We start from the raw sequence: 115,343 nt of genomic DNA, 5'->3' as shown, positions 1-115,343 counted from the left end.
CGACTTCTTTGTTGACTTCAACTTTGACTAATACGCCACGCCTTTCGGAAATTTCTTTAAATAAAAGGTGAAGCTCCTCGATCATCTCCGCTCTTTTTTTATAGTCAACATGTCTCATATCAACTGAAAATTCGGCTCTCCCTGGAATAATATTGACCCCACCTGGCTCAATATGAAGCTTCCCAACCGTACCGACCCCATCATACTTTATCGCCATTTGTTCAACAGCTAACATCATTTCCGCCATCGCAAGGGAAGCGTCTTTTCTCATATGCATCGGTGTTGCTCCAGCATGATCGGTGCTACCAACAAGCTCAACCTGTAACCAAACAGGGCCTTGAATATGGGTCACGACACCGACCGCTAAATGATTTTCCTCAAGTACTTTCCCTTGTTCAATATGCATTTCAATAAAGGCCTTAAGTTCTTTTTTTTCTCTTATACATTCTTTAAATTTTTCTGGCTCTAAACCAGCCGTTTTTAATGCTTCAAATAAAGTTATTCCACTATCATCTTTTAACTCTAAGGTTGGTAACTTCAATTCCCCGGCCATTGCTCGACTGCCAATATACCCTGTCCCAAATCTAGTCCCTTCTTCATCTGTAAAAGAAACGACTTCAATTGGATGCTCTAATTGTATCTCCAATTCCTTTAATCTTCTGACAGCTTCAATCGCACCTAATACACCTAGTGTGCCATCAAATTTTCCACCTTGATAAACGGTATCAATATGGGAGCCTGTCATGACAACAGGAGCTTTCGGATTCGCCCCTTCCAGTCGACCAATAATATTTCCGACTGCGTCTACCTTTACACTTAAACCAACTTCTTTCATCAGCTTAATCAAAAGCTCTCTTGCTAATAAATCTTCTTTTGATAAGGATAAACGTGTATTCCCTTTATCAGGGTACAGCGGATCTTTTCCGATTTGATTCAATCTTTCAATGGTCTCCCATAATCTCTTTTTATTAATTTGCATAGAAGCTATCATTCTAGTCCCCCTCCTTAAGAATACACCATATCTCGTATCGTCCATTCTAGTTCGTTTCTAAACGAGCGTCATTATGCATGTTAACTAAAAAGACTTATACCCTTTAGTTATTTTAACTAATGAGATAAACACCCTACATTAATATATGAATCTATCACCTTCTCTTTATTTCCTTATTGGTAGGAGAATCCCCTCCTCCTTCACATCATTTTACATATCGAAAGCTCGGCAATTGCCCGTGACATAATCTGTCTTTTTACACCGAACTAGCAGAGGCTCAGCTTTTTTTCCACAAAAAAAGAAAGTCATCCGGATGGAAAACTCTCTTCTTAATAATGACTTAAGGTAAAAAGCTCGGCGTGAATACTTGTGAAGCATTGACTTTTTCTTTTAATAATTCAAGTTCATATAATTGCTCAATCAACAACGCCCAGCGTTCTTCTGACATATAACCAACCCCATTTTCCGTCGCATCATGACCAAAAATAAAGTCTATTTGTTTGTCCGCTTCATCTGCTAATTCATCTAAAGCAATTTCAGGGTTATCTTCATGAATGATTTCATTAATCTCATCCGAATGATCTTTGTAATACTCCCAACCTTTTAAGAAAGCCGCAACAAAATCTTTCGTTAATTCCTCATTCTCCTCTAAATAAGATTCCGTCGAAAAAAGGACGACCTGATAAGGATCATAACCAGATTCAGAGATTAATAATGTCTCTGTTGGCACTCCTTCCTTTTCAAGCATATAAGGCTCTGAAGTCACAAAGCTTTGGGTAACAGATTCTAAGTCTCCTAAAAAGTTGACATGCTGACCCGTATAAGCTAACTCTTCCACTCCTGATAAATCGTAAGCCCCTTTGAGAAATTCCCAATAAGCAACACCTGGTTGAACATAGGTCGCCCGTCCATTTAAATCTTCAAAACCTGTGATTTCAGCCCCTTCATGAAACATAAACGCTTGTGGACTAGATTGCATAACCGCAGCAATTGACTTCACTTCTACCCCTTCATTTCGAGCAAGTAAAATTTGGTCGGCATGCGCTAGACCAAATTCTGCACTTCCAGAAGCGACAATTTGTACACCTGAAACTTGTGGCCCCCCCGGCTCTACTGTTACATCCAAACCTAGCTCTTCAAAGTACCCTTGCTCAACAGCCGCATAAGCACCACCATGCTGACTTTTTGGAAACCAGTTTAAGACGAGTTTCACTTCTTTTAAAGCATCTGAAGAATCCGAACCTCCACCTGTACTTGCTTCATCATTTGAAAAGCCACCACAAGCAGCCAATAAACCACTAAAAACCATTAGTACTACAACGATTAACCATTTTCTGATATTAGGTCTTTTTATCATTAAGTCATTCCCCCTCTAATTTGAGCATCCTTTTGACATATTGTCCTGTTAAACAAAATTATATGAAGATCAAAGGAATGATTCATTGTATAAAATGACTAAATTGAAGATAACCCTATAGTTATTTTAAACAATTCAACCAATTATACTGCCTCACCTATTCTTGCTATAAAAGCTAGAAACAGGCATTCACCTAGTAAATAGTCAAACAGATTGATCGGGATGAACAGTAAGGTTAACTAACATACTTTCGAATTCTTTCGTGTCATATTAGTGCTTTTTGTTTAACTCCCACGATATGTACTATAACCACCTGGTGCAATTAATAGCGGAATATGATAATGCTCCTTTTGATCAATGACATGAAATTGAATCGGCACTTTATCTAAAAAAGCGACTTCACCAAAGTACATCCCCACATAAAAGACTAATTCATAAACCCCTTCAGTAAAATCTTTCCCCTCAAGTAAGGGGTGATCAATACGGCCATTTTGATTCGTTTCAAATGACCCTAATAGACATCTTCTCCCTGAATCAATCTTCCATAAATCGATTTTAACTTGTGCTGCTGGTTTTCCTATACTCGTATCTAACACATGAGTCGTTAATGCTCCTGCCATTGGACTTCCTCCTTTTTACTCTTTTAACATTTGATCTAATCGGTATCCAGCAATCTTACATACTTCTTTTAAGGCTTTCTCTTTTTCCTTATCATAGGAGTGCTCGACCCTTTTTAGCATCTGCTCTTTAATGCTTTCCTTTGTGTGCTCCTTTACTGCTATGATAAATGGAAAACCAAACCTCTTCATATATCGCTGATTTAAAGAGAAAAAGAACTCATACTCTTCCTTAGATAGTACATTTAAACCAACTGATTGTTGCTCCTTCACGGAATGATCGGTCATTTCTAATTTCGCCCCTAAATCCGGATGGGCTCTTAATAAAAATAGTTGCTCCTGTTCCGAAGCTTGAAAGACCGTGCTCGTAAAAAGTTCTTTTAATTGGTCTACACCATTCAGTTCTGCAAATCCATACGTTTTTTCAGCTACCCATGGTGAATCTTCAAATACATGACCGATCTTTTGGATAAAGTCTTCATTTGACATTTGATTAACTTCTTCTAAAGAATATTTGTGCATTTACATCCCTCCACATGTCAGTAGTGATTTTTCTAGACTTTTATGTTATACACCACCCAAACTCAACCTAATAGTAGACAAAGTATCTAAAGGTGGAAAAGAACTAGTTATTATAACTAAAGAAGCTCAAACTTTTTGACCTATTTGATTGAATTTTTTAATATACACTCTTTATTTTGGACGTTTTAAACAATGATTGGATCTTTTTTGTAAGATTATATCTCAAAAAAGTATATGTTAAGCTCTACTTTCTGTACATTATAATAAAAGGGATGCCATACGGGGTGAGAATAAAATGAAGCTAAAGAAAATATTAGAGCTTTCAACATTTAAACAATCAAAAGTTGTCGCTGGGGGAGATGGTCTAAAACGTCATGTTCAGTCTGTTAACTTAATGGATGCACCAGATATTATTCATTACTTAAATAAAGATCAGCTTCTCCTCACGACAGCTTATTCTCTACAAAACGAAGAGGAGCTTTACAAGTTAGTCAAACAAATGGCCGAAAAAGGATGTGCAGGCTTAGGTCTAAAAACAAAACGATATATTGAAAAAATCCCCGACAAGATTCTAGAACTAGCCAATGATTTCGATTTTCCAATCATTGAACTTTCACTTGATTACTCATTAGGTGAAATGTTAAATGAAGCATTAGGTTACATTTTGAAAGAACAAACATCTGATCTTCACTATGCTTTAACAATCCACCGAGAATTTACGGACATTATTTTATCAGGTGGAGGTTTTAACGCTATTGTTGAACGGCTTTCTCAGTTGTTAGAGGTACCCGTCGTCTTACTTAATGATCGCCTTGATATTATGACCGCCTCCACAACAGCTGATAAAGAGTCATTTTTTGACGTCTATTGGTATGTTCATGAGCTCATCCATGACAAGGAGTATTTAAACTATCAACAATTAACCTTACCGCATGATAAAGAAGAACATGTATATGAAAACTTTATTCTTTATCCCATTATCGCTTCGAGTCAGCAAAAAGGTTATTTAATTATTTTGGGAGGGTCTCCCAGCCAATCTTCTCCTTTTATATTAGCTGTTGAACAATCTGCAAATGTAATCTCATTTGAATTTATGAAGCTATATGCCATTGAGCAACAGGAAAGACGAATAAAACATGAGTTTTTTACTGATTTAGTTGATGGAGCGATCACCACAAAAGAAGAGTTATTAAATCGTGGTAAAGCCTTTGGTCTAGAGCGTTTTCATCAATATGTTTGTATCACATGTAAAATGGATTCAGATTCAACTATGCAAACAACAGCCTTTCCTTTAAAAGAAGAGAAAAAACTAAGATTAAAACGAGAGCGTACATATGAGCTACTCGAAACATTACTCCTCAATCACTATTCGGAATGTGTGCTATTTACAAAAGGAGATCTGTTTACATTTATTGTTGGCTTTGATTTTTATAGTGAAACGATTGAAGCACAGTTAATCGATACTTTAAATAACATCCAATCAGACTTACAGCAGATGCTTGATATTACACTCTCATTTGGGATAAGTAATAATAATGAAAACTTACTAGAAATTCCAGGAACCTTTCAAGAAGCTGTCGAAGCCTTACGTTCTGGCTTTCGAGAGAATCAACAATCCTTTATTAAAATGTATCGTACGAAAGAATTAACTGAGATATTGAAAACGATCCCAATTCAAAAGCTTAAAGATTACTATTTAACATCATTAAAAGAATTAGCCGACCCAGATGATAAAGAAAAGGAAGATTTAGTTTTAACATTAATGACTTTCCTTAGTAACCACTGCCAAATATCTGACACAGCGAAAAGTATGTTTGTCCATCGCAACACCGTCATATATCGAATCAAAAAATGTGAAGAAATTCTCGGTACCAATTTAAAAAACCCCGATGAAACACTGAAATTACGCCTTGCCTTATTTGTCAAACCTTTAATAGAACGTTATATTTAAGTCTGACAGATAATCAACAGATAAAATAGAAGCAGATGGAAAAGCTATGGCGGCTTTTTTTATCTGCTTTTTTATTGTTATTTTATTTGCACCGTCATTCCATCTGCTCTTTTTTCATTACCTATTTCCTTTTGTCCACTCCCGACATCCACGTTTCCATTCCTATTCTGTCAACTCGATATATCCGCTTCCCTAAAAATCTGATAAAATATATAAAATTAGTAATTGGCAATGTCTGCTTACATCTAATCTCTCAGCTAAACTACTATTAAATCAATTGAGGTGGATATAATGAGTCAACCGTTTCATTTTGTCGATGCGACCAGAGCTGATCTAGAAACAATTGTCGACATTTATAATTCAACAATTTCAAGTCGGATGGTCACAGCGGATTTAAATCCTGTATCAGTCGAAAGCAAAGTCGATTGGTTTGAGGAGCATAATCCCAAAACAAGACCGCTATGGGTTATCAAAGATAATGATAAAATTTGCGGGTGGGTTAGCTTTCAATCCTTTTACGGTCGCCCGGCCTATCAAAAAACCGCTGAAATTAGCATTTATTTAGATCCAGACTATCGCGGTCACGGATTAGGAAAACTAGCATTACAATACGCCATTGAAGCTGCACCCACACTTCAAATTCAAACGATTCTTGGTTTCATTTTCGGTCATAACGAACCAAGCCTAAACCTTTTTAAAAGATTTGGATTTGAACAATGGGCCGATTTGCCAAAAGTAGCTGAATTGGATGGAATTGAACGTGACTTGATTATCTTAGGGAAACGACTCCAAGCTTAAACGATATGACAAACAAATAAAAAAACTCCAACTACGTGTTAAACATAGTTAGAGTTTTTTTATTATCCTACTATAGAACGTTCAACGATTTCCACGATATCAAGTGTTTGCACATTTTCTTCTTCAACTGCTTTAACACCATCACTTAGCATCGTTAAACAATATGGACAGCCGCTGCTAATCACACTGGGGTTAACGGCTAATGCTTGCTCCGTCCGTTCGACATTTACACGTTTACCGACTGTCTCTTCCATCCACATTAAGCCCCCGCCTGCTCCACAGCACATTCCATTTTCACGATTACGTTTCATCTCAACTACTTTAACACCTGGAATCGCTTTTAAAATTTCCCTTGGTGGTTCATATACTTCATTATATCGACCGAGGTAACAGGAATCATGATACACGATCGTTTCATTGACTTCATGTTTCGGAACAATTTTTCCTTCTTTAATCAATTTATCAATAAGCTCCGTATGGTGGTACACCTCAACATCCTCTAAGCCAAAATCAGGATATTCATTTTTGAAAGTATTATAAGCATGAGGATCGATAGTCACAATCTTTTTAACCTCATTTTTTTGGAAGGTTTCAATATTAGCGACAGCCAACTCTTGATACAGAAATTCATTTCCGATACGTCTTGGTGTATCACCTGAATTTTTCTCCTTATTACCAAGAATCGCAAATTTCACTCCTGCTTCATTCATTACTTTTACAAAAGATTGAGCGATTTTCTTGCTACGATTATCATAGGATCCCATTGAACCAACAAAGAATAAATATTCAAATTCTTCATCTTTTTTCTTCAGTTGTTTCACTGTCGGGATATACAAATCATCTCGATCATCCACCCATTTTTCACGATCTTTACGGTTAATCCCCCATGGATTTCCTTGGCGTTCAATATTTGTCATCGCCCTTTGAGCATCTGGATCGACCTTTCCCTCTGTTAAAACAAGGTATCTTCTCATATCAATGATCTTATCAACATGCTCATTCATAACTGGACATTGATCTTCACAGTTACGACAGGTTGTACAGGCCCAAATTTCTTCTTCCGTAATAACATCTCCAATTAAATTAACGCCATAACTTGCGGCAACCTCATCCGCCCCTTCACCAGCCACTGCCAACTGATTTGCTTTTGAATTATTAAATAAATACGTTGGCATCCAAGGTGATTTACTCGTAATTGCGGCACCTTTTTCCGTTAAATGATCCCTCATGTGAGTAATCAAATGCATCGGCGAAAGAATTTTTCCGGTTCCTGAAGCTGGACAAACACTCGTACATCTTCCACATTCTACACAGGCGTACAAATCCAATAATTGTTTTTGGTTAAAATCTTCAATTTTATTTTTCCCAAAAATCTCTTGGTCCTCATCTTCAAAATTGATGGAGGCAAGTCGACCAACCTTATGAGTACGTCCGAGAAAAACATTGATCGGCCCAGCAATTAAATGGGCATGCTTGGATTGTGGCACATAAACTAAAAACGTTAATAAAAATAACAAATGAGCCCACCAAAACACGTAGAAAAAGACAACCACGACTCCTAGTGGGAGCCAACTAAATAAAACAGCAAGGCTTGAAGCAACAGGCTCAAAGCCAGTAAATGACTTTTCTAACCAGATCATTTCCATCCCTTTTCCGAGAAGCTTGGAAGTCATTAATCCACCAATAAATAGGAGAACGAGGCCAGCTTTCCATCCTCGTTTTAATCGCGGCAACTTTTCAACATATCGACGATAAAAAGCCCATATGACCGCAATTAAAATCATTACAACGACAAACTCTTGGAAAAGAGCAAAATAGGGATAAAGGGGTCCCAGAGGTAAATGTGCCCCTGGAACGAGCCCCTTATAAATAAAATCTATCGCTCCAATTTGGACGAATAAAAAACCGTAAAAGAGCATGGCGTGAATGATTCCACTCTTTTTATCCTTCATCACCTTTTTTTGACCAAATACATTCACCCAAACCTCATATAATCGTTCTTTCATTGAGTGGTCAAACTCTGCTTTTTTTCCTAGTTTGATAAAGTCATAGCGGGTTTTCACGAGTGAGCCAAACAAATAAAAGGCATATCCAGTTATGAGTAAAAAAGCAATGGTGTTGATGATTAAAAAAGTTGACATTCCTACCACTTCCTCTTGTATATAATCAGTTCATACCCTTTTTTATTAAATCGTTTCTGAGATTTTTAAAACTTTTTTCAGCTCTTCTGTTAGCAACGGAACGATTTCAAATAGGTCGCCAACAATCCCATAATCTGCTATATCAAAAATAGGAGCTTCTGGGTCTTTATTAATGGCAACAATCACTTTGGAATTGGACATCCCGGCTACATGTTGAATCGCTCCAGAAATTCCGCATGCGATATATAAATCAGGCGTCACTACTTTTCCTGTTTGCCCGATTTGTAAGGAATAATCGCAGTATTCCGCATCACACGCTCCACGTGACGCCCCAACTGCACCATTTAAAACATTTGCAAGTTCTTGCAATGGTTTAAATCCTTCCGTTCCTTTTACTCCACGTCCACCGGCAACGACAATTTTCGCTTCGGATAAATCAACACCCTCGCTCGTTTTACGGACGATGTCTTTAATAATCGTACGAATATCTTTAATGTCAACGGAAACTGGTGTGATGTCACCCGTTTTTGACTCATCTACTTCTAGAGGTGCAATATTATTTGGACGAATCGTCGCCATTACGATTCCTTCCTTAATTTTTTTCTTTTCAAATGCTTTTCCAGAATACAGCGGGCGGGTAAAAACGACTTGCCCTTCTTCACTTTCAATCGCAGTTACATCTGAAATGAGTCCTGCTTCTAACTTCATCGCAAGCCTTGGACTCACATCCTTACCGATCGATGTATGCCCTAAAATAATCCCTTCAGGACTCTCTTTATCTATCACTTGTAACAAGGCTTGTTGATAAGCATCTGTCGTATAGTCTTTTAATTTCTCATCATTTACAGTGACCACTCGATCAGCTCCATAATGGAAAAGCTGAGTAGTTAAATTGTCTACATTTTCTCCAAGTAATACGGCTACTACTTCTCCACCAGCGGATAATTCATGTCCAACCGCTAAAGCTTCGAATGAAACTTGACGTAACTCCTGATCCTTTATCTCCGCAACAACCAATACTTTTTTCACCAATGAAAACTCCTCCTTTGAATATAAAGCGAAGCCTGTTCGCTCAGAAGCGAGAAAAAATTAGGGGCGGCTTCTGAAGACGCTTTTTGTCTTCATAAGACGAACCGATTTTTCTCGAGCTTCTAACAGGCGTAGCTCGATTAAATAACTTTTGCCTCAGATGTTAATAGTGATACTAACTCTTTTACTTGTTCAGCCGGCTCACCTTCTAGACATTTTCCTGCCTGCTTTTCTGGTGGTAAGAAAATTTCAACCGTCTCCGTTTTAGCACGCGCATCATCTTCATCTAAATCAATATCATCTAAATCCAATACTTCAAGAGGCTTTTTCTTGGCTTTCATAATTCCTGGAAGAGATGGATATCTTGGCTCATTAAGCCCTTGTTGTGCCGTCACTAAAACAGGTAACGATACTTCTACAGTTTCCTTGTCTCCCTCAACATCGCGAACAATCGTAGCTATTCCATCTGAAATTGATAATTCTGTAATCGTTGTCACTTGTGGGATTTCTAAACTTTCTGCCACACGAGGTCCCACTTGACCAGAACCTCCATCAACCGCAACGTTACCACCAAGAATAATATCGTATTCTTGTTCTTTTAAATAGGTTGATAGAATTAAAGCAGTCGTAAACGGATCATATTCCTCCACCTCTTCACTATTTAAAAGAACAGCCTTATCGGCTCCCATGGCTAAAGCAGTACGAAGCTGCTTTTCCGACTCCTCTTCCCCTACCGTAACAACCGTCACCTCTCCACCATGCTCATCTCGAAGCACGATGGCTTCCTCAATTGCATATTCATCATATGGATTAATAATAAACTCCGCACTTTCCTCATCCACTTTCCCGTTTTGAATTACAATTTTTTCCTCTGTATCAAAGGTACGTTTCATAATTACAAATATATTCATCATTACCCTCCTCAATTATAAAGCGAAGTCCGTTTGCCTAAATGCGAGTAAATGATTTGCAACGCTAAATTTGCTCCTCTCTTTCTTAACGTCTTGTATCTATGGGCAAGACTAATTAAAGAAAGTGCTTTTTCTTAGGCTTCTAACGGGCTTAACTAAAATGAATAGTCTGTTAAATTTTTAAATCCCTCAATAAGAAAGCGTTTACTTTATTTCATATAATAAATAGATACTCTATGGTAAGATAGCATTATCTTATAATTTTACAAACATCCCTCCTATATTTGATTAAATTCGACAAATTCCCTTATTTTTCAACAGACCAGTCTGTCTAAGAAAGCCATAAAAAATTTCCTTAACAATTATGTCTTGGATTCCTTATTTTTATCATTAGTACTTTCTTTAATACTAATTTATCACTCTCCATTAGTCAATATTTTTTATAAGAATTATTAGAAAATTAAAGATAATTGGTTTAATCTTTCACCTTTACTTTTTTGGTAAATGTTTCAATAGGCACCTACGCATCTCCCCGCCTTTTCTTTATGGGAAGGAGGGAGAAACATAATGATTAACAACCCATTTTTAACTCAAATGTCGGCTTTATTTTTGTGGTGCTTGATTCTGTTCAAAATAAGTAGAAAACTGATACTTTTGCTTAGCCTCTTCTGTCAAAAGTGAGTTTAGCGTAAAATCAGCATAAATCACGACAATTTCTTCATTTGAAAAGGGGCCTTCTGGGTTGTACCATTTATACGTCCAGTTCACCATTCCAAAAATCGTCATTCCAATAATCGGTACCGGTAAATTTGGTAAAAACTCTCCTTTATCGACACCCTCTTGAATCACATTATTAATAAGGTCCCTTACTTTATCACGTTTTTTACTTATCGCTTCAAAATATTCTTCTGGCAAATACGTATGATCTTGATAAAAAACTGTTTGATGCGGCTTATACTTTGTAAAGTTTTCTGCTGATGATTTTAAAATTTGTGATAGTTGTTCTGTCGGTGTTTCATTTTTTTCGACCGCTTTTCCTACTTGGTTTAAGGCATAGGATATAAATGTGTCATGAATGATAAATAGCAATTCATCTTTAGATTTAAAGTTATGATAGAATCCACCTTTAGATGTTCCACTTTCTTCAATGATTTTATTTATTCCAACCCCATGATATCCATATTTTTCAAAAAGCTGTAGAGCAGTATCGATAATTCGGTCTCTTGCTGATTTTACTGTCATTTGTTTCCCTCCCATCTATTCCTTATTTTATATGAAATTTGTCTATTGATGCAATTATCAAATAAAAAGAATTATTCGCACGTTGCTAAATATAGCTATGACACTTTTAAGGTTAGCTACTCATAGGCACTTGATCGCTTTAAAATTTATCATACATTAAGAAGCCCTAAGAATCTATAAATTCTTAGGGCCTTTATATATATGTTATCGAATGGTTATGCTAGTTTTTTAGCCATTTTCCACTCTCTCTTCCAACTAAGCTGTGCCCATAAAAGCAAACCTAATGCCAAAAGGGCAACCGCCGATAAAATTAGAAATCCACTTGAATAGCTCCCGGTCCAATCTCTCATAATTCCTAAAAGATTAGGTAAAAAGAACCCGCCAATTCCACCAGCAGCCCCTACAATTCCGGTCACCATCCCAATCTCTTTTTCAAATCTTTGTGGGACAAGTTGAAAAACCGCTCCATTTCCCATTCCAAGAAAACCCATTCCTAAAAAAAGAGCAATTGTCACAAATAAAAGTGGTGGAAGTAAACTGACTGCAAACATACTAATAGCAACCCCAACAAATAACATGCGTAACAATGTCGCTCCCCCAATTTTATCGGCAATTAATCCCCCTACCGGTCGTAAGAAGCTCCCTGCCGCAACAACAATTGTGACAAATTCACCTGCCCGAACGCCAGAAAGAGAATATTGACTGACAAAGAAATAACTTAAAAAGCTGGATAGACCTACGAAACCACCAAAAGTCACACTATATAACAAACAGAAATACCAAGTATCTACTTCTTTAAAGACAAGGAAATAGTCTTTAAGTGGCTTTGGTTTTGGCTGATTAGGTGGTTCTTTTGCCATGAAAAAAAACGAAACCATAACAAGTAGTAACGGGATAAGAGCTAATCCCATCACCCCACTCCAACCGAACACTTCCGCTAACCGTGGTCCAAAAAGGGTTGCTAGCAACGTCCCGCTATTTCCTGCTCCTGCAATTCCCATTGCAATGCCTTGCATATGTGGTGGATACCAACGACTAGCCAGTGGTAAAGAAGCTGAAAAACTTGCTCCTGCCACACCAAGCAAAATCCCAATAGCCACTAATTCACTAATTGTGTTTCCGAATAACCACCCCCAGAAAAGTGGAACCATCGTGATGACCATACCACCTATTGCTGTTTTTTTCGCTCCAAATCGATCGGTCAGTATTCCAACAATAATACGAAAAACCGAACCAGCTAAAATCGGTATTGCGACAATTAATCCTAGTTGTGATGCAGATAAACCAAAATCTACCGTAATATACGCCCCTAAAGCACCAAGAAGTACCCATATCATAAAGCTAATATCAAAATATAAGAAAGCTGACAATAATGATGGCGCATGACCACTTTTTTTAAGGTCTGATAGTTTCACTTACCCCACTCCCTTTTTCTTTATACTAGTGTTAACTTAACAGCACTTACTTTAAAACTCGGCATACGACAAGTTGGATCAAGGTCATCAGCTACCAGTCGATTGACATTCTGCCCTTCGTCCCAATGAAAAGGAACAAATAAGGTATCTTTTCTAATTGTTTTTGTTATTTTACTCCGAACAATAATGGAACCTCGCCTTGATTCTATCTTGACAAGTTTTTGATCTTTTACGTTATATCGAATAGCCGTCTCAGGGTGTATTTCCATATAAGATTCAAAGTTTCTCGCTTCTAATGAAGAGCTTTTACGGGTCTGAACCCCTGTCAAATAATGAGACATTACCCTCCCTGTCGTTAAATAAAGAGGATATTTAGAACAAACGGATTCTTTTGCTACCTCAGGTTTATTAGGTACTACAACCATTTTTGCCCTTCGCTCATCATGAGCAAAACCTTCTTCAAATAAACGGCTCGTTCCTGGATGGTCTACACTTGGACAAGGCCAAAGAAGCCCTTCATTCTCTCGAAGCCTTGAATAACTCATACCATAATAGTCAGCCTTCCCTCCACGACTTGCCTTTCTTAATTCATTAAAGATCTCTTCTGCGTTATTAAATGGAAAGAAACGACCAGCCCCAAGTGTTTTGGCAATCAGACAAAGAATTTGCCAATCATGTTTGGCTTCGCCTATTGGTTTCATCGCTGCTTCTCGAACCGTTACTCTACCTTCAAAATTTGTCATCGTGCCCTCATCCTCCAAATAAGATGTAGAAGGCAAAATCAAATCGGCTAATTTGGCTGTCTCAGATATAAATAAATCAACCGCTACAAGGAAATTTAGTTTGGATAATGCTTGTTTTACAAAGTGAGCATTTGGGTTTGAAACAACTGGATTCGAACAAAGTAAAAACATTCCTTTAATTTCTTCAGTATTGATCTTCTCTATCATTTCAAAAGCAGAGACTCCTTTTCTCGGGAGCTCTTCTTCAGAAATGCCCCATACATTCGCTATAAATTTACGATCCTCCAGATTTTCAATAGATCGATAACCTGGAAGCTGGTCCGCTTTTTGACCGTGTTCTCTTGCCCCTTGACCATTACTCTGTCCAGTTATCGCCCCATATCCACATGCATGTTTTCCAACTTTACCTGTAGCGAGTAAAATATTTAATAAATTTCGAACAGATATGGAGCCATCCGTTTGTTGTTCAACACCTCTGGCACTAAAAATCATACCAGTCTTAGGTGTAGCAAACTCAATAGCTGCACGCCGAATGTCCCTCTCAGAAACCCCTGTAATATCAGATATTTCAGTTAATTCAAGAGAAAGAACCCACTTTTTCACTTCATCAAACCCTTTTGCCCGTTTAGCTAGAAACTCGGAATCAATTAAATCTTCCTGAAAAATAACATGTAAGATTCCATTGTAAAGAGCAGCATCAGTACCAGGCTTTAACTGCAAATGTAGATTAGCAAGCTTTGTTGTTGAGGTTTCCCTTGGGTCTATAGCTATGATAAAAGCTCCATTCTTCTTAGCTTGTTCAAAATAAGGCATCAATGTTGGCTGACATTCTCCGATATTCGTTCCCGCTAAAATTAAACATTCAGCTTCGGGGATTTCCTGTAATCCATTAGTCATTCCGCGATCCATCCCCAAAGTTAAGGTGGCTGCGGATGCTGCGGCAGACATACAAAGTCGTCCATTATAATCAATATATTTCGTTTTTAAGGCAACGCGTGCAAATTTCCCCATAAGATACGCCTCTTCATTTGTAATAGAAGCACTCCCATAGACAGACATTGCATCGTATCCGTATTTTTGCTGGATCTCGGTAATATTCTCTTTAATATAAGCAAGAGCCTCTGTCCAAGAAATCGGAACAAATTGTCCATTTGATTTAATCATGGGCTGGGTCAAACGTTCTTTATGTAGGGCATGTTGATGGGCATGCATCCCTTTTATACATAAACGCCCATGTGAAGTTGGATTCGACTTACCAATGGTTTTATAACGTTTACGATTTCCACTTCTAGATTCAATCAACTGCATTTTACATTGAACACTACAAAATGGGCATTGGCTATCATAGACATGCTCCGTTTCATTCCCCTGCTCTTTTTGACGAAAATAAGCTAACATTTTACCAGTCAAATACTTCCCTCCTCCCCTGCTGTTCAGTGCCTTTTCAAAGCGATGTTAAGAGTTCAGAACGATTTGTTTCATCAAATATGAACTCCCGAACAGAAATTATTCCCATCCGTTGAAACCAAGAGTATAGTGGTTCTAAATACTTGGCTGTCATTCTGTAATAATGAATCAAAGCTATGACCATCTCAAGGAGCATCTCTTCTTTGAGTGTTTTGTAAAACAATAGGTTTTCCTCTTCACCTTGTCCTATGACGGATAATTCTAATCCAAGAGGATAATAGTCAATTCGAAGATCACACTTTGTAACATTGACCCTTTCTCCTAAATAAAAAATTCCGATTTGCACAGTATGTGGAACGATAACCCCTAATAATTTTTTGTCCATTTCAGTAGCTAATTCCAACAATTGTTCTTTATTTTCTCGGAAATCGTTCATCATGAGGACCGGCTGAACTTGATAAAAGTTATTTTTCCTTAACGGTAAATCTAAATCCGTATAAAGGTTTTCCAATTGCTCTTTTTCAATGGAATTGAGTTCGATTCGTTGATCACTACGAACTCTTAAATACGGCACTCGATACCGTTTCATTATTTTAGCCACTCTACTAACCTGTTCAGCTGATATTACTCCCCCGTAGAATTCAGGAGTTAATGCAAACTTTCCGTTGTTTTGCTCAAACACATTTAATTCTTCGTTAGAATAATCAAGCAGTGAAGTGTGAATCATGGTCACATAGTAAGTAAGGACTTTCTGACAAACTTTACATCCTTTCGACTTCATCCAGCCAAGCGTTGAACGAACCTCTTCAACTGTCTCTAAATCTAATTTAATAATCCGTTCGACTACTTCATCTTCAGACAAATCGATACACGCACAGAGTGTCTCTTTTTCACTTTCTAAAGTGGTACTTCCCATTTCTATCGTCTGGAGCATCGCCTTTATTGTTGATGAGCACCCTCCACAAGAACTTGATGCTTTCGTCCTCACTTTAACTTCCTCTATCGTTTTTGCACCGTGTCTAGTAATTGCTTCTTGAATGATTCCTTTAGAAACAGCATTACATTGACAAACTAAATCGGTTTTTTTCAAGTTCTTAACGACATCTTCAACCGAATCTACCATCGTTAATAATTGTTGTTTTCGCTCGTCCGATAAAATTTGTTTATCCACTATATACTCCAAAAGCAATGGACTATTCTGAACTTCCCCGTATAAAATAACTCCTACTAATCGGTCATCTTCAAAAATGAACCGTTTATAGTTTTTTTTAATTTCATTAATGAGCGTTAAGGAATACATCGTTTCTTTTGGCTCGATTATCCCAGCAGAAAAAACATGGACTCCAGATATTTTGAGTTTCGAGGAGACCGTTGTCCCACGATAAACATGTCCTTGAACGCCGCAAAGAATCTGGGCCAATACATGTGCTTGTTCATTTAGTGGTTGGACCAGTCCATATACGATCCCTCGATGTTCAGCACATTCGCCAATTGCATAAACATTAGGGCTACTCGTTTGAAGGGAATCATTGACGACAATTGCTCGATTCGTTTTGATTCCATTAGCTTTAGCGAGTTCAATATTCGGACGAATACCCGCACACATGATCACAATATCTGCTTTGAGCATCGTCCCATCAGTAAAACGAACTCCTTCAACCGTACTTTCACCTACTATTTCTTTCGTTTCTTTTTGTAACCAAAATTGAATCCCTTGATTCTTTAATGTTTCCATAAGTAAATTCGATGCTGTCTCATCGAGCTGACGTTCCATAATACGCTCACCCAAATGCACAACATTTACCTCTAACCCAAGATGGATTAACCCTTTGGCTGCTTCTAACCCGAGAAGACCACCACCAATAACAATGGCTGTTTTTGCATGTTTAGCAAGGGCTGTAAGATGATCACAATCTTCCATCGTTCGAAATGTCCTAACATTTGAAAGTTGACTGCCTGGAATCGGAAGTTTAAGGGGGCTCGAACCAGTAGCAAATACCAAATGGTCATATTCCGTCCTATAGCCTTTGTCTGTTATCAATACATTCGAATCTGGATTAAAATGGACAACTGTTTCTCCCACTCGCAGATTAATATTATTTTTCTCATACCATTCATCTGCATGAATTTTAATATCCTTAAGCTCCTTTTCCCCTTGTAAAACAGAAGAAAGAAGTACTCGGTTATAACTAGAAACAGGTTCACTACCGATAACCGTCATTTCAAACTTATCAGGTGCTTTCCGAACAATTTCTGAAAGAATTCGCGAACCAGCCATTCCATTTCCAATGACAACTAGTTTCTCTTTTTGTCTATTCAAGCTACACCTCCGCCTATCAAAGGAACAAAGAGTTACTTTCATCATCTAACCAAACATATACATCATGACCACTTAATTCGACCTCAAACACTCTAACACATCCATTATCTCCGCCTTCAGCTTCACCTGTTTTTGTATTAATTTTCCAGTCATGAAGAGGGCAAAAAACATGTTGCCCACTGACAATCCCATCTGAGAGGGGACCTCCTTTATGTGGACACCTGTTTTCAATCGCATGAATCGAACCATCCTCTTGTAAAAAAAGGGCTAACTGAAGTCCTTCCAAAACGACATGCTTACCTAAACCTTGAGAAAGGTCCAACCTATTTGCCACCAGCACACGTCTTTTTTCTTCCAATTGTTTCATCCAAATACCCTCCTTAGCTGTTCACATCTACTAGATTTCTCTTGAATAACTTTTCTTTCTTTTCTTCACTGTTAATAATTTCTTCCCAAGGATCTTGATAAGTCGATAAAGCGATATCCATTCTTTCTATCAGTACCGCTCTTTCTTCTTTATCTTCCAAAACAACCTTTTTTATTGAATCTAATCCAAACCTTTCTACCCAATGAGATGTTCGTTCAAGATATTTTGCCTGTTCACGGTAATATTGTAAAAACGCACTGATCGTTTTTATAACTTCTTCAGACGTTTGTACTTTGCAAAGCAACTCTCCTTTTCGTAGATCTACCCCACCATTACCCGCAACATAAATCTCCCAAGCACCCTCTACTCCAACAATTCCTACGTCTTTTATCCCTGATTCCGCACAATTTCTCGGACAGGCTGATACCGCCATTTTCACTTTATGAGGCGTATTTAACCCTTCATATTTTTTCTCTATTAATATCCCTAGACCAATAGAGTCCTGTGTTCCAAATCGACAAAAATTTTCACCTACACATGTTTTTACGGTTCTTAATGTTTTTCCATACGCATAACCGGAGCGCATATCAAGCTCTTTCCAAACCTTTGGCAAATCTTCCTTATTAATTCCTAATAGATCAATTCGTTGGCCACCAGTTACTTTAAGAAGTGGAACATTATAGCGATCAGCAACATCAGCAATTTTGCGAAGTTGAGCTGAATCCGTCACCCCTCCATACATTCGCGGAACAACGGAAAACGTTCCATCATTTTGAATGTTTGCATGAAGTCGTTCGTTAACAAACCTAGAATGACTATCGTCTTCATAATTTAATGGCTCAATCAAACCAAGATAATAATTAAGGGCTGGACGACACTTAGAACAACCATCCTCACTTTTCCAATTTAGTACATTCATGACTTCGTGAATAAAGGTCAATCCAAGCTCACGAATGTTTGCGACTACTTCTTCATGAGAATAGTCTGTACATGTACACATTGGTTCTTTAGCCAGATTTGCTTCTTCACCTGTCGTTAACTCAATTAATTCCTGTACTTGCGGTTTACAGCCTCCACATGAGCGAGAAGCATTTGTACATTGTGTGACCTCACGTACCGTTTTTAAGCCCAATTCATTTATCGCTGAGACAATGTCACCTTTACTAACGCCATTACAACCACAAATAGTTTCTGAATCTAGCATACTAGCAACAGCTGATTCCTTTTGAGCACTCGTCTGCTCCGATGGTAAAATCGCCACTTTATTTAACTTAGAGATGTCTTCTTTCGAACGAAGCATAGATAAAATCCTTGGTGAATCGGAAGTATCACCAAACAGTACACAACCAAGTATACGATTGTCTTGAATGACCACCTTTTTATAGATCCGATCAAACTCATCATGAACTCGAATTGATTTTGTTTTATCTGTATCTATGAAATTACCTGCTGAGAAAACATCGACCCCTGCTACTTTCAGTTGTGTATAAATGACCGAACCTTCATACCCTGGCGTTTGTAGCGTTTGATTTTTTGATTGTTCGCATATATGTGCAGCTAGTACTTTTCCTTGCTCATATAATGGGGCAACAAGTCCATAAACAACCCCCCTATGCTCTGCACATTCACCAACCGCATACACATTAGGTTGACTCGTCTCCATCTTATCGTTAACTTGAATCGCACGACCTATCTCTAACCCCGTTTTTTGTGCTAGTTGAATGTTTGGTTTGATACCGACTGCCATCACAACAAGATCAGCCTCTAACTTTGTACCATCTTTAAACAACAAACCTTCAACCCTTTTCCCTCCTAATAACTTTTCTGTTTGTTTATTTAAATGAAATCTCATTCCTTGATTCTCTAACTCTTCTTGAAGCATTTTGGCTGCGGTTTGGTCAAGCTGACGTTCCATTAAAAAGTCATTAAGATGAACCACATCAACTTCCATCTCTAAATTTAATAAACCTCTCGCTGCCTCTAACCCGAGTAACCCTCCTCCTATGACCACTGCTCTCTTATACTTTTTAGCTGTTTCCATCATCGTTTCACAATCTTTAATGTTTCGAAAAGCAATGACTCCCTCTTTATCTGCACCAGGAAGAGGGAGCATAAAAGCATTAGAACCAGTCGCAAAAATGAGCCGATCAAAGGACTGATTAATTCCAGTTGCACTTTTAACGATTTGTTTTTTGGGATCAACGGATACGATAGGATCTCCCGTATATAACTGAATCTGGTTATCTTCATACCACTTATAATTATTTAGAACGATATCATTTACACCCGCATCTCCTTGTAAGACAGAGGATAAAAGGATGCGATTATAATTTGGTTGAGGTTCCTCTCCAAATACGGTAATTTCAAATCGATTAGGCTCTAACTTGATAATCTCTTCTATGGTTCGAATTCCGGCCATTCCATTTCCAATTAATACGAGTTTTTCCTTCAAATTCGATCCTCTCCTTTTGTTCTGAGTCTGTTAACTTCTATATTGAATGAAGAGTTAGTAAGTTCTCTTCCATGTTCAATAAATCGATTACTTCAACATTCCATTTTTCCGAGAAATGATTAACAGCATTTGTTTCTACATTATTTATTAATAGTTTAAGTGGGGCCGAAAAACCTTGGAATCTTATTTCTTGAAAACAATGTTCGAGTGCCCTTAGCTCCTCTTCACTCTCACACAAAAGTGCATTAACATGTCCTTCCTCTAAGAGTCGACTTATAGCCATCTTTGTAACGGGTGATAGTGGCTCTGTTGAAGAATCACAACCGATACGTATATGCATTAAATGCTTCTGTTCTTCTGCAAAATCAACTTGGAATCCATAACGATTAAACTCCTTTAAAACTTCTGTTGTTCCAGCTAATAAAGGGGCTTGCAATTCACGAATGTCGTATCCTAACTCTACTAGCTTTTGTATAAATGCTCTCACATGAATCGTTTCAGAAAATACGATCCCTTGTTGAGGAGAGGCTTTAAAAGCGGCATGAACGACATCCATTGTCACTTCTCCATTTTTTAAGATACTCAATGAATACCGATATAAATCTGCACCATTTTCTCGAAACGTAGTCATCAATGGAGTTTCTTCTTTTGTAAAGGTTAATATCCCCCATCCTGAGTAAGGCTTCTGGCTAAACCATGAGAATTTCTCCCTCATTGAAACGATGTCACCCACAACAATCATCGCTGGATTTTTAACCTTTGCACTTTTGACCTTCCTATGAATATTCGATAATGTGCCTTCTACTGTTTTTTGCCTGCTATATGTTCCCCATTGAATAACGAGAACTGGGGTTTGAGCTGATTTCCCTTTATCGATTAATTCTGTTGTGATCGTTTCAATTTCACTAATGCCCATATAAAAAAGAATCGTATCAACGGACTGTGCCAAAGCTTGCCAATTGACCTTAGGTTTCCCTAACTGATTATGACAATGACCCGTTACAACTGCAAAGGAAGTCGAGTAATCTCGATGTGTAACAGGTACTCCAGCATACATGGAGGCTGCAATTCCTGAGGTAACCCCTGGTACAATTTCATAAGCAACTCCATTCTTCTTTAAGAAAGCCGCTTCTTCTCCAACTCTTCCAAATACAGCTGGATCTCCTCCTTTTAAACGCACAACTTGTTTTCCCTTTTTTGCGTGGATAAGCATTTCTATTTGTATATCTTCTTGGCGTAGTGTATGTTTACACGGTTGCTTGCCACAATAAATAACTTTCGCCTGATTATTCGCTTCCATCAACAAATGAGGATTAACAAGTCGATCGATGATGATGACATCTGCTTGTTCTAATACGCGTTTTCCCTTTATCGTCAATAACTCGATATCCCCTGGACCTGCTCCTACCAGGAATACTTTTCCTTGTTTACTCATTTACTCTCCCCTTTCAAAGGATTGATAATGACTAAAGGTTAACAAAGAATTATTTGAAAAGTGGAAAAATTGTCATATTACTTCACAAAGAGATTTTATTGCGGTAATACGTTATATGACGAAATACCCAGTTTGTATATTATGCATTTTATACAACGTTAATTAGCCCCAAAGCAATGATTGCTTTGGGGCTTAAAACGATAGCTATACAAGAATTTCTAGTATCATACTTTAACTTTTCTTTAGATAATTTTTGATAAAAAGAGCTTTGTTCGTTCATGTTTTGGGTTATCAAAGAGTTCTGTTGGAGTACCTTGTTCAACAATCACTCCATCATCAAATAAAATAATTCGATCAGCTACCTCACGGGCAAATCCCATTTCATGAGTCACAACAAGCATCGTCATTCCCGTATTACAAAGCTCCTTCATAACATCTAATACTTCCTTAACCATTTCTGGATCAAGGGCTGATGTTGGTTCATCAAATAACATAATCTTAGGTTGCATAGCCAGTGCTCGAGCAATGGCTACTCGCTGCTGTTGACCACCGGAAAGCTGACCAGGATATTTATTCGCTTGCTCTGGAATCCCAACACGCTCTAGTAAACCTAAGGCGATTTCTTCCGCTTTCTTTTTTGGCCACTTCCGCACCCAAATTGGTGATAATGTAATATTTTTTAATATCGTTAAATGTGGAAAGAGATTAAATGATTGAAATACCATTCCTGTTTCCATTCGAATCGCATCACGTTTTGCAATATCATTGGTTAACGGAATCCCATCCACTTCAATTGTCCCTTCTTGAATTTCTTCTAGAGCATTAATCGTACGAATAAAGGTCGATTTTCCAGAACCTGATGGACCGAGAATACAAACGATTTCTCCTTGTTTAATCGAAACATCTACATCTTTTAATACGTGGTGATTATTGCTGTACCATTTATTAATTTTTTTACATACAATAATGTCTTCTCTTTCCTCTAACGGAATACTCGGATCAAAATCATCAACAGCAATTTTCATACATATATCCTCCTTATTTATAAAGCGTAGCCTGTTCGCTCAGAAGCGAGAAAAAATTAGGGGCGGCTGATGAAGACGCTTTTTGTCTTCATAAAGATGACCGATTTTTTTCGAGCTTCTAACGGACGTAGCTGGACTAGTTAATGAGTTACTTTTAAAGATTTTTCAATTCGTTTACTTACAAGCGACATGAAATAGCAGAATATCCAGAATATTAAGGCGACAAATATATAAATTTCTTTTTGAGTTCCTAAAAATGCTGGATTCGCCATAACCGCTCTCCCTATGCCTAATAAATCAACAACACTTACTAAAGCTACTAGCGTTGTATCCTTAAATATGGAAATCGATTGACCGACCATTGATGGCACGGTTATCCGTAATGCTTGTGGCAAAATAATAAAGGTTGTTCTTTTCCATGCATTTAACCCTAAAGCATCTGCTGCCTCATACTGACTTCTCGAAATCGATTGTAGACCACCACGCACATTTTCTGCAACATAAGCTGAATTAAAAATGGTCACGGCAATAATAATTCGAATTAAATTATCAACCTGAAAACCAGCTGGTAAAAATAATGGGAACATGAGCATTGCCATTGCTAATATAGCAACTAAAGGTACACCACGAATCGTTTCGATAAAAATAACACAGAACACTTTAATAACAGGTAATTTACTCCTTCTTCCTAATGCCAGTAAAACGCCGATCGGGAAGGAAACAACAATGGCTGTTCCTGCAATAATAATATTAAGTAATAGTCCCCCCCATGCATTTGTTCGGACAGTTGGTAATATCCCAAACCCATTCATTAGAAAAATAAACAATGGATATAAAAGGAGCCAACCTACGAGAGTAAATTTTTTAACCTTAGGAAATTTATGTCCGACAATCATTCCTAAAAAGGCAATTAAGATTCCGCCAACTAACCATGCTTTAGAGCTCCATGCCACAAATGGTAAAAATAAAACTAAAGTTAATAAAGCGTTAAAAAAGTAAAATACGATTCTTAAAATACCATTTCGATAAGCCCCATATGATAAACCAATTAAGAGCATTAATATTAATAAACTTAGCCAAGGTCTCCACATTTGAGCAAGTGGATATTGACCTACAAAAAAGAGCTTAAAGTTCTCAGCTATTACTGACCAATTGGCTTGAGTGAATACCCATGTAAAGACAGAATTTAATAATAAAACAATCACAGTGGCTGATACAATCGTTAGAATGGAGTTAAACCAACCGCTAAATAAATTAGCTTTAAACCAACCTGTCACACTTTGTTTTCCCTTCACCATTGGTCTTGAGTTTGTGGAAGTTTCTAAATTAGGATCCATATTCTCACCTCTCTACCAATCTGGTCATGTGATTGTAAATATTCATAATTAATGCTGTGAGCAAGCTGATTGATAAGTAAATAACCATCCAAATAATAACGATTTCCACCGCTTTACCGGTTTGATTAAAAATCGTTCCTCCAATCGCATACAACTCAAAATATCCAACAGCAACCGCCAAACTTGAGTTTTTTGTTAAACCTAAATATTGACTTGTAATTGGAGGAATAATCGTACGTATCGCCTGTGGAAATGTGACAAAGCGTAAAATTTTTCCACTGCTAAGCCCTAGTGCACTAGCTGCTTCAATTTGCCCTTTTGAAACAGATAAAATTCCTCCACGAACAATTTCAGCAATATAAGAAGCCGTATAAAAAACAAGTCCACATAAAATGGCGGCAAATTCTGGATTAATACGATTTCCTCCTGAAAAACCTAACCCTTCAATCGAAGGGATTGTAATCGACCAAGGTCCCATTCCTGTACTCAGTAATCCTATTATACAGAAAGCTAAAAAGACACCGATTCCAGTAACTAATGGATACTTTCTGTTCCCTGTTTCAATTTGCTTTTTCAATAATATCTTCCTCGTTATGTAGGCAATTGCTACACCGCCAATAAGCAAAACTAACCATAAAGTACTTCCATTCCATTCCAACCAAGGGAATGCAAATCCTCTATTCGAGAAGTAGAAAACATTAAAGATTGGTTCCGTTTCATTTAATCTAGGTAACGTTAAGAAAAAGGCAAAATACCAAAAGAAAATTTGCACTAAAACTGGGGTATTACGGAAAATTTCTACATAAGCACCTGATAATGTTTTAACTAACCAGTTGGATGACAAGCGACAAATCCCAATTATAACTCCTAAAATCGTCGTTAAAATAATTCCAACAAAAGCAACACGCAATGTATTTGCAACCCCTACTAATAGAGCTCTTCCATACGTATCGGCTGGCGTATAATCAATAATAATATCACCAATCGCAAAGTTTGCCGTTGAAGACAAAAAGGAGAAACCAAAACTTAAACCAGCACGGCTTAACCCATTGGCTGCATTGTTAATAAAATAAGCAGCGGTTAAAATCACAGCCACTAAAAATAATACTTGCCAAAAAATACGGATAACAATTCTATTTCTCCATAACGGAACACTAGGTTGCACTTTCACTTTAGCCACAAATTTACCTCCTTCGAGTAATTTCACCAATTTTTGATAAGAAAAGAGTCTGCCAACTTTATGTAGCAGACTCTATCCAATTCAAACCTATCTAAATGGAGGTGAATATAAAATTCCGCCATCAGTATAAAGTGCATTTAGTCCACGCTCTAAGTTGAAAGGACTTTCTGTTCCAATATTACGATCAAAGATTTCTCCATAGTTCCCAACTTGTTTGATGATTTGATAAGCAAAATCCTCTTCAAGTCCTAACTGTGCTCCATTTCCAGGTTCAACACCTAAGAAACGTTGAATATCTGGATCTTCACTATCCAAGAAGTCATCTACATTTTCAGAAGTCATTCCAAATTCTTCAGCTTGGATTGTTGCCATTACAGACCAATACATTACTTCAAAGAAACGAGTATCGCCGTCTAAAACAGCAGGTCCAAGTGGCTCTTTCGAAAGAACAACATCCATAATAACATGTCCATCTGGGTCAGCTAATACTTCATAAGAAGCAACTAGCCCCGACTGGTCTGTTGTCCATGCATCCACTGTACCAGATTCATAGGCCGCAATTAAACTATCACGGTCAGCAAATAATACAGGTTCAAAATCAACTCCACGCGCTCTCATTTGGTCGGTCAAGTTCAACTCAGTTGTTGTTCCTTGCTCAACCCCAATACGAGCACCTTGTAAATCTTCTAAAGTAGTAAATCCTGCATCAGCAGGTACCATCATTCCTTGACCATCATAGAAAGTCGTTGGTCCGAAAGCCAACCCTACTTCAACATCACGTGTTAAAGTCCACGTAGTGTTACGAATTAGTACATCTACTTCACCTGACTGTACTGCGGTAAATCGTTCTTGAGCAGATAAAGGTCGATATTCAATAGCATCCTTATCTCCAAAAATGGCCGCTGCCATTACTTGTCCAAATTCCACATCAAATCCTTCTTCTTCACCAGCAGAATTAAGATAACCGAATCCAGGTAACGTATTATTTGAACCAAGAACTAAATGTCCTCTGTCCATTACTTCTGCTAATTTACCACCACTTCCGGTTGTTGTTTCCGTTGTTTCTGTACCATCGTCATTAGCTGGATCATCTGTCGTTGCTTCTTCTCCCGAGCACCCTACGATAATCATTGATACTAATACGATCATTCCTAGCATAAGTAAAAAACGTTTTTTCACGCGATAAATCCCCCTTTTTCTCATTTGAGTTGACCTTACCTTACTAGTTATAACGAAAAATTCTGAATAATACACCGATATTGTCATATAATCTGACTCACTTTTCAGAATATATAATTTATTCTAATAGAAAACGCTTTCTTTTAGAAGCTTTTTTTTCTTTTTTTATTTAAACAATACAAAAAAAGGGAAATTATCTGACAGAAAGCTTAACTAATTATCAATCAAACCGTATGGCTTCAATCTTTTTTCACATTTCCATGCTAAAATAGGTTCATAATATGAAAGAGGACGTTTAGAATAAGGAGTTTTATTATGAGACGATGTTTGCTAAGTAATCTAACACTTTGTTTACTATTAATTACCCTGACGGCTTGTTCAAAAGAAACGTTCGAAAAGCCTGATACAAATAATCCATATTTAATTCTTTCTCATGTCAAAGATTCAAAGTTATCTTATATTGATCTCTTAACTGAACAAAAGATCATGACCATTAAAAATCCATATTTATTAACTCATTTTGAAAAAGTGAGTGCAAATCAATTTTTGGCGACAAGCCCTCAACATGATTCACTCCTCCTTTACAATTTTGAAGACGGTTCAATACAGAATTTTGTCACCCTCACTCAAGGATTAACAGATATTGCTTTTTCACATACAAATAATATCGTCTATCTTTCAGATGTGGAAAATAATTTGATCCATGTGGTCGATTATGAAACAGAAGAATGGGTCGATTCGATTCAAGTTGATGATTATCCTGCGGAAATGGTGCTCGATGAACAAAACAAACGACTCTATGTTTTACATTCTTCTAGCCATAATATTGTTACGATTGATTTAACGGAAAACAAAATTATTGAACGTTTTAATGTCATTGAAAGACCTTCTGGTATATATTTTGATGAGGAATTTATTTGGGTAGGTGGACATGGTGCCTTTGGTGAATTAAATCAAACCATTTATGGCTATTTACCGAATGGTGAATTGGTTCACAAAATCGATCTAGGACTGATGCCAATTGCTTTATATAGTGATGAGGACAATGCTCTTCTTTACGTACTTTGTCATGGTGATCACGCCCTTTATAAAGTAGATTTAGAAAGGCAAATCGTCATTGATTCAGTAGAAGTTGGACAAAACCCAAACTTTTTAACAAGCTATACTGATTCCATATATGTTTCGAATTTAGATGGACATACCATAACCATCGTGAACAAACAGACATTTCAAACAGAAACTTTACCTGTACACGAGGGACCGTACAGTATGATTGTGGAGGATCAATCATGAACAATCGCCAAAAAATATTATTAATTGATGATGAAATACAATTGCAAAATTTAATCGCGACTTACTTAAAAAAAGAAGGGTATGACGTCCATACTTCTTCAAACGCTGAGAATGGCCTTGATTTTTTTAAAAAGAACCAAACCTCGATCTCCTTAATTCTCCTCGATATTATGCTTGAGGATATGGATGGATTTACTGCATGCCAAAAAATTAGAGAGCTTTCACCTGTACCGATCATTATGCTGACAGCACGTGCTAGTGAAGACGACCGAATAAAAGGGCTAAAACTAGGAGCTGATGACTATGTTGTTAAACCTTTTAGTCCAAGGGAATTAATGGCTCGAATTGAAGCAACTTTGAGAAGATCTCAAAGTTTTTCAAACTGGAATAATCGAATCCAAATGGGAGATTTGGAAATTGATGAAGAAGGTAGACAGGTCTTTATCAACGCTCAGATGATTAATTTCACTCGCAAAGAATATGATCTTTTCCTCTTTTTATTAAAACATAGAGGACAAGTATTCTCGAGAGAACAGTTGCATGAACGATTATGGGGGTTTGACTCTGAGTTTGGCACCCTTCGTACAGTTGATACTCATATAAAAACGCTACGTCTCAAATTAAAAGATCATAATACACTCATTAAAACCGTTTGGGGTGTCGGCTATAAAATTGAGGGAATATAAATGAAAAATTGGTCGATTAAAAAGAAGCTTTGGTTGACAACAATTGTCATGATTTTGTTAATTGGAACAATGACGGTATGGCTAACTTACTTTTTGTATCAAAATTTATATGTCGAAAAACAAGTTGAAATGCTCCTACAGCAAGGGGAGCAAATGGAAAAGAGCTATTATGAGCACGGGGCCACTCCTGCTTTTTTTAATCAGCTTGAAACGATTAATTGGCTCAATGACCCGGCAGATATTCAAATGTTGTATACCGACGACCCAATGCTGTTAAGTAGTGGAACACCTTTTGAGCCGTTCTCAGCAGAGCAACTAATTACGTATGAAGAAAGACAACAAATGCTAGAAGGAAAAACAATTATTTTAATTCGTCCACATCCATTATTTCAACAAGATATACTAGGGATTGCCATCCCTTTATTAGAGAACGATTTACTTAATGGGGCCCTTTTTTTATCAATGCCACTTTCTCAAATGTATGAACCTTTCCAACAAATTCAAATCCTTTTATACTGTGTTGGAATCACTCTTTTATTACTTGTCATCTATATCGTGGCTCGCACGATCCGAAATATTTCGGATCCGCTTCATGAAATGAAACAATTAAGCAGCAAAATGGCGAGTGGCGATTTTAGTGAACGAATTAAGGAAGACCGAGGGGGAGAAGAATTAATTCAACTAGCCAAATCTTTCAATTCTCTTTCTTCATCGTTAAATGAAGTCGAAACAAACAGAAGAGAGTTTCTTGCCAATGTCTCACATGAATTACGAACACCACTAAGTTATATGAAAGGCTATGTAGAAGCTGTAGAAGAAGGGGTTATTGAAACTAAAAAAGGACTCACGATTATCCAAAAAGAATCCGAAAGATTAGAACGAATTGTCCACGACTTGCTTGATTTGGCTCAATTAGAAGGAGATTCTTATCCATTAAAAAAAGAACCGATTGCGTTAGCTCAACTGATACATGACGTTTGCACATCGTTTGAATACATCATTCATAAAACGAACGTCCAAATAGGCTTGCAATTGGATGAAGAGATTATCATATTCGCTGATTACGACCGTCTAGAGCAAGTCATTCGCAATTTATTAGATAACGCTCTACGCTTCACACCTGTTGGAAAAAAAATCACGATTCTTCTTCAAAGTCAGGGAGATGACGTCGAGTTAAGCATTCATGACCAAGGCAGTGGTATTCCAAAAGTCGATTTACCAGCGATTACAGAGCGTTTTTATCGGGTTGATAAAGGAAGGACACGAAAAGATGGTGGAACAGGACTAGGACTTGCGATCGTCTCTCAAATTATTAAACGTCATGGCGGCAAATTAACGATCGATTCGACAGAAGGTAGGGGAACAAACGTGAACATTTCTTTACCCGTAAACAACGTTGAAAACAATCATATCCATTGGGATAAGACGTAAAATAAAAAGAGAGAACCCTCTCTACAAAAGTGAACATTTTTTTAACAAGCCAATACTTCACGAGCATTTCACAATTCCTTGCTACATTAAAACAGGCGAAAAAAATGAAGGAGAGGACAAAATGAAAACTAAATTATCTTTAAGTATGTTTTTTATATTCGTTGTATTACTTATATTACCTAGTCATAGTATGGCACACACTCATTTAGAAACATCGATTCCTGAGGATGGAGAAACATTAGATACTCTTGTTGAGGAAATCATCTTAGAATTTGATGGTGGAATTGAACCGTTTGCCAACATCGAAGTCATAGGTGACACAGGTGAGGAAGTAGAACTAGCAGATATCCATGTTGAACAAACAAGAATTGTCATCGTACCATCATCACCACTTGCTTCAGGCATTTATTCAGTTGATTGGTCCATCATTAGTGAAGATACACATCAGATGGAGGGTACCTTTTCATTCACTGTAACCGCTGATGAGGTTGTGGAAGAAGAGATAACAGAAGTAGTAGAGGAAGTAAAAGAAGAAGGAGATACTCCTTCTGAAAACGAGACGGAAGAGTCTATTAATGAATCAAGCTCAGACTCGTCCGCTCCCTCGTTTCCATGGCCAGTCGTATTCATTATCGTCGCTGTCATCATTGGAATTTTTATCATTATCGTGATGATGAACAAGAAAAAATAATTGATGATCGAGTTAAGTAACTTTTTCACCTATTTAGTCATTGCTCTTGCGGTGGGGATCTTAATTACTACATTAAATCAGAAAAGACTTCCTAGCATACGATTCACTCGCGCGATTATGTATATAAGCATTATAAGTATTGTCCTATTAACTTTTGTACCGATTGTTCAGCTTGCTCAGATGTTGCACTCACAATTCTCCGTTCCAATAAAAGAAGCACTCGTCAATGTAATCACAACCTTTCAAGTTGGTCATACTTGGATAACCATCGTTGTGATTTCGAGTATTCTATTAATCATTCAATTCGTTCGAGAGAAAATACCTAATAAGCTTGCCGTTTGGGGGCAACTGACATTATGGCTATGTATAGTTTATTTTATAAGTCTCTCAAGTCATAGTAGTGCATCTGATGGTCTGATAGGAATCCTATCTCATTTAATTCATATCATTGCTTTTGCGATTTGGATTGGACCGTTACTCATTGTTTCTTGGTTAACAAAACCTCTCAATGATTTAAAAGCTTTTCATAGATGGTTCTCACCACTAGCTTTTATAGCGGTTTCCCTAATCATTTTATCAGGGCTTATTTTAATGAACACGTTAGTACCAAATTATATCGAAAGCTGGTCTGTCTCGTACGGACAATATTTACTCATTAAGCATCTTATGTTTATTCCGATTTTGCTGTTTGGTATCCGACATGTTTTTTTGTTAAAGTGGAATCCACTTCATTTAAACGAAAAACAAATGCAGCTTTCATTTAGGTGGGAATCGTTATTTGCCGTCATCATTTTTGCTATTTCTGCTTGGATGACAGAGCAACCCCCACCTCATGAAGTCGATGTAGGTACCGAACGCTCACCATTATTTCTACTATTCCATTCCTTTACAGGTAGTGAAAATAATGTGGTCATCAATTGGTCTTTAACCGGAAGCCCCTTATTAGCAATCGGATCACTCTTCATTATCTGGATAGGTTACCAATTGATTCAAAAGAAAAAGGTCATGATTCCTATTATTTTGATGCTTATCATACTAATCGTGATATATACAGGACTCATGCTGAGCGTAACGTTCATTTAGAAAAATCCTCTGCCAATTCAGAGGATTTTTTTGCTATATCTAAAGATTTAATTACTATCACGCCTTACACTTCTTTGTCTGATTTTTGGGCTAATTGGTCAATTAACTTCTCAGCTGTTCGTCTATATAAATTGCTCATATGAATACAAGATAAGATGAGCATACTTTGTTTTAACTGTTCTGCATTAAGATTGTCCACCTGCTCAAAAACCTTATCTACTTCTTTTTCTTTTTTATTTATTTCCGTAAAAAAGTCCTCTAGATTTTTTTCTTGTACCATTAAATAAGCTTGAAAACTTTCCTCTAGTTGTACAGATTCATCCCCTAGTTGTTGATTCCAAACTGCGAGAGTCATCTTAATATCCGTTAAAGAAAGGGCTCCTTTTAACTCATAAACAAAATTCATTAAAATAAGATGATTTTTAGAGTACTTTTTATTTTTAATCGGTGGTAACAGCTTACCCTTCGCATAATTATTTATCATCGTTTTAGTTAAGATTTTTTCGTCTTCATCTCGTTTCGACTGACGATACGTTTTTTCAAACAATTGAATCACTTGATCCATATATAAATCAAGGTCAGGAATATCTTCCAATTTTAATTGTTTATCTAAACCAAGATTCTGTAAAATCTCTTCCATGTTTTCCATTCTATTCACCTAACTTTTCTAATCATCCTTTTATTTATTTTACTTGAAAAAAATAAATAAGTAAACGTTGACTACATGACGATATACATATATCATTGTAAGTAGTTATTAAAACTACTTACAATGATATTAGGAGGTTTTTATTTTGTCTACATATATTCGCGAACCCATTAATGGCTTAACTCATCTTGTCGGAGCATTGTTATCCTTTGCTGCCTTACTAGCCATGGTTATTAAAGTTACCTTAACAGACCCGACTGTATTGAATATAAGTGCCATCATCATCTTTGGTATTAGCATGATTTTGCTTTATGCCTCCTCTGCTACTTACCATATGGTCATTGCCAAAGACCATGTCATTGCGTTTTTAAGAAGGCTTGATCACTCGATGATTTTTGTATTAATTGCTGGTTCTTATACTCCGTTTTGTTTGATTGCTTTGAATGGAGTAACAGGCTGGACGATTTTTGGGATTGTGACAACCCTTGCTGTATTAGGTGTTATTTTTAAAATGACTTGGTTTAATTGCCCTAGATGGCTTTCAACGGCTCTTTATATTGGAATGGGATGGATTATCATTTTTGCCTTTTCACCACTTGCGGACGTCTTAAGTACGATGGGGCTATTTTTACTTATTCTTGGTGGCGTATTTTATACAATTGGGGGCATCATTTATGCATTAAAACCAAAACAATTTGAATTTAAACACTTCGGCTTCCACGAAATATTCCATATCTTTATTATGCTGGGGACAACCGCTCACTTTCTTGCTGTATTCATTTATGTCATTTGATTGTTTCGAGATAGTTTATGGAGACCCCGCAGTTGAGCGAGGAGGCTCCCGGCTCATCCGCGGAACGCGTAGGGTATGGGGCTGGCGGAGTATAGCTAACTAATGTAACCCTATTTTAACAAACAAACCGTTTTTCTAGTGGCTTCAGGAGGGATAGGTGGAAATCCACCCACCTAGCCGGTTCCAATCCGACCTGTAAGTGAGTGCCCCTCATCTCAGAAGCTCTCACTTTTAAAATATTCAAAAAGGGGGCTGAACCCTCAAAGGTCACTTTCATGACTTTTGGGACAGCCCCTCTTCTTTACTTTTCTTTAAACTAGTTTTTTCGCCTTTATTAAGGCCGATTCTCCTTGAAAGGATTGAACTTTTTTCCCGTTTTCCAATGTCACGCGGAACTTCGCTTTTATTTTATCATCCGCCTGCAAAAAGGCATGAGTCAATTCCTCTTTTTCTTTTTCACCAACATCCATTAGCCTACACCAATTTTCAAAATCGAACACTTTTTCAAACAAGTGCATCTCTATCAATTCGAACCCTACTTTTTCATGCTCTTTTAACCACTCCGTTTTTTTATAAGCACGCTGGTGACTATAATCTCTAACCTTCTCAATGTAATTATAAAACTGATCACAATCTTTATTTTCTGGAGCCACATTATCGATTAAAATAAAGAGTCCATTGGGCTTTAAAACACGATAAACTTCCTTCAGAAAATCCTCAATATTAGGAAAATGGTGGGCAGCTATTCGACAAGTCACTCGGTCAAATTGATGATCAGCAAAAGGTAATGCATCTGCACTGGCCTCCACATAATCAACATTGCTGTTTCCATTCCCTTCAATAAACTTTTTGGCCACTTGTAAAATTTCTTTCGTGAGATCAAGAGCAACAACTTGTTTCACTAAGGGAGCAACTGCATTAGCGACATGTCCACCACCTGTTGCGATGTCAAGGAATTGTTCCTCACCTGAACAATCAAGCAATTCGACAAGCTTTTTTAAATCTTTGCCTTTTGAATGAATGTGACTCGTAACATAGTTTTGAGCATTTTTTCCAAACTGTGCTTGAACTTGTTGTTTTAACTCGTTTGAATCCATTCCCATTAAATCACCCCTTATCAAAATATTCTGTTTTCTCTATTATATCAGATGATAATTTAAAAAAAGCACTCCTGAATCAAACCGTTTCATATCGACTAACTTTAATTTTTTTATTTGATTTAATGAAGGAAAAAGTCGTTTTCCCTTTCCCAAAAGGATCGGGTATACATACAAATGAAATTCATCAACCAAATTTATATCCATAAATGTTTTGGCTAACCCTGCTCCACCTAATGAAAGATGTCCACCAGCACGACACTTTAATTCCTTAATTTCTTCCTCCAGCTCTTGCTTAACATATCTTGAATTCCAATTTAACTCTATCTCTTGTACACGCGAAAAGACAAGTTTCTCACATTCCAGCCAATTCCGTGCCCATCTTTTCTCCTCTTCACTGGCAATTGGACTATCTAAAATAAATGGCCAGTATGAAGCCATATTTTCATAAGTTCTTCTCCCATATAAATGAGTGTCAATCTGATGCTCTTGTTCAGAAATAAATGAAAGGAGCACTTCATCTGGTTTGCTCCACAAAATTCCCCCTTGCTCGTCTTCTATAAATCCATCCAAAGACACCATTTGTGAATAAATAACTTTACGCTCTTTCATCCTCAATCCCTCCTTAAATAAAAAGTGGAGCCTGTTTTCTCGAGCTTCTAACAGGCGCAGCTAGATTAATAATAAAAAACCAATAACAGTAGATCTCTCATCGCTGTCATTGGTTTCTGGTTGCTCATTTATTCAATTCTTGACATCTTCGCCAATAATTCGTACTTCTCGTTCCAGTTCAACCCCAAACTTATCTTTAACTGTTTGCTGCACATGGGCGATTAACTTCATATAGTCCGTCGCTGTTCCATTTCCAACATTTACGATAAAACCAGCGTGCTTTTTCGAAACTTCTGCTCCACCGATTCGTTTCCCTTGTAATTCACTGTCTTGAATCAACTTTCCAGCAAAATGCCCTGGTGGTCTTTTGAAAACACTGCCACATGATGGGTACTCTAATGGCTGTTTCGATTCCCTTAAAAAAGTAAGTTCATCCATTTTCGCTTTGATTTCGACCACGTCACCTTGCTTCAAACCAAAAGTTGCCTCTAACACTAGGTAACCGTTCGTTTCAATATTACTTGTACGATAGCCTAAGTCTAACTCTTCGGCTTGAACAGTTTTCAATTCCCCCTCTTTTGTTAAAACAAAGGCTTCTGTTAAAACATCTGAAACTTCTCCACCATAAGCACCGGCATTCATATACAAAGCTCCACCAATTGAGCCTGGAATGCCACAAGCAAATTCCAACCCTGTCAGTTCGTGTTTCAAAGCAAATCTCGACACTTCAATAATCGCCGCCCCACTTTGGGCAATAATCGAATCTCCTCTTAACTCAACTTTATCCATATCCGTTAAAATCATCACAACGCCACGAATTCCGCCATCTTTAATAATTAAGTTTGAGGCATTCCCTAAAATCGTAATCGGTATTTGATGCTCTAGTGTGTATCGATAAATCTTTTGGACTTCTTCATACGTCGTCGGAAAGACAATAATATCTGCTGGTCCTCCTGTTTTTGTATACGTGTAGTAACTTAACGGTTGATTAATTTTTATATGTTCTTCGGTTGAGCTCTTTTGCAATATTAATAATAAATCTTCATAAATCTTTTTATTCATAGTCGGTTCTCCTACATGTGAAATTCGTAATCTCCATTATATAGTATAGGCAATCAATGACCTATCGTTTCCACTATTTTTTATCTTTTTGAATATTATTCTATTTTCTTATCTTTGGGATCGTGCCACCCTCATCTATTATATGCTTTCTGACTAAAAGAGACCACCACCTTGAAATAAATCAATGTAATGGTCTTGCTAAGATTTTAAATCAAACTTAACTTACTTGTTCTTTTACGTCTGTTGATTCTTTATCTGGTTTTGTATATTTGATAAAAAAGGAAGAAACAAGAGCCAAAAGCGCCAAACCAGCCATAACGACAAAAGCCATATTTACTCCAAAAATATCAGAATGAGCTATATTTTCGTTATTTTGTGTTCCTGCTGCTACTGATGTCATAATCGTGACAAGTACAGCTGTTCCAACTGAAGCTGCCGTCATTCTCATCGTACTATCCATGGCCGCTCCATGTGGAATGAGACGTTTTGGCAACTGGTTCAGTGCGGCTGTTTGGACAGGCATCATCACCATCACTAAACCAACCATCCTAACCGCATACATAATCGTAATAAAAGCAAAAGTCGTTTCTATATCTAAAAAGATAAAAGGAATCGTTGCAGCTGATAAAATAATTAAACCAGGCGTAACAAGCCAGCGTGCCCCTACCTTATCAAAAATTCTTCCAATAATGGGAGCAAGAATACCGGTTATTAAAGCACCAGGCAACATCGCCATCCCCGCTTCAAAAGCAGTAAATTCCCGCATATTTTGCATATATAACGGTATAAGTGTTTCAATTCCAATCAATCCCATAAACGTAATGGAACCGATGATGACAGCAAACGGAAAAATAGAATACGTGAAGACACGAAATTCTAACATTGGATGTTTAAGTCGTAATTGTCTTAAGATAAAAAAGAGTAAAGAGAAGACTCCTACAGCTAATGTTATCAACGTAATCGGTTCTCCCCAACCGAAATTACCGGCATTTGTCACTCCAAAAAGTAAACCACCAAAACCGAACGAAGATAAAATAATCGACAGTACGTCTACTTTTGTCTTCTTCACCTCTGTTACATTCTTCAAAACAAAATAGGCGATAATAATATCAATAATCGCTATTGGTAAAATGATAAAAAATAACAATCTCCAAGAATAGTTACCCGTGACCCAACCAGAAAAAGCAGGCCCGATGGCAGGGGCAAACGAAATCACTAACCCAATTAACCCCATAACCGTTCCACGTTTATTTATCGGGAAGATGAGTAAAAACACGGTCGTCATTAATGGAAGCATAACACCTGCACCCATCGATTGGATCACTCGTCCTAGTAACAAAACTTCGAATGTAGGAGCAAGGCCGGCCACTAATGTTCCAGCTGCAAATACGCTCATCGCCGTTAAAAATAATTGCCTTGTTGTAAATCGTTCAATTAAAAAAGCACTAACTGGTATCATGATTCCATTCACTAACATAAAAACAGTCGTTAACCATTGAGCACTATTCGGGGTTACACCCATCTCCACAATAATAGGAGGAATCGCTGTAATCATTAACGTTTGATTTAAAATCGCAATAAAAGACCCAGCTAATAGGAGTGCTACAATGGTCGGTCTATGAATATTATTCATCGGTATTTCTCCTCCTATACACCATCATTTTTTTTACACTTTATCAGATTAAACGATATGAAGAAAAGAAGCTATCCTTTTGCTTCATTAAATATAAAAATTAATCTTATTTACTCAACTTTCGCAACGTATGATTGACCCTTAACCGTTGATAGAGATTAACTTTAAGGCGATACAAGACTCAAATGGACTTTACATGAACGGTTCAATCGTTGACAGTCTGAACACATCTCTTCGTAGGCTGTTGAAGGAAACTGTTCACTAAAATGAGGCCCTCCGGCGGTCGCTACCAAACAGACACTCCGCGTCCTGCAGGAACCTCATGAGCCTCCTCAGCACGCTTGCGGGGTCTCATTGGACGGTTTATTCCTGCGGGAGTCTCCGTGTCTGTTTGTCCGCTAGATCATGGAATCGAATCTAGGTTCGGTTTTCTCATTGAATAAAAAAATAGTCATTACTTCAACGTACATTAGCTTGAGAATGATTTTTCTCCTTCCATGACTCATTCCGTTACAGTTGTAAACAAATCAGTGTTGATGCTCTGTACGTTAGCTAGATGATCGAGCTTGTTTCGATTGGAATCATGTCTTTTCATGACGGCAGACTTAGGAAAAAAATAGGTCGCAACTACCTATTTAGTTCCATAACCAACAAAGGGAAGAAGAAGGTCCTTCTGCGTTAGAAATAGCTGATTTGGAAAGAGCCATATCATCAAGCATCTCCCCTACACTTAGCGGACAAAACCATACGGAGACTCCCGCAGGAATAAACCGTGGAGCGAGACCCCGCAAGGCTTGCCGAGGAGGCTCGCCAGGTTCCTGCAGGACGCGGAGTATGGTTTTGGGAGCGACAGCCGGAGAGCCTATTATTTTTTTACTGCACAGTTTATCCGTTTGGTGTGATAGTACGTTCTCGCTTTTCAAACGTGTCAAGGGCATTTGTTTAAGAGCTTCCCTTTCGCTCTGCCGACTAGTTGAACGGATTTTCTCGATGTGAAAGTTGAGTTCATTAATATAAAAATTAACCTTATTTACAATAGTCGACACCCTTTTTTCCTTTTCATGTTTATATAAACGTTAGACGCAAGAAAACTGCCCCCATTTTCAAGGGACAGCTTTAAAAATAAATGTTTCTTTATTTGACCATTTCAAAATTTAAAACTTCCTCATACGTTGGAATTCCTTCAATCGCTCCAATTTTAGTACAAACTAATGCACCCACTTTATTACTGAAAGTGATGATATCTTTTACTTTTTCAAAATTAGATATGATTTCTTTTGGCGTAACTTCTTTCGAAAATTGCAACAGAGTCGCCCCTACAAACGCATCGCCAGCTCCTGTGGAGTCAATTGATTGAATAAAGATACTCGGAATGATACTATGCTCGCTTCCATTCGATATATAAGTACCTTCTTTTCCAAGCGTAACAGCTATCAATTTAGCACCCATTTGATGAAGTTTCTCCACCCCTACTTTCATTTCCTTTTCCTCGGAAATAATTTGTAATTCCTCATCACTGACTTTGACAAAATCAGCTAATTTTATTCCTTCTTTTGCCCATTCAACAAATTCCCGTTCTCTTCCTCTCCACAAATCAATCCGGTAATTCGGATCAAAAGATATAAACTGACCATTTTGATACCCTCTATCGATGGCATTTAAATAAGTTGAGCGAAATGGTTCCTCTAATAACGCAGTCGCCGAACCAAAATGTAAGATTTTTGCTTGAGCCATTTCTTTTTCATCGATATCCTCGGATTTCATCCATCGATCAGCACCACGATTAAAAACAAAATCTCGTTCTCCATTTTCCATCAATGAAACAAAAGCTAATGTGGTCGGATTCAATGGGTCCAATTTCATCATTGAAGTATCGACTTTTATATCCTCTAATGTTCTCTTTAAAAAATGCCCAAAAGGATCGTTTCCAACCTTGCCACTAAAGCCGGCCTCTCCACCGAGCTTCACAATCGTTGCACAAACATTAGCTGGTGCACCACCCGCTTGCTTTTCAAAGCTTTTTCCTTGCTCCAAGCTCACGCCTATATCTTTACAAAAGAAATCAATTAACATTTCCCCAACACATATAACCATTGAATGATTATTCATTGCTTCACCTCATCTATTTTTTCATATTCATTTTACCAAATGGATTGTAAGGAATGAATCGTTAAAGTATGAATGAGAACTTCCTCACCCTCTAAAAAAAACTCCATATTTACACTATCTTCATTCGGAAAAATTAAATCCGTAATGACATATTGACCATCTTGAACAAATACTTCAACCGAAGATTGATCGACTAAAATCTGCAAAGTTAGTGTATCAGAATTTGAGAGTGCCACTTTATGCCTGCCATTAAAATAAGGACTAAAATAAATCTCATCTAACTGCCTACGCTCCACAAAAAGTTCATTCGTTTCACTTGAAAAACCAATCTGCGTTTCATCCTCTAAGTTCTCAGATTGTCTAATTTTAAAACCTACATCACTTACTAAATTTCGATCAATTTCAACAAAAAGCTCAAAAGCATCAGCCTTGATATTTGCTAACAAATCCTTAGCCGCTGACTGGTCAATCCTTTCATTTTCTAAATGAAATAGTTCTTCACCTCTTAAAGAGCTTAACTCTTGAATTGGTTTTTGAGCTACCTTAATCTCTCCCATTGAATCTGTGATCAGTTTCATCTCTCTTGGGAAAGACATCGCCCCACGCCAAACTTCTGTTGGGACTTGGTTGGCATATAACCAGTTATTCATCCATGCGATCATGACCCGTCTTTCATCCTCATCTGGGATATCAGAAAAGGATTGAGCCGCGTAAAAATCAGCTCCATAATCAAGCCAGTTGATCTGTTCGGGATCGTGTTCACTAACAAAAGTCGTCCCGTCAAATTCACCGATAAAATATTGAGCCCCTGACCCCCCAGCAATTGCTCCGTCACCAATATCTACTTGTAAAACCCACTTCGTATGATCGGAATCTCCATCTATTGCTAATTCAAATAAATCTGGACATTCCCATACACCACCTTGGGCACCCATTCCTTCACCAAATTCACTTAAAAAATCCCATTCTATTAAATTAGGAGAACCATAAAACAAGACCTTTTTTCCGGCCGTAATAGCCATAATCCATTTTTCTGTGTCATCATGCCAAAATACTTTCGGATCTCTAAAATCAGGTATCGCCGGGTCACTTGGGATAACAGGATTGCCTTCATACTTCTCCCATGTTCTTCCCTTATCTTTACTATAAGCAAGACTTTGAGATTGTCCATCACCCGCATGTGTAAAGATGGCTACTAACCCTTCACCCTTCTCATCAAAGAATCCAGTTGAATTATTCCAATCGACCACGGCACTTCCAGAAAAAATCGTTCCAATTTCGTCGGGCTCCAATGCGATTGGTCTATGTTCCCACTCGATCATATCTTGACTAATCGCATGGCCCCAATACATCGGACCCCACACATTGTCATGAGGATTATGTTGATAAAATAAGTGATACTCCCCTTCATAATAAACCATCCCATTCGGATCATTCATCCAGTTCTCTTCTGGACTAAAATGAAATTGTGGTCGGTATTGTTCCGTATAATCGGTACTTGATGCTAGATTACTTGACCAAAAAATCGCTATACTAATACCAATTACAATGACACTACTAACAAAATAAAATTGGCTTTTTTTCATTTCATTCCTCCTAGATTAACCGAATCTTTTACCATTGTCTAAAAAAAGAGCACATGGGATTTCTCCAATGTGCTAAGTTATTTTCATTTCAAACTTACTTAGGGATATTGATATAACTATCAAGAATATCGACTGTACCACTATGAGCAAATGGTGTTATTTGACTACATTTCTCCTTTGGAAACACGAGGCTCGTAATCGAATACTCTCCATCATTAATAAACAATTCAATTGATAATGCATCGACAATCACTCTAATCGTTAAGTCACTAACATCAGGCACTTCTACTTGCTGAATATCAGCAAATAACGCTGAAAAATCGATTTGGCCCGAGTGCTCACGTTCTAGAGACACCAATCTTTGTACTGAATCGATCGCAATATGTGCCGAGTGATCAAGTCCATAATCTAATTTTAAGCCAAATACTTTCGCATCCACATTTTTAAAGTGAACAAAAAGCTCTAAATACTCTTCTGACACCTCATAGCTACTTCCAACTTCAAGAGACTTTACACCTTCATGCAAATATGGCTGAAGTTCTTCTACAGGATGCTGAACAACTAACAGCTTCCCAGCAACATTTCGTAGTGATAGCTTACGTGGTAAAGTCATTTGACTTCTCCAGCCATCTGTTGGGACTTGATTAGCATAACGCCAATTGCTCATCCAACCGATATAAATTCTTCTGCCATCCTCAGCCGGGATATCTGAGAAGCTCACACCTGCATAATTATCTTTACCAAAATCTAACCAAAGCGTTTCTTTTTGCTCCGTTATAAAGGTGGTTCCATCAAAATCACCTACAAAATATTGCGTTTTAGAACCGAGTGAATATTGTGGGTTATCGCCAATACTTACGAGTAAAACCCACTTCGTCTCCTCACTATCGCCTACTTGCAATGGAAATAAGTCTGGGCATTCCCACACACCTAAATGAGAGCCGACTCCATTACCAAACTCACTTTCAAACTGCCAATCTTTTAAATTAAATGATGAGTAGAAAGAGATCGTTTGCCCTGTGGCAAGGGCCATCAGCCACTTATTCGTTTCTTTATGCCAAAAAACTTTTGGGTCACGGAAATCCACTTTTGATTCATGCTTTAAGACGGGATTGCCTTCATATTTAGTCCAAGTTCTACCACGATCATGGCTATAAGCAAGGCTCTGTGTTTGAACCGGTGCACGGCCATCATGCTTATCTAAATGATGAGTAAAAATCGAAACTAGCCCTGGCCCATCTGGAAAAAATCCAGTTGTATTTTCCCAATCTACCACTGCACTCCCTGAGAAAATCGTTCCGTTCTCATCGGGATAAAGGGCAATATCAAGCTCTTCCCATGTAATCATATCTTTACTAACAGCGTGGCCCCAATGCATCGGACCCCATACACTATCATCTGGATTATGTTGAAAGAATAAATGATACTCTCCTTCAAAATAAACCATTCCATTCGGGTCATTCATCCAATTTTTTGTTGGGGCAAAATGTAGTTTTGGTCGAAATTGATTTAAAGCATTGACTGTCAATTTAAAACCCTCCCATTTATTCTACAGAACGATCAAATCCTGCTTGTTTAATTTCCAACCATTCAGAATAACTTAAGCGCTCAAGTTCTTCTAAATAATCATCCCACTCTTCTTCAATTTTTCCATTCGTAATCCACTCTGCACGTTTACGATTAATGTACGGATAGAAGTCCGCCTCGATTTGTGAAAGCCTTCTTAATTCATCCAAATCAAAAAATACACGCGGATAAATATGGTCAGCTGACATATGTGGCACCATGACTTCTCTCATTAAATCAAGTCTCCATGCCGCATCATCAGGCATTGTTGTAACATCTCCATAATAGCTATCTAAGATCGCTAACGGCCCACCAATATTAGTACGTTCACGTAATTCTACTGGAGCTGTTCCTTCTAAATCTAAATGTTTAAGCATTTGAGCACTTTCGTCAAACTCAAAAATGTTTTGTTGTGTTTCATCACCATATGTTCCCCAGTTGTTTTGTACAGACTGATGTGGGTCATATAATTGGTCAATCCATCTCGCTGTTAATTCTAAATTTTGGTTAGCACTTGTAATGACCATACGAGAACGGTCAAAGCCCATACCATTATTTCTCGCTACATTTTTATGTCCATCTGGACCATATAATGGTGGCATTAAATCATACGTATCATTCATTCCAGAAATATTCGCTTTATCCCAAGTAAAATATAATCCGTAACGCCCTTCTTGCCCTTTGGCCACATATGTTGGCCAATCTTGTTCAAAACCTTCAATGTCTAAAAGACCTTCCTCATATAATTCATTCATAAAATTAATCGCTTCTTTATACCCTTCATCTGCGGCCGTTAATTTGACTTCACCGTCATTTGTCACAACCGTACGATCCCATGTATCACCTAAACCGAAAGAGCCAAAAAGAAAACCAAGGTCTTGCCCACCATCATTAATGATAAAGGACATTGGGATTGTTTGCCCATTACCAGCTGGGTCGTTCTCTTTAAAAGCAATTAACACCTCTTTTAATTCATCTGTTGTCGTTGGCATTTCTAAACCTAGTTCTTCCAACCATTCAACATTAATCCAAGGAAAATTATCAACTGAATGAATACTTTCTCTTCCCTCACCTAATTCTTCAATCCAAGGAAACGCGTAAATGTTTCCATCAGGTGCGGTCATCATCGAACGGTATTGAGGGGCATCCTCTAATACCTTTTGTAAATTAGGCATATAATTATCAATTAAATCATTCAGCGGAATAATCGCTTCATCTTCTGCTAAATTTAATAATTCATAATCACTATACTCCGAATTAATAATCGCATCTGGCATTTCCCCACTAGACATTGCAAGGTTACGACGTTCTCCAAATGCTTCACCTACAAAGTTTCTCCATTCAATGTGTACATTTGTTTTTTCTTCTAATCTTTCATAAATTAACTTTTCATTCGGATCGGCTGGTGCAAGCGGTGAACTTGAAGTTAAAAACTTCAGTGTCACTTGCTCCTCTAATGGAAATTCAATATCCGCCAAACCATAATCCTCTGACCAACTGTTTTCACTGTTGCCACAGCCAACCAATACAGCTGTACTTACGACCAATGCCGACATTGCTTTTACTATTTTTCTCAAAATGTCCCCTCACCCTTCTATTTTCTTATTTATTTTAATGAACCAACCATGACCCCTTTTTCAAAGTACTTTTGGAAAAATGGATACATAATTAGTAAAGGCAAACTAGAAATCACAATGGATGAGTATTTAATCATCTCAGCAATTCGTTGCATCTCCGCTCTAGCCAATTGATCGGCTATCATTCCTGGTTGCACTTCGTTTTGGATTAAGATTTCTCGTAAAACGAGTTGCAACGGATATAAAGAGCGGTCTTCCAAATAAATCATTGCTTGGAAATACGCATTCCACTGACCAATAAAGGCATAGAGAGCAAGCACAAAAATAATTGGTTTTGATAATGGCAAAATGATCTTCAAGAAGATCTTAAAATCTGAAGCCCCATCAATTCGTGCCGCTTCTTTCAGCTCATTTGGTAAACCTTTAAAGTACGTTCTAGCGAGGATAATATTCCATACTCCAATCGCACCAGGTAAAATAATCGCCCACGGTGTATTGATTAAGCCTAGTTCACGCACTAATAAATACGTCGGGATCATTCCACCATTAAAGAACATCGTAAAGAGAAAGAAAATCATAAAAAACTTTTTACCAACAAATCCATCAACAGATAAGGAGTAGCCAGCTAATATCGTCAAACCTACTGATACAACCGTAAATCCACCGGCATAAAGCATGGAATTGGCAAATCCTCGCATAATCGATCCGTCATTAAAAATCCGCCGATACCCGTCAAGCGTCCAATGCTCCGGATTAAACGAAAGCCCCCTCGTCGCTAAAACAGAAGGTTGTTGAAACGATCCTAGTAATACATAAAAGAGAGGAATCGTGACGATAAGTACGACGAGCAGTAAGATGAATTTATTGATAAATAGAATAAAGCGATCGGTCTTTGAATTATTAATTAATCTATTTTTTTGCAGTTCAGCAGCTTGTTTCCGTTTTTTTTGCTCTTTTTTAGATTCTTTTTGTTCCTTGTTCATTCAGAATTCCCCCTTTCTAATAAAGAGTTTCTCCGTTAAATTTCTTAACAACAAAGTTAACCGTAATCAGCAAACAGAGACTAATAATCGAGTTAAACAAGCCAACTGCAGCACCAAAGGACCAATCTCCTGCTTGTAAACCTCGCTTATATACATACGTATCAATAATTTCTGATGCTGGTAAGTTCATATCGGTTTGTAAAAGGTACGCTTTTTCAAACCCTACCCCCATAATGCCTCCAACAGCTAAAATAAAGAGAACAGCCATTGTTGGTTTTAATACTTGAATATCAATATTCCAAATTCTTTGTAGCAACGAAGCTCCGTCAATCGTTGCCGCATCATGTAACTGCGGATCCGTATTAGACAACGCCGCTACATAAATAATCGAAGCGAACCCTGCTCCTTGCCAAATACCTGATGCAATAAAAATCGTTCTGAAGTACTCAGGGTCTGACATGAATGAAATCGGTCGATCCGTAAAAATAGATAAAACCGCATTTAATGGGCCTGCCGGCGATAAAAAGATAAACAGCATCCCCGCAATAACAACAACGGAAATAAAATGAGGTGCATATACAATTAGTTGAATATTTTTCTTTATTCCTGCTCGACGCACTTGATTTAACATCAATGCCAAAATAATTGGGACTGGAAAGCCTATTAACAACTCAAAAGCACTAAGCTTGATCGTATTCATAAAAATTTGATGAAAATTAGGTGACTGTAAAAAGCTAACAAAATGTTCAAAGCCGACCCACGGACTTCCTGCAATCCCTCTTGTTGGACTAAAATCTTTAAAGGCAATGGTGACACCATACATCGGGATATAATTAAAAAGTAAAACTAATAGAACGGCTGGTGCTAAGAACACATACAGAATCCAATTTTTTCTTATATATTCAAAAGGATTTTGTTTCTTTTTATTAGGTTTCAATTGATTGGAAAGGTCTCTCGTCTGAGTCGCATGTGTTGAACTTTTCCCCATATTCATCCCCCCTTGGAACAGCTTTTGTTTGATAACTCCTTATGAAATCGTTATCTTTTGTTTCTAGTTTAAAGATACCAACAATTTGTCTGATAATATTTCAATATCTTCGGTAACGGCGTTCTAAAATCTTTGGCACTTTGAAATCGATTACAAAAATCTTTAACATAACAGACAAAGGGAAGTTCGCAAACTGCTGATATGGGAAAACTAAAAACGAAACCATTTTTAGTAATAGAAGTCATTTCGCGTAATGTGTGATGCTAGATGGCTTTTCGGACTCTTTTGTTTTAACTGTTCGGCTTGCTTCAGACTCCACGGCCTAATACATGAACCTACTAAAAAAGCATACAAAGAATTGAATTCTCCATATGCCTTTCATCACTATTCAGCTGTAACTAGCTCTTCTTTTGGTAATGAGATTAAAGTGACTCTCATTAAAACAAATGAAAATAAACTAATCCCGAAAATAATTATAAATACAGGGAACTTTAAATAGAAAAAAGAAATGGTGATTACCCCAACAACCATGATGATGGTTTGTAAAGGCTTAGCAATCATCATAATAAATGCGTATTTTGGATAGTGCCAAAAGCCCAATTTAAAGTGAACAAAAATCGGATAAATATATAAAGACATTAACAGAAATAAAAAACTTAATAGGACGGTTACACTAGCAAACACGGTCCGGAAAAAGCCTGGTTCAAACTGCTGTAAAGCTCTTAAATTCAACAATAATAGGAGAGCCCCTAATAGAATGAGGTATCCTAATAAATTCCCCTTCCAAAACTCCTGTTTATATTTTTGCCAAAACAACCTCGTAACGGAAACGTCTTCATCCTCTGTCATCATATGTCTTAAGACTGCAAACATCGCCGCGGTTGCTGGAAACAATCCAAATATAAATAAACCTAAAGCGGAAAAGACAAACCATAATATATTTAATAAAACTAAATTAAAAGCCCAATTCCCAAGTCGCATATACCAACGGGTCATTTCAAACATATTCAAATCCCCTTTGCTTTTTAAAGATGGTTTTGAGTTAAAAACGGCAGCAATGGAATGTTTGCTAACTCTATTTCACTTTATCAAAATAATATCGATTCGGAGTTAAATATATTTGGATCGCAACATTTAATATATTTGGATTCGCCTTTAACTAGTTCGGTTCAAGGGCTGCATCGATCGTTTCGACCGCCTTTTGAACCGACTTCTTTACATCTTTTCCACCTATTCCAATTTCTTCAAATAAAGTACGAATCTCCTCACTCACAACAGGATAAACAGGAGTAACCGGTCTACTTTTTGAATAATGATGGGCTTGTTCAACGAATATATTCATCGGATATTGATTCAATTCAGGAATATCTTCGGCCACCGAAATTCGAGCGGGAATGTCACCAGTTATCTCTACATATTTCTTCATTCCTGCATAACTTGATAAAAATTCAATAAATGCCCACGCTTCTTCAGAATGATTCGATTCACTTGACAGTGCTAGCGCCCAGCCACCATTAGGCACAGCCTGTATTTTAGCTTTTGGTAACGGAGCAACTCCGAAATCAACATCGAGTTCTAGCTCATAATGATTTTGAAAATCGGCAACTGCCCAAGAACCAAGAACCGTTAACCCTAATAGGTTCTTCTCAAATGATCCAGTTGTCATCTCTATCGAGGCCACCCCATCCTCGTGATATAAATTTTGATAAAATGTTAAGGCTTCAATTGCTTCAGCCGAATTTAAATATCCATTTGAAGTCGTTCCATCTGGACTGAGAATTTCCGCTCCAAATTGCCATAATATTGGCATTTTAAAATAGGCAGCGGCCTCTCCACTTGCAAAGCCTTGAGCTGGATCCAAACCATCCACCTCTTCTCCGATTCGAGAAATTTCAATGGCCATTTCTCGAACTTCTTCCCACGTTAATGGCTCATGAGGGTCTTTTTTCGGTAAAGATAAACCAGCCTCTTTAAATAAAGGAATGTTATAAAACAACGCTAGTCCTGATTCTGTGATCGGCATTAAGTATGGTTCATTTTCATACATTAATCCTTCTATCGTAGAATCAGGAAAATCGTTTAATGAAGACTCGTCGATAAAGGAAGTTAACGGGTTAAGCACCCCTGTTTTCGCATATAAAGCCAAATTAGGACTATCTATCATCAAAACATCTGGGGGGGTTCCTGCTGCAAACTCAGTTCGAATAAGAATTTCATAATCACTGTATGGGATAGAACGCATTTTCACTTTTATACCAGGATTTAATCGTTCAAAATGGTTGATGAGTTCCATAAAGGCTTGATTCTCTAAATCATTTCCGTAGTTTCTCCAAAAATGAATTTGAATGTCCTCCGCAACCTCATCCCGATCTCGTGAATGCTCTTTTTCTCCCTTAAAATAAAACATGACAGACAGCAGACCCATTATTATGATTAAAATAAAGACAAGAGTGAAAAAGCTCTTTTTCATAATACCCCTCCTTATCCCCGCTGTTCATTAGCTTGACGAAATTCAACAGGAGTTTGTTGAAAATACTTTTTAAAAACCGTGCTAAAGTATCCAGAATTAGAAAAGCCAACTAAGTTCGCCACATCAATAATTTTTAACTGTCTCTCTTTAAGAAAGGTTTGGGCTTTTTCCATCCTTACTTTTGTTAAATAATCACTAAAGTTTTCACCGACTTGATTTTTAAAAAGCTCTGATAAATAAGCACTATTTATATGAAACATTTCTGATAAACTGCTTAATGTAATTTCTGAACCATAATGCTCGTCCATATATTGTCTGACACTTTCGACAATGACTCTACCGTTGGAATACCTAGCCGAACGGATTTTATCGATAATTTCTTGGGCAAGCGTCATCAAATAATCCATTACCTTTTGTCTCGCATTCAACTCCCATATCCTTTGTTGGCAATTCCAAAGTAAGTTTTTTATTTCTTGAGATTCAATATCATATTTTTTCGCTATCGAGCCCAATAAAAATAAAGTACGATTGGCAATAAACGAAAAAGACCAAATCGAATGTTTTGACGACTTCGTAAAGAGATGGTCGAGGTTTTTTTGGAAAGCCTCAACATTCAATGCTTCAATTGAATTAATTAATTTTTTCTCAAAATCGGCTGATACATCAACAATTTCCTTCTCAATTTTAGTAGCATGAATGACCTGGGATGGGGCTTCAAATTGACTTTGACTCCAAGCAAGCACACTTGAAATATAACTTGATTTAAATTGTTCCAATCCTTCACCTCGGTGACCAATCCCCACTGCTGTTTCCAGCTTTAACAACTGATTAACCGATTTTTGGATTCGTTGAATGACTGACTCTAGATTTATGCTGTCTTGCTCATTCACTAGCACAAGAAAATGAACGATGTTCCGATAACTAGGGTTAATAAAAGAATAAACCCCGTTTACTTCATGGGCCAATTCTTTACAAACTAACTGAAAGGGGTACCAAAGTTCGTTCGCACGTTCTTCTCTGCCCCGGGCATCACGTAATTCAACCGTTAAAAACTGAAAAGAGGATGTCGTTATTTCTTCTAAATGCAAATGTCTCAATCGCTCTTTTATTAGATTGGTTTGTAACCATTCGTCTTTCACAAGGTACAGAAGGTATTGATCCTGTACTTCTTGTAAATGTGAATGAGCGAGACGATTGATACTTTCATATTGCTGTAGCTTCTCTTTTTCTTCTTTTATTTCCTTCGCGATCATCTGGAGCACTTCTACTAATTCATCTGGAGCAACAGGTTTTAACAAATAGTCACGTACCCCTGCCTTCATCGATGTCTTAACATATTCAAAATCAGAATAACCAGATAAGACAACTACTTTGATCTCCGGGTAGGTTTCGTGACAAATTCGAGCCAATTCTACCCCATCCATCATCGGCATTCTCATATCGGTAATAATTAAATCAATCTGAACACATTTGAGTTGTTCCAAAGCTTCTTTCCCATTAGAAGCTTCTGCAATAATTTCAAAGCCTTGTTTTCGCCAATCGACCTTCATTTTTAAGCCTTTTCTAATTTGAACCTCATCATCAACGAGTAAAACGTTCATCCCTATCCCCCCTTGTTAAAGTAATCTCCAAAGTAATTGTCGTACCATGCCCTTCTTCTGACACAATTTCATAAGCAAAGTGTTGACCGTAATATAATTTTAACCGTTCTAAAACATTCCTCAGCCCAATACTTTGGCCTTTTGTCTCCAGCACACTCACGGACTGATACCCGCTCTCAAGTTGAGTCATAGCTTCCACTAACTCTTGTTTCATTCCGATCCCTTTATCTTCAACGGTAATTAAGAGCTTATCATTAGAACGCTTTGTTTGAATAAAAATTTCTGCTTGATTCTTTTCAATAAAACTATATTTAACCGCATTTTCTACTAAAGGCTGGAGAATAAACCTCAGAATAGGAACCTCTTTTGTGTGAGGGTCCTCATCAATAGTAACCAACAATTGCTCCTCATATCGAAGCATTAAAATTTTTGTATAACTACGGATATAGTTCATTTCTTCCCCTAAAGTGACAACAATACTTTTTGTATCTAGTGAATACCTCATCATCTTCCCTAAATAGCTACTAACATTAATAACCTCTTCATTTTTTCCTTGAGCCGATAGACCACCGATAATCTCGAGTGTATTATTCATAAAATGAGGATTAATTTGTAACAAAAGAGCTTTATATTCCGCTCCTTTCCTACGAATATTTGCTTCATACTCTGTGTCAATTAATCGCTTCAATTCATTGACAGTATGATCAAAAACATCAATTAAATAAGCAACTTCATTGTTTTTAGTCTGAATCGTCGGCATATATTTTTGTGCCCCAATAAAATCTCCTTTTTCGATAAATTTCATCGCACCCGCTAGTTTCCCTAATGGACTAACAATCGTTGATGATAATAAATAGGAGGCAACAATCGTGACAATAAATAAAAGTCCGCTAACGATAAATAAGTTTCTTTGAAGTTGATTCACTTCTTTAAATAAATCCGTTTCTTTTACCTCACTTATGAGCACCCAATCTCCTACGGGTAGCTTTTTGAAAAATAAAAAGACTTCATCCCCTTCCCGTTCCACTTCCACTAGACCTTGACTTGAGTTCATTTGATTTAATTGGTTCATAATGTTCGGCGTCATATGTTTTGGAAGCTTTCTATCTATAGGAAGTAAGCTTTCACCCTTTGTATTAACTAAATAGGCCTGACCATTTTCACCGATCCTCACTTGCTGAATGGCGTCTTCTAATAAGCGAGTAGGAAAATTTACTTTGATAACACCACTTGTTATAAATGTATGAAGATCAAATAAAGGCAATATATAACTATTCACTGGTTCATCACGCATCTCTAGACCAGGTTGATCGACATCATAATGATAGCCAATAAACATATCTTTTCTAATTCCCTCTTGCAACCACTCAATCTCTTCTGATTCATGCTCAACCCATATTCCTTTTCCGTCCTCTAACACAACCGTTACTGACATTCCATGAGAATTATTAATAATAATCGAAGTTAAAAGGGCTCTAAGCTCGTTTCTTAATAATCGTGTATCTGAATCATCAGAGCCACTATCACGTTCAGCTCGTAACCAATCCTGTGTCGTTTGATTAATTAAAATTTGTTTCCCTAAATCCTCCGCTTGTGTCGTGACAGAATCTACATAGAGAGCATATTGTTCCAACATTTCAAACGTTAAATCCTCTGTTTGATTTTTAATCACTGTCATAAACCAAGATGGCACGACAATCGATAAAATAACAAAAGGCACCGTTAACAGTCCGGTAAAAATAAGAAATAATCGATTTCTTAATGAAAAAAACACCTGTTCCGCCTCCAAACATTCAAAAGAAAACCCTTTCATTAATGTACAGGAAAATATACAACAACAACAAGCTCTCTTTTGAAAAAGGTCAGAGAACCAATGATTAGTGAACCGCCCAAAATGATTGGGCGGAGCACCTTTTTATTTCTCGTTTTTTACTCAACCACTCGAATCGTCATTCGACTTTCCACCTGCTCCTTGGAATCAGTCACTCGAATGGAAGTTGAACCAACTGCTTTTGCTTTAAGCCATTTTTCCCCGTTTTCCGTTATCACTTCTAAAAGATCAGGATCTTCAACTATCCAATTTAATTCATCGGCTTCCATCTCTAACCAGTCAGGTTTAATTAAAGCATCTACAAATGCCGTTCCATTAAGTGCAATTTCCAAATGTTCATTGCTTAAAACAAGACGTTCCATTTCTCCATCATCTGGCCTCTCTCTCCAAACAGATTTCAGGTGATAGGAACTCCATTCACTCACATGAACTTCTCCTCCTTTTGTATACAATTCAATATTTTGATTGGTCGGAGTCGTATAAATTAAATTCGTAAATACCTGTTCACCATCATTGATAAAAATTTCTACGGATGATTCATCTACAAAACCATGAATTTTTATTTCGCCACGGCCAATATCGTAATCTTGTTCAAATCTTGCCCCAAACGAAAACAACTCGCCATTTCGATCCGTCAATTCACTTAACCCTGAATTCGTCCGATCGAGGAAGACTTTTTCATCCCTTAAATTTATTCCTATAACCGTTTCTTCATTATGCCCTTGTCTTAAACGAATTCCAAACTCATCTAAATCATCCCACTCCATGATCGTTTCAAATTCATAAGTAGTGCCTTGAAATTCAAGTAAATGTTCATCTAATATATCAAAAGGTTCTAATTGAAATTCAGAAGCTCTTAATGATTCTAATTCTTTAATTGGTTCTTGAACGAGTTGAATGAGTCCATTTTCCATTGTTTTTAAAGAAAGCTGACGTGGAATCGACATCGAGCCTATCCAAGGGTCGGTCGGTGATTGATAAGGATATCTCCAATTCGCCATCCACCCTAGCCAAATATGGCGACCATCTTTATCTGGAATACCTGAAAAGCTTTGGGCGGCATAAAAATCTTGTCCAAAGTCGGTAATAAGAACCGTTTCTGGATCTTGTTCATGAATAAATTGAGTACCATCAAATTCTCCAATAAAATATTGAGCCGTCGAACCATTCGTCTCCTCGTTATCACCTACACTAACATGGAGTACCCATTTTTGATTTTCTTCATCCCCATCAACAGGTAAACGAAATAAATCTGGGCATTCCCAAACCGCAACATGTGAACCATGACCTTCACCAAATTCGCTCTGATATTCCCAATCGATTAAATTATCTGAGTTATAAAACGTAACACTTTTATCTGTTGAGACGACCATAACCCACTTTGCTGATTCATCATGCCAAAATACTTTCGGATCGCGGAAATCCTTTATCCCAGGATTTTCAATAACCGGATTCCCTTCATAACGCTCCCACGTTCGCCCATTATCTTTGCTGTAAGCAATGCCTTGTGCCTCACCACCAGCTGTACTTGTGTATATCGCAACCATCCCAGCTTTTCCATCAAAAAAACCAGTCGTATCATTCCAATCAATGACAGCACTACCGGATAAGGCTTGACCTAAAATATCATGGTCTAAAGCAATATCCATGTGCTCCCAATGTACTAAATCTGGACTACTGGCATGTGCCCACATTCCATTTTTTTGGTGAAAAAGATGATATTCTCCCTCAAAAAAAATTAAGCCATTTGGATCCGCTAAATTACCTACTGGAGTTGAAAAATGAAATTGAGGACGATAAGTTTCTGTATAATAATCACTTTGTGCCTCATGTTCTATTTTCACATTTGCTGCACCTCCATTTAAAATTTGGTAACCAACTAAACTTAACAATAAAATAGCCAATCCAAACACTACTAACAGTCTTCGCTTAATCACAATAAAACAACCCCTTCCTGCTCTCCCATTTAATGCTGTTTCTCTTCTTCTCATAATCTACCTATTCTATTTTAGAGCTAGTTTATGTTAAACGGTTTCATATGTCAATCGAATGACATAAAAAGTCCTTTTCAAGCGCCCCATAAAATCTAATTTGAGGCGGAAATTACTTTAACTGTACTTAATCGCACTCTAATTTGGTCATTTCAATTTTTTCATTACCTATCTCCTCTGATTCGAACCGCAATTTACCACTCTCCCCATTTTCATGACTATTTCTACTAATCTTCTCATTTGATACATACTATACGACTATTCTTGCCAAACAAAAAAGCCAGCAACTTAGTTTAGTTACTGGCAAGTTAAAGGATACTGTCTTAAGTCGTTTCCCCCATTTTTATCGTAATTGGGAGCCTCGTCTCAGAGCTTAACTCACTTTGGTCCTTTTCCTCGATCATTTCTATTAATTTGAATATTGCCGTTTCAGCTATTTGTTCAATCGGCTGTTGCACGGTTGTTAATTGTGGTAAAAACGTTTGCAAAGCTTCTGTTCCATCGTAACCAACCACTTTTAACTCGTTTGGAATTTCAATATTTCGAAGACGGGCCTCACGTATAACAGATGCCGCTAACATATCATCACTTGCAAATACGCCATCTACATTTGGATATGTATTAAACAATTGCTCAATGACACGTTGTTGATTTTGTTTATTTAAAACCTCATTCACTTCTAATGTTTTTGGACTAATCCCATTTTTAAACATTACTTCCTCATACGCTTTTTTTCGTAAATTGGCAGGGGTATTTAACGAAGTCGGTCCATGTAGATGAATGATCTCCTTACAACCTTTTTCAAGTAACAAAGTTGTAGCTGCTTCACCTCCTGCATAATTATCTGAGCCGACAACCGGAATCTGTTCAGATAAATAATGGTCAATCGCCACAACTGGGTGACTTAATTTTCGTTCATTAAACACTCCGCGATTATAAGAAACAACAATCATTCCATCCACTTGGTTTCTCAATAACATGTCCCAATACTTCATTTCTTTATCTTCACGATTTGAACTATTACAGATCATCACTTTAAAACCTTTGGAATCACATATATTTTCCAAATGAAAAGCAAGCTCTCCAAAAAAGGGATTGCTCGTGGTTGGGACTATAAGACCAATCAAATTCGTGCGTTGATTATATAAAGAACGCGCTAAATCATTTGGAACATAATCTAGTTCCTCCATCGCACGGTGAACAAGCTTTTTTGTTTTTTCACTTAAATAGCCACGATTATTTAGTACTCTTGAAACAGTTGTAGGAGAAACTCCTGCAACTTTGGCAACATCACTTATTTTTGGTTTCAATATTCTTACTCCATTCTCTGAGGCAAGTTTTACAAAAAATAGTATCATGTTCTTAGGTTCCCGTCCATTTTTCAGTCACTCTACTTGTTCAAATATTTTTATATCTTCCCACCCATAGACGATTTCATCTAATTTTTTTCCCGCAATTTCGATTTGTACACAATCAATTTCTTCTGCTCCTAATTTTTTATAAAAATGTCGAGAATCGTTTTCAGCAAGGACAAGTGTAATCATGGAATACATTTCTTGCACCTTTAATGAATGGCACACATGACGTATTAATTCACGCCCTAGCCCGAATTTTTGAAACTCTTCTAACACGTACATAGAATAAAGTTCCCCCGTATATCCATGATACTTGCCACTTCTTTCCCTGCCACCATTTGCAAATCCAACAATGGTACCGACATTATTTTCTGCGACATAGACCATCTCACTAAGCATTATTTGTTCCCATCTTCTTTCACGCTGTTCATAGGAAAGTGTATCCAAAAAAACATCTGGAATAATTCCTGCATAAGTAGAACGCCAACTGTCAACATGGACTTTTGCAATTCCCTTTGCATCTTCTAAAACCGCTTGCCTTACGTGCAACGTGATCACTCCTTTATTTTTGATGTAAATAGGCTTTGTTCCTAAAATATAGTTCGATAAGGTGTTCCTAAAACCCTACTTACAATAATAAGAAAGAGATAGCCTCTATGGAATAAATTTCAACCAAAAAATATACACTACCCAATTTGAGTAGTGCATTTTTCCATTCATTTATACGGCTTTTTCAATAAGTTTTTCTGATTTTGGTTGCTTCGATTTATTTAAATAAAAGGCCAGACAAGCAGAGATTACGAGCAAACCTCCACTCACGATAAAAGCCGTCTGTACACTCGTCATTTGAATGAGCAGAGTTCCTAATGCAGGGGAAACAAACACGGTCATACTAAGCATGGATTGAAAGATCCCAGCAATTCGACTAACTTCCTTTTCATGAGGTTCTGTTTGAATCGTATAATTTGAAATAATCATCGAGATTCCTCCACCAACCCCTGCTACCAATCCCAACAAAACAGGGATAATAACTAAGGAATTATAAGGTAAGAAACCAAAACCGCCAAAAGCAATCCCGATAAGTAAAATCGATACACCAACCAAAATAATTTTTTCGTTAAAATGTTTAAATCGATTTAAAATGATCATCGTTACAATCGAGCCAAATCCAACACTTGCCAAATGTATCCGAAGATAATCATCACAGCAAGCATATCAAACCATTGACCTACAATCGAGATCCCGTAAGAGGCAAATAACCTGGAATAACCTGGAATATCCCACAACGTATCTAGACGGTTTGAATTTGATTGAATCATTTGTAACAGCCTATCTTCTTTTGCTTCTTTCCTTAACTCTTCGGCATGTAACTTAGCTAATTCAATTGATTGAATCCACATATTCATCCATCCTTTATAGAGTTAATTCACCAATATTATCAAGAATCTTATCATCACTTTCTTTTTGGGGTTCTCTTATCTCACCTTTAAATGTATTGATTTTCTTCTGTAAATGAGCTTTAAGCTTTGAGGTCGAAATTTCGATATCTCCTAATAATTCAATCTTTGAAATCGAATCAAGTAACGTAAAATCATTTAAATCTCCTTCTATTTTCCAACTGTCCGTTACGATTAAGGTTGTACTCGGCTCTAGAAACTGAAAATCTTCTTCACTCCAAATTTCGTCGCCAATCATTCTTATTTCCTCTCCAAAAACATAAACTTCTGTTTCAAATTGTTTAAGTCTTTCATAAACGAGATCCTCAATTTCTTGATGACAAATGATATAGGAGCTAGAATCAATCGAATCAAAAGCAGAAATAAATGCATCTCTCGTAACATCTTTATCTAATATAAGTGGTTTTGTCGCCAAGATGGATTGCTGCTTAAATCGTTTGATCGAACGATTGTTTAAACGTAGCTCCTTTGTCATTAATTGATAGTCAGATGGGATAACGATCGTCTTTCCTATCACCATTGCTTTTTTAGAGAAATCCATTTCCTGATTTTCTAAAACATAGGCAACTCCTGTAATATCGATTCGATCGATTTTTTCATTGAATAAATCTAAATCTAACTGTTTATCTAAGGTTAATTTTCCGCTAACAATCAAGGTTTCATTTTCACTCAAAGACTGTAAATAAGCATTCGTAAGGTTTAATTTTCCGACATGTGGAATAGGCCGACTTCCTTTATATTCAAAAACAGCACCGGATAGCTTCGTAATGACGCTCTGTACGGCTCCTTTTAACTTACTTGGAGTGTAAATCGCACCACTTACAACAAATGAGCTCCTACATTCTCTCAACATCTCCATCGTTACATCGTCACGCACTATTAAGGCACCACTTACAATCACCGTTACAGGTTCTTTTATATTTTCTAAATAACTGGCATCTAAATCAAACATTCCACTAGAATACTTAATTTCTCCATCTACTAAGATAGAGCCTCCTAGATTACCAATATTAAGTTTTGAAACATATTTCGCTGTTTCGGATGAATAAAGAATCATTCCGACATTAGACACTCTCTCAATTCCATTAATACTCTCCTCTGTTGCATTGACAATATTCAGTAAACCTATGTTTCCAATGATTTGTCCCATTATAATTCCTCCTCAAAGTAACCTCTTAATGTTTGGATGGCTTTTGCTAGCTGATACCGAACTGTTGCAGGCGGCTTTCCTAATTGTTTAGCGATTTCTGTACTTGTTAACCCAAGCCAATATCGTTTAAATACAATATCACTTTCATTTCTAGGCAATCTTTTTAATAAATCAACCATCTCTAAATGAGTAATCCCAACAGTCGAAAAAGCAGGTTCAAATCCATCTTCCCATTCCGTTTCTCTTTTTCTTTTTCGCCTGTCATCAATTAATCGATTTTTCATAACACGGTAAAACCAAGCCTTTTGTTTGTGTATGGGCCAATCAACCAACTCTTCTTGAGCTAATGCTTTTTCAAGAGCATCTTGAATCAAATCGTTCCCTTCCTGTTCATGACTGGCTATGGAATAGGCAAAACGCTTTAAATCCTCCTTCAATTGTTCGTATACTTCCATCATTTTATCTTCTCCCCATACCAGTTCTTTTGCCTTTAGTTTATCAGCTTTCATATAGATAACGGATGATGAGGTAAAAGTGTTGGGAAATTTATTATTTTCTTTTCAAAAAACATAAAGTTTTCACGCCATACATAAAGGGAATCATCCTAGATATCAAGTTTAAGAGGTGATGAAGATGCCAAGGGATACAGAAGTGCCAAGCTGTTTACTTTCTATTAAATTGAAAATTATGATAAAATCATAGCATTAAAAAGATAGGAGTGTTGAACATGGCAAATAGCGTTCCAACTTTTAAATTAAATGATGGACTTGAAATACCTGCAGTTGGATTAGGAACATATAATTTAAAAGGAAATAGCGGAGTTGAATCCATTTTAACAGGGCTTGAAGCCGGTTATCGTTTGCTTGATTCAGCCTATAATTATGAAAATGAAGGCACCGTTGGCGAAGCCGTTCGACGCACCCATCTTATGCGAGAAGAACTATTTATTACTTCAAAGCTACCAGGTCGTTATCAAGAATATGATCTTGCTGTTACGACCGTACAAGAATCATTGTACAGGGCTGGGCTTAATTATTATGATTTATATTTAATTCATTGGCCAAATCCAAAACAAAATAAATATGTAGAAGCTTGGCAAGCACTCATTGATTTAAAAAAATCTGGCCTTATTCGTTCCATCGGTGTTTGTAACTTCCTACCTGAGCACATTGAGCGTCTCGAACAAGAAACAGGCGTCAAACCAAGTCTTAATCAAATTGAGTTACATCCTTATTTTAATCAAAAAGAGCAAAGAGAATGGCATCTAAAAAATGAGGTTCAAACACAATCATGGAGCCCCCTGAGTCGAGCGAATGCCCTTTTTCAGGAAGAGACTCTTTTAAACCTTGCAGCTGAATATAAGAAATCACCTTCACAAATCATTCTTCGTTGGCATTATCAGCTTGGCTCTATCGCAATACCTAAGTCTGCAAATCGAGAGCGACAACTTGAAAATATCTCAATCTTTGACTTTTCGTTAACTGAAGCAGATATGATCGCTATGGCTCAATTAACTAAAAAAGATGGGAGAATGAAAAACCAAGATCCAGCCGTTTATGAAGAATTTTAAATAACAGTCCAAGTAGTAACTCCATATTACCACTGAGCAAAAATTCTATACTATTAAAGATAGGAGAAAAATCATTATATATGAAGGCAATTTCCCCTTACACCTCATTAAAAAAGCCTGACGAAGTGGTTAAATCCCACTCCATCAGGCTTTTCTTTATTAATTTTCCATAACTTCTTTACGGTTTTTCTTAAATAGTTTCGATAATATTTCATAAACAATTGGCACTACAATTAAGGTTAAGAGTGTTGAACTCGCAAGTCCACCAATGACTGTAATAGCAAGACCTTTTGAAATCAATCCGCCACCACCAGCACCAACTGCTAGTGGAACTAAAGCCCCCATCGTAGCAATGGCTGTCATTAAAATTGGACGAAGACGAGTCGCACCAGCCTCTAAAACAGCTTCACGCATTGTTAAACCATCACGTTCCATATGAATGATTCGATCCACCAATACGATTGCATTCGTTACGACGATACCGATTAACATCAGGAGCCCCATCATAACCGGTACCGAAATCGTTTCACCAGCAATGAGTAACCCAACAAATGAGCCGATAATCGCAAATGGTAACGAAAAGAGAATCGCAAATGGAGCTACCCCTTCACCAAATGTCACAACAAGGATAAAGTAGACAATCGCAATCGCCGCAAGCATCGCGATTCCAAGCTGAGTAAATGTCTCTTCCATATCAGCTGTTACACCAGCAACACCAACCGTAACACCAGATGGTAATTCTAACTCATCAATCGCTTTCTCTACTTCTGACGTTGCTTTTGTAATGTCATCATCAAGAAGCTTCCCTGAAACTGTTGCATAGTACTCGCCTTGACTCCTTGCTAAAGCATTTAACGTTGTTCCTTCTTCAACGGTTACTAACTCAGAAAGTGACATCGTTGTTCCGAGTGCTGTTGGAATTTCAATTTCAAGCATCTCATCAATTGAATTCGGTTGTTCCACTTCTTCTTTTTGAACAATGACTTCGAGCGTACGACCATCTTGATCAATTGTTGTTAAAACTTCGGTCGAATGATCGTTCATAAGCATCATCACAATTTGTCCGGTTGTTAAACCATATTGAAGCAATTCTTGTTGTTCTACTTTAAAGACATGTTCCACATAAGCATCTTCCGCACTTGATGAAACATCTTCTAATCCATCATTTTCCTTCATGATATCTTCTACTAAATAAACTGCTTCGTTAAGTTTATCTAAATCCTCACTGTAGAACGTATAACTAACTTCATTTGTATTCATGCCCATTCCAGCGAAGTCTTGGCTCTTCCACTCACCCGATTGATCAATCGTAAAGACATAGTCTTGAATTTCTTCACGGACCTCCGGGAAATCTTTCATGTCAGGGTCAAACGTGATAAACATGAGAGCACCACCTGCTCCGCCACCCATCATGGCCGCCATCATATCATCGCTATTATTCATCGAAAATTGAAGAATTTCAATATCACTGCGTTTTAATAATTCCTGTTCCACTTCATCAATATTTTCTAACGTTTCATCTAATAACTCACCTGCAGCAGGTGTATACGTTAAATACATGACTTTTTCTTCTTCACTACCTAAAAAGCTAAAGCCAATAAGTGGAGTTAAAGCTAAACTTCCAGCTAAAAGAGCAACGGAAATGACGGACGTAATGATTTTGTGATTTAACGTCCACTCGAGAACTCCTTTATACCAGTTCGCAATCTTGCCTACCTCTTTATGTTGACTTTCCGTCTTCTCACCATATAATTTCTTTTTAAATAAAACATGAGATAGAGCAGGCACAATTGTAACCGCAACAATTAAAGAAGCGACTAAAGCAAAAGTCATCGTCAGGGCAAATGGCATAAAGAGTTCGCCCACCATTCCACCTACAAAAACAAGTGGGGCAAACACCGCTACCGTAACAAGTGTTGACGATAAGATTGGTTTAAACATCTCAATCGTTGCTTCACGGACAAGTGCTCGTCCCGATAACTTCTCTTCTTTTAAATGAAGACGTCGATATATGTTTTCCACAACAACGATGGAGTCATCAATAACACGACCAATCGCAACCGTAATCGCACCAAGGGTCATAATATTTAATGTAATGTCCATCCAATTTAATACAAGTAACGCCATAAAAAGAGAAACTGGAATGGAAACAATCGAAATAATCGTTGATTTGAAATCACGTAAAAACAGCAAAATAATTAATACTGCGATTAAACCACCAAATAACGCTTTTTCGACCATCGTAAAAACAGAATCCTCAATTGGGGTTGCTTGGTCTAATGAAATATCAACGATGAGACCATCAATTGCTGCTAATTCTTCATCCACCAATTCTTTCACACGATTCACCACATCAACTGTGTTATCTTGTTGACCTTTTACGATTTGAATCGCTATTGCATCTTCCCCATTTGTACGAGAAACGGATTGAACTTTACCAACTACTTCAATATCAGCAATGTCTCCAAGCTGAACAAATGGGATTGGACTTTCTTCCGTTGGAGTAACTGGAATAAGCATTTCTTCCAATTCCGTCATCGTCATGAACTTCCCATCAACGGCAACCGCTTGTTCACCTTCTTCAAATTCATAAAGGCCTAATGAAACAGCAAGATCACTTGCTTGAATCATTTGTTTCACATCTTCTTCTGTTAAGCCAAAAGAAGCCATTGCAGCCTCATCATACGTAAGCTCAATTTCTTCAATATGCTGACCAGAAATCGTTGCTGATGCAACTCCCGCAATTTTTTCGATTTTTGGAAGTAAATTATCTTCCACGGTTTGTGTTAATTCAACAATATCCTCTGTTGAACTACTAACACTTAACGCGACAACCGGCATCATATTCATACTAAGTGCTGTAATTTGTGGTTCATGAGCACCATCTGGCAATTGCACATTACTTAAAGCCGATTCAAGTTGACGTTTTTTCTCATCCATATCAACGCCATATTCATATTCCACTTGCACATTCGCCATATTAGAATACGAATTAGAGAAAACCGCTTTTACATCATCTAAATTCTCAATAGCCTTCTCTAGTGGAACGGAAACATCCTCCATCACTTGTTCAGGAGTCGCACCTGGATAAACATCCATAACCATCAAAAAAGGGATTGAAATGTCAGGAAGAGTTTCCATTTTCATTTTAGTACTTGAATAAATCCCAGAAACGATGATAATTATGGTTAGTAACCAAACAGCTAATTTGTTTTTTAATACAAAATTGACTAAACTTTGCATAACACACCTACCCTTTATTCTCTATATAAATCTATTTATAGATATTAATGACCATCCAGTCATTTGTCAATCAAAAACTTTCACCCTGAGGGAGAATCCTTATATGAACAAAAAGAAATTAATTATGGAAAAAGCACTGGAATTATTTGCTGAAAAGGGATTTGATTCCACATCTGTTCAACAAATAACCGATTATTGTGGAATATCAAAAGGAGCTTTTTACTTATCTTTTAAATCAAAAGACGAACTCATTATCGCGATAATCGAACATTTCACAAAGGAAATCCTATTCGATATTGACCAATCAGTCAAACAACAAACTAATAACGATCAGGTCATTTATGATTTTTATATCACAACTTTAAAATCATTAAATAAACATGCAGATTTCACGAAAATTTTAGCCAAGGAACCCTCTCACGCCTTCAATCAAGAACTAATCGTCATTTTGGAAAGATTCGATCGGGTCTTGAAAGAAATTATTAGTACCGTTTTAGTTCGTGCTTATAGAGCTCAAATCGAACATTCAAAGTTCGATTTAATTTATTGTGTCAATGGATTTATCAGTATGTATTCAAGATTATTTCTTTATTACCGGATCCCCATTGACTTAGAAGCTTTAGCAAACTCCTTAGTAGAAAAAACGGAAATTTTAGCCAAACATGTTCAAGTTCCTTTTCTCACCTTTGATCTCGACCAATTTTTTAAAGATAAAGGAAATGTCGAAGTGACACCTGAACAATTAGCCACCTTAATTGAACAAAAGAAAACGATTATGGATGACTCTATTGAAAAAGAATCTCTATCCTTGTTACAAGAACAATTAATGGAACAAAACCTATACTCAAAAGCCATTATTAAAGGATTATGCGAAAACATTCGCCTTCACCCTGAGTGTAAAGATCTCTTCTATTTACTCCGTATTTATTTTGATTTTTAACTATAAAGCAAGAGGCTAGTACAAAACAAAAAGGGTTTAACCGAGAATGCAAACAAGACACAACCTTAGCGGAGGAAATATACGTAGACTCATGCAGGAGCAAAGGCGAAGCCACTGAAAAACGGTCTACTCGTTAAAATAGGGTTCCATTAGTTAGCTATACTCCGCCAGCTCCATACCCACAGCAATAGCGGGTGAACTGGGAGCCTCCTCTCTCACGCTTGAGGGGTCTCCCGTGTTTCACTTCTCCCGCAGAAGCCCCTCGGCATTCCGCTCGCTTCGTTTTGGTATAAAGGAAAAACAGTTGAAGCCATAATTGATCATCTAATCTTCTCTGGTTCTTATAGAACTATTCGATATAAAACAATAAATGGTTTCATTTTTTTATGTTTTATTAAAAATTCAAACCATTGAACAATCAAGCAAAGATTAGGATAATAATAAGAAAGATACATTTTGAGAATTATGTAAAAGGAGCGATTCTGATGAAAGAAAAAGCCGTGTTAGATCGTATAGAAGATCATTATGCCGTTTTATTAGTAGGTAACAGTGAAGAAGAAACAACTATCGAAAAATCTCTGCTTCCCCCCGGTTCTACAGAAGGTACATGGTTTAATATAGAGCTCTCTGGAAAAGAGATACTAAAGATTACTATAGACCTAAAAGAAGCAGAAGAAGTTCAAAAAAGAATTCGTTCTAAAATGGCTATGTTAAAAAGGAAAAAATAATCATATAAAAGGGACATTTCATGATACATGCTCAAATCTATTTTTTACAAATGCATGTGGCTATCTTTTGGTTGAACAAACAAATTCCCATCAGAAAAGCTACAGTAGAAAATCCCTTTTTCATTTTTAAAACCTTGTTTTTGTAATTCATTTAGGAGCCATTTTTCGTTCTTTTCCATAATTTCTAAATGGGCATGTTGAATCACTTCATCCATAATAAAAGGAAGTGTAAACATAGAAGTAGCATCTTTCTTAAAAACGGAAAGAGTACCTGAAGTTTCTAAGATCGCGTACTCCACTTCTTGAATATCGGCAACATCCTTCTCACGTAATTGTAAGAGAATATCATCGAGATTATATCCTTGTTTTTTCATGTTGTCCTCAACTAGACGACCTTTTTTAATGATTATAGTGGGTTTCCCATCAATAAAATCTCGAACACGTTGCTGGCTTACTTGTAGTTTGGATAGGAAAACCTGTATAAAAGTTAGAAGCGCAATTGGCAATAGCCCTTTAAATAACGGTAACTCTGGTTTTTCAATAATACTCGCTGATAATTCAGCAACCATTAAGGAAACAATAATATCCAATACACTAATCTCACCTAAATCTTTTTTTCCAGAAAGACGAAAAAAAATAAACACCGCTATAAACATGATGATTGTGCGTAAAGAAATGATAAAAATGTCCATAACCAGACCTCCTAAATCATTGTTCGCTCTCAACTATGAGGGCTAATTATAAGCCAAAAGAGTAAAGAGGCTGCAACCTTACCAATAATAATCGCCGATAAAAGCCACATGACTCTATCTACCATACCAAGCCTTTTTGCTAATAATGGAAGAACATTTAAAACTTCTGTTAAGGCTGCAGCAAGCATACCTACAAACATTCCAGAAAACAGTCCAAAAATTATCGTTGTGACGGTTGGCAAATCAAAGTGAAGGTCTAATTGGGCAAATAATGTCCAGCTAACAGAACCTAATACAACCGCCCATTGATAGGAATGGACATATCGATAAGTTCTCGTCATTTTCATTAATCGTTGGATTACCCCAAGAAATGTTAGAAAAGCAACGGTTCCAGCACCCAATACGAGGCCTTCTGAAAACCCTGTGATAATTAAAAGGGCCCCTTCAAGAAGCGTCATTTCTTTTCATCCTTTCGCCCCTCCATCACCGTAAATAAATCTAAATTTTGCTGATAATTAAACATTTCTACTTCAAGTGGACTCGGTTCGTTATTGAATTTCTTTTTAAAGACACGGTTAAAAAATAAAATCATACCTAGACCAAGCCCTAAAGAATAGGGTATCTGAAGAATAAAAGGATGTTCACTTTCAGATGAAGTGAGGATGTGGTAAATTTTTTGGTGAGCTGCGAGCATATTAACATCTTCATGGAAGTGCATAATCGCAAGACCCGAACCAAAAAATAACAGGAGCCAAACAAAACTTACTAATACGAGATGAGGAGTTTTGGATGCATAATCAATTTCTAGAATCGCCTGATTTTCACCAAGGTTATTGATGTCTAAATCAGGGACTCGCTTCTTAATAAATCGAATCACTTGTAAAATATCAATCATGACAAGCCTCCCATCTGTTTGTGATATTTGATAGATAGGAATACCATATAGCTGCTCTTCTAAATCAGGCGGAAGAATACACTGGGCTACATCATTTAAAAAAACTCGTTGGTTAGGTTTCACTTTGACACGATGATGCAAGCGAATGTAGACGATTTTTTTACTCATGTCAGTCCCCTCCAGTCTTCATCTTATGTTGAATTGAACTTAGTATATGGAGGTGTTAAGGAAATATACGAAGCGATAAGTGTGCGAACCGACTCTGACTTTACTTCGTTCACAAAAAAAACGGAGCCAGCTACATTCACGCGGACTCCGTCTCGATACGACACCTAATTTAAAGTTCTCTTTGCTTATACCCAGTCAAAAATGAAAGCATGACATGGACACCTGTTTTTACGGTCGCTCCAGCAATATCCTTCTGTGGATCTAAACAGACGATATCCATTGCACAGACTTTTTGATGTTGCCCAGCGATTTGTACGGCTTCCAGTAACTCATGAATATACATACCACCTGGAGTTGACACCGGAGCACCTGGAGCGACACTAATATCGAGCACATCCATATCAACCGTTACATAGATTTTATCTACTTTTTCATTCAATTCATCTAACGCTTGTTGGACGATTTTTTCGATGCCTACTTTTCTAGTTTGTTTCATCGTAAAATATTGGAGCCCGACCTCATCTGCATATTGTTTTAACGAACGAGCATTAAAAAAACCATGCAATCCGATGTTATAAACATCTTTGCCTTGCACTGTTTGACTTTCAATGAGCTGACGAATTGGCGTACCATTCGCAGGTCCGAGTTCCTTCGTATCACGCAAATCAAAATGAGTATCAAATTGCAAGATTCCTATTCTTTCATTGCGGTGAACATCCTTATAGCCTTTTACGAGCATCGCCGTGATTGAATGGTCACCTCCAACGATAATCGGCAGCGCTTGAGAATGATGCGTTTGAATTGCCTTCATCGCTTCTCGAACGTTTTCGTGACAAACCGAAATATCTGTTACATGTTCACGAACATCGCCTAGATCAACAATGTTCAATGTTGATAAATCAAGGTCTTCATCAAGATTGTATGTCGTAAAGGACTTCCATGCTCTCCTAAAAGCTTCTGGATTTTCACTTGCAGAGGAAGCGGAAATTGAGGAGCGAGAAAGTGGCACTCCAAGAATGACCGCATCATAGGCCGACCATTTCTCCTTATTTTCCACATCAACTTGTTCGATCCATTCATGGACTTTACGTTCATCGAGTTCACGATTCGTATGATAATAAAAAGGAGGCCGATTTAACATCGGATACGGGTATGCCTTCATACGATTCTCCCTTCTTGAACGACAAGGTTTCCTCCTTTAATCACTTTGCTCGTATGGTTGACTCCATAATGATATTGAAGTTGCATATAATTAGGTACATTTAATACAACTAAGTCTGCTTTTTTACCTACTTCAATACTGCCAACCTCATTTGCACGATTAATGGCGTGAGCAGCGTTTATCGTTGTCGCCGTGATCACCTCAGCTGGCGTCATCCCCATTTTTAAACAGCCCAAGTTCATAATAAGTGGAAGCGATACAGATGGTGATGATCCTGGATTACAATCTGTGGAAAGAGCAACAGGAACGCCTGTATCAATCATTTTCCGACCGTTAGCTGACTCGGCCATTAAGAAAAAAGCCGTTCCAGGTAATAACACTCCGATGACCCCTTTTTCAGCCATTTTTTGCATGCCTTCATCAGAAGCTTTTAATAAATGGTCAGCCGAGACTGCCCCCACTTCTGCTGCTAACTCGGCCCCACGATATGGTTCAATCTCATCGGCATGAATTTTCGGGAGCAATTCATGTTTGAGCCCAGCCTCTAGAATTCTTTTTGATTGTTCAGGAGTAAAAACACCGTGCTCACAAAAGACATCATTAAATTCAGCTAGCTTTCGTTCCGCTACTTTCGGTATCATTTCTTCAATTACTAGGTCAACAAAAGCTTCTGGATTTTCCTTATATGCAGCGGGAACAGCATGGGCGCCCATAAACGTACGAACAATATCGATACAATGGGCTTCATTTAATTGCTTGGCCACCTCAAGCTGTTTTAATTCGTGCTCGAGTGATAAACCGTAACCACTTTTGGCTTCAATCGTCGTCACCCCATGTAAGAGAAATTTATCTAAACGAGCCTTACTTTCGGTAAAAAGCTGTTCGGGAGTGGCTTCCCTTGTAGCAGATGTCGTGGCGTGAATTCCACCACCCGCGTTCATAATCTCCATATACGATTTTCCTTGTAAACGCATGTTAAATTCATTTTCTCGACTACCCGCATAAACGAGATGGGTATGCGGGTCCACAAATCCAGGAGCTACGACTTGACCACTAGCATCAATGACTTCAGCATCGTCTAAACGGTCTTGATACTTCGCCATTAATTCTGTATCAGTTCCTACGGCAACAATTTTGCCATTTTCAATCCAGACACTCCCACCTTTAATAATGTGTAAATCATTCATCGCCTCTTTTGTTGCCGGTTTCTCTGAATGACCTTTAATCGTTATTAATTCATTGGCATTTCTAATAAAAAGACTCTTTGAATTCATCGAACCACTCCTTCTCTTTTAAATTTATTTATCTAACATCGGCATCTTGATACCTTGATTTCGGGCCGTCTCTTTCGCTAATTCATAACCGGCATCCGCATGACGAACGACCCCCATACCAGGATCAGTTGTCAGCACGCGCTCAATTCTTGCTTCCGCTTCTTTTGTTCCATCGGCCACAATGACGACACCAGCATGCATCGAATAACCCATACCAACACCACCACCATGATGAACCGATACCCAAGTCGCTCCACCAACTGCATTGACCATTGCATTTAAAATCGGCCAATCAGCGACTACATCCGAACCATCTTTCATTCCTTCTGTTTCTCGGTTAGGTGAAGCAACAGAACCAGAATCTAAATGATCACGTCCAATGACAATCGGTGCTTTTAATTCCCCACTTGCGACCATATCATTGATAATTTTTCCAAACCTTGCCCGCTCGCCATATCCTAACCAACAAATACGTGATGGCAATCCTTGAAACTCGATTTTCTCTTGGGCCATTCGAATCCAGTTACATAAGTGCTCGTTATCAGCGAACTCTTTTAAAATCGCTTCATCTGTTTTATAAATATCCTCTGGCTCCCCTGATAAAGCCACCCAACGGAACGGACCTTTCCCTTCACAAAACTGAGGGCGAATATAAGCTGGCACAAAACCCGGAAAATCAAATGCGTTTGTTACCCCCTCGTCCTTGGCGACTTGGCGAATATTATTGCCATAATCAAACGTAATCGCCCCTTTTTCCTGCATTTCAAGCATTGCTTTTACATGAATAGCAATGGCTGCTTTTGAACGTTGGACGTATTCTTTTTCATCTGAATTTCTGAGGACTTCTGCTTCTTTTAGTGACATCCCAACAGGAATATAACCATTTAATGGGTCATGTGCCGATGTTTGATCGGTTAACACATCCGGAATAAATTGACGGCGAATCATTTCCGGCAGCATTTCTGCTGCATTCCCTAATAAACCAATCGATAGTGCACGACCTTCTCGCTTTGCTTCTTGGGCAAGTTGAATCGCTTCGTCTAAAGTTTTCGCTTTTACATCCGTATATCGCGTTTCAATCCGGCGATCAATTCGTGATTCATCGACCTCAATCCCGATTACGACTCCTTCATTCATGGTAACCGCTAATGGCTGGGCCCCTCCCATGCCACCAAGACCTGCCGTTACCGTTATCGTTCCTTTTAAAGACCCGTTAAAGCTTTGTTTCGCAAGCTCAGCAAATGTCTCATATGTTCCTTGGACGATTCCTTGTGAGCCAATATAAATCCAGCTACCTGCCGTCATTTGTCCATACATCATCAAACCTCTTTTATCTAACTCATGAAACGTTTCCCAATTTGCATAAGCCGGAACGATGTTTGAATTCGCTAGAAGTACACGTGGTGCATCTTTATGTGTTTTAAATACGACAACTGGTTTTCCTGATTGAATCAATAATGTTTCGTCTTCTTCCAGTTCTTTCAAACTCGCCACAATAGCATCAAAACTCTCCCAATTTCGAGCCGCCTTTCCAATCCCACCATAAACGACTAAATCCTCTGGACGTTCCGCCACATCCTTATCTAAATTATTCATGAGCATCCGTAGCACAGCCTCTTGCTGCCACCCTTTTGTATTCAATTCCGTTCCTCTATAACGTTGAATTTTCCCACTTTTTACTGAATCCATATCATATATCCTCCTCTATTTGGTCCTCTTAAACTTCTTTTTCCACTCGTTTTGTTAACTCATTGACCGTTTTACATGTTCCCTCTTTTAACCACAATTGCACTTTTTCAATATCCTTAGCAAAGACACGATCTTGTGTGATAGAAGGGCTTTGTTTTCTCCCTTGTTCGTAAAAACCTCTCGTTGCCATAGCCATTTGATCAACCCCACGGTATTCAACGGCTTGCATCGCACATATCGCCTCGATCGCCAGAACTCGTCTAGCATTGGTAATGACTTGGTAGGCATGCCTTGAACCTATCGTTCCCATACTGACATGATCCTCTTGATTAGCAGACGAAGGAATCGAGTCAACACTAGCAGGATGTGCTAATGTTTTATTTTCAGAGACAAGCGATGCCGCTGCATATTGCATAATCATCGCTCCTGATTGTAAGCCTGGTTCTGCACTTAAAAATGGGGGCAAATCATTTAATTGTGGATTGACCAATCTTTCAATCCGACGTTCTGAAATATTCGCTAATTCGGACATGGCAATCGCTAGAAAATCCATAGCAAAGGCAATTGGCTGTCCATGGAAGTTCCCACCCGATAACACCTTTTCGCCATTATCAAAAATAAGTGGGTTATCAGTAGCTGCATTCATTTCTATTTCTAATTTATCTTTTACATAACTCAATGTTTGCCAAGTTGCCCCGTGAACTTGTGGGATACAACGGATCGAGTAGGCATCTTGCACACGTAATTCACCTTGTTTTGTGATTAATTGACTGTCTTTTAAATGGGTTCGAATCCGAGCAGCCACCTCGATTTGCTCTCGATACCCTCTGGCTAAATGAATGTCTTGATCAAATGCATCAATAATTCCTTGTAAAGCTTCAATCGTTGTCGCTGCAATTAAATCAGCTTGCAAAGCTAATTTTTCAGCTTCTAAATAAGCCACAAGTCCCATCGCTGTCATTGCCTGAGTTCCATTGATTAACGCCAGACCTTCTTTGGCCGTTAATGAAATCGGGAAAATATTTTCTTTTGTTAAGGCTGTTAATGAATCGATTCGTTCCCCTTTATAAAACACTTCCCCCTCCCCAATAAGGACTAAAGCTAAATGAGAAAGCGGGGCGAGATCCCCACTCGCTCCAAGTGAACCTTGCTGTGGGATAACAGGATGGATTTTAGCGTTCACTAAGTCCAGCAATCGTTCAATGACGATTGGACGCACTCCTGAAAAGCCCTTTAATAAGGCATTGGCTCGAAGTAAAACCATCGCTCTTGAAACGACTTCTGGAAAAGGCTCCCCCATCCCGCAAGCATGTGACCGTATCAGGTTCAATTGCAATGTTTCGACATCATTTTTATCGATATACACATCGCTAAACTTACCAAATCCGGTTGTAATGCCATAAACGACTTTTTCTTCTGCTACGATTCTCTCAACAGCTTTCCTGCTTTCCATTACTTTTTTACGACTTTCATCAGAAAAACTTACTTGTTCTTTATCAAATAATACTCGTTTTACTTCATCAAAATTTAACGTTTGACCGTTTAAAATGACCATCTCAATTCTCTCCTTTTTATACGCTTTACCCAAGTAAAGTTAAAATAAAAAAGGGAACTATACCTAAAGAAGTTCCTAAAAAAACTTCTGAAGATATAGCCCCCTAATCGCTAAAATCACTATGGGCTATAGTGAAAAAGATCAGTGTTTGACAAACCACTCTTTCTCATCTATATATTCAATTTATTAAATATGATTAATTCCAAGTCCAATCGCTTCATGCTCTGAACCTTTGACAGGAGCACCGATTGTTCCATATAAAGAGACGGCCATCCATTCGCCCTCTTCCGCTTGATCATACGGATTACCTCTTAAAATCGCAAAAGTTAATCCAACCGTACGATGAACCGAACCTAGTTGTACTTGACCACGCGTCACCCCTTGTAAGGCTTCCATGATCGTATGATACAATGCATGACTTTCCCGGTAAACATCTGTTTTGATTAAACCATTTTTCTTTGCTGCTGTCTCAATCGCCGCCACTACCTTATGAGCTTCCATCGAACCGACTTTGCCAAGGCAAGCCTGCCAATTATCTTCATTGAGACGTGTTAACTCTTTGTCAGGCTGGTCTGAAAGCAATAATAATATTGCCTCACGCCCAATCCGCCGAGCATGATTTAACGCCATAGGTTAACCACTCTTTTCAAATTAAATACGTAAAACTCACTAATAACTAAAGACTACTTTAATTGTAAGCGTTGAACAATCATGATGTCAATTAATATTTAGATTATTAAGGGAAGTGAGATATTTTTATTTAGGAAATTCTTTGTCAACTGAAACGAAATACTTTTTGATGACGTTTTTTACTCATCCTTGCTGGCCAAACCCTAAGACTTCCGCTACTTAAACGAAAACAGAGAAACACACAGCGCTCTCCACTTTCTCCTCTCCATTTCATCCATAATAAAAACTAAAAATCTGTAAAATGAGCGCCCCTAGAATTAAACGATTAATCCACGTAAGAGTGTTCTTAACATCTTTGATTTCTGCCGCCAGGCTACTCATCCGTTGCTCTTGTGTGGCGATTTTGATTTCAAGCTTTTGAACTCGTCTCTCTATCTCTTTTTCTACCATATGAACTCACTTCCCCTTCTATTTCTTGAGACTACCCACTCCTTCATCATCTGCTTGTCCAATTCGATTCCCCTCTTTTCTTTTATGTTATTTGCAATCAAGTTATCTGTTTTGCATATTTTGCAACTGCTTATTTTCTATAATACGTTGCATAAAACGCAACGTCAATCCTTTTATTGCCTATTTAATTTAAAACTTTTGCTTTTTTCGCAAATCGTTTATAATAATTGTATAAATAGCAATCGGAGGCCGGCTTATGGAGAATACTTTAGGAATGAGATTAAAAAAGCTGAGGGAAAATAGTCCTTTCAAATCACAAAAGGAAGCGGCAAACTTTTTTGAACTAACCAACTATCAATTATCTAGATATGAAAGCGGCCATTCCAAACCTGACCCCGATTTAATTACAAAATTCGCTGATCATTATGGTGTAACGACCGATTATTTACTTGGACGAACCGATCATCCAGACGGATTATTGAACCAAGCGTTTCGAAAAGGAGCCCATAATTTGACCGATGATGAAAAAGAACACCTTGAATCGGTAATGGAAGAAGAGTTAAAAAGATACCGAGCATTACGAGAACGTTTCTTAAAAGAAAAAGAATCAAAAAAATAAAATTAGGTCTTTTCTATGTAACTTTCCTTAAAAAGGTAGAGACCTTCATGTGGTATACTCATTTATACATAATAAATGCCTCGAATGAGGTTTTTATTATCGCCATAAAACGAACATACATTCTTATTAAAGAGGTGGTAAAATGCGCTTTTCAACTTATCGAGATATGGAGTGTAGCCAGTTATTTAAAGAGCATGGGATTGTTCACGTAAAAGATTTAACGATTGAAAACATTAGCCATATATTCTCCTCCCATATCGAATACATTAATGGTCCCAGTAAATTTATTGGGGATGAACATTTCGCGATCATTTATCTTGATAAATCAAAAACGTATTTTGAACAAAGATATGATTTTTTTCATGAATTGTCACATGTCCTAAAGCATACAGGTGATCAGCGTTTTTTACCTGAATCATTTGTTAAACTTCAAGAAGAGCAGGCCAACTGGTACACTCTTTATTTTTCTATGCCTAGACATATCTTTGAACCCGAAGTGATGAAAAATCAATCGATCAATTATTTAGTAGAGCGATTCGAGATTCCTGCAAAATTTGTGCGGAGGCGTTTTGAGATCATTCAAAATGAGAGAAGTCGACAAGAATTTCAATATAAAATGCAAAGAGCCGAAATAAATAGAAGAAAAAAATCACTTCAGAGTAACGGAGATCTTTACGATTCAACGAAACAGATTCTTCATCAGCTATCCAAACAAGTAGGGGAGGAAAAATTAAGCTATGAAATCAAGCGTTTATTATGATGAAATTGGTGGGCAATTATATCCTCAATGGATGCTGTTACCTGCCGATTTATCGGATTCTTATGTTCATTATTCTTTAAATTTGCCGTATGAACGATTTTATCCTGAAGAATTCCATGATTCATTAGCGGTTATAACGGTTAGTCAAGCTTCATTAACAAAAGATCCATTTAATCAACAGTCTTATTCTATTAACACGGAACAATTAAAAGCGGACTTATTAATGAATGGGGGTAACCTTCATCATCTTGAAGAGGCGGACTATTTCCTTGTTCGTTTTGATGATTTAGAGGAAGTTCTGCAAATGAGTGTGCGGAGGTATTACTCCGGATAAACAGATAAAGGAGGGGGTATACCGCCCCCCCTCCTTTAACAAATCTCACCTTTTTCAACTATTGCAAATACCTCACTCATCATTTGCTTCCTTATATATATAAATAAATCTAATAAGATTCAACAAAATAGTTAGACCAAATATGACCATCAGCGTTAAATCTAAAAAATCAGGGGTTTTAAAATCAACAATCAAATACATAATTACAATCCCAATGGCTAACATGATTAAATTGCCATAACCAAACTTTTTTATCATCATAAAAATGGATTCATTTATAAAATAATTAGTGATTTTCCTTTCATTGCTCAACCTAATGAGCCTGTCTTTCATCACATTGGCAAAACATTAGCTCAAGCCCTGATCACAACTTTATACACTAATCATATAAACAAAAATAATAAATCCACGTATTCACCTCACTTTTTTATTAGGCCAATTTCACTTTACTTTTTTTAAATAATAACATAAATTACCCAGTTCACTTATATAAATAGAACTATTCTGTTTTTAAAGAGGTGATCGCTCATTAGAAATTCAACCCCATTTCAGGAATATGTTTGCGAGACTTTCCAAGCTCTTACAGATGCTTTAGTCCCTTCAACACCTTCAATCGAGCACGGCCCACATTTCATTGATTCGGATTTAAATGTTCATGAATATGTCATTCATGCACTCGATCAACAGATTACGATCCAACAACAGTTCTTTCAGACTCCTATTCCACTCGCTTATCCTACAGCCTTGATGTTAGACGCTGCGGCCACACAACTCTTAGCCAATGGTCAGTTACAAGCTTCCCCGATAAAGTTGTATTCTAAGGGAGCATTTTCCACCCTTAACCGCTCAGATCGAATTCGAGTCTTAGCTGCTCTCGAGTCTCTGAGCGTAGATCTTAATGCTTTACCGTCTCCATATACAAATAATGCAGGATTGGTTAAACACATGACCGACGCATTGAACCGATTATCTTTATTTGGCTATTATTCTGAGTGGTCCGCTTACGGTTCGACAAGACTCCTTCCTCCAGCTCAACGCCGCCTCGAATTTTTCCCTTTAAGCTGGCAGCAAGTGGGGTACCCCGGTGTGTCGTTAGGTTATCGTGACTTTCGTGGTTTTTTGTTAAAAATGCCCAGAAATGAGGGGGGAACATAATGAAAAATCCAGATGTCATCATCATTGGTGCAGGTGGCGGAGGTGCGGTAGTAGCTAAAGAACTAGGGGAATTAGGAATTCGAGTACTTGTCCTAGAAGCAGGTCCATGGTTTGGCAATAAAAAATGGCCTGATCCAAACCAGCATCGCGGCTCGGCTCAGGAAAGCTCTGACCCAGAAGACTTGGACGGTTCCCTCTACCGCAAGCAGTTGACAAGACTTGAAAATGATATGAATGATATTGTAAACGGAAAATTTCGGTGGGGCCCAGCGGATCGACAGCGCAGTCCTTGGTATAGAAACATTCCTGATCCAGCAGTATTATGGCAAAATGCAGGAATTGGAGGAACCACTCTTCATTACTATGGCAACTCACCTCGTGCATTTCCACAAGCAATCAACGAGTGGCCTATTAGTTATGATGAGCTAATCCCCTACTATGAAAAAGTTGAAGACACATTACCGGTGGAATTTGCACCGACCACATCAAAGGAAGCCATGTTCTATTACGGTGCAAAAAAAGCGGGATTTTCGCTTAATCAGACGTTAGATGTGACGGAGGTTGGTTATCGGCCCCAACCGAATGCGATCTTACCTCCAAATGAACACCTCATGAATTCCGATTATTCGTTAGAACAATTAAGTCATATGGAAGGCTGTACACTAAGCGGACATTGTGCACAGGGATGTCCCTATGGACCTTCTCTAGAAAGAATGGCCAAACGATCGACCAATGTCAGTTATGTTCCGCTTGCGATGAACACCGGGAAGGTAACATTTCGGCCGAATACATTTACAACCAAAGTATTAACTGATACGGATCCCGATGGGCAACTCTCCGTTATCGGCGTAAGGTGCCGCGATACGTGGACAGGAGAAATCGAGGAAATTTTTGCTAAAGTAGTGGTTATGGCTGCTGGGGCAATCGAAAGTCCGCGCCTGTGGCTGAATTCCGACTTACCTCATAATCCTTGGGTTGGGAGAGGCTTGACGAATCATTTTATGGATACAGTCACGGGAACATTTGATGAACAGACATTAATGAAAATTCTAGGTAGCCCGATCGTCGGCCCCTTTATGGGACATACGTCGGGGGCACGGTTTGATTATCCAGGTCTGGGGATGATTGAAACATTAGGTGAAAGTCCAGGACTCGCCACACAGGTCGTATACGGCACCAGCGAGGCGGGATATAGTGAACATCTTCATTCAGACTTTTGGGATCAGAAAGGAAGAATCGTTGGAGCTGACCTCCAAGAATCAATGAAGGATTATAGTGTCAGCCTCACACTTGCGATCTTTACAGATGACGAAGTACAGTATCGAAACAGGGTGGAAGTCGATCCCCATATTAAAGATGAACATGGACCGGTCCCTTTCGTACACTATGTCCCAAGCAAACAAGACAGACAAAGACGGACCCAGTTGACAAAAATCGCAACGAATATTTTACGTCAAGCCGGAGCGAAAACCGTACATCGAAGCGTGCTCCCTCCTAATGTTTACATTCATCTGGAAAGCACGATGAGAATGGGGTTTGTCGTCGATTCATCATGCGAGGCTTTTCAGGTAAAGCGCCTCTATATAACAGACAATAGCAACCATTACAATTCCATAGGAGGTCCCAACCCGACCTTAACGACACAAGCAATTGCCACACGAACAGCAGAATTGTTAGCCAAAAAATATTTTTCGTAATGACCATAACAAAACTTATAATAGTAAACTTCGAGGATACCTGATAAGAAGCGAAATTTTTCAGTAAAAATATCTAGAAATGAGGGGAGTTTATTGGAAAATCCAGATGTCATTGTCATTGGCGCTGGTGGTGGGGGGTCCGTAATCGCAAAAGAGTTGGGCGAAATGGGCATTCAGGTACTCGTACTTGAAGCAGGTCCATGGTATGGAAATAAGAACTGGCCAAACCCTAATCAACATCGCGGGCTCGCACAGGAAAGCTCCGATCCGGAAGACTTGGACAGTTCCCTCTACCGCAAGCAGTTAACAAGGCTTGAAAATGATATGAATAGCCCCATAAATGGAAAGTTTCGACTGGGACCGGCAGACCGTAGACGCAGTCCTTGGTATCGAAACATTCCTAACCCTGGATTATTGTGGCAAAATGCAGGCATTGGGGGAACCACTCTTCATTATTGGGCAAATTCACCGCGTGCACATCCCCATGCGATTAATAAGGAATGGCCTATCACCTACGACGAGCTAATTCCTTATTATGAAAAAGTCGAAGAAACGTTACCGGTAGAATATGCACCCATGACTTCAAAAGAAGCACTGTTTTTTTACGGTGCAGAAAAGGCAGGGTTTTCGCTCAATCGAACATTAGATGTGATGGAAATTGGTTATCGCCCGCAACCAAATGCGATTTTACCTCCGAATAAACATCTCATGGATATGAATTATTCGTTAGAACAATTAAGCCATATGGAAGGCTGTACGCTAAGCGGCCATTGCGAACATGGTTGCCCTTATGGCCCTTCCCTTGACAAAATGGCAAAACGCTCAACGAATGTCAGTTATGTTCCGCTTGCGATGAAGACGGGGAAGGTGACATTTCGGCCGAACACATTCACGACAGAAGTGTTAACTGAACTAGAGCCAACCGGCCATTTCTCCGCTGTCGGCGTAAAGTGCCGCGATACGTGGACGGGAGAAATCAATGAAATTTTTACCAAAGTGGTGGTCATGGCCGCAGGGGCAATCGAAAGTCCGCGCCTTTGGTTAAATTCCAACTTGCCTTATAATCCTTGGGTAGGCAGAGGGTTGACGAATCATTATATTGACACACTTACAGGAATATTTGACGAGAAAACATTAATGCAGATCATAGGAAGCCCAACGTCTGACCCGTTCATCGGCCATACGTCAGGGGCAAGACTCGATTATCCGGGGCTCGGGACGGTTCAAGATATGGGGTTAAGTCCAGGGCTGTTAGCAATGATGCAGTATGGTTCCAGTCAGGCTGGATATAATAACCATCTCAATTCTAGTTTATGGGATCAAAAAGGGCGGCTTACGGGTTCCGATCTAAAAGAAAATATGGACAATTATAGACGCTCACTTAGCCTGTTGATCATAGCCGATGATGATATCCATTTTCAAAACAGAGTGGAGTTGGACCCTTATACGGAGGATGAACATGGACCCGTAGCACTCATACACTATACTCCGAGCAAAACAGAAGCAAAGAAAAGAAATCAATTAACGAAAATTGGCCGGGTTCTCCTGCAAAAGGCAGGGGCACGTAAAATTCATCGAAATGATATTGCCGCCAACTTCTACATTCACCCTAAATCTACAATGAGGATGGGGAAGGTGGTTGATTCGTCATGCGAAGCTTACCAAGTCAATCGTCTCTATATCGCTGACAATAGTGTTCAAGCCAATGCCATAGGAGGTACCAACCCGACATTAACAACACAAGCACTTGCCACACGCACAGCAAAATTGTTAGCAAATAAGTATTTTTAACATGTCAACTTTCGATGAAGAATGAACGTTACCTACCGCACCATTTAAAACAAAATACCACTTCTGTGTACCTAAAAAATAGGATATATCCCAACCTTTACGTAAATTAACTTGGACTAACCAGTTCACTTAAGCCATTACTTTCATAACAAATTCTATTTTAGAGTGGAATAGAAAAGGTAGACTTATAAAGACCGTCAGTTTAATTATCATCGTAATCGTCAATTAGTCCCCGCTTACAAAAAAGATGGGGACTGACTTATTATCTATTTATCATAGTGATGCCTCTCGTAGATTAGATCAATTCGACCATAATCACTTGTTTGTTAAATAAAAAATCTGCTAAAATGGTTAAAGTGCTTAAAGGAAAGGAAACAAAATAATGGATGCGATTATTTTTGGTTTTACCGTGTTTATAGGTTGGACAATATTTGATTTTGTCAAAGAGAAAAAGCTAAAGAAAGAGCTTGTGATTAGTTCATTCGTTATTGGAATTATTGCAGCAATAGGTTGGTGGGGATTAGGTTTGCTTCTAGGTTAAAAATTAGACTTGCACAAATTAGCGAAACCTTTTATAATAGCTCTTGTACATAATAAAAAGACACAGGCTCTTGTTTTAGGCAGTGTCAATTAAATACGGGGCATTAGCTCAGCTGGGAGAGTGCTACGCTGGCAGCGTAGAGGTCAGCGGTTCGATCCCGCTATGCTCCATCACACGTAACACCAGTAATGACGCAGGATTTCGGCTATACGAAATCCTGCGTCATTTTTTATTTTGAAGGGGAAGTTCACAAAAGTTCACATCTGGTTCACATTCCGTTCATGGGATGAGCTGGTTTTTTATGCTTTTCCATCTCGTGCTCTAAAGAATGAATCGCTTCTTTATCGGCATTCACCCATAAATGACCGTAGTATCGGAAGGTGGTTTGGATGTCTTCATGGCCCAAGCGCTTCTGGACAATTCTTGGATTGGCTCCCCTCTGAATGAGTGAAACGTTAACTGACATTTTAATCCTAATTCAACTAGAATCCTACATTCTCCTGAAATTTCTTATTAAACCAAATTGTCCCGTTTGTAACATAAAGAAAAGAGCACCTTTTATTAAAAGAATCCCCCAACCAATAATTATCCAAAATAATTATGAAACCACCAAATAATAAGAATCATACTCACTATTCCCCAAGCTACTGTACTCACTATCCACCAAACTATAGATTTAGTTTTTTCTGAACTTTCCTCGCTATTCATATTCTCTATTATAAAAGCGAGCTTACTTTCCATATTTTTTTTCATAGAAATGAGAACAACAAACCCTATTATGATAAAACCAATAGTTATCCAAAGTAATAAGTCCACCTTTAACACCTCCAACATTTTGTGAAGTACTTTCCTTAAAACCTTCTACAATAGCTTAAGAAACGAGCATCCTCTTTATTTAACACTGTTTTCGTAAACTTTGTTGCCTTTTGAGAAGGGTTTCTTAAAACCCTTTTTTCTCATATGCAAATGAAGCTCTTCTTCTAACATATTCAAATTCATCAAGTAAAAATTGACTGAGGAAAGTTTTTTATTTCTTGGTTATTTTCATCTATCTCTCCAAGCCCGTAAGCAATTTGCCATCTTGCATCATGGTCAGGAAAGGATACAGAATGTTTGGCAATGGATAATAGATGGATTGGATTGTCTATCAAAGTTTCAAGAATGATTTCGCATTCATTGTCTCTCGCTAAAATATAAAGAAATTCATTTAGAAGATCTGAACTCCATTTTTCAACGGGAGTGTCCTCTATTAACTTGTTTACATAGTGATATATTCTGTCCCAATGGAGATATTCAGTTTCCCATTCACCAAAGGGTTTATCAGCTGTTTCAGCCCAATTTCTAAATATATTAATCTCTAAAAACAATTCACGCATTGTTATATTGTCGCCCCCTTATTGGACAGTTCTAAGTAATTGAACTGCTGTCTTATTTGATTTTTGGCAGGCTGCACAAGAAAGGATCCTTCTTATTTACAGAAAGCCCGCATGAGTACAATAAAGAAAAAAACACTTAGGGAACCATTTGATTCATATTGATTGAGTTTATCTCTAAAAATTCAAGTCTACTTTCCCTCCTAAGTCATTTACTTTCTGAAACCCTAACTTCTTATAAAAATCACCTTTACCGTTGGATGCCCCTAAAGAAAAGGTCCTAACTCGACTTACTTTACTGTGATTTATGATGCGCTTGACTAATTCCGTTCCTATCCCCCTCCCTTGATATTCTTCATCTACTACCACATCATAAATTTCTCCCCACCTCACAAAATCGGTAAGTACCCTTGCAAAGCCAATTATTTTATTATCCGATAACGCTACAATCAGTAACGGTGTAAAGTTATTCATGTCTATCCAGTCATTTATATCAGAAGGCATCTTCCAATTTGCTACTCTTTGAAACAAACATTTTAGTTCATTGACATTAATTTCATCCTTATTATCGCTATATGTAATTTGCATATGTTTCTCCTTTAAAAGTGTTAGCTTGTCAAATATCTAATTTCAGCTAGGAAACATCCATTGTTACTAAAATTCCTCTTTCATTGTAAAAGCTCCCTTCACTTAACAATACCTTTTTATACCATTTACAACAATCCTTGTGACCAAATAATGTGTAAAGATATTCAATTCCTTGATTATTTAAACTTTGAAATTCATTAACACCATACCCGTTTTCTCTCCAAAACACTATTCCTTTATTCTTAAAGGTAACTTCATAACCGTTAAACAAATTAGAGATATCAAATTGTTACTATTTTACTTGTTATTTGATTTGTCAATTTTAGTCTATTTCGAGTAAATTCAAGAATTTATAGCATTATGTTGTAAAATAGAGTGAGAGATTATAAAAATTCAGTTCTTCAACTAACAAGCAGAATGATTTCATAAAGCATTTTGGGCAAGAGTGAGAAGTGGTAAATTCCAATCAAAAACAACTATCGGGGGTAGAAAAAAATATGGATATATTTATTAGAAACGCTAAGCGAAGCGATTACGAGGCACTGTTGCCTTTATTTAGGCAGGTTCATGAATTCCACGTTTTTATAAGACCAGATTTGTATAAAGAGAATTCCAATCCAGTCGAACAAGAGTTTTTTGAAAGCCAATTAGCTGATGACAAACAGCATATTTTTGTGGCTACTATAAGCAATGATATCGTCGGCGTTGTAGTGACAAAGGAAGAAGAAGTAACTGAAAATACTTTTGTTAAAGCGAGGAAAGTATTATTTATAAAGAGTTTATGCGTTGCTAAAACACATAGAAAGAAAGGTATCGGAAAAAAACTAACTAAAAACGTTTTTGATTTTGGAAGAAGCCTCAAAATCGATAGTATTGAATTGGGCGTATCTGAAGAAAATACATCTGCGATTGAATTTTATAGGTCAATTGGGATGTCAACGAAGAGTAGAAAAATGGAGATTATATTGAACTAACTGGATGCTTTAGTTAAACAGAACAGTAGATTGAAGGAAAAAGCTTGGGATGTTCCCAAGCTTTTTGAATTGTAAATTTACTTGTTATTGATGGTACGAAATCGCATGTTATTTGGGATTGGATTTTAGATTTTCTCCACATTATCGGAATTAATCACCATTATTCACTTGTCATTTTTCCCATTATCTTAATAAAGTAAGCTCTAATTCTGAAATTAAATTTTGAGCGACAGTCATAAATTTTGATGGTATTTCAGCGTCTTTGTTTGTTGGCGAGGAAAATTGATTGATTGAACTCACTAAAACGCCACTCCCTGGTGTATCCTCATTATCAATGCCACTTTGATATTCATGGGCGAGCAAAAATGGCTGTCCTAACTCGACACTAACGCCTCGCTGGTCCAGTTCCCCATCAATTGCTTTAAAAGGCAAACGAAAAAAGATATATTGCTCCTGTTGATCAATTTTGTAATCAAAAAAGCCATGATCATAGTCCCAATTCCCACCAATGCTATACCCTAACGGTTTAAGCTCATCTTCTAAATGTTTTAATTTAAATTGTTTTCCTTCAACTGCAGACGGTAATGCGAGCATATTTACTCATCCTTTCCTTCCATGTTCAATACAATTAGCTTGCCACCAATTAGAATGATTATGTACATGAACTTGTGAAAACAGACAAGTACAGCCGACATGAGCCAATACGGAGCCAGCGGAATCTCCGGGACTCCTGCGAGAGAAGCGGAACGCGTAGGGTATGCAGCTGGCGGAGTATTCAAATCATCCAAACTAACTTTAACTAACAGGACTTCTTCAGTGGCTTCCTTCCAACTTCCCAACAATCTCCCAGCAAAATAAAGAAGCCCCATTCACATAGGACTTCTCTTCTTCCACCATCTTATTTTAATCGCTTTTCTAACTCGGCTTTTTCGGCTTCAAAACCTGGTTTTCCGAGTAAAGCAAACATGTTCTTTTTATAGGCTTCTACTCCTGGTTGGTCAAATGGATTGACCCCTAATAAGTAGCCACTAATTCCAACCGCTTTTTCAAAGAAATAAACTAAATATCCAAAGTGATACTCATTTAATTCTGGAATGTTGACAATTAAGTTTGGCACTTCGCCATCTGTATGGGCAAGCATGGTGCCTTGGAACGCTTTTTTATTCACAAAGTCCATCGTTTCACCGGCTAAATAATTTAAACCGTCTAAATCATTAGCGGCTTCCTCAATCGTCACATGTTCACGAACGTTTTCTACATTTAAAACTGTTTCAAATAAGTGACGGCGTCCATCTTGAATGTATTGTCCCATGGAATGTAAGTCGGTTGAGAAGTCAACAGAGGCTGGGAAGAGACCTTTTTGATCCTTTCCTTCACTTTCACCATAAAGCTGTTTCCACCATTCAGAAACAAAATGTAGGGACGGCTCATAGTTCACCATTAACTCAATTGATTTCCCACGAGAATAAAGGAGATTACGAACGGCTGCATATTGATAAGATTCATTTTCTGCTAAGTTTGGATTACTGAAATCAACACTTGCATCCGCCGCACCTTTCATCATCGCTTCAATATCAAGTCCTGCCACAGCAATTGGTAATAAACCGACCGCCGTTAAAACAGAGAAACGTCCACCAACATCGTCTGGAATGACAAATGATTCATAGCCCTCTTCGTCTGCTACTGTTTTTAAAGCACCTTTTTCACGGTCAGTTGTTGCGTAAATACGCTGACGAGCTTCTTCTTTTCCATATTTCTTTTCTAAATAATCACGGAAAACACGGAACGCAATCGCAGGCTCTGTTGTTGTTCCTGATTTCGAAATGACATTAACAGAAACGTCTTTTCCTTCAATCGTCGCTAATAAATCTCTCACATAAGTTGAGCTAATGTTGTTTCCTACAAAGAATACTTGTGGAGTTTTACGCGTCTCTTTATCCAAAATATTATAAAAAGAGTGAGTTAATGCTTCAATGGCTGCTCTTGCTCCTAAATAGGAGCCACCAATTCCAATGACGATAAGAACATCAGAATCGCTTTTAATTTTGTCTGCTGCTTTTTGAATACGAGCAAATTCTTCTCGATCGTAGTTTGTTGGGAGGTCGATCCAACCAACATAGTCACTTCCAGCTCCCGTTCCATTATGTAGAGCGTCATGTGCGGCTGTTACAGCATTTTGTAAATAATCGATTTCGTGCTGACCAAAAAAAGATAAAGCTTTTGAGTAATCAAAGTGAATTTTCTCCATTAAAAGGCCTCCTCATTTAACCATACATTTTTTTATTTATAGAAAACTCGTCGCTGCTGTGCCTAATAAAGGCAACAACATTGACGTATTACACGCATAATACTTCCTTAAACAGGAGGAAGGGTTCCCTTCTTTTTTAAAGAGCGGACGTGAGTAACTTTTCTACGTCTTTTGTTTCTAGTGACTTAAAGTTACCGAACGCTCCTCTTTCTCCTGCAATGGATGCCATTTTTTCAATATTGGATGCATCTATATCATAATCCGCTAATCGATTCGGGGCACCTAAGCTTGTCCAAAAAGCTGATAACTTTTCAATTCCTTCAAATGCAACTTCTTTATCGGTTTTTCCTTCAGGATTAACTCCAAATACACGAGTAGCTAACTGAACATGACGTTCTAATCTTTCATCTATGCTATTTTTTAACCAATGAGGGAATATAATTGCTAAACCACCTGCATGCGGGATGTCATAGACAGCCGAAATCGCATGTTCAATATTATGAGATCCCCAATCTCCACGGGCACCCATTTGGGTAATTCCATTTAACGCCATCGTTCCACAATATAAGATTGTTTCACGAAGGTCTAAATCCTCTAAATTTTCACGTAGTTTTGGTGCTGCTTCTATCACCGTTAAAAGAATCGATTCACAAATACGGTCTTGTAGTGGTGTATTTGGTGTATGATGGAAATAAGCTTCTAACACATGGCTCATCATATCGACAATACCATAAACCGTTTGATCTTCTGGGACAGAGACGGTGTTAACTGGGTCTAATATCGAAAAAGTTGGGAAAACAAATGGACTTCCCCACCCCACTTTTTGCTCAGTCTCCCAATTTGTAATAACCGAGCCTGAATTCATTTCAGAGCCTGTTGCAGCTAATGTTAAAATCGTTCCAAAAGGAAGAGCATCTTCAGCTTCTTTTTCTTTCATAATCACTTCCCAAATGTCACCATCATATTTTGCTCCAGCCGAAATCGCCTTTGTCGCATCAATGACACTTCCTCCACCAACCGCCAGTATAAAATCGATTTTTTCTTTTTTACATATGTCGATTCCTTTTTGAACGGTCGTTAATCTCGGGTTTGGTTCAACACCAGCAAGTTCAAATACTTGCTTTTTGGCCTCAGCTAATTGAGAAATTACTTGGTCGTATAAACCATTTCGTTTAATACTTCCCCCACCGTAAACGAGTAAAACTTTATCGCCATGAACATTCATTTCATTGGCAAGTTCCGATGTTTGTCCTTTACCAAAAATAAGCTTTGTTGGATTATGAAATACAAATTGGTCCAATGAACGTCACTCCTTCTTGTCCTTTACTTTATCCATTATCAATTAAATATATTGAAGCGTAAAGCTTTTTCTTACATATTTAACGTAATATCCACAACCTCATTTTACATGATCAAATACAAAAAGCTCAAAGGAAAAGGTTTAAACGATAATAGGGGATATGTTCCTGTATATTATGCTCGCACCATCCTCATTCTAATGATGAAGCATAATCTCATAATAGCTATGCTGAACCCATGAGAATGGAGGTGAATTAAATGGGTGGATTTCAACGAACTGCTTTAACTTTAGCCATCATCGGTGCTATAAACTGGGGACTTATCGGTTTTTTCCGTTTTGATCTCGTTGCAGCACTTTTTGGCGGACAAGCAGCTATGTTTTCACGTATTATTTACGCTATAGTCGGTTTAGCCGGATTATATTGTATTTCCCTTCTTTTCAAACCATCCGAAGAGCTGGAACGTGCTCCAAAAACCGAATAACTTGGCAGCAAAGGGCGTTGAAAGACGCCCTTTTAGCTTGTGGGAAAGTCACCATGATGCTAACCAATTCAACCATGGAACGCGTAAGGTTGTGATGCTAGCGGAGAGTAACGCGAAACTAGGTCCGTTCTAAATAACCAAATAGGTTTAAGTGGGCAAAACCATTAAAACATCTATTTTTTATAAAAAAGAAAAACACCTAAATGAGCTTCTCACTTAAGTGTTTTTCATTAACGAACAATTTATTTTTTTGCACGTTTATTTAAATCAGCTTGGATTTCATTTGATTGCTTTAACCACTCTTTTAATTTATCTTCAAGAGTGTTGAAACCTTGTTGCGTTTTTTGTTGTTGAGCTTGAGGTTTACGAGCTCCTCCCCCACCAGCATTGTTAGCTGGACGTGGCTTACGAGCTGGACGCTCAGGTGCTTCTTGAGTCGCACGAATTGAAAGAGAAACCTTTCCAGTCCCTTCATCAATTGACATGATTTTTACTTTAACTTCATCTCCTACTGTTAAGACATCGTTAATATCTTTAACAAAACCATGTGCTACTTCAGAAATATGCACTAAACCTTGTTTTTGTTCATCAATTGCAACGAAAGCACCAAATGGTTTAATTCCCGTTACTTTCCCCTCGATGATACTACCTACTTCATAATTTGACATCTACATACAACTCCTAAATAATTTTTAACCTTTTAATATTAACATAGGATTGCCTTTTAAGCAAAATAAAGCTTATACATCTTAAAAAGCTTTCAAACATGCGATAGAGCTCGTTTTTTGCCGATTTACTCTTCAAAAAAGAAGTTATTACCAATAAAAGTTAGGTGAAATTTAGGCATTCGTTTTATAAAATGGCTAGCTCTCAACTATTTGCCCACAGATACCAAAAAATCTCCCTCAGATGGCGTATACTTTAGTTACCTACTCAACTTTCGCATCGAGAAAATCCGTTCAACTAGTTGGCAGAGCGAAAGGGAAGCTCTTAAACAAATGCCCTTGACACGTTTAAAAAGCGAGAACGCACTATCACACCAAACGGATAAACTGTGCAGTAAAAAAATATGCCCTCCGGCGGTCGCTACCAAAACCATACTCCGCGTCCTTGCCGAGAACCTGGCGAGCCTCCTCGGTACACCTGTGGGGTCTCGCTCCACGGTTTATTCCTGCGGGAGTCTCCGTATGGTTTTGTCCGCTAAGTGTAGGGGAGATGCTTGATGATATGGCCATTCTCAATCAGCTATTTCTAACGCAGAAGAACCTTCTTCTTCACTTTGTTAGTTATGGAACTAAATAGGGAGTTGCCAACTATTTTTTTCCTAAGTCTGCCGTCATGAAAAGACAGGATTCAAATCGAAACCAGCTCGATCATCTAGCTAACGTACAGAGCATCCACACTGATTTGTTTACAACTGGAACGGAATTAGTCATGGAAGGAGAAAAATCATTCTCAAGCTAATAATGTCCTTTGAAGTCATGACTGTTTTTTTATTCAAGGAGAAAACCGAACCTAGATTCAATTCCATGATCTAGCGGACAAACAGACACGGAGACTCCCGCAGGAATAAACCGTCCAATGAGACCCCGCAAGCGTGAAACGCTGAGGAGGCTCATGAGGTTCTCGGCAAGGACGCGGAGTGTCTGTTTGGGAGCGACCGCCGGAGGGCCTAATTTTAGTGAACAGATTCCTTCAAGAGCCTACGAAGAGATGTGTTCAGACTGTCAACGATTGAACCGTTCATGTAAAGTCAATTGGAGTATGGTATCGCCCTAAAGTCAATCTCTATCAACGGTTAAAAGTCAATCCTACTCTGCGAAAGTTGAGTTACCTACTTTTAAAGTTTGGCTCCTCTCACAAAAACCGCTTCTATCGGAAGGTTCCATCTTCCTCAAGAAACGGCTCAATTATTCATCTGCTATTCGACAATCTCTAATTTCCCTTTTCCTAACTTTACTTCCTTTATTTCTATCCCTAATTCACGCATGTATTTGGCAATTTTATATTCGTCTTTATGGCTCATTAATGTGAGCACTTTTCCTTCTTTACCCATTCTCCCCGTTCGACCCGCACGGTGTAAGTAACTATCTGGATCAGCAGCTGGGTCTAATTGAATAATATGAGTAACATCGTCTACGTCTAATCCTCTAGAAGCAACATCTGTCGCCACTAGAATGTGAATTTCGCCCTCTTTAAATTGCTTTAACGCTCGCTCTCTTTCGTGTTTCGATTGCTCAGAAGATAAAGCTGCAACCTTAATACCACGATAGTCAAGCTTTTCTGTTGTTTCATTCAGTCGTTCAAGTTGATTCACAAAAACGATTCCTTTTTGAATTTTCTCAGCATGAATGAGTTTACGTGTCGTATCGACTCGGTCTCTTTCATCGATTTTGACAACATAATGGTGAATTCCTTCAACTAATAGGTCACCGTCTGCTTCCAGTTGCACAATAAATGGCGCAAAATCTGAGACCATATGACTAAATTGTTCCGGAATCGTAGCCGAAACAAAAAGATATTGGCTGTCACGACCGACTCTTTGAGCAATCTTTGTGAAATCTTCCCAAGCTGATTGTTCCGCAATCATTCAATCGGCTTCATCAATCGCCACGATTTCAACTTCATGCACTTTTAATTTTTTTCTTTCAATTAACTCAAGAAGTCTACCTGGTGTCCCAATTGCAATTTGAGGCTTCTCTTTTTTTAGTTTATCTAGTTGGCGATTAATATTCGCTCCTCCAATAAAAGCCCCAACCTTTAAACCTGTCCCAGGAGTCAAAATTCTCGTGACTTCAACGATTTGCATAGCCAATTCCTGAGTTGGTGCAACAATCAATGCTTGTAATCCTTTTTTATCTTTACTAATTTTAGAAAGTAAAGGTAAAAGGAATGCTAACGTCTTCCCTGTTCCCGTTTGAGAACGTGCCACAATATCTTGTCCCGATAACGCCTCAGGAATCATTTTCGCTTGAATATCTGTTGGCTCATTGACTCCTAATTTAGTCAATGCCTCGATCACACTTTCTGGTAATGGTGCTTCATTAAATAACTGTTTCATTTTTATTCATTCCCTCTATATCATTCACTTTTTTAATTGATCAACATCTTGATCGGTTACACTTTGGAGCTGATTCAAAAATTCTATTTGAAAAGAACCAATTCCCTGCTCTTTCGTCTGTTCAAATGCTTTTTCCGCAGCAATTCCATAATAAGCTAACCCTGCTTGTAAAGCATTGACTTCTTCCCCCTTTGCAACCGCTAAAAAGGAGGCTAAAACCGCACCTAATAGGCAACCTGTACCTACGACTTTCGTTAACCAAGGATGACCATTGGCAACCGAATAATTTTCATGTCCATCACTGACGATGTCTACTTGACCCGTCACAACCGTGAAGCACTTAAATAACCGAGCCGCTTCACTTGCTATTTCAGTATACTCCCCTTCTACAGCACCATCGACCCCTTTGACTTGCCCTTCAATACCAACTAACGAAGAAATCTCACCAGCATTCCCACGTAGGACAGTGACGTTCACTTCTTCTAATATTCGCTTAGCTGACTCTGTTCTTAAAGCCGTTGCACCTGCTCCAACAGGGTCTAATACAACTGGGACTCCCGCTTCGTTAGCTGATTTACCAGCTATAATCATCGCCTCGACTTGTTCATCTGATAATGTTCCGATATTTAAAAGTAGGGCTCCAGCTATCTTCGCCATATCCGCAACTTCTTCTTTGGCATATGCCATCACAGGTGAGGCACCGAGTGCGAGCAACCCATTCGCTGTAAAATTCGTAACCACAACATTTGTCATACTGTGAATGAGTGGATTTTCCTGACGAATTTTTTCTAAATACATAAGGTCACATCCTTTTACTCTCGTTAGTATATATCTACCCCAAAGCTTACCTTTTTTCCATGATGAAAACAAATATAACTTTTTTTCGATTATTTTGATTAATTTTCTGAAAACTGTTCATACTTAATATTAAGAAACGTATTCCCCCTATTTTAAGAAGCTTTCCAGTTATTTTGGGAAGCTTCTTTTTTTGTGGATTACGGATAGCAGCCCGCAATTCGACCAACTCCACTTTTTCATTACCTATCCACAGCCAACATCAGCAATCCTCCCCACCTGCACAGCAAAAAACTGTCACAAAAGTTATTTAACCTTTGTGACAGTTCGTATCAACGATTAATTTCCTACACTTTGAATAAATCGGCCAATTCGTTTGATTGACTCTTCTAAATTGTCCATCGATGTCGCATAAGAACAACGGATATGCCCTTCTCCACCAGCACCGAATACATTACCAGGAACAACGGCCACTCGCTCTTCATATAGCAGCTTTTCGGCAAACTGTTCAGACGTTAGGCCCGTTGATTTAATCGATGGGAAGGCATAAAAAGCTCCCCCCGGTGTGTGGCAAGTTAAACCAATTTCCGCACAGGACTTCACGAAAAAATTCCGACGTTGTTTGTAAGATTGTTTCATCCGTTCCACATCATCCATGCCACTCTTTAAAGCTTCTAATGCTCCATACTGAGCCATTGTTGGGGCACACATTAAGCTGTATTGATGAATTTTCAGCATCGCTGCTAATAAATCGGGCGGAGCCATAACAAATCCGAGTCGCCAACCAGTCATCGCAAAAGCTTTTGAAAAGCCTGAAATTAAAATCGTACGCTCTTTCATGTCTTCTAATGCGGCAAAGCTAACATGTTCTTCGTCATAACTAAGCTCGGCATAAATTTCATCGGAAAAGACAAGTAGATCATGTTCAATAACAAGATCCGCAATTTCTTGTAAATCCTCTTTACCCATCACCGCACCAGTTGGGTTATTTGGAAAACAAATCATCAGTGCTTTCGTTTTATTTGTGAGGACCTGCTTGATTTGCTCAGCGGATACTTTAAAATCATCATCAATTTTTGTTCCAACTGGGACAGGAACACCACCAGCCATTGAAATGAGCGGAGCATAAGATACAAAGCTCGGCTCGACCACAATTACTTCGTCGCCCTCATCTAAAATCGCACGGCAGCCAATGTCGATGGCTTCACTAGCACCAACGGTTACGAGAACTTCTGATTCTGGATCGTAATCAACATCAAAACGATTGAACATATACCCAGCAATGGCTTCCCTTAATTCCATAATCCCGGCATTTGCTGAGTATGCTGTGAATCCCCGTTCCATTGAAGAAATACTCGCTTCTCGGACATTCCATGGCGTGACAAAATCGGGTTCACCCACACCTAAGGAAATCAGGTTATCCATTTTGGAAGCCAAATCAAAAAAACGACGAATCCCTGACGGCTGAATGCTTTCTACACGAGATGATAAACGTTTTTTGATATGTGTCTGTGTCATGGGGTCACCACAATTCTTCTATCTTCTTCCCCTTCTTCAAACACAACTCCATCATGTTTATATTTTTTTAATTGAAAGTGAGTTGTTGTTGATAAAACAGAATCAATCGATGATAGTTTTTCTGAAACAAAACGAGCGATTTCATGCATTGTTTTTCCTTCAATGACAACTTGTAAATCATAAGCTCCTGACATTAAATAAAGAGCTTTCACTTCTGGAAATCGATAAATTCGCTCGGCCACTTCATCAAAACCGACGCCTCGTTTTGGAGCGACTTTCACATCTATCATTGCTGTAACTGGTTCAGAAATATCCACCTTGCTCCAATCAATCACAGCAGAGTAATTTAAAATCACTTTATTTTGTTCTAATTTTTTTAAGATACTCTTCACTTCATCTTCTTTTAGGTCAACCATCTTCGCTAAAGCATTAAAGTCTACACGTGCATTTTCTTCCACAATTCGAAGTACTTCCAATTCTTTCTCTTTCATTTTTCTCTAATCTCCTTCCATAACAAACGATATGGATTCCTTTATTTTTTCTATCATACCATAATCAACGCATTGAATTAATCTTCTTTTTTGAATCTTCCCTCGACTTTTTCTCATGTTTTATATTAAGATTTAATGGATATAATTTGTATACCTATCTGAAAAAAGTATTGTCGCTTAAGCAAAAATCCGACTACTAGGAGTGTGATTCATTATCGTTACAAACACAACAAATAAAGACCATAAGCTAGCATTATTAATAATAGATATGATTAATGATTTAGAATTTGAAGATGGGGATCAATTATTAAAGTATGCTCTCCCTGCTGCTCACGCAATCAAAAAAATGAAAGAAAAAGTAAAGGCAGAAGGATTTCCTATTATTTATATAAATGACAACTATGGTCAGTGGCAATCTGATTTTAGACATTTAGTTCGACATTGTATCGATGGTGATTCTCGAGGAAAAGCTTTAGCCGAACTGCTCCAACCGGATGAAGATGATTATTTTGTCCTTAAGCCGCAATTCTCTGGTTTTTTTGGTACTCCATTAAATATTTTGTTAGAACATCTTGGTGTCGATACCCTTATTTTGACGGGAGTTGCCGGAAATATGTGTGTCCAATTTACAGCAAATGATGCTTATATGTATCACTACAAGTTATATATTCCTTCTGATTGTATTGCCTCTGCCCACAAAAAAGAAAATGACTTAGCTATCAAGACAATGCGACAAGTAAATAAAGCAGATGTTCGTCCCTCCACTGATTTTTCATTTCCATTAAAACACTTTTAATTCGATTAAACGTAAAAAACCTAACACGAATGTCTCCATTCTTGCTAGGTTTTATAGTTTAAGCAAATATTTGCTTCAGTGAATCTTTATCGTGCCCGAGCCAATAATTCATTAACTTTTTGGCTCCTTCTAAATCATGAAGTTTAGCTTGACCACATTGTTTTTCTGTCGCAGCTGGCACTTCTTCAATATCAAGGGAATAATTCATCGTTTTCTCGAGCACATCAATAATCTCTTCCACTGATGGCGTCCCACTCATAATTAAATAAAACCCCGTTTGACAGCCCATTGGTGATAAATCAATCACATCAAAATGAGCATACTCTTCGGCAAATCTCCGGATATTTAATGCGAGTAAATGCTCCATCGTATGAATAACATCTGGTTTCATTGCTTGTTTATTCGGTTGAAAAAAACGAATATCAAACTTATTAACTTCACCATCTGTCCCAATTTTTATCGTTCCACAAGGACGAACAAATGGTGCTTTTACAATGGTATGATCCAATTCAAAACTTTCAACTGTTGGCATGCTTCCACTCCCTATATATTCAGAATTTTTTATCTTCTGTCTAGTATATATAGAAAACTCTTCAATTGGCAAGCCTAGTGTAGCTGCTGAAGCAACGTTCAAATCCCCATACATTTCCATGCTATTTCTTTGTCGATATTTCTTCCTTTTTTAACTCATTTGCTTCTGCAAACATCCGTGTGCGACCTACAAAGTTCTCAGGTTTAAAACGGTGCAATCTCATCTGCTTGCCATCTTTTTTCTTAACAAAGATCACATTGCGTCGCCCTAAATCGATAAACTGAATCAGGTCAATCTCTTTGGCATGGGCTTTCTTTTCAAACAGACGATACTTCAGTAATTTGAATTCCATTCTAATCTCTTCTTCTTCAAAAAAAAGTTCATATTGAATCATCATCGCAGCTGCATAAACAAAAAGTAAAGCAAAAGCGATATATTGAAAGTTAGACTCTAATAAATTGGCATAAGGTAAGGTGACGATAAATAACAGTATCCATAAAAATTTTGGCTCATGTGCCCTATAATGATCTTGCATAATTCCTCCAATTATAATTATTCTATTTACTAAGTCATATGTTAACATATTTTTAGGACTTTCGTTTAGTCTTAGCTTGTTTTCGGGAATGATAAATTTGTATCGTTCTTTGAATAGTGGACTCTTAGAGAAGGAGTAGAATATGGACAGACAATTTTGGCGTTACTTAATTCATCATCTCAAAAAAGACCCGATTTTAGACTGGGCCGCAACTTTAGCGTATTATTTTATGCTCTCCATTTTTCCATTATTAATCTTTTTAATTGCCCTTATTCCGTATTTTAATTTAGATATTACTCAAATTGAAGCCATTATTAATGATTTTATTCCTCATGCCTTAGCAGAAATCATTACAACTATTGTTCTTGATACGATTGGTGAACCACGAGGAGGCTTATTATCGATTGGCGTCATTGTTACTTTATGGTCAGCCTCTAATGGCATTAATGCCTTTGTTAGAGCTATTAACCGCTCTTATAACATCGAAGAAACACGGAATTTCCTCCGCCAACGATTATTGTCCATGCTTATGACCTTTGGTATTTTATTTATGATTATTATTACGTTATTGCTCCCAGTGTTTGGAGCGACGATTATCAATTTACTTGAGCAAATCTTTTTCTTACCTGAGCAAACAACCGTTCTTTTGAACATTCTTCGATATGTCATTGCGATTATTTTAATGGTCTTAATGTTAATTATTTTTTATTGGATTGCTCCTAATATTAAAGTGAAAATTCGAAACGTTATATGGGGTGCCCTTTTTGCAACCTTAGGATGGCAAGCGATTTCGTTTGGTTTTTCGTTTTATTTAAGCCATTTTGCAAACTATTCAGCGACATATGGAAGCCTTGGGGGCGTCATTATTTTAATGCTTTGGTTCTTCTTAACGGGGATTATTTTAGTCATCGGTGGTGAAATTAATGCCGCTCTTTATGAAAGTAGAGAGAAAACGACAACGATGCCGATATCAGATTTTAAAAGAAATGAATAAATAATGTATATTCCTCTGCAAAATGGACATGATGGTACCAGTATGAATTATGAATTAGTCTTATTTTGAGGAGATGACAAAATGAATAAAACCGAATTAACTCAAGCTTTAGCGGAACGTACTCAATTATCAAAAAAGGATGCTAGCTTAGCAGTCAATACTGTTTTTGAACTTATTACTGAATCAATGTCAAAAGGAGACACTGTTCAATTGATTGGATTTGGTAACTTCGAAGTCCGTGAACGTGCAGCCAGAAAAGGCCGTAACCCACAAACTGGTGAAGAAATTGATATTGCCGCAACAAAAACTCCAGCATTTAAAGCAGGAAAACAATTAAAAGAAGCAGTAAAATAATAGGTTTATACAAAGTGACGGGCCCATATTTTGGGTTCGTTTTTTGATTAAAGGTACAAGTATAATTAGAGAATTGGTTCTACCCCCATTGTAAACTTCTATAATTATTAAGTTGACATTAAAAATAAAATCTTTTATTCTTTTGTTAACAATTAAATACAAAGGGTGAACATTCAAGATGACAAAAGCTTCTTCTTTTAAAACCATTGACCTAGTATTAATTCCAATGTTTGCAGCCTTAATGGCTATTGGAGCCAATTTAACGGCCATGATCGTCATTGGCGGAGTTCCGATTACATTGCAAACTTTTTTTGCGATTTTAGCTGGCGCTTTATTAGGAAGTAAACGTGGGACATATGCCATTCTCGTCTATCTAATCGTCGGACTTGTCGGCTTTCCTGTCTTTGCCCAGTTTCACGGTGGATTAGCCATCCTTTTACGCCCAACTTTCGGTTTCCTTTTATCGTTTTTACTCGTTGCTTATTGTACAGGTAAATGGATTGAAAAAAGTAAAAACAAAACTCTTAGTACATTTATAATCGCTTGTTTTATTGGACTCATTATTACTTATGTTATTGGTACAAATTATATGTATTTTGCCTACCAGTTTATTGCTGATATTGATGCTATTAGTTATTCTGTCGCTTGGTTATGGATGCTCGCACCAGCGATTAAAGACATTATCTTAACATTCTTTGCCGCTCTAATCGCCCAACGAATTTATCACTCTGTAAAGTTAGGCCAAAAACCATTAAAAAATAAAATGACCGCTTAATTTTCTTCATTTTATACTTAGGCTATTTGTAGCTGCATAAACGCCGTTTCCACCAAATATGGTTGGGGCGGCTTTTCTTTGCTCTTTTTTCACGACCTCCCCGATCATTTCGACTTCATTAAATATAAAGAAGCTGAACCCTTACGTTGGGACAGCTCCTCATCTTTTATTCTCATTATTAGAACATCATCGCGGCAATCCAGCCAAATATAATTAATGGAATATTATAGTGGAGGAATGTCGGGACACATGTATCCCAAATATGATTGTGTTGACCATCCGCATTTAATCCAGCGGTAGGTCCTAGCGTACTATCTGAAGCAGGGGCTCCAGCATCTCCAAGTGCTCCTGCAGTTCCAATTAACGTAATGATTGCCATTGGGCTAAAACCAACAGCCATTCCTAGCGGTACAAAAATCGTCGCTAAAATCGGAACGGTCGAAAAGGCAGAGCCAATCCCTAACGTTAAAATTAAACCGACAACTAACATGAGTAGAGCCGTCACTCCTTGGCTTTCTCCCACAATATTCAAAACTTGTTCCACTAAAAGCTCCACATGACCAGTTGCACGAATCACTTCAGAAAAACCAGCGGCACTAATCATAACAAAGCTGATAAAAGCCATCATTTTCATACCATCCGTTAAGACTTTGTCTGAGCCGTTCCATTTTAACGCTCGTGTTACATATAAAACGATAATTCCAGCTAAACCAGCTATAATCATAGATTCAGATTTTGTTTGGACGACAAGTGTTACCACGATCGCAATAAGAGCGGCAATTATCGACCAGTTGGCACTTGCTGCACTTTTTTCTTCTTCTGGCGAGGGGGTATCTCTTACAATATCCCTTTGTTCATAAATACGTGGCTTTCGATAGCTTATAAATACTGCGACAAGCAGCCCTAAAAACATCCCCGCAACCGGAATTATCATCGCTGGGGTCACTTGTGACATCGTAACGTCCAGACCATTTTGCACTATATTCTCTACAATAATTCCTTGGAACACGTACCCAAAACCATAGGGTAATAAAATATATGGAGCTATTAAACCGAATGTTAAAATCGCAGCGATCGCTCGACGGTCTATTTTTAATTGGTTAAGAATTTTAATAATTGGTGGTATTAAAATCGGGATAAATGCAATATGAATCGGAATGATATTTTGTGAGAAACAAGCAATCATTAATAAAAAGAAAAAAATCAGAGCTTTTGATAAATTTTTTCTCGTTGAATCAGACTTTCTTCCAACTAATTTAATTACCCAGTTAACCAACGCATCTGGTAAACTCGTTTGTGAAATCGCAACCGCAAAAGCACCTAAAATCGCATAACTTAACGCAATCGATGCTCCTCCACCTAGTCCTTCAGAGAAAACTTGCATCGTCTCTTGTAAACTTAAACCGGCTGTTATCCCTCCAACAATAGAACCTATTAAAAGTGCCAAAACAACATGGACACGTAATAAACTTAAGACGAGCATAACGATTACAGCAATTAAAACGGCATTCATTTTCTACATCCCCAATCCTTTATCTTGCTAAATCACTAAAATAAAATACTATGCTACAGTAACATCGCTCTTATCATAGTGTCAACATTTTTCTTTCTCCTGATAAAGGGATAACGTAATAAAGGATATAAAGATTAACCTATTTCATTTACTCTTTTTCTAGTGCAAAAATAGTAATCATAAATAACATTGAAACCAAATTTTTCATAAAGATGCTGTGCTGCTTGATTGTCTTGAAGGACCTGTAAATATACTTTCCTACCTCCTACCTGAATACCCCATTTAAAAAAGGCATGTAACAGTAACGTCCCCCACCCTTGGTTTCTAGCTTCTTTTTTCGTCACGATATTATATAACCCGATAAACTCGTCTCCCTTACTCGCAAAACCTGTCGCAACTAATTCATTTTCATTGAGAATTTGAAGATAGAGGGTTTCTTGCTTACTTAGCGATAACATCTTTTTTAAAGTCCTCATTTCTTTATGCTCCGCCCCATTTAACATTTGAAAACCCTTTAGCCAATTATCAACATCTACCTGAACGACCTTAACGTTTGAATTTCGAACAGAAAATTCTCCATTAAACGATAAATCTGCTACTAGCACACTTGAGCGATTAACCTTTTGATATCCTTTTTTATTTAAACATTGCACTAAACTGGCTGACTTTTTTCCTTCAACTATTTTAAAGGAAGCGTCTAAACCTTTGGAATGATAATAGTCCTCTATATAACCAATTTGTTCATTGATATTTTCTATCTCTAAATCGGTTATTTGATGAACCGAATTTGCTCTTTGGGTATAACCATTTGCATAACGAAGCAACCAACTTTGATACACTTCTGTCGATAAGGCTGGTATAGCGTCTCTCGTTAACTGCTCTAAATACTCAACGGATAATAGATCATTCATATCCTCATCTCCCACTTTTTGTTTATAATAATGAATAATAATACTTCAATATAAATAAAAATACAATTATAATCTGAAAAAAATCGCCCGTTTATAGGACGATTTTCCACATTACGAATGAAAACGACTTAGGAAAGATTGCAATCGCTCACTTTCTGGATTAACAAGGACATCTTCCGGTTTTCCGTACTCAGCAATTTTACCAGAATCAAGGAAAAAGACTCGGTCTGCAATATCTCTCGCAAAATCAATTTCATGTGTAATTAAAATCATCGTTGTTTCTCCATCGGCTGCGATATCTTTAATTACTTCAAGTACCTCTCCAACTAACTCAGGGTCAAGGGCCGCAGTTACTTCGTCAAATAACATAACTTTAGGTTTCATGACTAAGGAACGTGCTATGGCGACACGTTGCTGCTGACCACCTGAAAGCTGAGACGGATAAGCATCGACTTTATCACCTAGTCCAACCTTTTCAAGCATTTCTTTTGCACGGGCGACCGCCTCATCCTTACTTATACCAAGGACATTTATCGGGGCAACGGTACAATTTTTTAAAATCGTCATATGCGGAAATAGGTTATATTGTTGGAAGACCATTCCGATATTTCCTCTCACTTTGCGTAAATGCTTTTCATCGGCAGGAACAAGCTTCCCATTTACTTCCTTATGCCAAAGCATTTCACCATCAACCTCAATCGTTCCAGATGAAGGCTCCTCCAATGTCATTAACATCCGAATAATCGTTGTTTTACCTGAACCAGATGGGCCAATTAAGGCAATTTTTTCCCCTTTGGCAATATCTAAATCTAAATGGTTCAAAACAGTCGTTTCACCAAAGGATTTACTAACATCTTTATAACGGACGATCGGATTCTCAATTAATTGTTCTTGCTTTTTCTTTTCTTGATTTATCGTTTGTTCACTCATGCTTTCACTCCTCTTTGTTGAATAGGATCTTTTTTATCGACTTTGCCAAACTTTTTCTCTAAATAACGAATAAAGAGGGCAGAAGGATAGCTTAAGACTAAGAATAAGAATCCAACAATCGTAATCGGTTCAACATAACGGAATGTTTGACCTCCAATCGATTGGGCAACCTGTAGCATCTCTACAACAAAGATTGCTGATAACAATGGAGTTTCTTTAAATAGGACAATTAAGTAGTTTCCTAACATCGGAATGACCGGTGGAATCGCTTGTGGTAGGATGACTTTTCTCCATGTTTGAGCCCTTGTAAAATTAAGAGCCTTACTTGCTTCCCATTGACTTTGCGGGACTGCATTAATACCCGAACGATAGATTTCAGAAATATACGTACTATAATGTAATCCAAGAACAATCGCACCTGTCTGAAAACCACTTAAGTCAGTAGCATAATATACAAAGAACAATTGGACAAGTGGTGGTGTTGCCCGAATAAATTCAATGATTCCAGCCGTAATTAAGGAAACGACTTTAATTTTTGAACGCCTGATTAAAGTTAGGACAAGACCAGCTGTTAATGCAATAAAAAAGGCGATAAACGTTACGCTAATTGTCATTCCAATCGCTTTGACTATATGAGGGAATACTTCAAATGCGAATCCCCAATCCCATGCATTTGTATTCATGTTGTACTCACCCCTTTAGATGCACGTTTTTCCAACCATCTTGCTAAGAAGATAAGTGGAAGAGCTAACAAGAAATAAAGAATGAGTAAATACGTAAATATCTCTACTTGTGCAGCAAGTGAGGTATTGCTATTTCTAAGTAGCGTCGCTCGGAACGTCATATCAGATAATGAGATAATCGAGACGAGTGAAGTTCCTTTTAAAAGCTCAATCGCGTTGTTACCAAAACCAGGCAGCATTAATCGAACTGCTTGTGGCATAATAACGAACCTCATCCGTTGCCATTTGCTCATATTTAACGAAATGGCCGCCTCTGTTTGACTGTGTGAAATCGATAAAACGGCACCACGAACAACTTCTGAAGCATAGGCCCCATAATTTAATCCTAAGGCAAGTGCACCAGCTATAAAGGCTGACATCGATAAACCTGGAATAATGAGTGGCAAAGCATACACAAAAAAGAACATTTGAACAAGCAAGGAAGTTCCCCGAAACAATTCAACAAAGGTCGTTGCAAAAAATCGAACGAGCCCTAACTGTGATGTACGTCCAAGCCCTGCTACAAACGCAATAAAATAAGCAATTACAGCTCCTAGCAAAAACACTTGTACCGTTACTTCTAGCCCTCTTAATAGTATGGGTATAAAATAAGATGCGTTTGAAAACATCATTTCACTCCTTATTTATAAAGCGCAGTCCGTTTGCTCAGAAGTGAGAAAATCAAGGATCAACGCTAAGTTCGCGACGTCCTGTCGCAACGCCTTGTACCCACATCCTGTGGGCAGGGACGGCTTTTGAAGACGCTTTTTGTCTTCACTCAGACGAACCGATTTTTCTCGAGCTTCTAACAGGCGTAGCTAGATTGAATATAGAAAAAGCATGGAGGAAGCCACATTTGTAACAACACACCATGCTTGCTCTCTTTATTTCAGTTTTGAATTAAGCGTTACAGCGATCGTCTGTCGTTACATCACCTGTAGGAACATTGTCTTCACCAAACCCAAATTCTGAAATGATATCTAATAATTCACCTGAGTCAATTAATTGTTGTAAATGCTCGTTATACTCATCACGAAGTTCACGGCCTTCATCTGTATCAGCAAAAACGGCAGCACCATAAGCAACTTGTGGCTCACCATCAATTTCTGGCTGTGTAAAAGGCTCAGCTCTTTCAATCGCATCAAGGTTGGCAGATTCCAACGCAGCCGTCAATGTCGCTTCCGTCATCACCGTTGCATCTACATCGCCAGACTCTAATGCAGCAATATTATCAGCGATGGAATCTGCTGTAATAATTCGACTCTCATCCATCCCTAACTCTTTCAGCATTTCAATCTGATTCGCTGCAGCCATAATGGAAACTGTTAAGTCTTGGGCAGCAGCTAAATCTTCATAGCTGTTTAAGTTATGTGGGTTTCCAGCAGCTACAGCCATACCTTCTCCATATACTAATTCTACGTTTGCAAATTCAGCTTGTTCACAACGCTCAGGTCTAATATCCATACCAGCTGTCACAACATCATAGTTACCAGCATTTAAACCAGGTAGTAATGAATTCCAATCTGTAATTTCTCCATCTACATCTTCATAACCCATACTTTGAAATACAGCACGTGCAATCTCAGCATTAGCTCCTGTAACATTGTCAGTCGCTAAATCGATGTAACCATACGGCTCCTCATTTGCTACCCCTACCTTAATCGTGTCACCTGATCCACCTGTCTCAGAACTACCACATGCTGCTAATAAAACAAGCATACCAGCTAACAAGATTCCTACTGTCATTTTTTTCATTAATTGAACCTCCTCATTTTCTATCTATCCTTTTATAAGAAACACCCATTTAAGTAAAAAAACGGATATTAACTATATAACTAATAAACAAACTATTACCTAGATTAGTTCTTCTTTTCACTATGTATTTATTGGTTTATATGTTGATAAGGAGGTAAGTTAGAAATGTAAGTTTAAGTTCCCATTCAAATACAATCTATACAATACTTAAAGTGGTTTCCTTTATATAAATGTTACTTGTCATTCGATACGATTGCGAATTTAAACCTTACTCCTTCTTTATACTACTAAATATTTCTCTATCTTATTGGTTACCATCAGAGAATATGTTTTAAAGCTTAAAACTAGTCAAAAAAGACTAAAAGTTTCATAGATTTTTTTAAAATACTTCACATAATAGATCATAATCGAAAGTAAGGTTGCACTCAAATCCTATATAATTCGGTATTATAGCAATAAATGGTATAATAATGGATGAGCTTTTCTGAAATGACTCTCCTAACATAATGCTACTAACAACGCCTAGATGATCTGTTATGCTCCTTATTGTCAGATAATTCCCTAAAATTAACTTTCGAAAAAGTCCTAATTATTCATATATAGTTAAATTTTGTAATTTTTAATAATGCACTTGCGGTAGCAGGTGTCGTTTACTTTCATAACTGGAAACTTAACAAATGATATTTTTTAGTTTGAGGTGTTTATTCACTTAATTTACACACCTAGATCGACACTATCCCGACAACAAAATACAAAATCCTCCCAATCTGTAATCCCATTAAATTTGGTACTTTCAATTACACTAACCCACCCTTAAAAGTCAAAAACCCGTACCACTTAAAAATAAGTGATACGAGTTCGTCATGCTATGCTTTAAAAGTCCAAACAGCACGGATTTTATAAAAGAGATTTTTCGATTATTTTGCTGCTAAATAAGCTAACGTTCTGGCCATGACACCTGTTCCGCCTGGTTGGCCTATTGGTGTTGTTTTACTTGTCCATGCTGTACCAGCAACGTCAAGATGGACCCATGGTGTCTCTTCGGCAAACTCTCCAATAAAGAGACCCGCCGTTATACTTCCGCCTAAACGCCCTGGTGCGTTATTTAAATCAGCCACATCACTTGATTTTAATAAATCATGATATGGTTTGTGTGTTGGGAAAGCCCAAACTGGTTCGCGTGATTGCTCACTTGCTGCCTCCACTTCGGCATACCATTCTTTATTATTATGAACGACTCCTGTTGTCGAATTTCCTAATGCGACAAGGACCGCACCCGTTAAGGTCGCGACATCCACTAAATAGTTAGCACCAAGTTGTTTAGCATAAGCGACACCATCGGCTAAAATCAAACGACCTTCTGCATCTGTGTTACGAACTTCGATGGTTTTTCCACTCATCGCCCGAATCACATCACCTGGTTTTAACGCTGAACCATTAATTAAATTTTCACTTGATGGAATGACAGCTAAAATGTTCTTATCAGGTTTAATATGACCAATAATGTCCATTGCTCCAAGTACAGCGGCAGCACCACCCATATCACCCTTCATTTCATGCATGTTTAATCCAGGCTTTAGGGAAATCCCACCTGCATCAAAGGTTAACCCTTTTCCAACAAAACCAACAACATCTTCCCATTTTTCTTTTGCTTGATATTTAAGAACAATCATTTTCGGTGGTTGGTCAGAGCCTGCTGCAACAGCTAATAATGCCCCCATTCCAAGCTTTTCCATATCTTCTCTTTCAAGCACATCAAATTCAAAACCGTGCTTGTCCGCTACCTTTTTCGCTTCTTCTGCTAAATAAGTTGGTGTTAACATATTTCCTGGGAGATTAACAAGTTTTCTGGAAAGGTTTGTTCCTTCTCCAAATACTCGTCCTGTTTCAGCTACTTTTTCCCAAGCTTCATCTGCTTTTCCACCAATTAATGTAACAGACTCAATAGTAAACGGTTTTTCATTGCTTTTTTCCTTATATGTATCCACTTTATAAGCCGCTAATTCAATTGATTCAGTGATCGTGTGAATCACATCTTCCGTTGACGCTCCATCTAATTGAAAACTGTCAACAGCGATAGCAAGATTCGCAAATTTATCAGTCGTTACTTGGCGTGCTACTTTTCCAATCGTATTTTGTAAACTATCTAAATCAGCTGACTTTTTAGAACCTAATCCTACTGTATAGATTGCTGTCGCGTTTGTTTGTCCAAAAGTAAAAACTTTCGTTACTTCACCTTTTTTTGTATGTAATTGCTTTGCTTTCAGGAGTTCCGCTAGTTTTCCTTCTAATTTTTGATCCACTTCTTGTAAAATAGAATGAAGGTCTTCTTGCTCATGAATTCCGACGATTAGGGCATCATAAGATTGCTCATTACTAAATGTGCGATTTACTTGATACATGTCATTCAGCTCCTATAGTTCAAAATATACTTATTATTATACTATTATACAATCTTTCGCATTCCGAAAGAAGGATTTCTTCTTAAATAAGGTGAATCTTTGACCAAGAAGCCGTATATTAGAAGAGAGGAAACAACGAACCCACTCATAATAAATAATTCTTATGTACTCTTACTGTCCCTATATTTATGGAAAAGTATGTGAACAATATCTTTAAATATACAAAACGAAATTTTTCTTCGCTTTCATAAAAAACTCATGATTATTTTAACTTTTCCTAGTTAAGTTCTATGATATAATGTACACATCTTTTAAGACAGTAAATGATTGGTTCAGTCACTTTAGAAAGGAAGATTACAGAACATATGGAAATCTTGCAAAACTTTCCTCTGTGGGCAGCCTTATTTGCCATTTTCTTTGCCCAATTTATTAAAATTCCATTAGCCTTCATACCGACAAGGAAGTTTGACTGGACTTTATTCACAAGCACTGGTGGAATGCCTAGTTCGCACTCTGCGGCTGTGACAGCCGTGACAACGGCCGTCGCTTTAGAATATGGACTGGATTCAACGTTGTTTGCCGTATGTGCTATATTTGGTATTATCGTCATGTTTGATGCAACTGGAATAAGACGTCATGCCGGTTATCATGCCACTGTGTTGAATCAGCTTGTGACCGACTTTAATAAACTCGTTGGCGAAGTGAAAAATTGGCCCCAAAAAGAGGAAGAAGAAAAGCGTAAAGAACTAAAAGAGCTTTTAGGTCATCAACCGATTGAAGTCTTTTTTGGTGGCTTACTTGGAATTTCATTAACCCTATTATTAAACTTTTTAATTCATTGAATTGTAAAAAGCACCACTATCGCTCCTGCAATAGTGGTGCTTTCTTATTTACCAATTTGGGCACGGAATACTTGTACAGCTTCGTCTTCATTTAACAAATCTAATTCTTCACTTGTGATCTTTCCTTCACCGACTTTAACAACATAGACATCGAGTTCTCTTTTGCCCCAATTACTATAAACATCTGAAACCGTTTCGTAATACAAATCAATTTTATTGCCTTTAATCGCTGAACCTGTGTCCGCTACAACCCCATATCCATACTCCGGTATAAAAAGAATCGTTCCAATTGGATAAACGGACGGATCAGCCGCAATCGTTGAATACAAATCTCTCCTTACTTCAATTCCAGAGAATGTTATTCCATATCCAGGTTGACCTGGTGATTTACCCGTCGACTCAACTCCAGCTGTATACCCAGTAGCAATAACACGATTTACAGGGTATTGACTCCAATCAATCGCTTCTTCAATCGAAACAGGTTTTGATTCGATCGTTTCTAATGATTTAGATTGTTCTGCTCTTACTTGAAAAGGAAGAAACTTTTCTTGTAAGTCACTTATTTTCATTCCAGCGTTCTGCCCGAGTACGCTTGTCTCTTCTGAACTGAAAGTATGTACCCGTTCAGCAGCCCACCTATCTACTTCTTGGGCACTCACTCCGGAAAATGTATAAAAGGTTGATAATAATGCTGCTAAAAGTAGGCATACCATAAAAATTCGCCTAATTGTTGTTTTGAGCTTATTCACTATGCTCACTCCTCTCATTCAGTAATCATCCCCAAAAACATCGGAATCTATTCAAAAAAAGAGGAGTTTTTTGATTATTTAAATAATATACTCAACTTACGCAGAGTATGATTGACCCTTAACCGTTGATAGGGATTGACTTTAGGGCGATACCATACTCAAATTGACTTTACATGAACGGTTCAATCGTTGACAGTCTGAACACATCTCTTCGTAGGCTGTTGAAGGAAATTGTTCACTAAAATGAAGCGCTTCGGCGGTCGCTCCCAAACAGACACCAGACATGGGAGTGATTTATGCTCTACTTGTTTCATGCCCTCCGGCGGTCGCTCCCAAACAGACACTCCGCGTCCTGCAGGAACCTCATGAGCCTCCTCAGCGTTTCACGCTTGCGGGGTCTCATTGGACGGTTTATTCCTGCGGGAGTCTCCGTGTCTGTTTGTCCGCTAGATCATGGAATCGAATCTAAGTTCAGTTTTCTCATTAGAACAAAAAAACAGTCATGACTTCAACGTACATTAGCTTGAGAATGATTTTTCTCCTTTCATGACTCATTCCGTTCCAGTTGTAAACAAATCAGTGTTGATGCTCTGTACGTTAGCTAGATGATCGAGCTTGTTTCGATTGGAATCCTGTCTTTTCATGACGGCAGACTTAGGAAAAAAATAGCTGGCAACGACCTCTTTAGTTCCATAACCAACAAAGGGAAGAAGTAGGTCCTTCTGCGTTAGAAATAGCTGAGTTGGAAAGATCCATATCATCAAGCCTCTCCACTACACTTAGCGGACAAAACCATACGGAGACTCCCGCAGGAATAAACCGTGGAGCGAGACCCCGCAAGGCTTGCCGAGGAGGCTCGCCAGGTTCCTGCAGGACGCGGAGTATGGTTTTGGGAGCGACCGCCGGAGGGCCTATTATTTTTTTTCTTACTGCGCAATTTTTTCTTGATGCACAGTTTATCCGTTTGGTGTGATAGTGCGTTCTCGAGTAAACCGCTTTTCAGTGGTATCAAAAAAACACTACGGAATCCGCAGTGCTCTCATTAATATTTATCGTACTTATATTAAAACATTTGATACCCTCTAACTCTAAGCATCTTGATAACAATCCCTGACAGTATGGCACCAACAAATCCAGATGACAAAACTAATACATCAACCATTTTCAACGCTAAAAACTGTTCTCCTAATGCTGGAAAAGCAATTCCAGGCGATGTGAAATAATCAAAAAATGAAACATTATCAATGATAAGTATAACAATAATTGGATAAACGACGGCCATTACCCAAGTCGAACGTAGCACCATATTTAATAAAAATCCAATTCCAAAAAAGAGAACAAGAAACAAGATCATCGAAATAACCAATTGTGGTATATTCACTTCTGCACCTCCGTATCATAGTTAGTTTACTTAAGTCCATTAAGAGCGTCAACTTTAATTACCCCTATTTTGTTTGTCAAGCGACATCTCTTTGGCAATTTTATAAATTAGCTAGAACATAAATATAAAACGGTAGAGAACAAATGCCCTCTACCGTTTTATATTTCTTTTAACAAACATTTGTTTCTTATAGTGGACTTTTACCACGCTTTAATGCAAGTCCTGGGCCACCAAGTAAGAATAGGTAACGGTTGTCAATCATTTTCTTCATAAAGTTTGCTGGCGTTCCGTAAAGCTTACGAGAACCAACAACCCCAATTGCTTCTTTCCCACCTAATGAAGCAACAGTACCTTTAATATCTGGCTTGAATGTTTTTAATGAACCTTGTTTAGTAATTAAAGATTTAATATTCTCGGCACACACATCCGCCATTTGCATCGCAATTTGAGCAGTTGGTGGGTATGGGCGATTAATTTCTTCATTAATGATTAACGCACAGTCTCCGATAACAAACACATCTTCAAATCCTGGTGCACGTAGTTCAGGCTCAACCTTAATACGGCCACGCATTGCATCAAAACCTGATTTCTCGATAACCGCACTTCCTCTTACACCTGTTGCCCAAACGATAGTACCTGCTTTCACTTCGTCTCCATTTGCAAGGATAACTCCGTCTGCTTGTACTTCTTTAATTGGACAGTTGATTTTAAATTCAACACCACGGTTTTCAAGTAAATTCATAGCATATTCAACAAGTTCAGGATCAAATCCTGGTAATGCTGATGGAGAAGCTTCAATTACGTACATTTTCACTTTTTCACGTGGAATATCGTAGTTACTGCAAAGTTCTGGCATACGCTCAGATAGTTCACCAATAAACTCAATCCCTGTAAAACCAGCTCCCGCAACGATAAATGATAACATGTCATCATTTTTCTCTTCCATGTTATTATATTTTGCGAAAACGTATTCAATATGTTCCTTCACTTCACGAGCCCCGTTCACCGTCCACTTACTAAACGCATGTTCGAATACCCCAGGAATACCAAATGTTTCTGCTTCAGAACCAAGACCGATTACTAAATAATCATAGTCCACTTCACCATTTTTTAAGATGACTTTTTTGTCTTCTTTTTTAATTTCAACCACTTCATCTTGAAGAAGCTTAACACGATTCATATTTAAAACGCTTTTAATAGGCATTCTTGTACGCTCAGCAGATAATGTCCCAGCAGCAGGCTCATGTAACCATGTTGTTTGATAATGGTAATCATGTTTGTTTACTAACGTAATATTTGCTTCATTTGCTGTTAATAATTTTGTTAATCTTGTTGCTGTAATCATGCCGCCGTACCCAGCACCTAAAATCACGATACTTGGCTTTTTCACAGTAATCACATCCATTTTCATATTATTTATAATGATAACTAGTCCTCTTTGTGATCTATTTCACGAACTAATACATGTAGAAAGGAATAAGTTAATTTTCTCATAAAAAGATTGTCGTAATTTAGTCACAAAATACACTTCTAATGATATGGCTTTTTCGTTTTTTTTTCAACATCTTTTTTGTAATTTCCATAATCTATCTATTAATATGCGTTCTATTTAACTTTTTATCCTCAATAATTAAAAAATGCATAAATTCAGTCATTTTTTTAAACCTGAAATGAAACATAATGTTTTCTTTTGTCATTTTATGTGGGTATAATAAGAGTGTTTGTAGATATGTAATTGATAGGGGTGGCAAAATGAGTAACGAAGAAAAAATGTATGATATTACGATCATTGGCGGTGGTCCAACAGGGTTATTTGCTGCTTTTTACGCAGGAATGCGCCAAGCTAAAGTCAAAATTATCGAGAGCATGCCTCAACTTGGTGGGCAACTGAGTGCATTATATCCTGAAAAATATATTTATGATGTCGCTGGATTTCCGAAAGTAAAGGCGCAGGAACTTGTCGATAACTTAACACAACAAGCTCAACAATTTAACCCAACTCTTTCATTAGAGCAGACGGTCAAAACTTTAGAACAACAGGAAGATGATAGCTTTATCATCACAACTGATAAAGAAACACATTATACAAAAGCTGTAATTATTACAGCTGGAGCTGGAGCGTTCCAACCAAGACGTCTTGAAGTCGAAGGAGCCGAACAATACGAGGGCAAAAACCTCCACTACTTCATTCAAGATCTAAGCCAATTCACTGGCAAAAAAGTGGTCGTATGTGGTGGTGGAGATTCTGCTCTAGATTGGTCCCTAATGTTAGAACCACTTGCAAAAGAAGTAACACTCGTTCATAGACGTGATAAATTCCGTGCCCATGAGCACAGTGTGGAACTTCTACATCAATCAAAAGTAAACGTCATGACCCCTTATGAAATTTCTGACATCCAAGGTGACGGCGAAGCTATCAATGGAGTAACTTTACAAGAAATTAAGGGCGATACGGTTCATCAATTAGATGTCGATGCATTAATCGTTAACTTCGGTTTTGTTTCTTCTCTTGGTCCAATTAAAGAATGGGGCCTAGAAATTGTCAAAAACTCGATTGTCGTAAATACAAAAATGGAAACGAACATTAAAGGTGTATACGCAGCTGGTGATGTCACGTCTTACCCAGGTAAAGTAAAACTAATCGCAACCGGTTTCGGTGAAGCACCTACCGCAGTTAACAACGCCAAAGCATACATCGATCCAAAAGCTCGACTATTCCCAGGACATAGTACAAGTTTATTTTAAACGGTGATTTCGTAAATGCTGGATAAAATTGCGAAGTTAAATCATTAAAAAGAACAGTTAGCGAGTGGTTATCGGCTTCTTGTTAACTGTTCTTTGTTTACTTTCTAGGATAAAAAAAGAGCACCCGTAAAGGCACTCTATCACGTCAATTTAATTAACAATTCTCAGGCGTACCTTGATTCTTCGCTGTTCTAAATGAAGTACCACACCCACATGATGCAATCGCATTCGGGTTATCAATCGTAAATCCGCCGCCCATCATGTTTTGTTTATAGTCAATGACTAAACCATTCACAATTGGAGCACTTTCCTCATCAACGAGTACGGATAATCCATCAACTTCAATTAATTTATCATCCTCAGCTTGTTCTGTATCAAAGCCCATTCCATACGAAAGGCCGCTACAGCCTCCACCTTTGACACCGATACGTAAAAAGAGGTTCTCTTCACCTTCAGACAGCATCATTTCTTTCACTTGGCTAACCGCAGATTCTGTCAATGTAATCATTGTTATCCCTCCTCTATATCTATAATAAAGTATATAACGGAAAAAACCTCTATACAAGTTTAGTCTATTCTATAAATAGCAATTATGTTTTACTTAAACTATCTATATTTAATGATTGTAAAAAAAGAATATAATTATGAGCACGATCAAGTTCTTGACTGTACTGTAAAACGAGAGGATCATGCATTCCTTTCTGAGCCGCTGTAACGATCATTTTTTCACGTAATTGTTCAATTCGTTCAACACATGCATCATACGTTAACATCTTGCTCATCTCCAATCCCCCTTACGTTTCTCTTTATTTATATTCGATCACAGTGCATTAGAATACAGAATTGTATTTAAATTACATTTTAATCAATTAACTATAAAAAGACAACCGTAAAATCTTGAAATAATTATAAATTAATTTGTATAAAAATGAAAATACTAAAATATTGAAATTCGACCTATATGATGTAAATCTCATTCCTTTAATTCAAATTGTTTTGATAGTATAATAGAATGTATATTTTACTTTTATATACCCATTTTTCAATGTAGGTATTCTGTCTTAATTTCACCGATAGAACGACCTAATGGAATAAATCTTTGTTGATGAACTTGTCACTCATTTAATTAGTCATTGCCAGCTTCTATTCACAACCCAGGTATGGCTTCCGAGCTTTGACTCCTTATAAATTAAGCATAAAGGAGCTAAAAGCAATGGGTATTCAACTTCCAACTAACTTGTCGTTTATTCAAGAAAAAATCAAACAAGGCATCCGTCTTTCTTTTGAAGATGGTATGTATTTACTGCAAACAACTGATTTACTTACATTAGGACAAATGGCAGATTCCGTACGAAAACAACAGCACGGTGACTATGTTTATTTTATTCAAAACACACATTTAAATTATACGAACGTTTGCTTCTTAAGCTGTAAACTTTGTGCCTTTGGACTAAAAGAAAACGATCCACGAGCTTACTCTCTCTCACTAAAGGAGCTAGAAAATAAGTTTGTAGAAATGAAGGGAAAAGGCTTTAGTGAATTGCATATTGTTGGTGGAGTCAATCCAAAATTGTCATTTGAATATTATCTAAATATGATGAAACTTTCCAAAAAGCATAACCCAACTATCCATATTCAGGCATTTACGGCTGTAGAAATTGACTATATTGCTCGCTGTGCTAAGATAACAGTAAAAGAAGCATTATTAAAATTAAAAGAGGCAGGTCTTGATTCCATTTTAGGTGGCGGGGCTGAAATCTTTGATGCTAAAATAAGGAAGCAAATTTCTGATCACAAAACAACGACAGAAAAATGGCTTGATATCCACAGGGTAGCTCATCAAATCGGGATTCAGTCAAATGCTTCCATTTTGTATGGACATATCGAAAAACCCGAGCATATCATTGACCATTTTATGAGGTTAAGAGAGTTGCAAGATGAAACAAATGGATTCCAAGCATTTTTTGGGTTTGCCTTCCACCCCGAACATACACGTTTAGCGGAAGAATTTGATATACGCACGGAAACAACTGGTTTTTTAGATTTAAAAATATTAGCAGTTGCTCGTTTAATGTTGGACAACTTTCCACATATTCGGGCCTTTTGGATGATGATTGGCCAAAAATTAGCTCAAGTTTCACTCAGCTTTGGTGTGAATGATTTGGATGGAACGGTTATGGAGGAGCAAATTGTTCATGCAGCCGGCAATGCATCCGTTCAAATGATTCCTAAACAATCATTTATCAACATGATTAAAGAAACTGGTCGAATTCCGGTTGAGCGTGATACATTATATCAGACACTACGGATTTACGACTAGCATTGGAGGAGAATATTATGTCAGCAATAATTACGGATAATCGTCTTTTGGATATTCAAGAGAAATTGAATAATGGGGAGCGTTTATCCATTCAAGATGGTTTGCATTTATACGAAACACCTGATTTATTAGGGGTGGCTCAATTAGCAAATCAAGTGAACTTGAAAAAGAACGGGAACCATGTCTATTTTATTGAAAATATGTATATCAATCCAACAAATGTATGTGAAGCAAACTGTGGTTTCTGTGGATTCAAAAGAAAACCAGGACAAGATGGCGCCTATACGATGCATGAAGAAGAATTGCTTGAATATGTATCCAAACGTTGGAATGATGGAATTCAAGAGTTCCATATTGTTGGTGGTCATAACAATGAAGTCCCATTTGACTATTATTTAGATACGATTCGTACATTAAAAAAACACTACCCACAAGTAACAGTAAAAGCTTATACAGGAGCTGAAATTGAATTTTTCTCCCGTATTTCTGGCTTAAGTATGAAGGAAGTGTTACAAGAGCTGATCAAAGCTGGTCTTGATACAATGCCTGGTGGAGGAGCTGAAATTTTAACAGAACGTTATCGTGCCAAAATGAGTCCAGATAAAGCCTCTACTGATCAATGGTTAGAAGCTCATGAAATTGCCCACGGTCTAGGACTTAAAACACATGCGACGATGTTATATGGTTCCATTGAAAACACAGAAGAACGACTTATCCATATGGATCGTGTTCGTCAGCTGCAAGATCGGACAAATGGATTTATGGTCTTCATTCCTCTTGCGATGCAACCTAGAAGTGTTAAAGCAAACCTTAAACGCCGCACATCCGCTTATGATGATATGAGAACAATTGCGATTAGCCGACTTATGCTAGATAACTTTGATCATGTTAAAGCTTACTGGATCAACATCGGTGTTCAATTAACACAGATGGCCTTATCATTTGGTTCAAGTGATATTCACGGAACTTTAATTGAAGAAAGAATTTCTCATTCCGTTGGTGCTCTTACATCCTCAGGTATTACACGTGATGAATTAATATATTTAATTAAAAGTGCCAATAAGATTCCAGTTGAAAGAGATACATTTTATAACATCATTAAAGAATATTAATAGATGGCAAAGAAGACTGTTGATGCAGTCTTCTTTTTTATAATAGGTGGATTTGGATACTCCGCCAGCTCTATACCCTACGCGTTCCGCGGGTGAATCACCTCTTTCTCGTCAAGGGTGAGTATGAGACTTTTTCTTCAATGGCCTCTTTGAATGCGGGTGGCATATGAAAGTCTAAACCTAGATGACTTTTTACCCTCTTTCCTTATGACTTTCTCACTCCACACTTAAACTCCCTCTTTCACCACAAAAAAAAAGCCCAAAAGATCACTCCACGGCAATCTTTTGAGCTATACGACAACTCTAACTATATTTATCTTCCTAAAAAAATCCCTTCACAAATGGTTTCAGCAGCTCCAGTCATCCAAACATGACCATCTTCTTTCCAGTTAATCGTTAAGTCCCCGCCTAATAAATGAACGACTACATCTTGGCCTTTAGTTGAATAGCCATTTAATATGGCGGCAACGACTGCGGCACAGGCTCCGGTTCCACATGCTTGAGTGACCCCTGAACCTCGTTCCCATACGCGGAAGTTTAATTCATCAGTACTGACCGCTTCAACAAATTCAACATTCACCCACTCAGGAAAACGCGGATCTTTTTCGATAATTGGACCGAGTGTCTCTACTGGTGCTTCTTGGATCTGATCAACAAAAAAGATCGCATGAGGATTTCCCATCGATACCGCCGTCACCTCTAGCTCCTCCCCGTCAACCGTAAAGGTTTCTGAAATAACTGTTTCTTCCGCATTCCCAACCATTGGCAATGATTTTCTTTCTAAACGAGGCAATCCCATATCTACCGTGACAGTTTGAACTTGCTCTCTTTCTAAATGGACGGTTGCTTCCACGAGTCCACCTAATGTTTCAATTTGGAAAGTTTCGCTCTCTACATAACCATGTTCATAAGCAAATTTAGCGACACATCTTAAGCCGTTGCCACAATTTTTCGCTTCTGAGCCGTCATTGTTAAAGACCCGCATTTTGACAGGGGCAACCTCTGATGGACAGATAAGAATCATTCCATCTGAACCAACACCTGTATAAGGATTAGCAACTTTAATCGCGAGTGAAGGTAACTCTTCTTCTAATAATGTTTCCTTAAACATATCGACATATATATAACTGTTTCCTAGT

The 115,343-nt window shown here is 37.8% G+C and carries 106 protein-coding genes and 1 tRNA gene (2 of these 107 running past the window's edge); 28 read left to right on the top strand and 79 right to left on the bottom strand.

Features of this window, described 5'->3' with window-relative positions:
- The 4 genes from AA0017_RS01565 to uraD form a co-directional block, all read right to left on the bottom strand.
- Positions 1-991: the 5' portion of a Zn-dependent hydrolase gene (locus tag AA0017_RS01565; RefSeq protein WP_413378869.1), read on the bottom strand. 254 nt of this gene lie to the left of the window's left edge; the window shows 991 of its 1,245 coding nt (coding positions 1-991); it begins with the start codon at positions 989-991; the stop codon falls past the left edge of the window.
- 340 nt (positions 992-1,331) lie between these two features.
- Complete coding sequence (locus tag AA0017_RS01560) at positions 1,332-2,348, bottom strand: ABC transporter substrate-binding protein (RefSeq protein WP_413378867.1); 1,017 nt, start codon at positions 2,346-2,348, stop codon at positions 1,332-1,334.
- A gap of 284 nt (positions 2,349-2,632) precedes the next feature.
- Positions 2,633-2,968 (bottom strand): hydroxyisourate hydrolase, encoded by a 336-nt coding sequence (gene uraH, locus AA0017_RS01555; protein WP_413378865.1) that lies wholly within the window; start codon positions 2,966-2,968, stop codon positions 2,633-2,635.
- A gap of 15 nt (positions 2,969-2,983) precedes the next feature.
- Positions 2,984-3,487 (bottom strand): 2-oxo-4-hydroxy-4-carboxy-5-ureidoimidazoline decarboxylase, encoded by a 504-nt coding sequence (gene uraD, locus AA0017_RS01550; protein ID WP_413378863.1) that lies wholly within the window; start codon positions 3,485-3,487, stop codon positions 2,984-2,986.
- A gap of 295 nt (positions 3,488-3,782) precedes the next feature.
- Here uraD and AA0017_RS01545 point away from each other — a divergent pair, with 295 nt between their 5' ends.
- Together AA0017_RS01545 and AA0017_RS01540 are read left to right on the top strand one after the other, a co-directional pair.
- Entirely contained in the window at positions 3,783-5,438 is a 1,656-nt protein-coding gene (locus tag AA0017_RS01545) for a PucR family transcriptional regulator (protein ID WP_413378861.1), read from the top strand.
- Between the two features lie 291 nt (positions 5,439-5,729).
- A complete protein-coding gene (locus AA0017_RS01540; RefSeq protein WP_413378859.1) occupies positions 5,730-6,236 on the top strand; it encodes an N-acetyltransferase family protein in 507 nt (168 codons plus the stop codon).
- Between the two features lie 62 nt (positions 6,237-6,298).
- Here the strand turns inward: AA0017_RS01540 and AA0017_RS01535 are convergent, their stop codons facing one another.
- The 14 genes from AA0017_RS01535 to AA0017_RS01470 all read right to left on the bottom strand — a co-directional run bounded on the left by AA0017_RS01535 (position 6,299) and on the right by AA0017_RS01470 (position 26,419).
- Positions 6,299-8,377: a (Fe-S)-binding protein gene (locus AA0017_RS01535; protein WP_413378857.1), complete on the bottom strand. Its 2,079-nt coding sequence runs from the start codon at positions 8,375-8,377 to the stop codon at positions 6,299-6,301.
- 45 nt (positions 8,378-8,422) lie between these two features.
- A complete protein-coding gene (locus AA0017_RS01530) occupies positions 8,423-9,409 on the bottom strand; it encodes an electron transfer flavoprotein subunit alpha/FixB family protein (protein ID WP_413378855.1) in 987 nt (328 codons plus the stop codon).
- A gap of 137 nt (positions 9,410-9,546) precedes the next feature.
- Positions 9,547-10,317, bottom strand: coding sequence for an electron transfer flavoprotein subunit beta/FixA family protein (locus AA0017_RS01525; protein WP_413378853.1), 771 nt, complete (start codon positions 10,315-10,317; stop codon positions 9,547-9,549).
- Positions 10,318-10,920: 603 nt separating this feature from the next.
- On the bottom strand, positions 10,921-11,559 hold the full coding sequence (locus AA0017_RS01520; RefSeq protein ID WP_413378851.1) for a TetR/AcrR family transcriptional regulator: 639 nt from the start codon (positions 11,557-11,559) through the stop codon (positions 10,921-10,923).
- A 215-nt stretch (positions 11,560-11,774) separates the two neighbouring features.
- The gene (locus tag AA0017_RS01515) at positions 11,775-12,974 is read right to left on the bottom strand and encodes an MFS transporter (protein ID WP_413378849.1); all 1,200 of its coding nucleotides are present in this window, start codon (positions 12,972-12,974) and stop codon (positions 11,775-11,777) included.
- A gap of 20 nt (positions 12,975-12,994) precedes the next feature.
- The gene (gene nasC / locus AA0017_RS01510) at positions 12,995-15,127 is read right to left on the bottom strand and encodes an assimilatory nitrate reductase catalytic subunit NasC (protein ID WP_413378847.1); all 2,133 of its coding nucleotides are present in this window, start codon (positions 15,125-15,127) and stop codon (positions 12,995-12,997) included.
- A 34-nt stretch (positions 15,128-15,161) separates the two neighbouring features.
- Entirely contained in the window at positions 15,162-17,444 is a 2,283-nt protein-coding gene (nirB, locus tag AA0017_RS01505) for a nitrite reductase large subunit NirB (RefSeq protein WP_413378845.1), read from the bottom strand.
- A gap of 16 nt (positions 17,445-17,460) precedes the next feature.
- Positions 17,461-17,811: a nitrite reductase small subunit NirD gene (gene nirD / locus AA0017_RS01500; RefSeq protein WP_413378843.1), complete on the bottom strand. Its 351-nt coding sequence runs from the start codon at positions 17,809-17,811 to the stop codon at positions 17,461-17,463.
- 13 nt (positions 17,812-17,824) lie between these two features.
- The gene (gene nirB / locus AA0017_RS01495) at positions 17,825-20,263 is read right to left on the bottom strand and encodes a nitrite reductase large subunit NirB (protein ID WP_413378841.1); all 2,439 of its coding nucleotides are present in this window, start codon (positions 20,261-20,263) and stop codon (positions 17,825-17,827) included.
- Between the two features lie 37 nt (positions 20,264-20,300).
- Positions 20,301-21,698: a uroporphyrinogen-III C-methyltransferase gene (gene cobA / locus AA0017_RS01490; protein WP_413378839.1), complete on the bottom strand. Its 1,398-nt coding sequence runs from the start codon at positions 21,696-21,698 to the stop codon at positions 20,301-20,303.
- 242 nt (positions 21,699-21,940) lie between these two features.
- Positions 21,941-22,723: an amino acid ABC transporter ATP-binding protein gene (locus tag AA0017_RS01485; protein WP_413378837.1), complete on the bottom strand. Its 783-nt coding sequence runs from the start codon at positions 22,721-22,723 to the stop codon at positions 21,941-21,943.
- Positions 22,724-22,863: 140 nt separating this feature from the next.
- Positions 22,864-24,060 (bottom strand): amino acid ABC transporter permease, encoded by a 1,197-nt coding sequence (locus AA0017_RS01480; protein WP_413378835.1) that lies wholly within the window; start codon positions 24,058-24,060, stop codon positions 22,864-22,866.
- 4 nt (positions 24,061-24,064) lie between these two features.
- A complete protein-coding gene (locus tag AA0017_RS01475; protein ID WP_413378833.1) occupies positions 24,065-25,240 on the bottom strand; it encodes an amino acid ABC transporter permease in 1,176 nt (391 codons plus the stop codon).
- Positions 25,241-25,327: 87 nt separating this feature from the next.
- Positions 25,328-26,419, bottom strand: coding sequence for an amino acid ABC transporter substrate-binding protein (locus AA0017_RS01470; RefSeq protein ID WP_413378831.1), 1,092 nt, complete (start codon positions 26,417-26,419; stop codon positions 25,328-25,330).
- A gap of 315 nt (positions 26,420-26,734) precedes the next feature.
- On the opposite strand from AA0017_RS01470, the gene AA0017_RS01465 reads away from it, so the two are divergent.
- From AA0017_RS01465 to AA0017_RS01445, 5 genes are all read left to right on the top strand, one after another.
- Entirely contained in the window at positions 26,735-27,712 is a 978-nt protein-coding gene (locus AA0017_RS01465; protein WP_413378829.1) for a YncE family protein, read from the top strand.
- Complete coding sequence (locus AA0017_RS01460; RefSeq protein ID WP_413378827.1) at positions 27,709-28,398, top strand: response regulator transcription factor; 690 nt, start codon at positions 27,709-27,711, stop codon at positions 28,396-28,398. The genes AA0017_RS01465 and AA0017_RS01460 overlap by 4 nt, the downstream gene beginning before the upstream one ends.
- Positions 28,399-29,829, top strand: coding sequence for a sensor histidine kinase (locus AA0017_RS01455; RefSeq protein ID WP_413378825.1), 1,431 nt, complete (start codon positions 28,399-28,401; stop codon positions 29,827-29,829).
- 121 nt (positions 29,830-29,950) lie between these two features.
- Positions 29,951-30,520: a copper resistance protein CopC gene (locus AA0017_RS01450; protein ID WP_413378823.1), complete on the top strand. Its 570-nt coding sequence runs from the start codon at positions 29,951-29,953 to the stop codon at positions 30,518-30,520.
- 3 nt (positions 30,521-30,523) lie between these two features.
- Positions 30,524-31,603: a copper resistance D family protein gene (locus AA0017_RS01445; RefSeq protein ID WP_413378821.1), complete on the top strand. Its 1,080-nt coding sequence runs from the start codon at positions 30,524-30,526 to the stop codon at positions 31,601-31,603.
- A 64-nt stretch (positions 31,604-31,667) separates the two neighbouring features.
- On the opposite strand, the gene AA0017_RS01440 is transcribed toward AA0017_RS01445, so the two are convergent.
- Entirely contained in the window at positions 31,668-32,252 is a 585-nt protein-coding gene (locus AA0017_RS01440; protein ID WP_413378819.1) for a DUF1836 domain-containing protein, read from the bottom strand.
- 145 nt (positions 32,253-32,397) lie between these two features.
- On the opposite strand from AA0017_RS01440, the gene trhA reads away from it, so the two are divergent.
- Entirely contained in the window at positions 32,398-33,045 is a 648-nt protein-coding gene (trhA, locus tag AA0017_RS01435; protein ID WP_413378817.1) for a PAQR family membrane homeostasis protein TrhA, read from the top strand.
- A 311-nt stretch (positions 33,046-33,356) separates the two neighbouring features.
- Here trhA and AA0017_RS01430 read toward each other — a convergent pair whose 3' ends face one another.
- The 21 genes from AA0017_RS01430 to AA0017_RS01330 all read right to left on the bottom strand — a co-directional run bounded on the left by AA0017_RS01430 (position 33,357) and on the right by AA0017_RS01330 (position 58,571).
- Positions 33,357-34,148, bottom strand: coding sequence for a class I SAM-dependent methyltransferase (locus tag AA0017_RS01430; RefSeq protein ID WP_413378815.1), 792 nt, complete (start codon positions 34,146-34,148; stop codon positions 33,357-33,359).
- A 36-nt stretch (positions 34,149-34,184) separates the two neighbouring features.
- Positions 34,185-34,754, bottom strand: a complete 570-nt coding sequence (locus tag AA0017_RS01425; RefSeq protein ID WP_413378813.1) for a dihydrofolate reductase family protein — start codon at positions 34,752-34,754, stop codon at positions 34,185-34,187.
- 132 nt (positions 34,755-34,886) lie between these two features.
- A complete protein-coding gene (gene murB, locus AA0017_RS01420) occupies positions 34,887-35,816 on the bottom strand; it encodes a UDP-N-acetylmuramate dehydrogenase (RefSeq protein WP_413378811.1) in 930 nt (309 codons plus the stop codon).
- A gap of 217 nt (positions 35,817-36,033) precedes the next feature.
- Positions 36,034-37,449, bottom strand: a complete 1,416-nt coding sequence (locus AA0017_RS01415) for a DHA2 family efflux MFS transporter permease subunit (protein WP_413378809.1) — start codon at positions 37,447-37,449, stop codon at positions 36,034-36,036.
- Between the two features lie 1,134 nt (positions 37,450-38,583).
- Positions 38,584-39,558, bottom strand: a complete 975-nt coding sequence (locus tag AA0017_RS01410; protein WP_413378807.1) for a carbohydrate kinase family protein — start codon at positions 39,556-39,558, stop codon at positions 38,584-38,586.
- A gap of 32 nt (positions 39,559-39,590) precedes the next feature.
- Complete coding sequence (locus tag AA0017_RS01405; protein WP_413378805.1) at positions 39,591-41,144, bottom strand: glycoside hydrolase family 32 protein; 1,554 nt, start codon at positions 41,142-41,144, stop codon at positions 39,591-39,593.
- Positions 41,145-41,238: 94 nt separating this feature from the next.
- The gene (locus AA0017_RS01400; protein WP_413378803.1) at positions 41,239-42,672 is read right to left on the bottom strand and encodes a glycoside hydrolase family 32 protein; all 1,434 of its coding nucleotides are present in this window, start codon (positions 42,670-42,672) and stop codon (positions 41,239-41,241) included.
- Between the two features lie 16 nt (positions 42,673-42,688).
- Positions 42,689-44,287 carry an extracellular solute-binding protein gene (locus AA0017_RS01395; protein ID WP_413378801.1) on the bottom strand — a complete coding sequence of 533 codons (1,599 nt, stop codon included), beginning with the start codon at positions 44,285-44,287 and terminating at the stop codon, positions 42,689-42,691.
- Between the two features lie 29 nt (positions 44,288-44,316).
- Entirely contained in the window at positions 44,317-45,270 is a 954-nt protein-coding gene (locus tag AA0017_RS01390; RefSeq protein ID WP_413378799.1) for a carbohydrate ABC transporter permease, read from the bottom strand.
- 16 nt (positions 45,271-45,286) lie between these two features.
- The gene (locus tag AA0017_RS01385; protein WP_413378797.1) at positions 45,287-46,258 is read right to left on the bottom strand and encodes an ABC transporter permease; all 972 of its coding nucleotides are present in this window, start codon (positions 46,256-46,258) and stop codon (positions 45,287-45,289) included.
- Positions 46,259-46,642: 384 nt separating this feature from the next.
- On the bottom strand, positions 46,643-47,263 hold the full coding sequence (locus AA0017_RS01380) for a YesL family protein (RefSeq protein ID WP_413378795.1): 621 nt from the start codon (positions 47,261-47,263) through the stop codon (positions 46,643-46,645).
- 154 nt (positions 47,264-47,417) lie between these two features.
- A complete protein-coding gene (locus AA0017_RS01375) occupies positions 47,418-48,728 on the bottom strand; it encodes an ABC transporter substrate-binding protein (protein ID WP_413378793.1) in 1,311 nt (436 codons plus the stop codon).
- Positions 48,729-48,739: 11 nt separating this feature from the next.
- Positions 48,740-50,329 carry a response regulator transcription factor gene (locus AA0017_RS01370; RefSeq protein WP_413378791.1) on the bottom strand — a complete coding sequence of 530 codons (1,590 nt, stop codon included), beginning with the start codon at positions 50,327-50,329 and terminating at the stop codon, positions 48,740-48,742.
- Entirely contained in the window at positions 50,310-52,103 is a 1,794-nt protein-coding gene (locus AA0017_RS01365) for a cache domain-containing sensor histidine kinase (RefSeq protein ID WP_413378789.1), read from the bottom strand. Before AA0017_RS01365 ends, AA0017_RS01370 begins: the two co-directional genes overlap by 20 nt.
- A 155-nt stretch (positions 52,104-52,258) precedes the next feature.
- Positions 52,259-54,097 (bottom strand): glycoside hydrolase family 32 protein, encoded by a 1,839-nt coding sequence (locus AA0017_RS01360; protein ID WP_413378787.1) that lies wholly within the window; start codon positions 54,095-54,097, stop codon positions 52,259-52,261.
- 377 nt (positions 54,098-54,474) lie between these two features.
- The gene (locus AA0017_RS01355; protein WP_413378785.1) at positions 54,475-55,461 is read right to left on the bottom strand and encodes a LacI family DNA-binding transcriptional regulator; all 987 of its coding nucleotides are present in this window, start codon (positions 55,459-55,461) and stop codon (positions 54,475-54,477) included.
- A gap of 75 nt (positions 55,462-55,536) precedes the next feature.
- Positions 55,537-56,064 carry an N-acetyltransferase family protein gene (locus AA0017_RS01350; protein WP_413378782.1) on the bottom strand — a complete coding sequence of 176 codons (528 nt, stop codon included), beginning with the start codon at positions 56,062-56,064 and terminating at the stop codon, positions 55,537-55,539.
- Between the two features lie 162 nt (positions 56,065-56,226).
- Positions 56,227-56,688, bottom strand: coding sequence for an MFS transporter (locus AA0017_RS01345; protein ID WP_413378780.1), 462 nt, complete (start codon positions 56,686-56,688; stop codon positions 56,227-56,229).
- Complete coding sequence (locus AA0017_RS01340) at positions 56,658-56,906, bottom strand: hypothetical protein (RefSeq protein WP_413378778.1); 249 nt, start codon at positions 56,904-56,906, stop codon at positions 56,658-56,660. The genes AA0017_RS01345 and AA0017_RS01340 overlap by 31 nt, the downstream gene beginning before the upstream one ends.
- A gap of 13 nt (positions 56,907-56,919) precedes the next feature.
- Positions 56,920-58,113, bottom strand: coding sequence for a hypothetical protein (locus tag AA0017_RS01335; RefSeq protein WP_413378776.1), 1,194 nt, complete (start codon positions 58,111-58,113; stop codon positions 56,920-56,922).
- Positions 58,113-58,571, bottom strand: coding sequence for an RNA polymerase sigma factor (locus AA0017_RS01330; protein WP_413378775.1), 459 nt, complete (start codon positions 58,569-58,571; stop codon positions 58,113-58,115). The genes AA0017_RS01335 and AA0017_RS01330 overlap by 1 nt, the downstream gene beginning before the upstream one ends.
- 269 nt (positions 58,572-58,840) lie before the next feature.
- Here AA0017_RS01330 and AA0017_RS01325 point away from each other — a divergent pair, with 269 nt between their 5' ends.
- On the top strand, positions 58,841-59,683 hold the full coding sequence (locus AA0017_RS01325) for an aldo/keto reductase (protein WP_413378773.1): 843 nt from the start codon (positions 58,841-58,843) through the stop codon (positions 59,681-59,683).
- Positions 59,684-59,842: 159 nt separating this feature from the next.
- Here AA0017_RS01325 and AA0017_RS01320 read toward each other — a convergent pair whose 3' ends face one another.
- Positions 59,843-62,926, bottom strand: a complete 3,084-nt coding sequence (locus AA0017_RS01320; RefSeq protein WP_413378771.1) for an efflux RND transporter permease subunit — start codon at positions 62,924-62,926, stop codon at positions 59,843-59,845.
- A gap of 103 nt (positions 62,927-63,029) precedes the next feature.
- Here AA0017_RS01320 and AA0017_RS01315 point away from each other — a divergent pair, with 103 nt between their 5' ends.
- Positions 63,030-63,866 carry a TetR/AcrR family transcriptional regulator gene (locus AA0017_RS01315; RefSeq protein WP_413378769.1) on the top strand — a complete coding sequence of 279 codons (837 nt, stop codon included), beginning with the start codon at positions 63,030-63,032 and terminating at the stop codon, positions 63,864-63,866.
- A gap of 485 nt (positions 63,867-64,351) precedes the next feature.
- Positions 64,352-64,594, top strand: a complete 243-nt coding sequence (locus tag AA0017_RS01310) for a DUF3006 domain-containing protein (protein WP_413378767.1) — start codon at positions 64,352-64,354, stop codon at positions 64,592-64,594.
- A 44-nt stretch (positions 64,595-64,638) separates the two neighbouring features.
- Here the strand turns inward: AA0017_RS01310 and AA0017_RS01305 are convergent, their stop codons facing one another.
- From AA0017_RS01305 to AA0017_RS01265, 9 genes are all read right to left on the bottom strand, one after another.
- Positions 64,639-65,286, bottom strand: a complete 648-nt coding sequence (locus tag AA0017_RS01305) for a DUF421 domain-containing protein (RefSeq protein WP_413378765.1) — start codon at positions 65,284-65,286, stop codon at positions 64,639-64,641.
- Positions 65,287-65,315: 29 nt separating this feature from the next.
- On the bottom strand, positions 65,316-65,744 hold the full coding sequence (locus tag AA0017_RS01300; protein ID WP_413378763.1) for a stage V sporulation protein AB: 429 nt from the start codon (positions 65,742-65,744) through the stop codon (positions 65,316-65,318).
- Positions 65,741-66,349, bottom strand: coding sequence for a stage V sporulation protein AA (locus AA0017_RS01295; protein ID WP_413378761.1), 609 nt, complete (start codon positions 66,347-66,349; stop codon positions 65,741-65,743). The genes AA0017_RS01300 and AA0017_RS01295 overlap by 4 nt, the downstream gene beginning before the upstream one ends.
- Before the next feature lie 169 nt (positions 66,350-66,518).
- A complete protein-coding gene (locus AA0017_RS01290) occupies positions 66,519-67,511 on the bottom strand; it encodes an agmatinase family protein (protein ID WP_413378759.1) in 993 nt (330 codons plus the stop codon).
- Positions 67,508-68,785: an imidazolonepropionase gene (hutI, locus tag AA0017_RS01285; RefSeq protein WP_413378757.1), complete on the bottom strand. Its 1,278-nt coding sequence runs from the start codon at positions 68,783-68,785 to the stop codon at positions 67,508-67,510. Before hutI ends, AA0017_RS01290 begins: the two co-directional genes overlap by 4 nt.
- A gap of 24 nt (positions 68,786-68,809) precedes the next feature.
- Positions 68,810-70,474, bottom strand: coding sequence for a urocanate hydratase (gene hutU / locus AA0017_RS01280; protein WP_413378755.1), 1,665 nt, complete (start codon positions 70,472-70,474; stop codon positions 68,810-68,812).
- Positions 70,475-70,502: 28 nt separating this feature from the next.
- A complete protein-coding gene (hutH, locus tag AA0017_RS01275) occupies positions 70,503-72,029 on the bottom strand; it encodes a histidine ammonia-lyase (protein WP_413378753.1) in 1,527 nt (508 codons plus the stop codon).
- 186 nt (positions 72,030-72,215) lie between these two features.
- Entirely contained in the window at positions 72,216-72,659 is a 444-nt protein-coding gene (gene hutP / locus AA0017_RS01270; RefSeq protein ID WP_413378751.1) for a hut operon transcriptional regulator HutP, read from the bottom strand.
- A 270-nt stretch (positions 72,660-72,929) separates the two neighbouring features.
- Positions 72,930-73,109 (bottom strand): hemolysin XhlA family protein, encoded by a 180-nt coding sequence (locus AA0017_RS01265; protein ID WP_413378749.1) that lies wholly within the window; start codon positions 73,107-73,109, stop codon positions 72,930-72,932.
- 256 nt (positions 73,110-73,365) lie between these two features.
- Between AA0017_RS01265 and AA0017_RS01260 the strand changes: the two genes are divergently transcribed.
- The 7 genes from AA0017_RS01260 to AA0017_RS01230 all read left to right on the top strand — a co-directional run bounded on the left by AA0017_RS01260 (position 73,366) and on the right by AA0017_RS01230 (position 80,176).
- On the top strand, positions 73,366-73,728 hold the full coding sequence (locus tag AA0017_RS01260) for a helix-turn-helix domain-containing protein (RefSeq protein WP_003320748.1): 363 nt from the start codon (positions 73,366-73,368) through the stop codon (positions 73,726-73,728).
- 142 nt (positions 73,729-73,870) lie between these two features.
- Positions 73,871-74,488, top strand: coding sequence for an ImmA/IrrE family metallo-endopeptidase (locus tag AA0017_RS01255; protein WP_413378746.1), 618 nt, complete (start codon positions 73,871-73,873; stop codon positions 74,486-74,488).
- Entirely contained in the window at positions 74,466-74,822 is a 357-nt protein-coding gene (locus AA0017_RS01250; protein ID WP_413378744.1) for a hypothetical protein, read from the top strand. Before AA0017_RS01255 ends, AA0017_RS01250 begins: the two co-directional genes overlap by 23 nt.
- A gap of 1,154 nt (positions 74,823-75,976) precedes the next feature.
- The gene (locus AA0017_RS01245; protein ID WP_413378742.1) at positions 75,977-77,674 is read left to right on the top strand and encodes a GMC family oxidoreductase N-terminal domain-containing protein; all 1,698 of its coding nucleotides are present in this window, start codon (positions 75,977-75,979) and stop codon (positions 77,672-77,674) included.
- Positions 77,675-77,767: 93 nt separating this feature from the next.
- Positions 77,768-79,465, top strand: coding sequence for a GMC family oxidoreductase N-terminal domain-containing protein (locus AA0017_RS01240; protein ID WP_413378740.1), 1,698 nt, complete (start codon positions 77,768-77,770; stop codon positions 79,463-79,465).
- Between the two features lie 382 nt (positions 79,466-79,847).
- Positions 79,848-80,006 (top strand): hypothetical protein, encoded by a 159-nt coding sequence (locus AA0017_RS01235; protein ID WP_003320752.1) that lies wholly within the window; start codon positions 79,848-79,850, stop codon positions 80,004-80,006.
- Between the two features lie 97 nt (positions 80,007-80,103).
- A tRNA-Ala gene (locus tag AA0017_RS01230) sits at positions 80,104-80,176 on the top strand.
- A 98-nt stretch (positions 80,177-80,274) separates the two neighbouring features.
- Here the strand turns inward: AA0017_RS01230 and AA0017_RS01225 are convergent.
- The 4 genes from AA0017_RS01225 to AA0017_RS01210 form a co-directional block, all read right to left on the bottom strand.
- On the bottom strand, positions 80,275-80,472 hold the full coding sequence (locus tag AA0017_RS01225; protein ID WP_413378738.1) for a tyrosine-type recombinase/integrase: 198 nt from the start codon (positions 80,470-80,472) through the stop codon (positions 80,275-80,277).
- Positions 80,473-80,591: 119 nt separating this feature from the next.
- Complete coding sequence (locus tag AA0017_RS01220) at positions 80,592-80,822, bottom strand: hypothetical protein (protein WP_413378736.1); 231 nt, start codon at positions 80,820-80,822, stop codon at positions 80,592-80,594.
- A gap of 182 nt (positions 80,823-81,004) precedes the next feature.
- A complete protein-coding gene (locus AA0017_RS01215) occupies positions 81,005-81,382 on the bottom strand; it encodes a hypothetical protein (RefSeq protein ID WP_413378734.1) in 378 nt (125 codons plus the stop codon).
- 174 nt (positions 81,383-81,556) lie between these two features.
- Positions 81,557-81,967 (bottom strand): GNAT family N-acetyltransferase, encoded by a 411-nt coding sequence (locus AA0017_RS01210; protein WP_413378732.1) that lies wholly within the window; start codon positions 81,965-81,967, stop codon positions 81,557-81,559.
- Positions 81,968-82,464: 497 nt separating this feature from the next.
- On the opposite strand from AA0017_RS01210, the gene AA0017_RS01205 reads away from it, so the two are divergent.
- Positions 82,465-82,941 (top strand): N-acetyltransferase family protein, encoded by a 477-nt coding sequence (locus AA0017_RS01205; protein WP_413378730.1) that lies wholly within the window; start codon positions 82,465-82,467, stop codon positions 82,939-82,941.
- A 183-nt stretch (positions 82,942-83,124) separates the two neighbouring features.
- On the opposite strand, the gene AA0017_RS01200 is transcribed toward AA0017_RS01205, so the two are convergent.
- From AA0017_RS01200 to AA0017_RS01190, 3 genes are all read right to left on the bottom strand, one after another.
- Positions 83,125-83,535 carry a YugN-like family protein gene (locus AA0017_RS01200; protein WP_413378728.1) on the bottom strand — a complete coding sequence of 137 codons (411 nt, stop codon included), beginning with the start codon at positions 83,533-83,535 and terminating at the stop codon, positions 83,125-83,127.
- Between the two features lie 304 nt (positions 83,536-83,839).
- On the bottom strand, positions 83,840-85,189 hold the full coding sequence (locus tag AA0017_RS01195) for a glucose-6-phosphate isomerase (protein WP_413378726.1): 1,350 nt from the start codon (positions 85,187-85,189) through the stop codon (positions 83,840-83,842).
- A gap of 136 nt (positions 85,190-85,325) precedes the next feature.
- Entirely contained in the window at positions 85,326-86,489 is a 1,164-nt protein-coding gene (locus AA0017_RS01190) for an iron-containing alcohol dehydrogenase (RefSeq protein ID WP_413378725.1), read from the bottom strand.
- A gap of 257 nt (positions 86,490-86,746) precedes the next feature.
- Between AA0017_RS01190 and AA0017_RS01185 the strand changes: the two genes are divergently transcribed.
- Positions 86,747-86,971, top strand: coding sequence for a DUF378 domain-containing protein (locus AA0017_RS01185; protein ID WP_413378723.1), 225 nt, complete (start codon positions 86,747-86,749; stop codon positions 86,969-86,971).
- A gap of 242 nt (positions 86,972-87,213) precedes the next feature.
- Here AA0017_RS01185 and yugI read toward each other — a convergent pair whose 3' ends face one another.
- The 6 genes from yugI to AA0017_RS01155 form a co-directional block, all read right to left on the bottom strand.
- A complete protein-coding gene (gene yugI, locus AA0017_RS01180) occupies positions 87,214-87,639 on the bottom strand; it encodes a S1 domain-containing post-transcriptional regulator GSP13 (RefSeq protein WP_413378721.1) in 426 nt (141 codons plus the stop codon).
- A 1,253-nt stretch (positions 87,640-88,892) separates the two neighbouring features.
- On the bottom strand, positions 88,893-89,561 hold the full coding sequence (locus tag AA0017_RS01175) for a helicase-related protein (RefSeq protein ID WP_413378719.1): 669 nt from the start codon (positions 89,559-89,561) through the stop codon (positions 88,893-88,895).
- Entirely contained in the window at positions 89,562-90,032 is a 471-nt protein-coding gene (locus AA0017_RS01170) for a DEAD/DEAH box helicase (RefSeq protein ID WP_413378717.1), read from the bottom strand.
- Between the two features lie 24 nt (positions 90,033-90,056).
- The gene (gene thiM, locus AA0017_RS01165; protein WP_413378715.1) at positions 90,057-90,830 is read right to left on the bottom strand and encodes a hydroxyethylthiazole kinase; all 774 of its coding nucleotides are present in this window, start codon (positions 90,828-90,830) and stop codon (positions 90,057-90,059) included.
- A gap of 336 nt (positions 90,831-91,166) precedes the next feature.
- A complete protein-coding gene (locus tag AA0017_RS01160) occupies positions 91,167-92,345 on the bottom strand; it encodes an aminotransferase (protein WP_413378713.1) in 1,179 nt (392 codons plus the stop codon).
- Positions 92,342-92,836 carry an Lrp/AsnC family transcriptional regulator gene (locus AA0017_RS01155; protein WP_413378711.1) on the bottom strand — a complete coding sequence of 165 codons (495 nt, stop codon included), beginning with the start codon at positions 92,834-92,836 and terminating at the stop codon, positions 92,342-92,344. The genes AA0017_RS01160 and AA0017_RS01155 overlap by 4 nt, the downstream gene beginning before the upstream one ends.
- A 268-nt stretch (positions 92,837-93,104) precedes the next feature.
- On the opposite strand from AA0017_RS01155, the gene AA0017_RS01150 reads away from it, so the two are divergent.
- Positions 93,105-93,632 (top strand): cysteine hydrolase family protein, encoded by a 528-nt coding sequence (locus tag AA0017_RS01150; protein WP_413378709.1) that lies wholly within the window; start codon positions 93,105-93,107, stop codon positions 93,630-93,632.
- A gap of 58 nt (positions 93,633-93,690) precedes the next feature.
- Here the strand turns inward: AA0017_RS01150 and AA0017_RS01145 are convergent, their stop codons facing one another.
- Positions 93,691-94,164 carry an S-ribosylhomocysteine lyase gene (locus AA0017_RS01145; RefSeq protein ID WP_413378708.1) on the bottom strand — a complete coding sequence of 158 codons (474 nt, stop codon included), beginning with the start codon at positions 94,162-94,164 and terminating at the stop codon, positions 93,691-93,693.
- Positions 94,165-94,285: 121 nt separating this feature from the next.
- Positions 94,286-94,699 (bottom strand): hypothetical protein, encoded by a 414-nt coding sequence (locus tag AA0017_RS01140; protein WP_413378706.1) that lies wholly within the window; start codon positions 94,697-94,699, stop codon positions 94,286-94,288.
- A gap of 142 nt (positions 94,700-94,841) precedes the next feature.
- Between AA0017_RS01140 and AA0017_RS01135 the strand changes: the two genes are divergently transcribed.
- From AA0017_RS01135 to AA0017_RS01125, 3 genes are all read left to right on the top strand, one after another.
- Complete coding sequence (locus tag AA0017_RS01135; RefSeq protein WP_413378704.1) at positions 94,842-95,693, top strand: YihY/virulence factor BrkB family protein; 852 nt, start codon at positions 94,842-94,844, stop codon at positions 95,691-95,693.
- An 81-nt stretch (positions 95,694-95,774) separates the two neighbouring features.
- On the top strand, positions 95,775-96,047 hold the full coding sequence (locus tag AA0017_RS01130) for an HU family DNA-binding protein (protein WP_003322720.1): 273 nt from the start codon (positions 95,775-95,777) through the stop codon (positions 96,045-96,047).
- 178 nt (positions 96,048-96,225) lie between these two features.
- Positions 96,226-96,822 (top strand): biotin transporter BioY, encoded by a 597-nt coding sequence (locus AA0017_RS01125; protein ID WP_413378702.1) that lies wholly within the window; start codon positions 96,226-96,228, stop codon positions 96,820-96,822.
- Positions 96,823-97,000: 178 nt separating this feature from the next.
- Here the strand turns inward: AA0017_RS01125 and AA0017_RS01120 are convergent, their stop codons facing one another.
- The 7 genes from AA0017_RS01120 to AA0017_RS01090 form a co-directional block, all read right to left on the bottom strand.
- The gene (locus AA0017_RS01120) at positions 97,001-98,335 is read right to left on the bottom strand and encodes a Na+/H+ antiporter family protein (RefSeq protein ID WP_413378700.1); all 1,335 of its coding nucleotides are present in this window, start codon (positions 98,333-98,335) and stop codon (positions 97,001-97,003) included.
- 134 nt (positions 98,336-98,469) lie between these two features.
- On the bottom strand, positions 98,470-99,246 hold the full coding sequence (locus AA0017_RS01115; RefSeq protein ID WP_413378698.1) for a GNAT family N-acetyltransferase: 777 nt from the start codon (positions 99,244-99,246) through the stop codon (positions 98,470-98,472).
- A gap of 111 nt (positions 99,247-99,357) precedes the next feature.
- Positions 99,358-100,176, bottom strand: coding sequence for an ectoine/hydroxyectoine ABC transporter ATP-binding protein EhuA (gene ehuA, locus AA0017_RS01110; RefSeq protein WP_413378696.1), 819 nt, complete (start codon positions 100,174-100,176; stop codon positions 99,358-99,360).
- On the bottom strand, positions 100,173-100,859 hold the full coding sequence (gene ehuD / locus AA0017_RS01105) for an ectoine/hydroxyectoine ABC transporter permease subunit EhuD (RefSeq protein ID WP_413378694.1): 687 nt from the start codon (positions 100,857-100,859) through the stop codon (positions 100,173-100,175). The genes ehuA and ehuD overlap by 4 nt, the downstream gene beginning before the upstream one ends.
- Positions 100,856-101,527: an ectoine/hydroxyectoine ABC transporter permease subunit EhuC gene (ehuC, locus tag AA0017_RS01100; protein ID WP_413378692.1), complete on the bottom strand. Its 672-nt coding sequence runs from the start codon at positions 101,525-101,527 to the stop codon at positions 100,856-100,858. Before ehuC ends, ehuD begins: the two co-directional genes overlap by 4 nt.
- 271 nt (positions 101,528-101,798) lie before the next feature.
- On the bottom strand, positions 101,799-102,653 hold the full coding sequence (ehuB, locus tag AA0017_RS01095) for an ectoine/hydroxyectoine ABC transporter substrate-binding protein EhuB (protein ID WP_413378690.1): 855 nt from the start codon (positions 102,651-102,653) through the stop codon (positions 101,799-101,801).
- A gap of 917 nt (positions 102,654-103,570) precedes the next feature.
- Positions 103,571-105,055: a leucyl aminopeptidase gene (locus AA0017_RS01090; RefSeq protein ID WP_413378688.1), complete on the bottom strand. Its 1,485-nt coding sequence runs from the start codon at positions 105,053-105,055 to the stop codon at positions 103,571-103,573.
- Between the two features lie 365 nt (positions 105,056-105,420).
- Here AA0017_RS01090 and AA0017_RS01085 point away from each other — a divergent pair, with 365 nt between their 5' ends.
- On the top strand, positions 105,421-105,897 hold the full coding sequence (locus tag AA0017_RS01085) for a divergent PAP2 family protein (protein ID WP_003324184.1): 477 nt from the start codon (positions 105,421-105,423) through the stop codon (positions 105,895-105,897).
- A 44-nt stretch (positions 105,898-105,941) separates the two neighbouring features.
- Here AA0017_RS01085 and AA0017_RS01080 read toward each other — a convergent pair whose 3' ends face one another.
- The 4 genes from AA0017_RS01080 to AA0017_RS01065 form a co-directional block, all read right to left on the bottom strand.
- Positions 105,942-106,664: a 3D domain-containing protein gene (locus tag AA0017_RS01080; protein WP_413378686.1), complete on the bottom strand. Its 723-nt coding sequence runs from the start codon at positions 106,662-106,664 to the stop codon at positions 105,942-105,944.
- A gap of 533 nt (positions 106,665-107,197) precedes the next feature.
- Entirely contained in the window at positions 107,198-107,407 is a 210-nt protein-coding gene (locus AA0017_RS01075; protein WP_413378684.1) for a hypothetical protein, read from the bottom strand.
- 302 nt (positions 107,408-107,709) lie between these two features.
- Positions 107,710-108,027, bottom strand: coding sequence for a YuiB family protein (locus AA0017_RS01070; protein ID WP_413378682.1), 318 nt, complete (start codon positions 108,025-108,027; stop codon positions 107,710-107,712).
- A 187-nt stretch (positions 108,028-108,214) separates the two neighbouring features.
- A complete protein-coding gene (locus AA0017_RS01065) occupies positions 108,215-109,432 on the bottom strand; it encodes an NAD(P)/FAD-dependent oxidoreductase (protein WP_413382328.1) in 1,218 nt (405 codons plus the stop codon).
- A gap of 347 nt (positions 109,433-109,779) precedes the next feature.
- Here AA0017_RS01065 and AA0017_RS01060 point away from each other — a divergent pair, with 347 nt between their 5' ends.
- Positions 109,780-110,772, top strand: a complete 993-nt coding sequence (locus AA0017_RS01060) for an NAD(P)/FAD-dependent oxidoreductase (protein WP_413378680.1) — start codon at positions 109,780-109,782, stop codon at positions 110,770-110,772.
- 154 nt (positions 110,773-110,926) lie between these two features.
- On the opposite strand, the gene AA0017_RS01055 is transcribed toward AA0017_RS01060, so the two are convergent.
- On the bottom strand, positions 110,927-111,280 hold the full coding sequence (locus tag AA0017_RS01055) for a HesB/IscA family protein (protein ID WP_413378678.1): 354 nt from the start codon (positions 111,278-111,280) through the stop codon (positions 110,927-110,929).
- An 82-nt stretch (positions 111,281-111,362) separates the two neighbouring features.
- Positions 111,363-111,554, bottom strand: a complete 192-nt coding sequence (locus AA0017_RS01050) for a Spo0E family sporulation regulatory protein-aspartic acid phosphatase (RefSeq protein ID WP_413378676.1) — start codon at positions 111,552-111,554, stop codon at positions 111,363-111,365.
- A gap of 431 nt (positions 111,555-111,985) precedes the next feature.
- On the opposite strand from AA0017_RS01050, the gene mqnE (AA0017_RS01045) reads away from it, so the two are divergent.
- Both mqnE (AA0017_RS01045) and mqnE (AA0017_RS01040) read left to right on the top strand, forming a co-directional pair.
- Entirely contained in the window at positions 111,986-113,092 is a 1,107-nt protein-coding gene (mqnE, locus tag AA0017_RS01045; protein WP_413378674.1) for an aminofutalosine synthase MqnE, read from the top strand.
- Between the two features lie 17 nt (positions 113,093-113,109).
- Positions 113,110-114,204 carry an aminofutalosine synthase MqnE gene (mqnE, locus tag AA0017_RS01040; protein WP_413378673.1) on the top strand — a complete coding sequence of 365 codons (1,095 nt, stop codon included), beginning with the start codon at positions 113,110-113,112 and terminating at the stop codon, positions 114,202-114,204.
- 313 nt (positions 114,205-114,517) lie between these two features.
- Here the strand turns inward: mqnE (AA0017_RS01040) and dapF are convergent, their stop codons facing one another.
- Positions 114,518-115,343: the 3' portion of a diaminopimelate epimerase gene (dapF, locus tag AA0017_RS01035; protein WP_413382325.1), read on the bottom strand. 8 nt of this gene lie beyond the right edge of the window; the window shows 826 of its 834 coding nt (coding positions 9-834); the start codon falls outside the window, past its right edge — the gene reads right to left on this strand; it ends in the stop codon at positions 114,518-114,520.

It is taken from the genome of Alkalihalobacillus phoenicis (genome assembly GCF_047302405.1).
In the GTDB taxonomy this organism is placed as follows: domain Bacteria; phylum Bacillota; class Bacilli; order Bacillales; family Bacillaceae_D; genus Alkalihalobacillus.
Note: the sequence above shows the minus strand (reverse complement) of the source record. Positions and strands in the feature narration are given on the sequence as shown.

Excerpts from the sequence above, each read along its gene's own strand:
- AA0017_RS01410 (WP_413378807.1), bottom strand. The coding sequence starts at position 39,558 with ATGAATAATCATTCAATGGTTATATGTGTTGGGGAAATGTTAATTGAT.
- AA0017_RS01525 (WP_413378853.1), bottom strand. The coding sequence starts at position 10,317 with ATGAATATATTTGTAATTATGAAACGTACCTTTGATACAGAGGAAAAA.
- hutH (WP_413378753.1), bottom strand. The coding sequence starts at position 72,029 with ATGGTCATTTTAAACGGTCAAACGTTAAATTTTGATGAAGTAAAACGA.
- mqnE (WP_413378674.1), top strand. The coding sequence starts at position 111,986 with ATGGGTATTCAACTTCCAACTAACTTGTCGTTTATTCAAGAAAAAATC.
- ehuA (WP_413378696.1), bottom strand. The coding sequence starts at position 100,176 with ATGAGTGAACAAACGATAAATCAAGAAAAGAAAAAGCAAGAACAATTA.
- ehuB (WP_413378690.1), bottom strand. The coding sequence starts at position 102,653 with ATGAAAAAAATGACAGTAGGAATCTTGTTAGCTGGTATGCTTGTTTTA.
- AA0017_RS01310 (WP_413378767.1), top strand. The coding sequence starts at position 64,352 with ATGAAAGAAAAAGCCGTGTTAGATCGTATAGAAGATCATTATGCCGTT.
- AA0017_RS01480 (WP_413378835.1), bottom strand. The coding sequence starts at position 24,060 with ATGGATCCTAATTTAGAAACTTCCACAAACTCAAGACCAATGGTGAAG.
- mqnE (WP_413378673.1), top strand. The coding sequence starts at position 113,110 with ATGTCAGCAATAATTACGGATAATCGTCTTTTGGATATTCAAGAGAAA.
- thiM (WP_413378715.1), bottom strand. The coding sequence starts at position 90,830 with ATGTATTTAGAAAAAATTCGTCAGGAAAATCCACTCATTCACAGTATG.
- AA0017_RS01250 (WP_413378744.1), top strand. The coding sequence starts at position 74,466 with ATGAAATCAAGCGTTTATTATGATGAAATTGGTGGGCAATTATATCCT.
- AA0017_RS01050 (WP_413378676.1), bottom strand. The coding sequence starts at position 111,554 with ATGAGCAAGATGTTAACGTATGATGCATGTGTTGAACGAATTGAACAA.
- AA0017_RS01155 (WP_413378711.1), bottom strand. The coding sequence starts at position 92,836 with ATGAAAGAGAAAGAATTGGAAGTACTTCGAATTGTGGAAGAAAATGCA.
- AA0017_RS01540 (WP_413378859.1), top strand. The coding sequence starts at position 5,730 with ATGAGTCAACCGTTTCATTTTGTCGATGCGACCAGAGCTGATCTAGAA.
- hutI (WP_413378757.1), bottom strand. The coding sequence starts at position 68,785 with ATGAATTCAAAGAGTCTTTTTATTAGAAATGCCAATGAATTAATAACG.
- AA0017_RS01425 (WP_413378813.1), bottom strand. The coding sequence starts at position 34,754 with ATGAAAGAGCGTAAAGTTATTTATTCACAAATGGTGTCTTTGGATGGA.
- AA0017_RS01085 (WP_003324184.1), top strand. The coding sequence starts at position 105,421 with ATGGAAATCTTGCAAAACTTTCCTCTGTGGGCAGCCTTATTTGCCATT.
- AA0017_RS01465 (WP_413378829.1), top strand. The coding sequence starts at position 26,735 with ATGAGACGATGTTTGCTAAGTAATCTAACACTTTGTTTACTATTAATT.
- hutU (WP_413378755.1), bottom strand. The coding sequence starts at position 70,474 with ATGGATTCAGTAAAAAGTGGGAAAATTCAACGTTATAGAGGAACGGAA.
- AA0017_RS01060 (WP_413378680.1), top strand. The coding sequence starts at position 109,780 with ATGAGTAACGAAGAAAAAATGTATGATATTACGATCATTGGCGGTGGT.
- AA0017_RS01200 (WP_413378728.1), bottom strand. The coding sequence starts at position 83,535 with ATGCTCGCATTACCGTCTGCAGTTGAAGGAAAACAATTTAAATTAAAA.
- AA0017_RS01295 (WP_413378761.1), bottom strand. The coding sequence starts at position 66,349 with ATGAGTAAAAAAATCGTCTACATTCGCTTGCATCATCGTGTCAAAGTG.
- ehuC (WP_413378692.1), bottom strand. The coding sequence starts at position 101,527 with ATGTTTTCAAACGCATCTTATTTTATACCCATACTATTAAGAGGGCTA.
- AA0017_RS01320 (WP_413378771.1), bottom strand. The coding sequence starts at position 62,926 with ATGCAAAGTTTAGTCAATTTTGTATTAAAAAACAAATTAGCTGTTTGG.
- AA0017_RS01415 (WP_413378809.1), bottom strand. The coding sequence starts at position 37,449 with ATGAATAATATTCATAGACCGACCATTGTAGCACTCCTATTAGCTGGG.
- AA0017_RS01325 (WP_413378773.1), top strand. The coding sequence starts at position 58,841 with ATGGCAAATAGCGTTCCAACTTTTAAATTAAATGATGGACTTGAAATA.
- murB (WP_413378811.1), bottom strand. The coding sequence starts at position 35,816 with ATGAATAAAAAGATTTATGAAGATTTATTATTAATATTGCAAAAGAGC.
- AA0017_RS01440 (WP_413378819.1), bottom strand. The coding sequence starts at position 32,252 with ATGGAAAACATGGAAGAGATTTTACAGAATCTTGGTTTAGATAAACAA.
- AA0017_RS01195 (WP_413378726.1), bottom strand. The coding sequence starts at position 85,189 with ATGGAGAAAATTCACTTTGATTACTCAAAAGCTTTATCTTTTTTTGGT.
- AA0017_RS01390 (WP_413378799.1), bottom strand. The coding sequence starts at position 45,270 with ATGAACAAGGAACAAAAAGAATCTAAAAAAGAGCAAAAAAAACGGAAA.
- AA0017_RS01455 (WP_413378825.1), top strand. The coding sequence starts at position 28,399 with ATGAAAAATTGGTCGATTAAAAAGAAGCTTTGGTTGACAACAATTGTC.
- cobA (WP_413378839.1), bottom strand. The coding sequence starts at position 21,698 with ATGAGTAAACAAGGAAAAGTATTCCTGGTAGGAGCAGGTCCAGGGGAT.
- AA0017_RS01120 (WP_413378700.1), bottom strand. The coding sequence starts at position 98,335 with ATGAATGCCGTTTTAATTGCTGTAATCGTTATGCTCGTCTTAAGTTTA.
- AA0017_RS01450 (WP_413378823.1), top strand. The coding sequence starts at position 29,951 with ATGAAAACTAAATTATCTTTAAGTATGTTTTTTATATTCGTTGTATTA.
- nirD (WP_413378843.1), bottom strand. The coding sequence starts at position 17,811 with ATGAAACAATTGGAAGAAAAAAGACGTGTGCTGGTGGCAAATAGGTTG.
- ehuD (WP_413378694.1), bottom strand. The coding sequence starts at position 100,859 with ATGAATACAAATGCATGGGATTGGGGATTCGCATTTGAAGTATTCCCT.
- AA0017_RS01185 (WP_413378723.1), top strand. The coding sequence starts at position 86,747 with ATGGGTGGATTTCAACGAACTGCTTTAACTTTAGCCATCATCGGTGCT.
- AA0017_RS01170 (WP_413378717.1), bottom strand. The coding sequence starts at position 90,032 with ATGAAACAGTTATTTAATGAAGCACCATTACCAGAAAGTGTGATCGAG.
- AA0017_RS01340 (WP_413378778.1), bottom strand. The coding sequence starts at position 56,906 with ATGTGGATTCAATCAATTGAATTAGCTAAGTTACATGCCGAAGAGTTA.
- AA0017_RS01090 (WP_413378688.1), bottom strand. The coding sequence starts at position 105,055 with ATGTATCAAGTAAATCGCACATTTAGTAATGAGCAATCTTATGATGCC.
- AA0017_RS01545 (WP_413378861.1), top strand. The coding sequence starts at position 3,783 with ATGAAGCTAAAGAAAATATTAGAGCTTTCAACATTTAAACAATCAAAA.
- AA0017_RS01150 (WP_413378709.1), top strand. The coding sequence starts at position 93,105 with ATGATTAATGATTTAGAATTTGAAGATGGGGATCAATTATTAAAGTAT.
- AA0017_RS01375 (WP_413378793.1), bottom strand. The coding sequence starts at position 48,728 with ATGAAAAAGAGCTTTTTCACTCTTGTCTTTATTTTAATCATAATAATG.
- AA0017_RS01560 (WP_413378867.1), bottom strand. The coding sequence starts at position 2,348 with ATGATAAAAAGACCTAATATCAGAAAATGGTTAATCGTTGTAGTACTA.
- AA0017_RS01260 (WP_003320748.1), top strand. The coding sequence starts at position 73,366 with ATGGAGAATACTTTAGGAATGAGATTAAAAAAGCTGAGGGAAAATAGT.
- AA0017_RS01245 (WP_413378742.1), top strand. The coding sequence starts at position 75,977 with ATGAAAAATCCAGATGTCATCATCATTGGTGCAGGTGGCGGAGGTGCG.
- AA0017_RS01290 (WP_413378759.1), bottom strand. The coding sequence starts at position 67,511 with ATGAAGGCATACCCGTATCCGATGTTAAATCGGCCTCCTTTTTATTAT.
- AA0017_RS01145 (WP_413378708.1), bottom strand. The coding sequence starts at position 94,164 with ATGCCAACAGTTGAAAGTTTTGAATTGGATCATACCATTGTAAAAGCA.
- AA0017_RS01300 (WP_413378763.1), bottom strand. The coding sequence starts at position 65,744 with ATGACGCTTCTTGAAGGGGCCCTTTTAATTATCACAGGGTTTTCAGAA.
- AA0017_RS01405 (WP_413378805.1), bottom strand. The coding sequence starts at position 41,144 with ATGAAAAAAAGCCAATTTTATTTTGTTAGTAGTGTCATTGTAATTGGT.
- AA0017_RS01055 (WP_413378678.1), bottom strand. The coding sequence starts at position 111,280 with ATGATTACATTGACAGAATCTGCGGTTAGCCAAGTGAAAGAAATGATG.
- AA0017_RS01445 (WP_413378821.1), top strand. The coding sequence starts at position 30,524 with ATGATCGAGTTAAGTAACTTTTTCACCTATTTAGTCATTGCTCTTGCG.
- AA0017_RS01175 (WP_413378719.1), bottom strand. The coding sequence starts at position 89,561 with ATGATTGCGGAACAATCAGCTTGGGAAGATTTCACAAAGATTGCTCAA.
- AA0017_RS01125 (WP_413378702.1), top strand. The coding sequence starts at position 96,226 with ATGACAAAAGCTTCTTCTTTTAAAACCATTGACCTAGTATTAATTCCA.
- AA0017_RS01520 (WP_413378851.1), bottom strand. The coding sequence starts at position 11,559 with ATGACAGTAAAATCAGCAAGAGACCGAATTATCGATACTGCTCTACAG.
- AA0017_RS01255 (WP_413378746.1), top strand. The coding sequence starts at position 73,871 with ATGCGCTTTTCAACTTATCGAGATATGGAGTGTAGCCAGTTATTTAAA.
- AA0017_RS01335 (WP_413378776.1), bottom strand. The coding sequence starts at position 58,113 with ATGGGACAAATCATTGGAAACATAGGTTTACTGAATATTGTCAATGCA.
- AA0017_RS01385 (WP_413378797.1), bottom strand. The coding sequence starts at position 46,258 with ATGGGGAAAAGTTCAACACATGCGACTCAGACGAGAGACCTTTCCAAT.
- AA0017_RS01135 (WP_413378704.1), top strand. The coding sequence starts at position 94,842 with ATGGACAGACAATTTTGGCGTTACTTAATTCATCATCTCAAAAAAGAC.
- AA0017_RS01130 (WP_003322720.1), top strand. The coding sequence starts at position 95,775 with ATGAATAAAACCGAATTAACTCAAGCTTTAGCGGAACGTACTCAATTA.
- AA0017_RS01075 (WP_413378684.1), bottom strand. The coding sequence starts at position 107,407 with ATGATATGGATCTTTCCAACTCAGCTATTTCTAACGCAGAAGGACCTA.
- AA0017_RS01305 (WP_413378765.1), bottom strand. The coding sequence starts at position 65,286 with ATGGACATTTTTATCATTTCTTTACGCACAATCATCATGTTTATAGCG.
- AA0017_RS01215 (WP_413378734.1), bottom strand. The coding sequence starts at position 81,382 with ATGCGTGAATTGTTTTTAGAGATTAATATATTTAGAAATTGGGCTGAA.
- AA0017_RS01205 (WP_413378730.1), top strand. The coding sequence starts at position 82,465 with ATGGATATATTTATTAGAAACGCTAAGCGAAGCGATTACGAGGCACTG.
- AA0017_RS01265 (WP_413378749.1), bottom strand. The coding sequence starts at position 73,109 with ATGGTAGAAAAAGAGATAGAGAGACGAGTTCAAAAGCTTGAAATCAAA.
- AA0017_RS01235 (WP_003320752.1), top strand. The coding sequence starts at position 79,848 with ATGGATGCGATTATTTTTGGTTTTACCGTGTTTATAGGTTGGACAATA.
- uraD (WP_413378863.1), bottom strand. The coding sequence starts at position 3,487 with ATGCACAAATATTCTTTAGAAGAAGTTAATCAAATGTCAAATGAAGAC.
- AA0017_RS01210 (WP_413378732.1), bottom strand. The coding sequence starts at position 81,967 with ATGCAAATTACATATAGCGATAATAAGGATGAAATTAATGTCAATGAA.
- AA0017_RS01065 (WP_413382328.1), bottom strand. The coding sequence starts at position 109,432 with ATGGATGTGATTACTGTGAAAAAGCCAAGTATCGTGATTTTAGGTGCT.
- hutP (WP_413378751.1), bottom strand. The coding sequence starts at position 72,659 with ATGGCGTTAAATCATGCTCGGCGGATTGGGCGTGAGGCAATATTATTA.
- AA0017_RS01140 (WP_413378706.1), bottom strand. The coding sequence starts at position 94,699 with ATGCAAGATCATTATAGGGCACATGAGCCAAAATTTTTATGGATACTG.
- AA0017_RS01380 (WP_413378795.1), bottom strand. The coding sequence starts at position 47,263 with ATGTTTGAAATGACCCGTTGGTATATGCGACTTGGGAATTGGGCTTTT.
- AA0017_RS01330 (WP_413378775.1), bottom strand. The coding sequence starts at position 58,571 with ATGATGGAAGTATACGAACAATTGAAGGAGGATTTAAAGCGTTTTGCC.
- AA0017_RS01460 (WP_413378827.1), top strand. The coding sequence starts at position 27,709 with ATGAACAATCGCCAAAAAATATTATTAATTGATGATGAAATACAATTG.
- AA0017_RS01080 (WP_413378686.1), bottom strand. The coding sequence starts at position 106,664 with ATGAGAGGAGTGAGCATAGTGAATAAGCTCAAAACAACAATTAGGCGA.
- AA0017_RS01535 (WP_413378857.1), bottom strand. The coding sequence starts at position 8,377 with ATGTCAACTTTTTTAATCATCAACACCATTGCTTTTTTACTCATAACT.
- yugI (WP_413378721.1), bottom strand. The coding sequence starts at position 87,639 with ATGTCAAATTATGAAGTAGGTAGTATCATCGAGGGGAAAGTAACGGGA.
- AA0017_RS01115 (WP_413378698.1), bottom strand. The coding sequence starts at position 99,246 with ATGAATGATCTATTATCCGTTGAGTATTTAGAGCAGTTAACGAGAGAC.
- AA0017_RS01430 (WP_413378815.1), bottom strand. The coding sequence starts at position 34,148 with ATGGGAATGGATTCAAACGAGTTAAAACAACAAGTTCAAGCACAGTTT.
- AA0017_RS01160 (WP_413378713.1), bottom strand. The coding sequence starts at position 92,345 with ATGACACAGACACATATCAAAAAACGTTTATCATCTCGTGTAGAAAGC.
- AA0017_RS01225 (WP_413378738.1), bottom strand. The coding sequence starts at position 80,472 with ATGTCAGTTAACGTTTCACTCATTCAGAGGGGAGCCAATCCAAGAATT.
- AA0017_RS01315 (WP_413378769.1), top strand. The coding sequence starts at position 63,030 with ATGAACAAAAAGAAATTAATTATGGAAAAAGCACTGGAATTATTTGCT.
- AA0017_RS01370 (WP_413378791.1), bottom strand. The coding sequence starts at position 50,329 with ATGAACGTTTTACTCGTTGATGATGAGGTTCAAATTAGAAAAGGCTTA.
- AA0017_RS01485 (WP_413378837.1), bottom strand. The coding sequence starts at position 22,723 with ATGAAAATTGCTGTTGATGATTTTGATCCGAGTATTCCGTTAGAGGAA.
- uraH (WP_413378865.1), bottom strand. The coding sequence starts at position 2,968 with ATGGCAGGAGCATTAACGACTCATGTGTTAGATACGAGTATAGGAAAA.